The sequence below is a fragment of the Bacillus cereus group sp. BfR-BA-01383 genome, from assembly GCF_022663495.1.
GTDB classification, from domain to species: domain Bacteria; phylum Bacillota; class Bacilli; order Bacillales; family Bacillaceae_G; genus Bacillus_A; species Bacillus_A cereus_AU.
Genome location: NZ_JAKUFP010000002.1, coordinates 1 through 115,343, shown reverse-complemented (window position 1 = coordinate 115,343; position 115,343 = coordinate 1). Strand labels below are relative to the sequence as shown.

The following is a 115,343-nucleotide window of genomic DNA, read 5'->3' as shown; positions in this document are numbered from 1 at the left end:
ATCGTTGGGGATAACGGAAAAGTATTTGGATTTGATATTCAAAAAGAAGCAATCGAAAGTTCTACGATCCGTCTAAAAGAAAAAGAACTTTTCGAACGTACTGTTTTGGTTCATGATAGTCACGAGACGCTTCTTTCTGTATTACCGGAAGACGCAAAAGGAAAAGTAACAGGAGCAATCTTCAACTTAGGTTATCTCCCAGGCGGAGACAAACATATCGTCACAAAACCGAACTCAACACTCTCGGCGATTGAACAATTATTAGAAGTAATGGCACCTGAAGGTATCATCGTCCTTGTCATTTACCACGGACACCCAGAAGGACAAGTAGAACGAGACGCTGTACTTACATTCGCAGAAGAACTAGATCAAAAACAAGCTCACGTACTGCGATATGGCTTCATTAACCAGCAAAATAACCCGCCATTCATTGTGGCGATTGAGAAGCGATAATATATCAACGATTTTTCAATTATATCTATCATAACTCCGGATATATCAACGATTTTTTCGATATATCTATCATAACTTACAATATATCAACGATTTTGCCGATATATCGATTCTTCGACAAAACATAACAAAAAAAGACGTGCACTCATTGCACGTCTTTTTCTTATTCTCTTATATAATGGATGTATACAATATTTGAAGAAAGAAGGGTAGAACTTTGCTAGTAGAACTAAGGGGAATTCAAAAGAAGTATGGCAAATCACTTATACTAGACAACATCGATTTATCCATTCCAGAAGGAGAAGCACTCGCTATTATTGGCGGGAACGGAACTGGAAAAAGCACTTTGCTCAAAATAATTGCAGGTTTTATTTCACCTACGGCAGGGACACTTCAAAGAAAAGAACATATACAAATCGGTTATGTACCTGAGCATTTTCCTGAAGGGATTCGTTTTACATTAAAGGATTATTTATATCATCTCGGCCACATTCATGGTTTATCAACAAAATACTTAAGAAATAAAATTCCGTTGCTCCTTGAATCTTTTCACTTACATCACGCAAGGCATTCCGTTGTACGAAACTTTTCAAAAGGTATGAAACAAAAAACAGGTATTATGCAAGCATTACTTACGGACGTCCATTTATTAATTTTAGATGAACCACTTTCTGGGCTCGACCCTAACTCTCAGCAAGAACTAGAGCATATTTTACTTTCATTAAAACAACAAGGTATATCTGTACTCTTCACATGTCACGAAAAACAACTACTAGAACACTTCGCCGATAGAATTGTGACGTTGGCTAATCATACAATTGCGGAAGATACCTCTGTGCAAAAATCAATAGAACAGGTTTATATTGAGGCAATTGTTCACGAAACATTTTCAGCGATAGAACTACAACAACAATCCGGATTTATACATGTTACACATAATTCAAATCACAACCTCATTCAATTACAAATCGAAAAAGATTATACAAACGACATACTTCAGTTTTTATTACATAAAAAGGCATCCATCACACTGCTACAACCTAATTTTTAAATCGAAAGAAGGTTTATTATGTTTGCGCTTATTCGTTATCATTTTCTCGATTACACAAAATCGTATAAATACATTCCTCCTATTGTGATGTACTTTGTAAGCTTACTTTTTGTATATACATATAAACCGACTCCTATTGTACCGACATATTTAGAAACCGCACTCGCACTTTATTTATTATCTGCCTGGATTACAATCACAATTTTTCATACTGAAGACCCTGTACAAGAACAAATCATTATTTCACACACAAATAATATTTCGGCACTATACGTTGGTAAATATATTACAGCTCTTCTCATTTGTACTGTGTTATCTTTTATATCCGTAATTTATCCAATTATTTTGCAGATGTTTAATGAAAAAATGACAGCTTCTTTATTTCTAGTCGGATTTCTCGCTCACATGTCTTTCTCTATACTAGGAATTTCAATCGCAACATTATTTACTAGAAATATTATTCAAAAAGCAAGCACCGCTTGGCTTAGCCTTACATTTATATTACTTATGACGATCGCCTCAATCCGGTTAAAAAAAGAGGTACTATGGTTTTTACCACCTGTCGAAAGCTTTCTAATGCTTGGACAATACAAATATAATATACTTACTCACACTTTATGGCTCACAGCTTGGGCTATCGTATATTCATTTTTATTACTTACTTTATTTCTTTTTCTCATTCGCAAAAAACGTTTTTGATTACATATTAAAGGAGACGAAACAATGATCGGAATACTAGCAGGAATGGGACCAAAATCAACTGGGCCATTCGTCGATACAGTTGTAGCACAATGCCAAACAATATACGGAGCAAAGCATGATATGGATTTCCCTCATATGATGATTTATTCTTGCCCAACGCCATTTTATATGGATCGCCCTATTGATCATGTGGCGATGAAAAAAGCAATTATAGAAGGGGCACAAAAACTTGAGGGTACTGGCGTAGACTTTATCGCTATGCCGTGCAATACGGCGCACCTTTATTTCGAGGAATTGCAGCATTCTATTTCTATTCCGATTTTAAATATAGTCGATGAGACGTTACAAGCAATTCCTGAAAATACAAAAAGGGTCGCTCTTCTCGCAACAGAAGCGACTGTTCAAGCGGGTATTTACCAAGACGGGATTGCAAAGCGTAATATAGAGTACATTCATAATGAAAAATGGCAGGAAATGATTAATCAAATTATTACTTGTATTAAAGGCGGAGAAGTTGAAGAAGCTCGTAAATTATGGAGTGTGCTCGTTTTACAGTTAAAAGATGTAATAGATACTGCTATTATCGCATGTACCGATTTGAATGTGGTGGTGCGTGAGGATTTTGTTGATTCCTCTCAATGTCTTGCTGAGGCGGTTGTTAAGATGTATGTATCAAATACAAAGAGATCTTCATAAGCATAGAAAACATCCCTTTTGAAATGTGTTTTATGTTTGATGAAAATCCCCAAAACTTTTAACATTTTTCACAATTCTTTCAAAATATACACACTTAATCTCGCTATATTAAATGAGTAATCTATTCATATAGGGAAGGTTAGGGGAACTGAAAGTATGAAAGTAAATCGTTCGCTTCATTACATTTTTTGGCGTTGGCATTTTTATGCTGGGCTTTTTATTACACCGCTTCTTATTACTTTGTCACTGAGCGGAATTGGGTATTTATTTCGAGAAGAAGTTGAGGATTTCATCTATAAAGATTTATATTTTGGGAAGAGCGCCCAAACAGAATCTATCCCGATGTCTGAGTCTATTTCATTAACAGAGAAAAAATATCCGCATTATAGTGTGGGGAAAATTAGTGAGTTTAATGGGGATTATAATACGAGACTTACCATCGCAAATGAATATACTGGGCAACAAAAATATGTGTATTTAGATAGTAATAATCAAATTGTCGGAGATCAAAACGCAAGCGAAACGTTTGCTAATATAATGCGGGAATTACATAGTTCCCTTTTAGTTGGTGGTACTGTCGTCAACTATATTGTAGAACTTGCAGCATGCTGGACAATCTTTTTAATTGTGACCGGGTTGTATATGAGTATACGCCAATTCAAAAACACACCGTCATCCAATAAGCGTGAAAAAGCAAAACGACGTCATTCTATTATCGGTATTATATTTACAATTCCTCTCGTTCTGCTAGTCGCATCTGGATTGCCGTGGTCAGGATTCATGGGTAACCAAATTTATAAAATCGCATCGTCGAATGAATCAATCGGATATCCAAAGTTGTATATGGCACCGCCTGAATCAAAGGTAAAAGAATTGCCGTGGGCAACAAGAAAGGAAGCTCCTCCTGAATCGAATTCAAATGAACCAAAAGCAATTTCTGTCGATGAATTACAAAAAGGAATTGAAATAAAGAAGCCATATGTTATCTCACTACCGGCTGATCCGAAAGGTGTATTCACTGTTTCGAAATCAAGCGGTTCTGGTATTACAGGTATGCATGTCGCACCAAATGAAGAAATAACAGCTTATTTTGATCAATATAGCGGAGAACTACTTTCAAAAACGGACTATCGTGATTATGGATTATTTGCACAATGGTTCACTTACGGTATCCCGCTTCACGAAGGGCATTTATTCGGATGGCCAAATAAAATATTATGCTTACTAACAACATTATCTTTATTACTTCTCATTTATTACGGAGTAAAAATGTGGTTAGGCAGAAAGCCGAAAGGAAAATTAGCAGCACCGCCAAAGCAAAAAGACAAAAAGAGCTTATTCGCTTTCATCATCATTATGGTTATACTAGGCGCTATCATGCCTTTATTCGGACTATCCGTTTTAGTTATTTTCGCGGTTGAACTTCTCATATACCTATTTTTGAAAATACGATCATAATAAAAAGCATTTGTACTCCCATGTACAAATGCTTTTTATTTACTATTTTCTTTTTTTCTACCACTTATTAAAAAGACAATATCTACTATAATAATCAATGCGATGATAACTTGAGCTACATAATCCATCGTTGTAGGACCACCAGCTTTATTCATCATCATATACATTCCAGTTACAAATGAAACGGAAAGTAGCACAAGTACTGTTACTTCAATATGGTCATTTAGCTTTTGAAACACACACTTCATTTCCAACACTCATTTACCATATTATAACAAAAACCACTCAACATGAGTGGTTTTCTTCATCACTGCGCCATTTTCTTTCGGTACATCTTCCCGTTCCAATAGAAGAATCGTGAAGTGAGCCCTCCGTATTTTACAATGCGCCGCGCCATTTTGTGCATATTCTTTTGCGCCGATACTTTTTGGTCTGATAAGTAAATACCAAGTAACCCTCGGCTTATGAGACGATGAAACTTCGCATGAGGTAGATCACCAATGCTCTTCTCTGCTTCTTCTACAAAGTGTTTCATACGATCTAATATAGCTTGCTCGTTTTCATAATAACTACAGAAATTCAAATCCCCGCCTATACGGTCTTCTTCTTGATCGATGAAATAATCAAGTAAGATATGAAGTCCTTGTACGTAAGGGAAGTACCCTTGTCTAATTTTCGCAATATCTTCATCATGTAATTCATCATGAAATGCATATGCTACAAGACAGAAGATTCCAAGCGTAGAACCGGCACATGCTGAAAATTCAAACCAGCTCATCTCAGGTAAGTTTTCTTTATGTGCTTCAAACCATGTTTGTAAGCGTGGTTCTCTTTCTTCTAATTTCACGTGTTTATGAATTTGCAAATCACAATAATAACAAGCAAGTTCATGAAGAACAGGAGCAATTTTATCATAGTGCTTCGTTTTCTTTAAAACATCTTGGCATGTTTCAACAAGTTCATCTAAATAACCACCATCATCTTGATCATCACGGTAACGATAATAATTACCGCCACCTTCTACTTCAGGTGATAATGCCATTAACATAGATTCATGAAGCGCGGCAAAATCATTTGGATCAAGTGATGTACTGCGATCACATAAATTATCTAAATAATCGCTAATTGTTTGATACGCTACGATAAAACGAATACATTCCTCTCGGTGTTCATTTGCTAGCAGCGCTAAAATGCCACCACCCTCGCAATGAAACGTTTTATTCTCAATACTTGCGATTGCCTGACTATGAAGCTCATCATTCGGAATATGGTAGGCACGCTCTTTCCACACCGCTAGCTCATGGTGTACAACCGGAAACACATCACGGTATACTTTCGCCATGAGCGTTATGGGATTACTCGGTACGTTCACTTCTTCCTTCATCTCCTCTATTCAATGTACAAATAATTTACTTATTTGTTTCTATTATGTTATGGATGCGTATTTCAGTAAATGCCTGAATATAATTCAAAATTTCATCACGCTCATACTCATTTAATAACTCATGATAACAATTCGGCCATTCTTTATATGCCTTATCACTTATTTTAACATTATCAAACCACATGCGGACACGTGTTTTATCTACAAGTTTATCCTCACATGCTTGCATTAGCAAGAGTGGAACATCTGGAAAATCGTCTATTTTCTTATGAGCAATTTCAATAGACTTAATCAATTCACTATACCAACGTACTGATACTTTGCGCAAGAACAATGAATCATTCTCCATCGCATCTCTCACTTCATGATTACGAGTTGACATTTCTACCGTTAGATTCGTGGCGAATTGCAATTTTGGAGCAACAACATTTAATATTTTTGAAGCAGCTCGAAGCGGAGTTGCAGGTGCAGCTAATACACCTAAACATGGCGAGCTTAGTACAATCCCATCTATGTCCTCTCTCTTCGTTTCTTGCATCATACGAATGACGATAAGGCCGCCCATACTATGACCGAATAGAAAAATAGGTAATCGGTACTTCCTTGCTTCTTTCACCCATAACTTTATTTCCTCTATGTATTCATCAAATGAATCAATATGTCCTCTATTTCTCGAAGTAGTTCCATGTGACGGCAGATCTCCCATCACGACGTGGTAGCCGATATGATTCCACATTTCCGCGATTGCTTCGTAACGTCCATGATACTCCATAGCACCGTGCACAATAACGACTACAGCTTTCGCTTCCTCTGCTTCATAATTCCACATACGGACCTCCTCCATTTCACTCTTTTTCATAATTTGATAAACTAAAACTAGTCTCTAGGAAAGGAAGGCTTTACATGATATATCCTTATAAAGAAAAAAATCCGAAAATTTCGAGTAGTGCTTTTATCGCTGACTACGTTACCATTACAGGTGATGTGACAATTGGCGAGGAATCAAGTATTTGGTTTAATACAGTCATCCGTGGCGATGTATCACCAACGATAATTGGTGACCGCGTAAATGTACAAGATCAATGTACGCTTCACCAAAGCCCACAGTATCCTCTTATTTTAGAAGATGATGTTACAGTTGGGCATCAAGTTATTTTACATAGCTGTCACATTAAGAAAGATGCTTTAGTTGGAATGGGCTCTATTATATTAGACGGTGCTGAAATCGGTGAAGGAGCTTTCATTGGTGCAGGAAGCCTCGTTTCACAAGGAAAGAAAATCCCACCTAATACATTAGCTTTCGGTCGTCCAGCGAAGGTCATTCGTGAATTAACAGAAGAGGACCGTAAAGATATGGAACGTATCCGCACACAATACGTTGAAAAAGGTCAGTACTATAAATCATTACAAAAGTAATTTTAACGCTGCCATAAGACTGGCAGCTTTTCTTATGAAAAAACTAACTTTTTCTTTACAAAACATTATTACTCCCTCAACAAAATCTTATTAAAATAAAAGCTAATATCTCCATATATATGTAAACGAGGGAGGAGAATTTTCATGAAGGTCAGTGGATTATATAAAATAGAATGTTACATTTTCAAAGGAATTAACCGCTACTTTGATCAAAGAACATTAAACATCTTTTTCAGCAATATTACTCATATCGGTGGTGCCACCTTCTCCATTGCACTTACACTTTTCTTTTTAATTTTTGCAAAAGGGACTTTGCACCAAGCTGCAATTGCAACTGCTATTTCTTTAATGATTAGCCATATTCCTGTGCAAATATTAAAAAGATGGTATCCACGAAAACGTCCTTATTTAACAATTCAAGATGCGAAATATCCAGTCCATCCATTAAAAGACCACTCTTTCCCGTCTGGTCATACAACGGCTGTTTTTTCTGTTTTCATTCCATTTATTTGCTATAATCCAAGCTTACTTGTTTTTCTATTACCATTAGCATTATGCGTCGGTATTTCTCGTATTTATTTAGGACTTCATTATCCGTCAGATGTATTCGTCGGTATGTGCCTCGGCACTTGCTCTGGCATCATCTCTTTTTATCAATTCATCCCACTTTTCACATAAAGGAGCGATATGATGAGAGTCGCCATATTTACCGATACTTTTACACCACAAGTGAACGGGGTTGCGAAAACGTTAGAACGGTTAACACGATATTTCCAAAAAGAAAATATCGCCTATTCAGTTTTCGCCCCTCAGCATACGGCTGAAGACAATTTCGTAGCGAATGTGAACAAAATGAGAAGTATCCCGTTAACAATATTATATCCAGAATGTCGCTTTTCTTTTCCTACTCCGCGCATTAAACGGGAACTTCTTGCCTTTAAACCTGATATCATTCACATTGCCACGCCTTTCAACATGGGACTTTGTGGATTGTATTATGCAAAAAAGTTGAACATCCCTGTTGTCGGTTCTTATCATACTGATTTCGATGCCTATTTACGCTATTACAAAATCGAATTCCTCTCCAATATGCTTTGGAACTATTTAAAATGGTTTCATAGCCATATGCAAAAAAATTTCGTTCCATCCTCTGAAACATTACATCAATTAAAAAATAAAGGATTTCAGGCCCTCTCTATTTGGGGACGGGGTGTAGATTGCACACTCTTTCATCCATCTTATACAGACCTATTCCGAAAAAAATATAATATTACAGCGAAGTATGTCCTTTCCTATGTTGGACGGATTGCTCCTGAAAAAGATATCGACACTCTTCAAACACTTATTCAAACAACGAACAAAGATCGTGACGATATTCATTGGCTCATCGCTGGAGACGGTCCTCTAGCACCAAATTTACGTGAAGCTGTTCCGCAAACAAATGTAACCTTTACTGGATATTTACAAGGTGAAGATTTAGCTGAAGCCTACGCTTCCTCTGATCTAATGGTATTTCCATCTACTACTGAAACATTTGGGAACGTCGTACTGGAGTCACTTGCATGTGGTACACCTGTCATTGGTGCGAATAGTGGCGGGGTTAAAAATATTATTACAGATGGAAAAACGGGAGTTCTATGCGAACCCAAAAATGAAGACTCATTTTTATCATCTATTTATGAATTGTTAAATAATGAAGAAATGCGTAAACAAATAAGCCTAGATGCTCGATCCTATGCTGCCACACAAAGTTGGGATGAAATTTCTAGTAATTTACTCATGCATTATGATGATGTTATCCAAAGTCGAAAAGCGGAAATGCTAGCTTAAACTCAGCTTATGTATCATCAATTTACAAGTGAAACTTCTATATTATACAAAATATAAAAAGAGAGGTCATCCTTCGTAGCATGACCTCTCTTTATCTTACACTTTTATTTAACGTCTAAGTTGTTACATAGATATAATGAATAAAATTCGAACTTATTTTTCTTCCCCTTTTGTCTGAGCCGCATCGAATGTCCAGTTCAATTTCAATGTATCTCCTTGGAATACGTTTTGATCTTCTCCATTATCTTCAAATATGAATTTCACATAGAAATTGTCATCCGTGCCTGGAGCAAGTCCGTTTCCTTCCCAGTTTACAACACCTTTTTCTACAAGATCAGGCAAGTTTCCATCAGCAGTAGCCTGTTTCAATTCAGACAAAGTAGTTTCCCATACAGGAACTGTGTTTTTGTCTATGTTCCATAAAAACTCCACTTTGACATGATCACCGAAATCAGCATTTCCATTATCACCTTTTGCATCTGTTACAGTGTAATCAGTAAGAAGGTGAACGTCCTTAATTTTCAAAGTACCGCTGTTGATTAAGTGGAAATCGCGTTCTATTTGATCACCTGGTTTGATGTTGTCAACATCGATGATAACTTGTGGATCAATGCTCAAATCTAACGTACCAGCCGCAAATGTGTTTTCTGATACTTCTTTATCACTGAAGTACGCAAACGTTCCGCCTCCGATTAAAGATAAACCAAGAGCTGCAGATGCAACACCCATACCAAGTTTTTTCTTAAGACTCATTTTAATAATCCCCCTATTTTTATAATATTTAAACTACTCAAAAGCTGATAAGCCCATATGAGGCAAAAACGAATTGTTTCCTTATTTGATGCCTTTTAAATAGCCACTAAGTTCTTAATAAAGAACTTAGTGTTTTATTCAAGAGCGACTATCGATATTTGCAGAAGATGAAATTCCCCTCGTTTATCAACAACCACTCCTAGGTCACCCTATTTTATTTCTTCGGTTCTAAACCGATCTGACGTAAGAAATCTGCCAAGCCTTTTTTACCGATTTTTTCCTTCGGCTTAACCGCTTCTGGAACGCCGACTTCTTTTTGCAAGAAGTTTTTCTCAATGAAGCGGACATCTGTCTCGTCTACGACACCATCTTGGTTGATGTCTTGTGGCAAGATAGATGCATCCTTCTTGCCGTATGCTTCAACTACACTTTGCATATCGCGAATATCAATCAATCTGTCACCATTCACGTCCCCTGCAAGACCTTTCAGGGAAGGGAATCTAAAGCTTTGCCCACGCTGTTCACCGTTTACAGCATATCCAGGAATAAACTTCCTCGTTACTTTGAGGTGTCCTGGAACCTCAGCAACAATTGTGAATACTTCATCAGAAGCCGGAATACCATCGATACGGTATTCTCCTCGTTTATCAATAGTTCCCTTATATTTTTTACCGCTCGGAGACAGCGCATATACTTTGGCGCCAATTTTCGTATAATCTCCTGCTTTCAAATAACCGTCTACTGACAAAAATGCTTCCGGTCCAATATAACCTGTCACAGTCGAATGCTTCGAAATGATGTTTACATTTTCTGTGTTGTAAAAAGGAATAGCAGTAGCTGCTGTTTGTCCCGCTTTCATATAAGACGCTTTCTTTACATCCATAAAGGTATCACCGAAATACCATTCATCATGTGCGACTTTGAACGTGACATCAAGGAAAGGAAGATCTCCGTCCATACCACTGAATGCATTTCCTGTCATAGACGCGCCGACTTTCACCGTACTAAAGTAATCTCCTTCCGTCAACACAGGCTCTTGCAACGATACCTCCAAGCCCTTTTCCTTTGCATACTCGTTTGCGGCATTGTTCAGCTTCACATTTTCAAACTTGAACAAATCTTTCATGAACTCTACCTGGAATTCTCCAGATACAAGCTGCTTTACATTATTGAGGCTGAGTGTCATTGTTACAGGATCACCGACTTTTACGTCTTTCTTATCGTAACTAGAAGTCGTATACTCTGTACCTTCCTTCATAAAGATATAGTTTTGTCTACCAACTGCCGTTGCCATATCAAACGTAGCCAACTTCAAATTTAAAGGTTTTGTTGCAATGTCACTTTCCTCAATACCGAATTTTACATCTCCATTTGCTTGTATCGGGAAGAATCCACCTATAAATCCAGAATTTGCATAGTAAGCCATTCTATTGGACGATTGATCATAGTTTAAGCCTTTCGATTGTAATACATCTACCGTGGAATCTTTAACTGTTCCATGGAGCCATACCGCTTTTTGTCCATCCTCTACTGTAAACATGGAATCATTAATCTCGATTACACCTGGTTTTTTATCCATGTTTACTTCCGGTGCTGTATTATCTACAATCATCGGATTGCCTAGCACATATGATTTTCCTTCCTCATCATGCCCGATCATTTCAATTGTATAGTCTCCTTCTGGAAGTTTTACAGGGACATCTCCAATTGGCTTGGAGGAATCATTTGTAAATGGATAGACATAGCTATTGAAGAATACTCCACCATACTCTCTATCTGTCAGCATATTGCTGGCCTCTATCGTTCCAGTCAGTCCTACAGCTTTCCCCGATTTGCTGTCTTTGACAACGATATCGATTGTTTCCATTGGGCTATTCAACTTCACTATTCCAAAGATGATTGGTCTCATGTATTGCCAGAAAGGCGTATCATTTGTCACTGATGGTCGTTCCGTTTCCATAGAGGCAAATCCCTTTTCTGTCACCATGACAGCGAATGGAATTTGATACGTTTCGGCCGGATTGTTCGCATTCGTTACATGAATATATCCTTCGTATCTGCCTTTCGCTGCGCTAGCAGGAATCGTAATTTTCGGCTGCAGCTCCTGTGATTTTCCACTTGCTACTGTAAGAGATGCCGGCACCTCAACTTGTACACCATTCTTCACCGCATCTTGAATACCTGTACGTTCACCGTGATACTCTACTTCTACTTTAAATGATTTTTCTTCCTTGCCGTTGTTTTGGACATTTACTTTTTTGCTTGCTTCAATTGTTTTATCATCTTGCTTATAATATCTGCCGAACACGATGGATCCTGTTTGTTCATCAATTTCGACAACATTTCCATTCTCCACATTTTGTGTTTTATCTAATACTTTAATGGATATGTCTGTATGAACAGCTTGATATACATCAATACGCCCAGCACCCGCTTCGTATACGGAATAGCCCCCGTTCAAATCATCAGATGTGTTCATAAGAGCTGATTTTACATCAAATGGTGTATATTCCGGATGCTCCTGTAAAATCAATGCTGCTGCACCTGCCACGTGAGGAGTCGACATAGACGTACCAGACAATCGTACATAGGCATTGCTGTAATTTACACCATCTTGCGGATCATTGATATATTCCGGTGCAGTCGAGAAAACCGACACACCAGGAGCGACTACATCTGGCTTAATATCGTAGTTTCCGTCTACCGGCCCACGGGAGCTGAAATCAGCTAAGTGATCGCCTTCCGTTTTTGTATTGCTCAATGTTTCAAATTTGAAAGATACTTCACCTAACGCCTTTAACCGTTCGCCATCTGCTTTTGAAAGACGGAAAGAGGGAATAAGACCTACCCCCTCACCTAAGTAGGCAGATATTTGTCCATCAACATTGTTATACACAATAACCGCTTTCGCTCCGGCTTTTTTGGCGTTTTTGATTTTTTCATCAAACGTAATTTCACCGCGCTGAATTAATGCAATTTTCCCATTAAGGTCTTTTCCAGTAAAATCCGCTTCTTTCCCAAGTCCCGCAAATACAATCGATAAAGATTGTCCTTGTAGATCTTCTAATTTATCAGGAAAATCTTTACCTAATAACTGCATACCTTCAAACTTTTCGTTCGCAGCACTCCCGCTGAATGTAGGAATAGACATAGCAGCATTGCTTGCCCCTACTGAAATACCAAGAGCTGCCGCTCCCGGGGAACCGAGTGTTTTTTCGTTTGGCCCAGCGTTACCTGCAGCAACAACTGTTACCACACCTGAAAGCATGGCGTTATTTACTGCGACAGAAGTAGCGTATAACGGATCATTCGTCTGCGCACCTAACGACATATTGATAACGTCCATACCATCTGCAATCGCTTTATCCATTCCAGCAAGGATTCCTTCTGTAGATCCTGCTCCCCAAGGGCCTAACACTCTGTAAGCATATAAGTCAACTTCAGGTGCTACACCTTTCACAGCATAATCCGCGTTATTTTTCTTTTGAGCTGCAATTGTACCCGCTACATGTGTACCATGATTTGTGTAATACGTATAACCAGGATATTCCGGCTTACCAGCATTTATCCAATCCTCGTATGTTGTTTCCATCGGATTTTCGTCATTATCAACAAAATCATATCCGCCTTTATAAGCACCTTTTAAGTCAGGATGATTATAGTCAACACCTGTATCAAGAACGCCGACTTTAACTCCTTTACCTGTAATATTTTCTGCATGCAGCTTGTCCACACCAATTTGCGGAATGCTGTCCGCCATTTTCGGATCGATGGTTTCTTTCGTTTCTACCGGAGGTTCCACTTTTACTTCATAATCTTTATAGACACGTTTTACGACTCCAGATTGTAATAAATCCTGCACTGCAACGCCAGGTAACGTCATAGCTACACCGTTAATCGCATTTTTATATTCGCGTGTAATCTTCACTTTTTGCGTATCATACGTGCCGGCATCCTTTTTCGATTTCAAGGATTCGACATGTTGTTTGAACACTTTATGTTCTTCATCCACTTTTGCTTGCGCAGTAGTAGTAGCTATTTTCTTTCCTTTCGCCGCTTGTTTCATCACTTCAATTTTCGCCGGAGCCTGATTGAATTCCACGATAACTTTGACTAGTTCAGGACTATTAGCATCAATATCAGGAGAAATTGTAAAGTTAGGATTTACATCTAATTGCTCTAAAGCCTTTCTTTGATCTGCCGACAGGTTCGTCAAAACTTTCTCTACATTATCAACTGGATTCAGTTCAACCGGACTTTCTGCCAATACGTTATACGGAATACCTTGTGACAATAACATACCTACAGCTAACGTTCCTATAAGAAGCTTCTCTTTTTTTCTTCTCTTCATAGCACATCCTCTTTTCTTCATATAATTGTTTTACAAACAATCCGTGAAACTAGTAAACTAAGATGCCATTCTGAAAATCAAACAAAAGAAGTAACCTTTAAAGCTATTGATCTTACTTTGTATAAAAATATAGCGGATAAAATCTATCATTAGATTAAGTAAGAAATCATTAATGGGGGATGAAGAAAATCCCCCACTAATCAAAGTTTCACTGTATTACTTTGATTTCGGTTCTAGACCAATCTGACGTAAGAAATCTGCTAATCCTTTTTTACCGATTGTTTCTTTTGGCTTAACCACTTCTGGGACACCGACTTCTTTTTGCAAGAAGTTTTGCTCAATGAAGCGAACATCCGTCTCGTCTACAACACCGTCTTGGTTGATGTCTTGTGGCACGATAGATGCATCCTTCTCGCCGTATGCTTCAACTGCACTTTGCATATCGCGAATATCAATCAATCTATCACCATTCACGTCGCCTGCAAGATTTTTAACACGTACCCCTACCTGTTGCCCGCGCAGCTCATCTCCTACAAAATACCCCGGAATGAATTTTTTCATCGCTTTGAGATGTCCCGGAACATCAATAACAACTGTGTATGCTTCAGTAGAAGCTGGGATGCCTTTAATCTCGTAGGTTCCTTGTTTATCAATCGTTCCTTTATATTTTTTACCACTTGGAGACATCGCATATACTTGGGCACCGATTTTTGTATAATCTGCTTTTCTCAAAGAGCCTCCATTCAAAAATGCTTCCGGTCCGATATAACCATACGCTCTCGAATGTGTTGAAATCATGTTAAAACTTTCTGTGCTGAAATAAGGAATTGCAGTAGCTACTGTTTGTCCCAATTTCATATAAGACGCCTGTTTTACATTAAACAGGTTAGGACTCATAACGTTATCGTAATATGCATCACTTACTACTTTGAACGTGACATCAAGGAAAGGAAGATCTCCGTCCATACCGCTAAATGCATTCCCTTTCATAGATGAGCCGACTTTCACCGTATTATTGTAAGTTCCTTCTGTCACCATAGGTTCTTGCATTGATACTTCCAAACCTCTTTCCTTCGCGTACTCGTTTGCCGCATTGTTCAGTTTCACATTCTCAAACTTGAACAAATCTTTGCTGAAATCGACCTGAAATTCCCCGGATACGAGCTGTTTCACATTATTAAGGCTAAGTGTCATTGTAACGTTATCGCCGACTTTTACGTCTTTCTTATCATAACTAGAAGTTGTATATTCTGTACCTTCTTTCATGAAAACATAGTTTTGTTTATCAACTGCCGTTGCGATATCAGACGTAGTCAAAGTCAATTTTAGAGGTTTTGTTGCAATATCACTTGCCTCAATACCGAATTTCACATCTCCATTCGCTTGGATCGGGAAGTACCCATTTATGAATGGAGAGTTTGCAGAGTAACCCATGCTATTGGACGATTGGTCATAGTTTAAGCCTTTCGATTTCAATAGATCCACTGTCGCATCCTTAGCTGTCCCATGCAACCATACTGCTTTTTGTCCATCCTCTACTGTAAACATGGAGTCATTCACCTCGATTACACCCGGTTTTTTATCCATATTTACTTCCGGTGCTGTATTGTCCACAATAAGCGGATTATCTACAACATATGATTTCCCTTCCTCATCGTGTGCAATCAGTTCCAGTAGATAATCACCTGCCGGAAGCTTTACAGGAAGATCACCAATTGGCCTAGAAGGATCATTGGTAAATGGATAGACAGTACCGCTAAATACATTCAGAAGAAACGTGTCTACGTCTATCAGTAATCTGCTGACATCTGCTGTGCCTATAAAACCTACAGCTTTCCCTGTTGCACTATCCTTAACAAGCACATCAATGGTTTTCATAGGGCTATTCAACTTCATGTTGACATGAACAAACGGGTACAGACCTTGCCAGAAAGGTGTCGTATTCGTCACGGATGGATTGCTCGTTTTCGCATATTCAAATCCCTTTTCCGTCACCATGACAGCGAACGGGATTTGATATGTTTCAGCCGGATTGTTCGCATTCGTTACATGAATATATCCTTCGTATCTGCCTTTCGCTGCGCTAGCAGGAATCGTGATTTTTGGCTGCAGTTCCTGTGATTTTCCGCCTGCCACTGTAAGAGATGCCGGCACCTCAACTTGTATACCGTTCTTTACTGCATCTTGAATGCCTGTACGCTCACCGTGATACTCCACTTCTACTTTAAATGATTTTTCGTCTTTACTGTTGTTTTGGACATTTACTTTTTTGCTCGCTTCAATCGGTTTACCATCTTGCTTAACATGTCTGCCAAACACGATAGAACCTGTTTCTTCGTCAATTTCGACAACTTTTCCGTTCTCTACATTTTGTGTTTTGTCTAATACTTTAATGGACGTGTCCGTATGGACGGCTTGATACGCATCGATGCGCCCAGCACCCACTTCATATACGGAATTCTTGCCATTCAAATCATCAGATGTATTCATAAGAGCCGCTTTTACATCGAAAGGAGTGTATTCTGGATGCTCCTGCAAAATCAATGCTACTGTACCCGCTACGTGAGGGCTAGCCATAGAAGTACCAGACAAGCGTACATATGCATTACCGTAATTTATGCCGTCCTGCGGATCGTTAATATATTCCGGTGCAGTAGAGAAAATAGACACACCCGGAGCGACTACGTCTGGCTTAATATCATAATTCCCATTTACCGGCCCACGGGAGCTGAAATCAGCTAAGTGATCGCCTTCCGTTTTTGTATTGCTCAGCGTTTCGAATTTGAAAGATACTTCACCTAGCGCCTTTAACCGTTCGCCATCTGCTTTTGACAGACGGAAAGATGGAATAAGACCTACCCCTTCACCTAAGTAGGCAGATATTTGTCCTTCAGCATTGTTATACACAATAACTGCTTTCGCTCCGGCTTTTTTCGCATTTTTAATTTTTTCATCAAACGTTATTTCCCCGCGCTGAATCAGCGCAATTTTTCCGCTAAGATCTTTCCCTGTAAAATCAGCTTCTTTACCAAGTCCCGCAAATACAATTGGTAACGATTGTCCTTGCAATTCTTCTAATTTATCAGGAAAATCTTTGCCTAATAACTGCATATTTTCAAATTTTTCATTAGATGCACTCGCACTGAATGTAGGAATAGACATAGAAACATCACTCGCCCCAACTGAAATGCCAAGAGCTGCCGTTCCCGGGGAACCGAGAGTTTTTTCGTTCGGTCCGGCGTTACCTGCGGCAACAACTGTCACCACACCTGAAAGCATAGCGTTATTTACTGCAACAGAAGTGGCATATAACGGATCGTTAGTCTGCGCACCTAGCGACATGTTGATGACATCCATACCATCCGCAATCGCTTTATCCATCCCAGCAAGGATTCCCGCTGTATTTCCTCCGCCCCATGGTCCTAATACTCTGTAAGCATATAAATCTACATCAGGTGCCACACCTTTTACAGCGTAATCTGCATTATTTTTCTTTTGAGCTGCAATCGTTCCTGCTACATGTGTACCATGGTTTGTATAGTACACTAAGCCTGGATATTCTGGCTTACCAGCTTTTATCCAATCCTCGTACGTTGTTTCCATCGGATTTGCATCGTTATCTACAAAATCATATCCGCCTTTATAAGCATCTTTTAAATCTGGATGATTATAGTCAACACCTGTATCAAGAACGCCGACTTTAATCCCTTTACCTGTAATGTTTTCTGCATGAAGCTTGTCCACACCAATTTGCGGAATGCTGTCCGCCATTTTTGGCTGGATTTCTTTTTGTGTTTCTACTGGAGGTTCTACTTTTACCTCGTAATCTTTAAAGACACGGTTTACTACTCCAGATTGGATCAGCTCCTGCACAGCCACACCAGGTAAAGTCATCGCTACACCGTTGATTGCATTCTTATATTCGCGTGTGATTTCCACTTTTTTCGTATCGTAAGTGCCAACATCTTTCTTCGATTTTAAAGATTCGACATGTTGTTTGAACACTTTATGCTCTTCATCCACTTTTGCTTGCGCAGTAGTAGCAGCTATTTTCTTCCCTTTCGCCGCTTGTTTCATCACTTCAATTTTTGCTGGAGCTTGATTGAATTCCACGATAACGTTAACTAATTTAGGACTATTCGTATCAATATCAGGTGAAATCGTAAAATTAGGACTTACATCTAACTGTTCCAACGCTTTTCTTTGTTCTGCAGACAGATTCATTAGCACCTGTTCCGCATTATCAACTGGCTTCAGTTCAGCCGGACTTTCTGCTAATACGTTATACGGAACACCTTGTGACAATAGCATACCAGCAACTAACGTTCCTGTAAGAATCCTCCCAAATTTCCCTCTCTTCATACAAGTTCCCCCATTTATATTTATTTGTATCTGTAGTCATTGCATAACTTTAAATTTACGAATCTATTAGACTACGACTCTACTTTCTTATCTTAGTAAATTTAAACTTTTCTGAAAATTATCAAAAAGGAATATTTTTTATAGGTATTAGTTCTATACCGTATAGTACAAAAGAACTACCCCGCACTTTATTATTTTGCATAAAATAATAAAGTGCGGGGTAGTTCTTTTAAATGATTTTTATTTAAGAAAATGGAACGAGCTGATTTCGCACGGCATATATGACTGCTTGTGAACGGCTTTTCACATTTAGTTTTCTGAAAATCTTATTAATATGGATTTTAACTGTCTTGTCACTGATATATAGAGCTTCAGCAATTTCCTTATTGCTAAGACCTTTAACCAATTCAAACAGTATTTCTTTTTCACGCTCTGTTAGTTCATTTTCATTTGATTCTGATTTCGTTTGCTGATGATAGGTAATCAACTTTTTAGTCATACGCGGATGAATCACAGAATCTCCTTGTAATACCATTCGGATTGCCGCTACTACCTGCTCGGATGATGAATCCTTCAGTAAATAACCGTCTGCCCCCGCCCGAAGAGCAGACATCAAGTATTCATCATGTTCATACATAGTTAATACGAGAACACGGCAGTTCGGATACTGATTTTTTACGAGTGATGTAGCCTCGATACCATTTTTTCCTGGTAAATTAATATCCATTAAGATACAATCAGGCCTACACTCTTCCACCTTCCTTACTACCTCATCACCGGATACAGCTTCCCCAACCACTCGCATATCAGATTCGAGTTCCAATATACTTCGAATTCCATCACGCAAAACGGTATGATCATCCACTACTAATATTCGAATCATGATACTCCTCCCCCATTTCTGAATCTGGAATTAACAATGTGATTTCGGTACCTTTTCCTGCTGAACTATCAATTTGAAGGGCAGCCCCTAACTGTTCTGCCTGTTCATTCATATGTAATATACCATAATGCGGCTCATGCTTTGCTTTAATCATAGATTCAAACAGAGAAAAGCCAATTCCGTTATCCTTTACCTTTAAAAGTACATGTTCCCGTTGATAGCTTAATAAAATGTCAACTTTGTCTGCCTTTGCATGCTTTACAATGTTCTGCAAGCTCTCCTGCAAAGTATCGAAAATGACTCGTTCTTTCGTAAAACTAAGTTTTCGAGAACGGCCTCTTTCATGATATGTAATGGCTAGACCATATTCTTGTTTTAAAGATTGAACTTTATTTGTAATTGCTTGTTTTAGTCCTAATCTTTGTGTTGGATATGGCTTTAAAGCATAAATAGAATAACGAACTTCACTTAAACTCTTCCGTAATTTTTTTATGCTTGTATCTACGACTTGCTGCATGTCTTTTGGTCGATCTGCATATTTTTTCTGAGCTGACTCCATCTGAAATATCACTCCGGCCAATGCTTGTGCGATTCCATCATGGATTTCACGAGCAATTCGATTTCTTTCTTCTAAAATCGTTCTTTTTTCCTGTTCAGAAATGAGTGTCCGTGTTTTAAGCAAGCTGCCTAATTGATTGGCAAACGTAGCTAACGTTTGTACATCTTCAGTAATAAAACTCGCACTCCTGCTTTTCCCGGCCACAAACATTCCAACTAATTCATGATTTACTTTAAGAGGTAAATACACAAGAGAGCGCATCGTATTTTCAAACACTTCATCTCCCGGGGCCATACCTGTTTTCCAATCAGTAACAACAACAGTTTCTAATATCTCTTCAAACTCCTTATGTAGGTCAGAATAATTAGAAATATCACGATGTACTTTTCCATCCTTTAATAAAAGAGTCCAGTTCTCTTCATCTTTCGCCCATAAAACATATGCCTGTATTCCTAGAAATCCTTTCAGTGATTGTTTCATCTGCTGTAAGTTGCCGGCAGATAGTCCACGACTTAATTCCGTCGTAATGGAAAAAAGCTTATATAATCGTTCTTTTTCCACCCGTATTTGTCTAACGAAAGAGCTAATGATACAGATTGCCACAAGCGGGAAAAAGAAGAACAGAACCATGATTTCATCCATCACGCCGCGATATCGGTAATCTAACATATGTATAAGTGAGGAATACAGTAAACAAAAACTCAAACTCAAGAGTACTAACATATTCTTTTTACGCCACTCTTCTAGTGGATAGGGCTGAGGAAGAAGTATGATTAAAAGATCGTAAAATAAACTGTTAAACAGGCAAAGAAACGCACTGGATAAAAACAAAATTATGAATTTTTCATATAAAAATGAAAGATTCATTCCAGAAATAAACAATGAGAAGCATCCACTGGAAAACCATTCTGCTAATACGATACTAAGAGCAAGTTGCGCACAATTAAATACCGTCCTTTGCATCGGTAACCGGCGAAACAATTGGATACTTAACATCACACCCACACATGAAACAACTGTTATATGCATTCCAAACTGCCAATTCATTGTATAAATAAGCGTAAGGCTAAGTGTGATTCCACCTCTCCAAATACGGATAGGAAAATACTCAGTAATTCCCATAAACATAATTAGCAACAAAAGCAGTATAAGATGGGAAGGCATTTCAATTAAAAATAAGGAAATCATAACAGCCATTAAACCAAGAAAAGAGATAGCATAAATATAAAAACTAGCTACTTTCTCTCTCATAGAAGTAAAATCTATCTTTCTCAAAACGATCCCTCCCTCAAAAGTTTATTACCATCATTATCTAATAAAAAACCGGCACTGGCAAAATGAGAATGTTCCCATTAGCCAATCACCGGCTGTGCGCTGTCCCTTAGAAGGGATGACACAATATTAGTATAAAACAGGACTCTCCGTTCAGCTACCCATCAAATGTTATATTTGTAAATATATTCTATATCTATCGTATAGAACTAAAGATGTATATGAATCAATTTCATAACAAAAAACTCTCTTCAACTAGACAGAGGGAGTTTATTACCCAATTATAAAACTTCGTTCACTAAATGATACATAAGGTGAAATATCATTTTATTTCTATATTCATTATAACAAAAAGATACATAACTAAACAGACTTGTAATAAAAACCCATAAAAATTAATATATGGTTATACAGTACTTTTACTGTATGATGATTTTAAGAAATTCCCCTTAAAATCAACTTACTCACATACCTTTATACAGTAATTGTTCCCCAATTTCTGTATATCAAAAAACCTTTCATTCATTTGAAAGGTCTTTTTGAGCCTGTACATACTCTTCTTTCGTATTCACATTCATAAACCAATCTGCATTCGCTTGTACATCTTCTCCAGCAACATATTTCACATTACATTGTGATAAAAGCTGCCCCATACTTCTTTTCTCTTCTTGAAGTAAAGTGTAAATCTTCTCTTTCACACGGTTATGATACGCTGCAAGTAACGGCTGTTTTCTTCTATTAATAATAGGTACAACCGCATCGTACTCATCACTCATTTGTTCCAATAAAATAGTAAACCACTCTTGCGAAACGTTTGGTGCATCGCAAGGCATAATCACGTACCAATCTGCTTCGATATATTCCATTCCTGATACCATTCCAGCAAGTGGGCCGTTTCCTTTATAATGCGGAATATCTTCTATAACAGGAACTTGTACGAGTTGCTCCACTCGCTCTTTTATATCGGAGTGACTAATGACTACAACTTCTTGGAGCACAGTTGTCATCACTTTCAAAATATGCTCAATAAAAGTACTCCCTTGCCAGTTCGCCAACGCTTTCGGCTCACCGAATCTACTCGACATACCGCCTGCTAATACAATTCCAGCCCACTTACTCATTGACGATGCAGCTCAAATGTAATATGACCTAATTCCGGTAAAATTAATTTATTCATCGCAAGGCGAACTGCTCCGCTAGACCCTGGCATTGAGAAGACTACTTTGCGTCCAATTGTACCGCTGATCGCTCTACTTAACATCGCGCTACTCCCAATATCTTCTAAATAACTAATCATGCGGAACAACTCACCAAATCCAACAATTTCTTTATCTAATAGCGCGGAAACTGCTTCTATCGTTACATCACGTTTCGTAATACCAGTTCCGCCATTCGTTAATACAACATCGACATCTTCCCTATGATAACCAGCTAACACTGCTTGCTGAATACTCTCTTTATCATCATTTACAATTTCATAAGAAGTCACTGTATGTCCTGCTTCTTTTAATAATTCATGTAATAGCTGGCCGCTCTTATCCGTCTCTTCCGTACGTGTATCGGAAATCGTCACGATCTTGCAGCGTACTTCTTTTGGCGCTTGTTTTTTATGTTCATTGACACTCATTTTTCATCTTCCCTTTCATTTATCTTGTACAATTATGTATAAATCAAAGAATTCAATATGATACAATATAAGTATATTTATCCATATAAAGGAGATTTTTATGTTCTATAACATAAAACGATATGTACCTATTATACCTTTTTCAATGCATCGCTTACGGGTTTGATATTAATTTTTTAAAATTGTATGTACTGATGCTTGATGGTGATATTCGTTACTATTTGACTAACACATTAATTCCTCTCTTACTTGCCTATGTAGTAAATTTTATTTTTAAACGTTCTATTTCTAAATAAGGAGGTTTACATGTTATGGAACTGTACAAAAAATTAACAACAACATTCATCCTCTTATTTATCGCTTCCATCACTGTCGGCTTTTCTTTAAAAGGCGCAATTCCATACGCTACATTAGTGAGCATTATATTTGCAACGTTATTTTTACTGAGCAGTGCATTTTGCGCGGGCAAAGCACGCCAAATGAAAGGGTAATTACATATGTTCCAGGAGAAACCGATAGTTTGCAAATCATGCGAAAAGGAAATATCAACGTATGAGAAAGCGTGGATTCATATGCGATTTCCGGCAAGTGGCATGACAAATATGAAAAAGTATATTGTAGCTCATGCATTCAAATCATAAGTAAAACAAAATAAAAAAAGCTTTGCGCTCACCGCGCAAAGCTTTTCTTCATATATTATAGACCAGCTTGCTCTTTTAAAGCTGCAGCTTTGTCTGTACGTTCCCATGAAAGATCTACATCAGTACGTCCGAAGTGGCCGTAAGCTGCTGTTTGTTTGTAAATTGGGCGACGTAAGTCTAGCATTTTAATAATACCAGCTGGGCGAAGATCGAAGTTGTTACGAACTAGTTCTACTAGTACGTCTTCAGATACTTTACCAGTGCCAAATGTATCAACTGAAATTGATACTGGTTGTGCTACGCCGATTGCGTATGCAAGTTGTACTTCTGCTTTATCAGCAAGACCAGCTGCTACGATGTTTTTCGCAACATAACGAGCTGCATATGCTGCAGAACGGTCAACTTTTGTTGCATCTTTACCAGAGAATGCACCGCCACCGTGGCGAGCGTATCCACCGTAAGTATCAACGATGATTTTACGTCCTGTTAAACCAGCATCACCTTGAGGTCCACCAATTACGAAGCGACCAGTTGGGTTAATGAAGAATTTCGTTTCTCCATCCATTAATTCAGCTGGAACTACAGCTTTAATTACATGTTCTTTTAAATCGCGATCGATTTCTTCCCATGTAACATCTGGATGATGTTGTGTAGAAATTACAATTGTATCCACACGTACAGGTTTACCATTTTCATCATACTCAACTGTAACTTGCGTTTTTCCATCCGGACGTAAGTATGATAATGTGTCATCTTTACGTACTTCAGTTAAACGGCGAGCTAATTTGTGAGCAAGCGAGATTGGAAGTGGCATTAATTCTTGTGTTTCATTACATGCGAAGCCAAACATTAAACCTTGGTCTCCCGCACCAATTGCCTCAATCTCAGCGTCAGTCATTAGACCTTCGCGTGCTTCTAGCGCTTGGTCAACACCCATAGCGATGTCAGCAGATTGCTCATCGATAGATGTTAAAACTGCACAAGTTTCTGCATCGAATCCATATTTTGCGCGTGTGTAACCAATGCCTTGAATTGTTTCACGAACGATTTTCGGAATATCTACATAAGTAGAAGTCGTAATTTCCCCCGCTACCAATACTAAACCAGTTGTTACAGTTGTTTCACAAGCTACACGTGCATTTGCGTCCTTTGATAAGATCGCATCTAAAATTGAATCAGAAATTTGGTCACAAATTTTATCTGGATGTCCTTCAGTTACAGACTCAGATGTGAACAGATGACGTTTTTTTGTCATGTGGTAAACCTCCCTACAGTAATTGTATATATTGTACGGAACTCATCCTTAATTTGCCACAAACTGCGACATACATTTATTCTCCCACACAAGCATACAGAAAAACCTTTCCCACTTAACATAGAGGAAAGGTTTAATTTGCTACTTGCATACTGCTTTTTGCCCTTTGCTCTTATCGTTCGAGACCATTAGCCTCGCACAGGTTTTAGCACCTATTCACCTGTATTTACCACTACAAGTGAGGTTGCTGGGCTTCATCGGGCCTGTCCCTCCGCCAGCTCGGGATAAGAGAGTATCCGTCCCAACCTATACTAAAGAAATGATATTCATTTGTCAATTAATATTCACATTTTCCTAAAAGTTTTTCTCCATAAGTATAGAATGAAATATAAATAAGGAAATAATACATTCACACAAACAAAAATAAATAAATAGTATACATTATTTATATAATTGTGTTATACTCTTGCTAGGGATTACGAGAGAAATATTTCATTAAATGAAAAGGATGGTATATAAATATGAGTACTGTGAATGTCCAAATTGGTTTACATGAATTATTGAACGGAAGCAATGCACAGATTCAATTAAGTGTTCCGCAATTAGTGGAAAAAGTATTAATGCGAAATGAAGGGAAATTAACTTCTACTGGTGCAGTTTCTGCTTCAACAGGAAAATACACAGGACGTTCTCCTAAAGATAAATTTATTGTGAAAGAAGCATCGGTTGCTGACAAAATTGCTTGGGGTGCAGTGAACCAACCGATTTCTGAAGAACATTTTAATAAATTATATACGAAAGTTTTAGAATACTTAAAGGAAAAAGAAGAGTTATTCGTCTTCAAAGGATTTGCTGGCGCTGACCGTAACTATCGCCTACCAATTCAAGTTGTTAACGAATACGCATGGCATAATTTGTTCGTACACCAATTATTTATTCGTCCAACTGAAGAAGAATTAACAAATCATGAATCAGAATTTACAATTGTTTCTGCACCGAACTTTAAAGCAGATCCAGCAATTGACGGTACAAATTCTGAAGCATTCATTATGGTTTCATTCGAAAAACGTATCGTACTGATCGGTGGTACAGAATACGCTGGTGAAATGAAAAAATCAATCTTCTCTATCATGAACTTCTTACTACCTGAACAAGATATTCTTTCTATGCATTGCTCTGCAAACGTAGGTGAAGAAGGCGACGTAGCACTATTCTTCGGTTTATCTGGAACAGGTAAAACAACATTATCTGCTGATCCAAACCGTAAATTAATCGGTGATGATGAGCATGGCTGGTCTGATAACGGCGTATTCAATATTGAAGGCGGTTGCTATGCGAAATGTGTAAACCTTTCTCATGAGAAAGAACCACAAATCTTCGATGCAATCAAATTCGGTTCAGTTTTAGAAAACGTTGTCATTAATGACCAAACACGTATCGCTGACTATAACGATACTACTTTAACAGAAAATACACGTGCTGCATACCCTATGCATGCGATTGACAATATCGTACTACCAAGTGTTGCAGGACATCCAAATACAATTATTTTCTTAACTGCTGATGCATCTGGCGTATTGCCTCCAATCAGTAAGTTATCAAAAGAGCAAGCTATGTACCACTTCTTAAGTGGTTACACTAGTAAATTAGCAGGAACAGAGCGCGGTGTTACATCTCCGCAAGCTACATTCTCAACTTGCTTCGGTTCACCATTCTTACCACTTGATGCATCTCGCTATGCTGAAATGCTTGGTGAAAAAATCGAGAAACATGATGCGAAAGTATTCTTAGTAAACACTGGCTGGACTGGTGGCGAATACGGCATTGGTAAGCGTATGAACTTAGGTTACACTCGTGCAATGATTCAAGCAGCGCTAAGCGGCGAACTTGCAAAAGCTGAAACAGCTAAACATGACATCTTCGGTCTTGAAGTTCCACTTCACGTACCAGGCGTACCTGACGAAGTGTTAATGCCTGAACAAACTTGGGCTGATAAAGCTGCTTACAAAGCAAAAGCAATTGAACTTGCAAACGAATTCAAAGAAAACTTCAAAAAGTTTGATAGCGTTTCTGACGATATTATTAACTTAGGCGGCCCAATCGCTTAATAATAAAAGTTTCTGATGGAATAACCCTTTACTCATATGAATAAGTGTCGTGTAACCGTAAAGTTTCGCGTACTCACCGACAAAACCCAATGCGGCTTAACGGTTACACACACTTACATAAAAAAGAAGCTTACGTGAAAAACGTAAGCTTCTTTCTATATATTCTTTACTTTACCCACATGCAAATCACAGCTTCGAACACATAAATTATATTCCTACTCACTACATCCCTCTGGTTTTACACCACATGGGGCTAAAAAAGGATCTAACCGCTTCTACCCAACGCTGGATCCTCTATTCCATCTAAAAAGAAGCTTTTTATCTTTTTAGCTCTTCGTTAATTCCTTCTCATCCTTCATACTATAGTAGCCTAAATTAACAACAATTAAGAAATAACCGCCCATAATCCCTACTGCGAATGCCCACATAACCATATGGTGCTCAATTTCGTACATAATCACAGCACCCAAAATGGCAGCTGCAAAACGATTGAACATACCGAGCGTCGGTGCTTTCGTCTTCTTTACAAGACTATCTCCAAGCTTCTCAATCCGTCTTCCTAAAAGCCAAACACAATACATACTTACAATAAGTCCAATTCCAGCACCTAGAAAATGCGCTGAAAACGGTGTTAACATCCAGCCTAATAACAGAATACCTAGTAAATAATACGATTGAATTTTAAACGCTCTTAATGACATACTAATCATACTGTACTCCTCTTCAGTAGTTTTCATCTATCCAACAAAAGCTGTATAACTCATTTTTTTCGAGCTCATACTACTTAAAAATCCATTTCACCCAAATTAAAAACAACATAAACACGCTGTTTATGTTGTTTAAATGTTTTTATAAAATAATATTATACAAGATTTTAAACATCATACCCTCATAATTTGTGACGTTTTTCCAAACATTTTTCGTCCGTTTATGAAAAAAGTGATATCAATCTATGAACATACGGATATGATGTAATAAGTACACAAAAAAGGGGGCGTCTAATGACTTATTTTTTAATGGCTCTCATTCATCTCATTGTCCCTGCACTTATTGGACTTTCATTGTATTGGTACACAAAAAAACATAGTATTTTCTACGCTGTCCTCGGTGTCCTTCTTCCAGGCATTATTCTTATTACACTCTTCCGTCTTCCATTTTTAAACTTAATCCCACTTATTACTGCGATCTTATTTCTCATCTTCTTACCAAAAATAAAAAAATAGGAAAGCAGATCATAGGTGATCTGTTTTCCTATTTTGATATAGGTTCCCCCGCAGTAGAATGTACTTGTACCCTCTCTGATTTCACAAACCATAGACCAAAGAAAATGATAATTCCACCGATTATTTGTTGTAACGATACATATTCATTCGCCCATACTGCAGCAAATAAAACAGCTACGAGCGGTGTAATATACATATATACCATCGTATGTGATGCTCCAATTTTTTGGATACCAACATACCACATCACTAAACCGAATACTGTTACAAAGAAAATAGAATATAGTAAGGCAAATAGTGTCATTCCGTGTGTAATGTGAAATGGCATGACAAATACATGTGGCCCACTTAACAATACAAGCGGAATCGCTCCAACTAATGCCGACCATGCTGTAACACGAAGTGCCGAATATTTTTTAATTAATGGCCCTGCTAAAACAGGATAAAGCCCCCAACATATCGATGTAATTAGTCCAATTCCATTTCCGTAAAAAGAACTAGCGAGTGAATGCCCGGCTACTAAAACTAATGCAGCACCGGCAAAGGCAATCATAGAACCAATGAGCTTTCGAGAAGAAAACTTTTCTTGTTTCAAGAAAATCGCAAATACAGTTGTAAAAATTGGTGAAATAGAAATGAGTAAAGAGGCATTTGTAGCGGATGTATATTTAACAGTTTCCATAAATAGCGTTTGATACAATACAATCCCTACAACGCTAACAATGATTAATCTTGGTATATCTTTTCGCTCCATGTAAAGCGACTTTTCCATAAAGAATGTAAGTAATAACAGTAGTGGTGCCGCAGCCATCATTCGAAGCGCGGTAAACTCAATTGCGGTAAATTCTACAAGTCCGTATTTTGCAATCGTATAGTTAATACCCCAAATAATAACGACACTTAAAATTAATAATTCAATTCCCCATCTTCTCATGCGTATCCCCTCCGCAAAGAGTATTATACAGAAAATTCAATCACATGTACATTTCATTGTATTAAGTAGCTCATTTTGTAAACGAAATTATATCGGCGATTCAACAAGGGCTATCGATTTATCAGCAAAAAACGACAATAGTGACATCTTATATAATTAAAGAAGACCGCTTCAAAAATATTTTTGGGCGGTCTTTTCTTTGTTACACTCGAACATGTAACTTCATATTTGGATTATAAAACTGGCTCGGGCTTTTCAGCTGAAAAGTCCCTCCACCTTCATGCCAATCAACCGTTAACTTATCATCCATAAATACAAGCTTTGTACGATCTGCGATAAAGCTAAGTAGGCTTGATTCAACATCTACATCACGCTCGTCTTTTTCTGAAACAGCTACTAAATCGATAATTCCGCTCATAACGCAACCACAGCCTTCATTATCGTAAAATAATTTCATATATTTCGCTTCACTTGGAATCGTATCCGTAATCTTTTTATATGCTGCTTCTGTTACAGTAACGTACATACGTCAATCTTCATCCTCTCTTCTCGTATCATTCATATATTGTACCATCATTTTTCTCGAAAATTATATAAAGTGAAACTTCAATCAGTGACTCCCACATCACTCTCTCGTATCCACAAAGTTTGGAGATGGCCCGCAAATAGCGGAATAAAAAAAGACCTCGCTACCGAGGCCAAAAAAATTACAAGTGAATTAAAACAAATAACAGACAACTTTATTATACACTCTCACCGGAACGTTATCCATATTTTGGATATTTAATTATATACACCTTGCCAATAGTGTAAACATCATCTCATCATTATAATACCGCACTTCCATCTACAAAAAAGAAAACACTCTCAAATAAATGATTTCTTTTTGAATATTTCACCATCATATCGGCAACATGATCTCAACAGTCGTTCCAACTCCAACTTCACTTTCAAAACTCATCTTACCGTTGTGGTCTTTAATAATTTTCTCTGTAACTACCAATCCTAAGCCTGTTCCAGTTTCTTTCGTTGTATAAAAAGCTTCATAAAGCTTTGGAATTTTATCTTTAGGAATGCCGCATCCCTCATCTTTTATTTGAATGATAATAACATCTTCTACCAAAACTTTTACAGTAATATTCCCACCAACCGGCATTGCTTCAATAGCATTTTTTATTAAATTAAAAAATACTTGTTTCAATCGTTTTTCATCGCATGTAATTGAAGGGATATCTTTACTATAAATAGCCTGTATGTGTACGCCTTGTTCTACTGCTGGCTTTTCCATAACTCGGATAACATACGAGATAATTTCTTTTATATTATGAGTTTCTGCTTCAATTGATTTAGATTTCTCAAATCCACTTAGCTCTGTAGCAATGGTATAAATTCGCTCTATTTCTTGCTTCATAATATCACTATAAATCTTATCTTCTGGATGCTTTTTTGCTTGCTTATCTACTAGCTTTTTCATTTTCTCTAGAGGTCTTCTAATTTTATAGCCAATTACTGTCGCCATTTTTCCAACTGTCGCTAGTTTTTTTACATTTTGTATTTCTTTATCCATCATTTCAAGTGTGCGAACATAGGACTGGAATCTTAAAAATATAATCCAGCATATAATAACAAACCCACTGCATAATGCCATTGGAATAAGAACAATAAAGGATTGAACAACAAATCCCATCAGTGCATATTTTCCAACAATAATTCCGGCAACTAACCAAAAGTATCTTTTATTCACAAAGATTGGTGCAAATAAAATAAAGAAGCCTTCTACTAGATTACCGCCATCAAATTCCGCATCACTTCCGTAATAAATAATGAAGTTATTAATAAAATCCAATATATTATAGCCAATTAAAATAATATACTTCACAACATACGGATTTTTCCATTTCAAAAAATAAAGTCCGATAAAGAATAATCCAACCATCAAACTATATAGCCATACACCTAATCCTTCTCCAAAAACATCTGCTAGTTTTAGATTTTCATCTGATAAAAGGACAACAGCCTTTTCAGCAAAATCGTACCCCAAAAATATAACAAAGAATAAGCTTAAAAATATTTTTGACGCCTTTATTTCTTCTTTTTTAAATATATAGCCTTCATTCATATGATAGCTCCTTTAACAACACCTCTTAATCTTGTATCCTATTATCCTCAAGTTTTTTCGGAAACAATATTTCTACCCTCGTTCCTTTCTGTACTTCACTAGAAATATGTAATTCTCCAAGATGTTCTTTAATAATTCGCTCCGCTACTGTAAGACCTAATCCAATTTTATCTTGCTTTGTTGTATAAAAGGCTTCTGTAACTCTTCCTAAATTCTCTTTTTTTATCCCGAAACCACTATCTACTATACTAACTAGTACGTAATCCATTTTTTTATCTTCAACTTGTATTTGTAATACTCCGCCATGTTCCATTGCCTCTAAGGCATTTTTGATAATGTATAAAAAGACACCTTTTAACTTCCTTTTATCACATTCTATTTCACTTTTATTATGCTCTTCATCAAAAGTGAAATTTATATGTAACTCTTTCATTTTTTCATGCATATGTTCTACTGCCTGTACTAAAACATCACTTACAATATGTTTTTCATATACAGAAGGTTTACATGTAGCAACCTCCATTAATTCACTAACCATATTATTCATATTTTCTATTTCAGTAATCATTTGTCCATATGTTGCATCTTTTTCATGTTTCTCTTTTTGTAATTGTGTAAAGCCTTTTAATGAAGCAAGTGGATTTTTAATTTCATGTCCCACTGTCGCTGCCATTTTTCCGACAACCGCCAACTTTTGTGCCTGACTAGCCTCTGCAATACTTTTCTTTACCGCTGAAAAATATTGTAAAAAACGGTTTAACATAATATACGCTACAAAAAGCAACGCTATATTTATAATTAGCGCAATAAACAAATTAAGTTTATCAAATACAAATAGGTATATCATATATTTTCCTATAAGAAACGGAGCTAACATAAATACATATCGTTTACTTAAAAATATTGGCACGAAGAAAATGAAAACAAATTCGATTATATTCCCTTCATCAAAAGCTATTTTATTATGAAAAGCATACCATCCAATATTAAAACTCTCTGCAATCACGTACGCAAATAAATATATATATTTAACTAAATGTGCTTTTCCTTGCTCAAATACGTACACACCTATACCTAATATTGTCATAATATATGTAATCTTCCAGAGGCCTTTACGCCAATCTCCTAACGGTATTGTGTCTTCTAACATAAATGCATATGAAACCTCGTAAACAATTAAAATAACATGCAATGTCCACAAGAAAATTTTAGCATTTTTCTTTTCTTCTTTAGCTGTTAAAAAGCTTTCTTTCACCTCAACACCCCTTCAAAATGATATTTCGAAGAATACCATTATTATAATAAATGATTTTTCATATACAAACAAAGATAAATCTCACAATTAAGGGAAATCCCCCCAACACTGTAACATCACCAAGCTATATGTACGCATAAAACTAACAAAATATAATACGTATATTATGGGAGGTGTTTTATATGGACGGTAAAAAAAATAAAAAGACAGCACAACTCCAATCCTTTACACGTGAAAATGAAGGAAAAGAGATGACAACAAATACAGGTGTTAAAATTTCAAACGATGAAAACTCTTTAACCGTCGGCGATCGTGGACCTACCCTTCTAGAAGATTTCCTTATGAGAGAAAAGCTTGCTCATTTTGACCGTGAACGAATTCCTGAAAGAGTTGTTCATGCACGTGGATACGGAGCACATGGCATTTTCGAACTATATGAATCCTTAGAAGAGCTAACCATGGCCCACTTTTTACAAGATCCTTCAAAAGAAACACCGCTTTTTGTTCGTTTCTCTGAAGTAGCGGGATCGAAAGGAGCTAATGAAACGAATCGAGATGTAAGAGGATTCGCTGTTAAATTTTATACAGAAGAAGGAAATTTTGATTTAGTAGGCAACAACATTCCAATTTTCTTCATTCAAGATGGTATTAAATTTCCCGACCTTATTCACGCCCTGAAACCCGAGCCGCATAATGAGATTCCCCAAGGTCAAACAGCACACGATACTTTTTGGGACTTCATCGCCAATAACCAAGAATCCGCTGCAATGATGATGTGGATTATGTCTGACCGTACAATTCCACGAAGTTTTCGAATGATGCAAGGGTTTGGTGTTCATACATTCCGCTTAGTGAATAAAAATGGAAAGTCGCGATTTGTAAAATTCCACTGGAAACCAAAACTCGGCGTTCATTCATTAATTTGGGATGAAGCTCAAAAACTGGGCGGTGCTGATCCAGATTACCATCGCCGTGATTTATGGGAAAATATTAATGCTGGAAACTACCCTGAGTACGAACTTGGCATTCAAGTTTTAGAAGAAGAGGATGAATTCAAATACGATTTTGATATATTAGATGCAACGAAAATTTGGTCTGAAGAGGATTTCCCCGTTAAAATCATTGGAAAAATGACATTAAACCGTAACGTGGACAATGTATTCGCTGAGACAGAACAAGCGGCGCTACATCCTGGGAGTATCGTCCGTGGCATTGATTTTACCAATGATCCTCTCTTACAAGGTAGACTCTTTTCTTATACAGATACGCAATTGGCACGTGTCGGCACAAATTATCAAGAATTGCCGATTAATCGTCCGGTATGTCCGTTTCATAACAACCAAAGAGATGGTGCTTCTAAATATATTATTGATAAGGGAAAAATAGCTTACCATAATAACTCTTTGGCCAATAACTCTCCCTTTACTGTTCCTGGGACAAAAGGTGGTTTCGTTACATATCCTTCGACTATATCTGGTCATAAAACGAGAGAAACAGCTAGTAGTTTCAAAGATCATTTCTCCCAAGCTCGTTTATTTTGGAATAGTATGAGTCACGTGGAAAAAGTTCATATTACACAAGCTTTTTCCTTTGAATTAGGAAAAGTAAAAAGTAAATCCGTCCGTCAACAAGTCGTAGATATGATTGGTCATATTAGTACAGAATTAGCTACTTTAGTCGCAGAAGCTGTCGGAGTAAAAGTCCCAAATATTCAAGAATCCAATGTTACTAAATCATCGCCAGCACTCAGTATGGAAAATACAACCTTCAGTCCAAACACATTAAGAGTAGGTGTTATTGTCGCAAATGAATACGACGGACAACACGCGCAATATATTATAAATCAATTAAAGCAAGTCGGGCTTCAGCCAGTGATTATTTCTGAAAAATTAGGCACGGTGCAAGGAACGCAAAACAGTCGATGGGAAGTGAATGATACTTTCTTAACAGGCTCACCACTTCTTTATGACGGGTTACTTCTTATCGGCGGCAAGATGGATGATCATTTTCTTAATAAAACAAGTTCATTTGTCGTAGAATCATATAACCACTTTAAGCCAATTGGTGCTTTTCAAAATGGTTCTACTATTATTCAATTTTTACGTATTGAAGGAAAGCCTGGTGTCTTAACAGAACAAGATCCTACACAACTTGCGAATGAATTTATTAAAGCGATGACAAAACAACGCTTTTGGGATAGAGCATTTTAATACACACAAGGGGGATACTTCATGTTTGTTACCGTCGAAAAAGATGTGCATATTTTCGTGCAAGATGTTAACCCTGGTCCTGGTAGTAAGACTGTTTTCTTCGTCCACGGATGGCCTTTAAATCACCAAATGTACCAATACCAACTCAACGTTTTACCAGAGCGCGGTTTTCGCTGCATCGCCATGGATATACGCGGAAATGGGCAATCTGATAAACCTTGGACTGGTTACACATATGATCGATTAGCCGATGATATCGCAATTGTTCTAGAAGCACTTCAAGTAGATAACGCCACGTTAATCGGTTTCTCAGTCGGCGGTGCTCTTTCCATTCGATACATGTCTCGCTATAACGGTCGCCGCATTTCTAAGCTCGCTTTAATTGATGCTGTCTCCCCCTCTTTCGTTAAAAATCAAGAATCTCCTTACGGTGTATCAAAAGAACAAGCAGACACCCTTATTAATCAAATGTATGCAAATTTACCTAAATTTTTAAATGATGTATCTTTATCATTTTTTAATAGAAACTTAGGCTCTGCTACGTTAGAATGGTTTTCTTATCTCGGTATGCAGTCTGCTTCTTATGCTCTCATCAAAATCTTACAAGCAGCCGCAAACGAGGACGTAACGAAAGATTTAAGTAAAATTAACGTCCCAACAAAAATATTCCACGGTGTTCATGATCAACTGATTCCCTACAAAAGTGCCGAGCTCACGCAGCAACGGATTAGAAATTCTCAGTTACATCCTCTTACAAATAGTGGTCACGGTTCACCAATCGATCAAGCAGATGAATTAAATAAAGAACTTATAAAATTTTTAAATTCATAGTTCCTTTACATAAAAAAAGAATTTGCCCTTACGGCAAATTCTTTTTTTCTAGCTACCTTTTTCTATCGGTTTGGAAGTTACTGGGATGAATAATGATTTATCGATTTCCTTCTTCTCCTCTTTTAATTCATATCGCGTCTTCTTTTTCTTCCTATCCATAGAGTAGAGCTTTCCTTCCTGCTCTTTCTTTATCCCTTTAATCATCAAATGTAAAACGAATATAGAAACGGTAAAAAATAGTAGTGGGGCAATGACAATCCATGGTGCTGTTAGCAGTTCGTTTTTGTTTAGTCCAATTAAACCTGCCCATTCATTCGTAAGCGAGAATGGTTTCTGTGTTTCATAATCTACACCTCGTCCGCCAATTAAAATTCCAAAAAACGCCAAATGAATTAATAGCGTAAATAATTGAACAAACTGCTGTAAAAAAAGAACGAGAAGAATTTCTTTTAAATACAGCCATATATGTTTTCTAATAATACGAAACCTTGAAGCACCTAATATTCTCGACGTTGTAACAAACTCATTTTTCATAAATAAATTAATTTCTTGATTCACATAAAGAATAACAGCTGGTAACAGTGCAAAACAAAGAACAGTAAACTGCTTTATAATGATATCCATATTAAAACCAGTTAGTTGACTTTGAAACATGAGTGGGAACATCCACAAAATTGCCCATAACACTGTCGGAATAAAGAAATATACTTTACATACTTTTTGAAAGAAACTTTGAATTATAGATGGTGCATGCGCTAATGCTACACCTAATATCGTACCGAGAAACACTTGTACAACACATATGCCAAATACAAATAAAATGGTAAACTTTGCCCCTACTAATAATTGAAAAAATAAATTAAAACCGTTGCGATCTGTACCGAGTGGTGGTATTGTCAGTGGGCTAAACGGCGCTGCAGCAACAACATCACCATTCGTATCTTTTAGCCAGATTGTCTTACTCATATATAAATCCTTACCAAACCACGTAATAAGATAACTAATTACAACGATCCCTATAAAGTAAAGGACACCAAACCAAAAACGTTTGGAGCGATAGTTTCTATATTTCATGAGAAGCTCCTCCTGTAATACGATTCACCCTGTAATGCACAATAGTAAATAGAATATAAAATGGAACAAATAATAAAAGAATCCACCATGCCATCGTTAAAGGATTTAAGGAACCCGGCTTTAACAAGAAGGACATATATCCCGAAATATTAAATGCCCCCTCTACCATTAAGAGACTTGAAATCATGAACAAGAACAGCGGCTGCAAGTGATTTAATAGATGATACATGATATTACGTAATAAATGCACGTAGAGTATATACTTATCACTCAATCCTTTCGCACAGGCGAATTCCACATACGGCTTATTCTTTTCTTCCATTAAAAATAAAACGATAATACGGAAAAAATGAAGGGTTGGAACGATTGTCATACAAATAATAGGTAAGAAATAGGCACGTTCATCATTAAACGCATAAATGGTAATAATGCGATATCCTGTCTGTTTATAAATCCATACAACAAATAATTGTAAACTAAAAATTAATAATAAATCTGGAACTGATTCTATTAAAATTAAACAACGCTCAATCCAATTTTTAATTTTAGAAGAAACTAATAAGTACACGAATGAAAGTCCAACCGAGAAAACAATTGTTAAAGCTGTAGCGATAAAAAGAATGCTCATCGAATACTTGTAAGGTTCAATAATACCTTCAAAAAAAGGAGCTGGGCGCATCGTAGTCATATTAATATGTGCAATGTCCTTTGGGGAGGCTAATTTCTCTAAATATGTAATAAAATCAAGACTATTCCCTAAAAACAAAGAGAATGGTAAATAGCTTACTGTAAGGATAACTGCGATACTAATAAGAAATTCTATTATTTTCCCACCAAGAAACTTCTTCAACATCTCACCCCTTTTTACAATTTTTTTAAGTTCTTATTCATTTTAATTGATTTTTCAGATAATTTAAACTATATATTAAAAGTACTTTCCTAAAATCAAATTTTTAACTAGAAATTAAAGGGATTTATTATAGCTCTTTAATCAATAATTTTAAAAGAGGTGATAATTCACACATTTCTCACAAATCAACAAATAATACGATCACATTTTCATATATACTAAAGGCACAGGTAATACTCCCTAAACCCAGCTTGTCTGTTTACCCCGTTAAATGCTATAAAAAAAAGAACTTGTACCATGATACAAGTTCTTTTTGTTTCTTCTATTTAAAGAGTATATCTTTACTATACTGCTTTCCAGCGAGTAAATCATATTGGATCATTTTATACTGCTCTAGCATTTCTTTTTGTTTCTTAGTTAAATCTTTTATCTCTTCTCCATTTTTATTAACCTTTAATTCATCTCTAAGTACTGGTATTTCTTTATGCATTTCTGATAAAAATTGGTAGTACGGTGATTTATTTAATCCTGCATAATCAAAAACAAGATTAGAGAAATAAATTGGACTTACTAAACCTAAATTATCATTTGGCAAATCAAAATTTGCATACATTAACAATGGTGTTTCTGCCATAGCTAATCTTTCACTTACAGTTTCTTCATTCTCTATATATCCTGCTTCTTTATAAATAGACTTATTAGTACCTAACAAAGGCAAATGGTCTCCGAAGAAAACTACTAAAGTAGGTCTTTCTAAATCGTCAAGCTGCTCTATTAAATATTGCAACGCTTCATCCGACAGTCTTACACCTTCTGTATATGCTTCTAATTCGGCTTCCGATTCCTCTTCTGTTAATCCACTAATCTCTATTTTATTTTCACCAAACATATTTGGCCTATATGGAAAATGATTTTGCATCGTCACCGCATGAATAAACGTAGGCTGTTTTCTCTTATTTAATTCATCTATTATTTCTTTACTCATAGATAAATCACCAATATTGTCTCCAACTACTTCTTTATTTTCCATCGTGTCTTCTGCATTAAAATTATCAAATCCCAATGTTTTATATACATCTTCACGTTTATAAAACGATCGATTAAAAGAGTGAATTGCACTTGCATAGTACCCTTGTTTTTTCAATTCACTTGCAATAGATGGAACTTCTTTCTGACTTGGAATGGCCTGTTGATATGGTATAGAACCCGGCATCAAGAGACTCATCGAGTAACTCGTTAATGCTTCAAATTCTGTATTCGCTGTATTTCCTCCAAATGTAGGGGATATCGTTTGTCCCCCTGGAAAATTCTCCATATAATGATGTAAATTCGGCACTGGATCTTCGCTAAATGAAAGGTTCGTTAATTTTGTCGGATCCCAAAAAGCTTCACTCATAATAAATACAATATTCGGCTTCTCTACTTTTTTTGGTGCACTTATATTACCACTATATTGTTTCTCTATATTCTTTGCAATTTGCTGCATATTTTCCTTTGAATATTCCTCAGGCTCTTGGATGACTGTCGTATCTAAGTTACTTATAAATCCTAAAACAAAACCATTCACATTATAATTTGCAGCTTGATTCCACGCACGAATGTCTACCCCACCTTTTTGGAATAAATTATTCATAAAGGTATTAGGATAATTACTATATGCATACACCATAAACGCAGATCCACATACTAAAATAATCCTTATAATAATATGAGATTTTACAACTGGAATGTACTTTCGTATATACATAACTACACATATAAGCAACCCAATACCAACTATTACGAGAAACATATTCCAAAAACTAAAGGATTCCATAACCATCGGTATAACGGAATCCACATGAGCGATCTGTGTGAAATCAGACGGATAGAATGGATCTCCTCTAAACATGATCTTAAAATAGTTCACCATCCCAAAAACAAGTAAGACTACACTAGTTATCGTTGTACTTAAGAAAATTCTTCCAAGCAAACTATACACAAAAATATATACCATATAAATAAACAATAGACTTAACATATACTGTCCATGTTGTAAATAAACCCACGTATTTACTGATAGAAGATTCATATTTTCCTGTATCATGATATACATCCAGTTCATTGTATGTGCGATTAAAAATAATACGATATGAACTCGAATAACTGGCCTAAGCCTATGGCTAATGCCTTTATTTAAATGAATGACGTATAATAGTACGCCCCACAAAAGAATAATAAGTATACTGAGTTGCATTTTCCCGTCAAAAAATTCTTTAGTTTTCTCGAATCCGAAAGAACTGAGTACTACAAAAAACAACGTCTCTAAACAAATTGCCCACATTCCACTAAGAATGATTGAAATTAATAGGTTATTTTTCGGTTGCTGAGCCGAGAAACTCAAATGAAATTCATCTCTTCTTCGTTGCTGTGTTAAAACATTAAAACGCAATTTATTCCCTCTTTCCTTTACCCCTTGCCTCGCATCAGCAAACATACTGTCCTATACAAAATAACATATTTGTATGCATTTAGTCTCCCAATGTGTTTATATTGTACACATGTATCCTTAATTTCCCCTTAAAAATAACAATTCTTCATCTCCATATTCTAGCAATGTAACTATACTTCATCAAAATATTACTATAAGAAAAGAACCCGTCAACACTGACAGGTTCTTTTCATTCTAACAGACATTCGCACATTCATTATATAAGAGAATACATCCATACTTTCCATATGATACATACGAGTACCATAAATACAAAATCAAAAAAATCTAATCTCGGACCCTTTTTCATGTGCATATCTAACCAAATATGAATCCATTTCATTTCTTTGTATTTATGAATATTTTTCTTTGCAAATCGGTAAATGAGCACTTGCATGATGAAAAATCCGACTACAAAAATGAACAATAGAATGAGAAAATCAATCACGAAATTCCTTCCTATTTTTGCAGCGCTTTTTCTACGATATGGTTCTTCAAAACCCATTCTTCAAACTGTGCACTTCCAAATTCCCAGCTTAAATCACGAGCATGTACAGAAAAAACGTAATAACCGGCGTATTCGTCCATAAACCTACCTGTCTCTACCTCATTTTTCTGAATACCATATACTCCGAAATTAAAATACACATCCCATACGTCTTCATGCTTTCTCTTGTAAGCAATCGATTCCATATCACATTCAGTTCCGAAATAATCAAGATGTAAATGAACGCTATCATCATATTCGTATTCCATTTTATCACCCCTTATATGTGTACTTCTTTATCACCCAAAAAATTCCTGCTATCTATCCTCACATATGGGCACTTACCTACATATCATGCTTGTAGATTGATTTCTAGGAGGTGCCATATAGTGAAAAAATTAATGGCTGTGTTTTGCATCATGTTACTAACTTTTTTCACATTCGCTGCTTGTAGTAGCACAAAAGAAAATAAGAAAGAACAAACTCAAAACATTCGCATCGGCGAAGTTACCCATTCTCTCTTCTATGCCCCGTTATATGTCGGGATTGAAAAAGGATTTTTTAAAGATGAAGGATTAAATATTGATTTACAAACAACAGCTGGCGGAGATAAAACGATGACTACCCTATTATCTGGCGGTATTGATGTTGCTCTTGTCGGTTCTGAAACATCTATTTACGTTCATCAACAAGGAGCAAAAGATCCTGTTATTAACTTCGCACAACTTACACAAACAGATGGTACATTTTTAGTTTCCCGTAAAAAATTAGACTCTTTTAATTGGAATGACGTAAAAGGCGTTACGTTTTTAGGACAGCGTAAAGGCGGCATGCCGCAAATGGTTGGAGAATATGTTTTAAAGAAAAATGGCATTGATCCTCACAAAGATACGAACTTAATTCAAAATATCGAATTTGCTAATATTGCAAATGCCTTTGCATCTGGTACAGGAGAATTTGTACAGCTCTTTGAACCGACTGCAAGTATATTTGAAAAAGAAGGAAAAGGTTATATTGTCGCGTCTTTCGGAGCTGAATCTGGCACTGTTCCGTATACAACGTTCATGGCAAAAGAAAGTTTCTTAAAGAAAGATAAAGCTGCTGCTGAAAAATTCACACGCGCACTATATAAAGCGCAGCAATGGGTTGATACACATAGTCCAGAAGAAATCGCTGATGCCGTTTCTCCGCTATTTAAAGACACTTCCAAAGACATTTCAGTAAAAGTGATTGAACGTTATAAAAAACAACATTCTTATGCGACAAATCCGCTATTAGATGCTGAAGAATGGAAACAGCTTCAAACCATTATGAAAGAAGCTGGTGAATTACAAAAAGAAGTCCCACATGAAGCGCTCGTCAATACAAAAATTGCCGAAAGCGTTATTAAGAAATAGAGGCGAAGTGTATGAGCTTTTTACAAATACGTAACGTTTCTCACTGCTTTTTTGCAAAAAAAAATGCCAAACTAATTCTTGAAGATATGAGTTTGCAAGTGGAAGAAGGAGAATTTATTTCAATCCTTGGTCCGAGTGGTTGCGGAAAAACAACACTCCTTTCCATCATCGCAGGGCTACTTGATCCAATAGAAGGTATCGTATTTTTAGATGGTGAACCAATCACAACGAAAACTTCATCAATGGGCTATATGCTCCAGCAAGATTACTTGTTTCCTTGGAAAACAATTGAAGAAAATATTATGCTCGGGCTTCATGTTCGAAAGGTTTATGACGAATATACGAAAGAACACGCATTAAAACTTTTAAAACAAGTCGGCCTGCATGATATAGAGAGGCAATATCCTCGTGAACTATCCGGTGGTATGCGTCAACGTGCAGCACTCGTTCGAACGTTAGCGACCGATCCGAAAATATTATTGCTGGATGAACCATTTTCCGCCCTCGATTATCAAACAAAGTTGAAACTAGAGGATCTCGTCTTCACATTACTACGTAATTATAAGAAAACATCACTACTTGTGACACATGATATTGAAGAAGCAATCGCGATGAGTGATCGTATTTATTTACTTCAAGCGAACCCTGGAAAAATTGCAAAAACGTTCATCGTCCCAGAAAGTATTCGTTCCCTATCGCCGTTAGAAGCACGCCACCACCATGACTTCCCACTCCTCTTCCAAGAAATATGGAAGGAGTTGGAACGCCTTGGATAATATAAAACAACTACATGAACAGTTTCGAAAAAAAGAACGACAGCACGCATGGTTAGCACGTTCTTTACAACTTTTACTGCTCATCCTCTTTTTTGCACTATGGGAAATAGCTAGTAAAAAAGAGTGGATTGATCCTTTACTCTTTAGCTCTCCTTCGAGCATTTGGGATCTCTTCTTAACGAAATGGATTGACGGTTCACTTTGGATTCACATATGGACGACATTACTTGAAACCGGAGTAGGTTTTATTCTCGGAACTGTACTCGGAGCGATTATCGCTACTTTCCTTTGGTGGATACCACTTCTCGCTCGCGTGCTTGATCCTTATCTCGTCGTCCTAAATGCAATGCCAAAAGTTGCACTCGGTCCGATCATCATTGTTATTTTCGGTCCAAACATTTCATCTTCTATCGCAATGGGCGTGATCATTTCCATCATCATTACCATTCTCGTTATTTACAGCGCATTTCAAGAAGTAGATTCCAACTATATAAAGGTCATGGACACATTTGGCGCAAATAAATGGCAATGCTATAAGCACGTTATTCTCCCTTCATCCTTCCCAGCAATTATTTCAACACTAAAAGTGAACGTTGGATTATCATGGGTCGGTGTTATTTTCGGTGAGCTGCTCGTTTCTAAACAAGGGCTTGGCTATTTAATTAGCTATGGATTCCAAGTCTTTAACTTCACACTCGTCTTACTGAGTGTACTACTCACATGTGTTCTCGCAACACTTATGTATGTGTTTGTAGAGGCATGTGAAAAACTTCTAATTGGAAAACGAAAAAGAAGCTGACTTAGAACGATACGCTAGAGTCAGCTTCTTTCTTTTACCTTTTATCACACATCTTTGTTTCATTTGTAACGTTTCCATCCGCAACCGTAACTGTATGGAAACAATCTTTCACACGTACTGTAACGACATTATCTTTTCGATCTATCACATGATAATCATTAAACTTTTTATCCAATGCACTACGAATTTGCTCCCCTTCAAAAATCGGAAAACCGTGAGACATTACCCAAATGAGACCAGCAACAGCAAGAATCGTTTTCATACGTTTCATTACCTCCTCGAGAGTAAACTTATAGTCCCTACAACACGCGCATTATATTTGTGTCTAATTTGTGACGTTTTTATACTAATTCTATTTTAAAGCATCAGTTCCTTCTTCTTTTTGTAAAAAGACAGAATTTTCAATTTTATCAACATAAAAAAACGCAGAGAACTAAATGTCCTCGCGTTTTCGTTTAATCGTTCAAAAATATATGAACATATACCCCGTATTAATCCCCACTTTGTTGTTCTATCGTTTTCGAAACATCATATAACCCTGATAACACTTCTGCACGCATTTTTACAAGCTCTGGGAATTGATAGAAGAACGCAATTTTTTTATATTTTAATTCTGATCCTTCTTTCACCTTTTTTGAATCTTGTAATATGAACGCTGTAAATGTATCTGCAATATCCTCTGCTACATTTGTTGTTCCGTATTCAGATACAAACTCGTCCTGTTTCTCCTTGAAAAACTGCATTTGAGCTTCTTCACTTTCTTCCACTTGCTTTTCTGTCCACTCTTGCTCAATTGGTTTCCAGAAAGAATTATGGAATTGATTAATATAAGAACTCTCCTTCGCACACCCTTCTTGTAAGAAAAGAGACTTACATTTATTTTGATATGATGAAATATCTTTATCTTCTTCAAAATCCTTTAAGTATTGTTCATTCACTGGTATTTGTTTATGTCCGAGCGTCAATACGTGCGCGGTCTCATGAATTAATGTTTTCATCACTTCATCGATATTTACCGCAGAATCAAGCGTATCTAAACTAAGAGTCCACTCTTTCGGATACTCCATACTTGGCATAACATGAGCCACGATTCCATCGTATCCATCTGTTACCATGTCAAACTCTTTTATGTCAGTGCGATACTGAGCTGGAATAAGAGTACTGTACATCTCCCATAACGATTCATGGTACCCTCTATCTTGACGTTGTTGTAGTACCTCTTCTTTCGCTTCCTTATCTTCAGCGAATGCTTTATTTAAACGTTTCCGTTCTATTTTTTCAAAATAAGGATCTACAATTGCGTCTCCATCAATATAATAAGAAGCTAAAAAGAAATAACTTTCATCATCGTCTTTTTTCTGCTCTGCTTTTTTCATATCATTACTTGTAGTATGTTGTTCCGTTACATCCTCTTCTGGTACTTCAAGTTCTGAAAGTCCATCTATCTTTTTATATACTTTTTGGAGCGCTTTATCGCCTATTTCTGTACATTCTTCTGTCGTTTCACACACATCTTTCTTCTCTCTTTTCGAAGTTTGCTCCGACATATCACATCCAGCGACTAAACCAATTGAAATTATAAAACAAACTAATTTTCCATACAGTTCTTTCATTTGAACCTCCATCGTTACAGTCTACAAAAATATGATAATCATTTTTTAACAAGTATGCGATAATTATTTATAAAAACTTTGAGGAGGTTACATATGATTCGTGCGGTGCTATTTGATTTAGATGGGACACTATTAGATCGTCATCAATCTTTAGAGCAATTTATTTATGACCAATACAATCGCTTTTCCCTTCATTTTATGAACATTGAACAATCTGAATATTGTTCTCGTTTTCTTGAACTCGACAATAATGGCTACACGTGGAAGGATAAAGTATATGCTACTCTCCTTTCCGAATACGGCATTACCACTTTAACACAAGAGCAACTGCTACATGACTACACTACAAACTTTCAACATCACTGTATTCCTTTCTCAAACATGCATGAATTACTTCATCGACTAACTCAGCAAAATATAAAAATCGGTATTATTACAAACGGATTTACTGATTTTCAAATGAACAACCTTCGTGCCTTAAACATACATACGTATACAAATACACTTCTCATTTCAGAGGCTGAAGGAATTAAAAAACCACATCCTGAAATTTTCGAACGAGCTTTACAAAAGCTAAATGTGAAAGCAGAAGAATGTATTTACGTTGGAGATCATCCAGAGAACGATGTAATGGGCGCTGAACAAGTAGGAATTCTTGGCGTTTGGAAAAAAGATTCTTTTTGGGGTAATTTTGAACATTCACGTATGGTGGATGATTTACTGGAGGTTCTTTCGTTTTTAGAGGCAGAGATTAAAACAAGACAATAGTAAAAGGAGGCTTCATTTCCCGAACGCCTCCGATATAACGAAACCCTATTAAATGTAATGCTTCATGAATACAAAAAAAGAAACCGGCTACTTTACTTCGTAAAACAGCCGATTTCTTCTATATGTTTCATCGTGCGCGCCAGTACATCGTCGCGCATTATAAAGCTAAATTTTCTATCCGTTTTAATGTTATCAGGAATGTCTGTTAATAAAACAGATCCTTTCGTTTCTTCGTAATGCGTATGTGCTTCTACCGCACTAATTGTTGCAAAATAAATGTTTTTAATGATTATTTTGTCTTTTCCAGATACTTTGTATTGTCCTAAGTAAGTTAAATCAGAAACTATGCCGCCGGTTTCTTCATGAACTTCTCGAACCGCCGCTTCTTCCGGTGTTTCCCCTAGTTCTACCTTACCACCTGGAAATTCAAGACCGCGACGTAAATGATGCGTTAATAACCATTGATCCCCGTACCGGCATACAACCCAAACATGCTTTGGCTCAGGAGAAAATGGATAACGTTCAAACGATAATTGTACAGTATTGTGGTAATAATCTTTAAATTTGTACATGCCATTACTCCCCTATTGATGGTTACAAGTTTTTCCTACCACAAATTGTAGCATATTCTCGCTTTTCTGCATAATATTATCCAATTATAATCCATTGATTATTCCCATTTGCGCGACTAATTCTTTCGTCTCATGATTTCCTAAATCGTAAATCATTTTATATGCTTTTTGTAGTTGTTCATCGTATCGGTCATTATTTGAATTGTGATGATACTCAACAAACGGAACGTGGGAGCGTACAAATGAACCTAAATCCTCTACATATGCTTGATCGAAGTACTCCCTTAACTTTGTAATCTCCTCGTCATTTGCATAAATTTCAAAATTATACGTGTCTGCCGTCTTTACTTGTGAAATTTGACCATTTCCAACTGATATATAATATGTTTTTTTATTCTCCATGTAACACCCTTCTTTCATCCTTTTAATTTCTATTGTTTTCATCAATTACAAAATTATGTAAAATAAAGAAAAGGAGGGGTTTCATGTTCAAAATATTAATTATCGGTATTATAATCGTCCTAATCGTACTAGTACTCTCCGTCATGACGATTAATAAAGGGTATGCTTACAAACATTCCGTTGATAAACCAGAAGATAATCCTTATACAAAAAAGAATAAGGAGAATTCATAATACGCTTCGTGTACTTCGCATCATAATCGCACTCACTGTCATAATTATGTCGGCAATCGGGCTCTATACAGGTCAAAATAATTTTCTACCACTTTCACAATTTCTATTAGGAGCTTTAATGTTTCTCATTGCAATTGAACAAATAAAAAAGAAAGATTCAGGAACCGGATTTATTTGTATTATTGCTGGTGCTTTCATTTGGCTTGTTCTCATCATTACCTATATAAAATAAAAGGAGGGTCTTGATGTTAAAAGGAGTACGAATTACTTTTTCACTTATCGCTTTATCTATAGCAATTTATAGTTTTATCAGCGACAACAGAAATATTATGCCCTATATGTTCCTCCCTTTAGGATTGATGGCCTTCACTATAGGTATAGAAGAGATAAAGAAAAATAGAAATTCTAGTGGCACACTTGCTTTTCTCGCTGGTGCTGGTGCTTTATTTCTTAGTTTGTCAGAACTATTCCGGTAAATAATCTATTTAAAGGCGGTTATACAATGCTAACTGGATTACGGATTTTTTTAGCACTTCTCATGCTTCTCATACTCTTTCTGGGCACTTATTCTCTTATTACCGATAATTTGACACTTCTCCCATACGTACAATTTATTCTCAGTTGTTCCTTTATTCTTCTAGGAATGAATGAACTGAAATCCGGACGAAAATCAATGAGTATTCCGTTTTTTTTCGTTTCTATTCTTATGTTCTTCGTTCTCATATCAAACTACTTTCGCTACGTATAGAATGAAATTTTGGGCAATTTAGCATTTACAAGCACGTAATAAAATAAAGGATAATTTTGAAAAAAGGGGAGATTTGTATGCTAAAAACATTTCGCATTATATCTGCTCTTATCGTCATCTCTCTCGCTCTATATGGAACATTTACAAAACCTCTTGTTACAATGCCCTATATGCTTATCGCCTTATCAATTATGGCCTTTCTCATAAGCGCAGAAGAAAAACAGAAACAAAAGAAAGTAAATAGTACACTCTCCTTCTTTTCTGGCGTATTCACTTTGATCGTCGCTATTATAATTATTATCTCCAGGTAACTAACTCTTTCTATAAAAAAAGAAGAGCATGTTTGCTTTTAAACACAATAAAAAAACTGCCCTTTCACAGGCAGTTTTCCTTTTATCCAAACACTTTCTCAAGTTCATCTTTATCTTGGCTTAACCAGAAGTTCATTAAGCGTTTTGCTCCTTCTAAGTCATGAAGCTTCGCTTGGCCACATTGTGTTTCATTTGCAGCTGGAATTTCTGTAATTTGAACCGCATCTTTTAAAGTTAGTTCTAATAAATCAATGATTTCTCGAACTGTCGGTGTTCCGCTTACTACAAGATAGTATCCTGTTTGGCAGCCCATCGGTGAAATATCAATAATATCGAAATGCGGATAACGATCAATATATTTACGTAAATTAAATGCTAATAAATGTTCTAACGTATGAATAACATCTGGCTTCATTGCTTGTTTATTCGGTTGGCAAAAACGAATATCAAATTTATTTACAATACCGTCACTACCTACATTGTGAACTCCGCAATGTCTTACATAAGGCGCCTTTACAATCGTATGGTCTAATTCAAAGCTTTCTACTGATGGCATACAACATCTCTCCCGCTTTTAATTTAATTCCGTTATATCCAATATGATATAACGGAAATCGACATTAGTAAAGAATTATGTACGGTCGTGCTATAATACTTTAAGACTATGCTGAAAAGGAGACCATTATGAAACAGATTTTTATCGGTATTATACGCTTTTATCAAAAGTTCATTTCTCCGATGACACCACCAACTTGCCGCTTTTATCCAACTTGTTCTCATTACGGATTAGAAGCGTTTCAAAAACACGGTGCCCTCAAAGGATTTTGGCTTACTTGTAAGCGTATATTAAAATGTCACCCTTTCCACCCGGGAGGATTTGATCCTGTCCCAGATAAAAAGGATGACAAAGTAAATTCTTAATTGTCGTAACCATTCACAACTAAATCTAATTTTCCTGTGTCAGGGTTTATAACAAGACCGTGAACAGGTACCTCTTCCGGAAGTAACGGATGGTTGCGAAGTACTGATACGCTATGTTCTACACTTTCTTCTACACTAGAGAAGCCGCGCAGGAATTGTTCTAAATCGATTCCAGAGTAACGAAGTGTATCTAGTTTCTCCTCTGTTACACCGCGTTCTTTCATCTTCTCAATCGTACTGCTTGCTTGAATTTTTGCCATACCACAATCATGGTGACCAACTACACATACTTCTTCAGCACCAAGCTCATATACAGCAACTAAAATACTACGCATAATACTTCCGAATGGATGTGAAATAACAGCGCCTGCTACTTTAATAATTTTCACATCACCGTTACGCATGTTCATCGCTTTCGGTAATAGTTCAACAAGACGTGTATCCATACAAGAGATAATTACCATCTTCTTGTTTGGAAATTTCCCTGCTACAAACTCTTCGTATTTCTTCTCTTCAACAAACTTTTCATTGTATTGTAAAATCTCTTCTAATGACTTCATAGTAAAGAACCCTCTTTTCTCTCATTTACACTACATATATAGTGTACCAAAATATGAAAAACTCAAAAAGGATATTGTTTTATTATAAAATCAATATATTTTCAGATAACCGACATAATTCTTTCAAAATATACACACAGCTTTGTAACAAGTCTCACATACCTTACTCCTATTTTCACTATAAACTAATTGTAGATAATGTAAAAAGGAGTGAGTATTTATTATGTCCGACGTTCTGTTACTGAGTCGTTTTCAATTTGCAATTACTATTTTTTATCACTTTTTATTTGTACCTTTGACAATCGGACTTGTTATTTTAGTAGCATGTATGGAAACTCAATACGCCCGCACATTGAATCCAACATACCGCAAAATGGCAAATTTCTGGGGTAAATTATTTACAATTAACTTCGTTATGGGGATTATAACCGGGATTACGATGGAATTCCAATTTGGAACAAACTGGTCTGAGTACTCCAAATATATGGGAGATATTTTCGGATCACCTCTCGCAATCGAAGCACTTGTTGCCTTCTTCTTAGAATCTACCTTCATGGGGATATGGTTATTCGGTAAAGACAAAATTTCACCAAAGTTCCGTGCCTTCTGTATGTGGATGGTCGCACTTGGAACAAATATTTCTGCCCTTTGGATCATTACAGCGAACGGTTTCATGCAAAATCCTGTTGGCTACGTAGTACGTAACGGCCGCGCTGAATTAAATGATTTCTGGGCACTTGTTACAAATCCATATGCTTGGAATATGTTCTTCCATACTGTAATTGGTTGTTATATCGTTGGTGCTTTCTTCGTTATGGCAATTAGTGCCTATCACTTATTACGTAAAAATGAAGTGGAATTCTTCAAAAAATCATTTAAGTTTAGTTTAATGTTAGGCTTATTCGCAGCAACTGTTACACCATTTATGGGACATCAATCAGGGGTATCAGCAGCTAAATATCAACCAGCAAAAGGAGCTGCAATGGAAGCAGTTTGGGAAACTGGCAAAGGACAGGGCTTCTCAATCATTCAAATTCCTGATGTGAAAAATGAAAAGAACTTTGAATTCCTTACTATTCCAAAACTAGGAAGTTTCTTCTATACAAACTCATTTGATGGCGAAATTACTGGTTTAAAAGATATTCCAAAAGAAGATCGTCCAAACGTTAACCTCGTTTACTATAGCTTCCGCTTAATGGTTGCACTTGGTATGTTCTTTATGGCATTAACTTGGTTCGGTTTCTATTTAAACCGAAAAGGAAAACTAGAAAACTCAAAACGTTATTTAAAAATTACAATGTGGTCTGTCTTACTTCCATACATTGCGATTAATGCTGGCTGGATTGTCGCTGAAGTAGGTCGCCAACCATGGACAGTATATAAACTGATGCGTACAGCAGAGTCTGTATCACCTATATCCGTTCCACAAATTTGGTTCTCGTTAATTAGTTTAATCTTGTTCTACACTTTACTTTTAATCGCAGACGTATACTTAATGCTGAAGTTCGCGAAAAAAGGACCTGCTGCATTAGAAGAACCTGCTGAAGGAGGTGCGGCTCATGTCTCATGATACACTTGCAATCATCTGGTTCGGTTTATGGGGTGTGATTTGGACAGTTTACTTCATTCTTGACGGATATGCACTTGGTAACGGGATGATTTTCCCGTTCGTTGCGAAAGACCGACAAGAACGAAATCAATTACAAGAAGCAATTGGCCCGTTCTGGGGTGGTAATGAAGTATGGTTAATTACAGCGGGTGGCGCAACATTTGCTGCCTTCCCAATCACATATGCAAATATGTTTAGTTACCTATATACACCACTATTTTTAGTATTACTTGCACTATTCGCCCGTGCCGCTGGACTCGAATTTATGCATAAAGACGATTCACCAATTTGGCAAAAAACTTGTAAGTGGGCATTTACAATCGGTAGTTTCTTAATCGCCTTCTTATTCGGTGTTACATTCGCTAATCTATATTACGGACTAGAAATCGGAAAAAACGGTTATGAAGGAAACTTACTTAGCTTACTAAACCATTACGGTATTTTAGGCGGTCTTTTCTTCACTGCTATATTCGTCGTATCTGGTGCCCTTTGGGTTATGATTAAAACGACTGGTGAAGTATCTGATCGTGCTTATAAAATCGCACGACCATTTTCAATGGCAGCTGCTATCATTTTAGCTATCTTCTATGTAGCAACTGCAAACCGTACAAACTTATTCCAAAACTTCACGGAATATCCTGTACTATTCATTCTTCCAATACTCGCAATGTTAATGAGTGTACTCGCACTAATTATGGTGTACAAACATAAAATCGGCCTTGCATTCACATTCGTTTGCTTAACAATCGCAATGTTTATGACAACTGGCTTTGCAGGTATGTTCCCAAGAATGTTACCATCTCGTATTAACGATGCGTATAGTACAACGTTATACAACGCAGCAGGTAGTGAATTAAACCTAAAAATTATGTTCTTCGTTGCAATGGTCATGGTACCAATCGTTATCGGTTACCAACTTTGGAGCTACAGCATATTTAAAAATAAAATTCATAAAGACTCCGCTAAAGGATATCACTAAAATGAAAAAAGACACTTCGTTTTGAAGTGTCTTTTTTACGTATGATTTTCGATAAGATGTTATATTCCTAATCTAACAACTATAATACAGAAGACTCACTAACAGCTCTCATTTTGATTGTATCACGCAACATAACTATGAATGATATGCAATTTTGCATATCAAAATTATAACGTAGATTGAATTACTTGGTCATACACATCGCTATCACTTACATCTGCTGTACTAATACCACTAAATGTTCTTACATTAAATCCTGTATTCGATGATCCCGATCCATTATAAGCTTTCGTTTTTTCAATCGGCTGCACGTTATATTTATCACCTAAATTAATCGTCCCATTGCAGTTTTCAACAATAACACCTTCCACAACTGCCGGCATGTTGTCACCTACTTTCGTTTCGTTACTTTTATTTTATGAACATCGCCTACAAAAATAGCATGTGTAAATAAGAAAAAGCACTCAGGCTGAGTGCTTTTTTCAACCATTTTACTTTAAATATATCGCCTTGAATATATTTAAACATATGTATCCATATATTTAATTAAGAAAATTCAAAATCCTTTTTCTTTCATTTTCAATTATGAAATCATGTAATATAAAAGATATGTCAAATTCTTATACAAATTGAGGTGTACTATATTTATGTATTTCGGAATTATTCCTCTTATATTGTTTATTATTTTTCTTATCTCATATTTAAAAGATCCACGAAAAATAATAAACGGCTTTTTATTTAATGCCTTTTTCTGTTCATTTCTATTATTTTGCTTTATAGCCTCGTTTGCATCTGGTAATAACGCTTTACATTTTATCGTTATTATTCCCATGATAGCGCTAATTGTAATGATACCTTTTGCTATAGTCGCTTTAATGTTTGGACTATTTCTTAATGCGAGAATCTTGATGAGGCGTGAAGGAAGACGCTTCACAAATTCTTTAACTTTAATTGCTGCTTTAGGGATTTTATTCTTTATGTTACTCCCTATTATAAATCCAGCAAGTTTGTTCTCAGCGCATTTTCAATTTATTTTCGCTGCGATTTCTCTTATAACTATGTATTTCTTTGTACATTTATCTAACTTCTTAAGCGCATATTTTTTATACCAATTCAATAGACCGAGACGTAATCAAGATTTCATCATCGTTCTTGGCAGTGGCTTAATTAATGACAAAGTACCCCCTTTACTGGCAAGTCGCATTAATAAAGCTATCGACTTTTATTGGAAACAAGCTGCTGTAAATACACCACCAACGATCATTTTCTCTGGCGGGCAAGGGCCAGATGAAGGTCTTCCAGAAGCGGAAGCAATGCAAAATTACGCGATTGAAAAAGGAATTCCAATTGAACATACAGTGCAGGAAAATCGCTCTGTCAACACATATCAAAATATGTCGTTCTCCAAAGAAATTATGGATTCTTTAAAACCAGAAGGTAAGTATAGAAGTATTTTTACAACGAATAATTTCCATCTTTTCCGCGCTGGCATATATGCAAAACAAGCTGGTCTTAATAGCCAAGGAATCGGATCAAAAACAGCCTTTTATTATTGGCCTAATGCAATGATTCGCGAATATGTCGCAATCGTCGTTATGGGACGTAAGCGCCATATGAAAGTATGCGGAACGATTTTAGGCTTCGCTTTATTCCTAACAGTCATTAGTTTTTTATTTTCTTAACAACAGCCCATCCTCTTTAAGGATGGGTTTTCTTATACTCATTTCAAAAATATTTTAAAGACAATACGGTGATAATATTCCCTACATACATCCATTAAAGGAGAATTTTTTCAAATATAATGTTAAAATAAAATTTAAGTGTGAATGATGTAACACATAAGAAACTAGTTTGAAACGAGGAAAGTACATGGAAAAAACTATCAAAAACAAGCCCAATAAGCTAAAATTCGCTTCAAAATCTTTGATGATTATTATTGGGGCACTTATCACAGCGTACGGATTAGAAGCGGTATTAATTCCAAATAACGTATCCGACGGTGGTGTGACTGGTTTAAGTATCGTTAGTTCAAGATTATTTGGATTGCCATTAGGGGCTCTAATCGCAGTTATTAACATTCCTTTCGTTTGGTTAGGATATAAGCAAATCGGTAGAAGCTTTGCAATTTATTCCATTATCGGGATTGCTTCATTAGCAATAGGTACCGTTGTCATGCACGGAGTACCAACTATTATTGAAGGCGATACATTATTAGTTACAGTTGTTGGTGGTATTATTATCGGTTTTGGTATGGGACTAGCATTACGTAACGGCGGAGCATTAGATGGAATCGATATGCTAGCTGTATTGCTTTCTCGCAAATTACCTTTCGGAACGAGTGACCTTATTTTATTCTTAAACATGTTCGTATTTATTTTCGTATCAACAGTATTCGGTCTTCAAGGCGCTATCCTTTCGGCAATTGCTTACTTTATTGCTTCGAAAGTGATTCATATCGTTGAAGTTGGTTTAAGTGGTTCGAAAACATTTAAAATCATCACAAAAGAGCCTGAATTAATGGTAGAAACCATTCGCGATCGTTTAGGCCGAAGTGCAACATACAATGAAGTTTATGGCGGTTATTCAAGAGAGCAATTTAAAGAAATTTCTTGTGTAATTAACCGTCTAGAAGAAAGTAAAATGAAAGATCTTATTAATGAAATTGATCCCAATGCCTTTATTACAGTTTATGACGTAGCAGAAGTAAAAGGTGGTAATTTCAAGAAACGTGATATTCATTAATCATTATGAAAAACGAGGCTGTGCCAACATGTTGGCACAGCCTCTTCTTAGTTATTGTCAGTTTTTGTCCGTAAATCGATATTCCTTGTCGAATCGTTGATATATTTTGAGTTACGATAGATATAATTGAAAAATCGTTGATATATCGTAAGTTATGATAGATATACTCAAAAAATCGTTGATATCATCTTAATCACCCCATCTTCCCCCGCTTTTAATCCATGCGACATATTTTTGAAAGGCGGGCACTTCATGTTGAAAGCGAAGCGGAATATATAGAAAGAGAGTACATGTACATAATATCCATAGAATACCTACTACAAAGTGAAATTTCATCGTTGTACTAATAAACAAACTCAAGAATAATACGAGGAACATAATCAAACTAAATCTTTTATACATAGTCATCACAATCTCCTCCTTATGCCTTAATTGTACCAACTACAAGGAATTAATTTCCATAAAAAAAGACCGAAAAGTAAATTCCACTTCTCGGTCTCAATACTATCTTCTCTTCGTAACTTTCCCTGAACCACCAACCCTTGTTTTCGGGGGAGATGTATTCTTTGGCGGCGTTTTAATAGATGATTTCGGCTTCACATCTAATCCGCTTGAACCACCTGGTGTTTTTGTAATTTTCCCTTTGCTTCCAGTAGAAGGCGGAGGCGTGTTACTTCCTTTTTTCGTAATACTTCCTGTATCTCCTACAGAAGATTTCGAATCTACATTATCGCCTCGCTTAATGATAGACCCTTTCCCTTCCTTCGTAATTGGAGGTGGGTTTTTCTTTTCTTCTTTCGTAGGCGGTCTTTCTGGAGTAACGGGTTTATGGTTTTGTCTGTCATTATATCCGCGATAATCACCAGATGATGATTTTTTCGAACCGAATATATCGTTTAATATACTCCCCATAATATATCCTTGTAGGAATGACGGTTGGTAATTTTGACGGACAAATTCTTCATTACTTACTTCAATTAACGTATCAGATGGTTTCTCTTTATCCTTTTGAAGGTTATACATTTTATCCGAATAAACGAGAAACATTTGATTTTCGTCTTCTTTAGATGCTTGCTTCGGTTTCCTTTCGGCTATAAGTTCCTTCGCGACTTCAGGAACTGACCGATTGGCGGCCCTATACACGTAAGATTCTTGTTTACCTTCCTTTGAGACAGATTCAAGTGGATAACGATCTTGAATCGACTTTGTCTGCCCGCCTTGACAACCTGATAAGGCATAACCAGCAACAACAAGTAATGTAACGATAGCAAGTATAGGGATCACAAACGATTTAATCATGGTAAACAATCGGTTTGACATGATTACGCCCCCTTACGTTGCTCTTATAATTTGTACATCAGCAGGAATGATTGCTTCTCCCTCATACATCATTGTGCGGCCATTTTGCCATTCAATACGTAATAATTTGCGATTATCGGATTGGAATTCCCATACGTACTGTTCCTCTGAAGCAGAAAATGGTGTTTTCCCCATCACAACAACACGGCCATTATATTGCTCTTCCATATGGTACTCGATATCATCCATTTCAATTGTCGTTGGAATTTCCTCAATTGAATCTAAACGACCGTCAATTGGTGTATATAATTTATAATACGTATTTTCACGATCTTCAATTTTTAAATAACGAATATCTTTCCCGTCCTGCAACGTTAAAACAATTTCCTTGCGAGAATGCATACTCGTTTTCCCAGTTAACTCATACATGACTAACGAAACTTCAATCATATCGCCAGGAGCTAACGTTAAAAGACTCTTTTCTGGTTTCGGCGGCTCTGGACTTTTCATTATATTTTTAATACGTTTAAATAAACTCATGATCTACCCCTCCTTTTCTCTTTATAAACAAGCACCTAAAATAAGTGCCCCAACGATATGTAATGATCCGGCTAACATCGCGTGTGCAACGCTACCTTCTTTCGTACCTTCTTCTAAATCAAGACCAGACATTTTCTTTAATACGAATTCGATAAACATTTCCACAACTAATAAAATAACGAAAGAAACTGCTGAAGCAAGAAGTGCTTGCCATAAGTCATTTGCCTTCGTTATCGATTGAGATAAAATGTACCCTTGCGCGAATAATTTCATCACGAAACGAGTAGCTACAGCGGTATTCCCATTTTTTATTTCTTTTAAATCATTGTATTTTGTAAAAATCGAATCAACCCACATAATTGCAAATAAAAGTGCTGCACTCGCTCCAGTCCATACAAGCATGGCTACTACATTCATCCACGTCATTACAAAACCTCCTCTAAAAAAGTAATAGAAAACCGACATGAATTCTCTTCAGACATGTCGGTTTCTTTGTCTATTCTATATTATTTCTCGTACTGCTTCATAATACGAGCTAATTCATCGTCAACAGCAGAATTTTTGTTTAAGCTTGCGAATTCATCATCTAATGATTTTTCTTTCTTATAAACTTCACCGCTTGCTTCTGCTTCAGCCTCTAATTGAAGAGCTTTCTCTTCCATACGGCTTAAACCAGCTTTTGCTGAATTTGAATCAAATCCAGACATCGCCTGATTAATATTCTTTTGAGCTTTCGCTGCATTTACACGTGCTACAAGTGTTTCACGTTTATTTTTCAGCTCTGTTAATTGCTTGCGCATTTCCTCTAGCTTCGCACGAAGATTATCAGCAGCAGCTTTGTTTTGCTCATAGCTTGCTTTATACTCATTCATCTTTTGCTCTGCATTTTGTTTTTCTTCTAGTGCACGGCGCGCAAGATCAAGATTGCTTGCTTGAACAGCCATATGAGCTTGCTCTTCACGTTTTTTCACAAGTGCTTCTTGCTCTTCGAATAATAATTTGAATTTTTTCTCAAGTGCGATTTGAGCTGCTACACTTTTCTCAGCTTCTTGTACATCCGCTTGCATATCTCGTAAATATTGATCCGTCATCTTAACTGGATCCTCAGCTTTTTCAATTAATGAATACACATTCGACATTGTTAAATCTCTTAATCGCTTAAATACAGACATCCAAATTCCTCCTATGATATACCTCATATTTCAAATTCACTACTGGGAAAAATCAAAATTCTCCCTTTACAGTAAGAATATTCATTTTTATAACCTATGTGTTCATTATAACAAAACTAAGATGTCCTTACATGTTATTTCCAAAATACCTCCAATATAATATGACATTCTAGATACAATATTGTATTCCTAATATATCCTCATTATTTCTCTGTGAAATTAACTTACTTTAGTGAAAGCTAACTCGATAGTTACGTTTCCGTATTTCTTATACACTAATTCCAGAAGCAACAAACAAGCTTCTCAACTTGTAAAAATTAAAAAGTAAAACAAAAAAGCTTTGCGAAATTCGCAAAGCTTTTTTTTATTTATGAGCAATTTGCTCCATATCCGGACTACAAGTTTGTGACTGACATGATTTATTTAAAGAACATGCTGCGCATTTTCCTTTTTTACTTCTCTTTACAAAATTCACTAGCGTATATGTTGCATAACCAAAAATGATAGCTCCAATTATAATATTGACCATCACCTTAATACATCTCCTTCTAGAATCCGAGTAAGGACCCAACTTGGTATATAATAAACGTTAATACATAAGCAACAACTAATGGATAAACGACAGAGAAAATTGTCCATTTCACCGATCCTGTTTCGCGTCTAATAACAGCTACTGTCGCTAAGCACGGAACATATAATAAAACAAAGAACATAAATGCGTACGCTGATAAAGCAGTATAATGTGCCCCCATTACATTTCCTAGCACATCTTCTTTAACCGCATAAATAATCGCCATCGTTGAAACGACAACTTCTTTTGCCAAAAATCCTGTTAAAAGGGATGCCCCAGCTTGCCACGTTCCAAAGCCGAGCGGTGCGAATAGTGGCGCGATAAAACCACCAATCATCGCTAAGAAACTGTCTCCCATATCAACACCAAATCCTGATGGACCTGCATAGTTTAATAACCAAATGACAACAGAACCACCGAAGATGAATGTACCTGCTTTACGAACAAATCCTTTACCTTTCTCCCACGTGCTCAGCCATAACGTTTTCGCTTGCGGCACACGGTAAGGAGGTAATTCAATTACGAAAATAGATTTTTCCGCTTTTAAAATAGTAAGAGACATAATTTTTGTAACGAGTAATGCAAGAACAATACCTGCAACATATAAAGAAAACACAACAGTCGCCTGACTATGAGGGAAGAACACTCCCGCAAATAATGCATATACAGGTAAACGTGCTGAACAAGACATAAACGGTGTTACAAGGATTGTAAGTAAACGCTCTTTTTCCTGTTCAATCGTTCTCGCTGCCATAATACCTGGCACATTACATCCAAAACCAATAATCATTGGAATGAATGCTTTCCCGTTCAAGCCAAAGTACTCCATAATACGGTCCATAACAACTGCAATGCGCGCCATATATCCTGAGTCTTCTAATAATGAAATGAAAAAGAATAGTGCAAAGATTTGTGGCACGAATACTAATACTGCACCAACACCGGCAATAATACCTTCTGTAACGAGCGCTTGAATAAAATCAGAAGCTCCAACAGTTGTGAGTCCAGCTGTTACCCAATCTGTAAGCTGCCCACCAAAAAAACCATCTAACATATCAGATAACGGTGTCCCAATCCACGTAAACGTAACCTGAAAAATAAAAAACATAACTGCTAAAAAGATTGGAAGTCCTAAAATTTTATGTGTAATTAACCTATCAATTTTTTCCGAAAAAGGAATTTTCCCTTCTTTCTCATGCTTCATAACATTTGTTTTTAACTTTTCAATATACGCTTCACGAGTCTTGTAAATATGCTCCTCCAACGTACAATCAAGTTTTCCTTCTAAGCGAGATCGAACGGCTACAAGTTCCTTATAAATTGGCAGTGCTTTCATTTCTTTTTCTACTACTTCGTTATTGCTTAGAAATTGAAGGGCTAACCATCTTGGATGCTCATAATTTGCTGTCTCTAAAAGAGAAATTACCTCGCCGATCCCCTCATCCATTTGTACACCATATGAAATAATGAATGGCTTTTTCTCTTTTTGTTTCTCTTCATGAAGAGTAGTAAGTAATTCTTCACAGCCTTTTCCGGTTCTTGCGATGACAGGGACGACTGTTACACCTAATATTTCTGATAATCGTTTTACATCAATAACAATTCCTCTTTGCTTTGCCACATCAACCATATTTAAACCAATTGAAACTGGCTTACCAAATTCAAGTAATTGCAACGTTAAATGCATATTTCGCTCAAATTGCGAAGAATCCACTATATTTAACATATGATGAAATTCGTCTGTTAGTAGAAAGTTTGTAACGACACCTTCATCACGTGAAACTGGATTTAAATCATAAACGCCTGGTAAATCAATTAATGTTCCTTGCTTATCTTTTAATTTACCAACCTTTTTTTCTACTGTTACACCGCTCCAGTTTCCTACATACTCATAAGAACCAGTAAGTGCATTAAATAATGATGTTTTCCCTGTATTCGGATTTCCTAGCAAAGCAACCTTATTCACGCTAATTCCACCTTTATCATTTTCGCGTCACAATGACGAATACTAATTAACTGTCCGCGACACTCCAATGTACAAGGACCTTTAAACATCGCTTTCTGTTTTATGCGAAGCTCGCTTCCTTCCGCAAGGCCGAAAGCAGCTAGTCTTCTCTTTAATAAATGATCTAACGACTGAATACTTTTTACTAACACTTTCTCACCAATTTTAATATCTACTAAGCTCATAACCTTCCCCCTCAGAAGAGAATGATAATTATTTTCAAACAATTATATCATACTCTATTTCACTTGGACTATATCTTTTTGCTTCATATTTATTAACATTTCAATACAATTATATTTCACTTATTGTCATACAAGCTTCATTTGCCATTCTCATCCATTTCGCTTACAATAAACAATAGCAAATAAAGAATCTCGTTATCACAGGGGGAGCCTTACCGCTGAGAGGGAACATTTTCGTTCCGACCCTTTGAACCTGTTAGTTAATGCTAACGCAGGGATTGTGCAAACGTCCGAAATACATACCTCTTTTTTATTTACGTATTTCGTATCCTCCTATGATAATGTTCTTTTTTGTGCAACTTGGATTTAGGGGGAGACAACATGCGTAACACCAATTTACAAGCGATGATCGAATCTGCTATTCTTGCAGCCTTCGCCATGATTATCGACATTTTACCATTATCACTTAAACTTCCAACAGGTGGTTCCATTTCATTTGCAATGATTCCTATTTTTATTATCGCATACCGCTGGGGCTTCAAAATGGCTTTCTTAGGAGGCTTAATTTGGGGACTATTACAAATTGTTGTAGGTGATGCTTACATTTTAACACCTATTCAAGCATTCATTGAGTACTTCATTGCCTTTGCCTTTATCGGATTTGCTGGACTCTTTTATAAGCAAATTCAGCAGAGCTTAATTAACGGTGAAAGAAAGAAAACAATTTCCTATATTATCCTTGCTACATTTATCGGTAGTCTAGCTCGCTACTTCTGTCACTTTATCGCCGGTATTATTTTCTGGGGGCAATATGCACCGAAAGGTCAATCAGCTGTGCTATATTCATTAATTGTAAACGGCAGTACTATGATCGGTTCTTTCATACTATGTACTGTATTACTAATTCTTTTATTTACAACTTCACCACGCTTATTCAAAAGCATCGGTGCTTATCAACTAAATTCAAACAAAAAGAGCGCTTAATTAGCGCTCTTTTTTCATATCGTAATATCAATTAAAAATACAATAAATGCACAAAAGAAAATAAATACGATCACACCTAGTAAATTGCTATTCACGGCTAATCTACTCCTTACATAACCTCATTTTCTATTCAAAGTATACTGTTTAAAAATAAAGATTAGGTAAAGATAATATGAAATTAAATTAAAAAAGCGTAACATATATTGTCTACGCTTTTTTCGGTAAATAAAAATAAAATAATACACCATCTTCTGTATTCTTTACCCCATATTCAGCATCGTGCAATTCTAAAATATTCTTTGAAATTGCAAGCCCAAGCCCCGTTCCACCTTGCGAACGCTGACGAGCTGCATCCACACGGTAAAAACGATTCCAAATCTTATCTAATTGCTCTTCTTCGATGTGAGTACCTTTATTTTCAATACACACTTTTATACGATCCTCTTGCTCTATTGTAGAAATAATAATGTCCTCTTTATTTGGTGTATATCGTATTGCATTCGTAATAAAGTTCACGATGACTTGTTCAATCCGATTTTGATTTGCAATCACTTCAAATGAACGTATATTTTTATGAACACGCAGTTCTTTTTTCTCTATTTCCACAGAAAGATGTTCACATATATCTTCAATTACTGTATCAATATAAAATGAATCCTTTTTCATTTTATATGTACCTGACTCAAATTTAGCTAACTCAAGCATATCCAAAATTAACATATCCATTTTGTCTACTTCTCGTTCCATCGCTTGAAAATAGTACTCTTTTTTATGTTCAGCTACCCCATCTTTTAAAATAGAAATACAGCTTTTCATAATACTTAGCGGTGTTTTTAATTCATGTGAAACACCAGAAATAAATTCTTTCCGCGTCTTTTCTAGCTTTCTTTCCTTTTCAATATCTTGTTCCAGCTGTCCAATATGCGAATGGAGTTTATTCGATAGCACATTAATATTTTTCGATAAATCCCCAATTTCATCTTTTGAAGTAATCGGTATTTTTTCTGTGAAATCTAGATGAGCTATTTTTTTCGTTGTATCATTTATTTTTAATAACGGTTTGGCAATTTGTTTTGAGTAATAGAACGAAGCTAGGAAAATGAGAATGACTACAAATGCAATGATGTAGATGTAATAATCTTGCACCATTTGTACAGCTTCATCGACTGGTTGCAAAGATGCCATTGCATATATATGTCACTGATCCGTCTTTTTCTTTTATCGGTTTCATTAATAATTTATATTTTATATCATTTTTTTCATAATCCATTGTTTGTGTTGAATATTGTATTTTATTACTCTCTTTTAGTAATAAATCCGTTTGAAATTCCTTTATACTATCCAAAAATAAAGTGTTTTTATAAATTGGATTTACGAGGCCTTTTACATCAGGAAACTGTACTTTCGTAACACGCCCTCCTATATAAATACCTGATTCTTGGGCAGCTTGTTCCTGAACGACCGGCTTCTTTTCCTTAGTAACTTGCTCCTCAGCTGCTTTCTTTTTCTCCTCATTTAATTTACTCATTTTCTCATTAAATGCTTTTTCTAACGGTTTATTAGATCCGCTTAAATTCTGCTTAACTAACGAGAAAGAGAATGGAATAAAACTATCTTCTTTTTTCACTCCAGAAAAATAAATTTCTTGTCCTAAAAACTGATCTACTGCTTTATTATCAATCTCCTCTATATTGATGAGGTTGTATAAGGGCATCTTGAATATTTGTTGTCCAAAGCTCTTCTGTTGCCTACGGTCTATCGTTATCTCAAAATAAAAATCCTCTGCATATTTTAAATTCCCATTCTGATCTAATGTCGTAATCCACGTATTATTTTCCCTTAAAAAATCTTGCTCCAAGTTCTGAATTTCTTCTGCATTTCCTGTATAATTTAAATAATTCTTCTCAAAGGCATTTAAATTCACTTTAATATCTTCTACTTTTCGATTCGCATAATATTGCTTGAAAAATATCGTTTGTCCAATAAATATCGTCGCTAAAATGAGCATGCATAATGCTGTTGTAAGAGTAAATAATTTGAGTACAATTCCTTTCCTCATACATTCCCCTCAAATTTATAACCTGTCCGTACTACAGTTGTAATGTACTTTGCTTTCTCTCCTAATTTATTTCGTAAATTACGAATATGGCTATTAACCGTTCGATCATCACCAACAAATTCATATCCCCAAATTCTTGAAATGAGTTGCTCCCGTGTTAAAACAATCCCTTGATTTTTCATGAAATACGCTAATATTTCAAATTCTGTATGTGTTAAATTAATGTCTGCCTTATCTACTGTAACGGTGCGTGACGGAAAATGGACGTGAATACCGTGAATTGATAGCGTATCATCTTCATTCTCTAAAAGTTGCTTTGTTACTTTTCTACTTTCTAACAATCGTTTCGCTCTTGCTAATAAAATTGGCGGACTATACGGCTTCGTTACATAATCATCTGCTCCAAGTTCAAAACCAAGGAGCGTATCATCCTCATCAACACGTGCCGTCAGCATAATAATCGGAACCCCGGACGTCTTACGAATTCTTCGGCAAACAGACCATCCATCGAGTTCCGGTAACATAATATCTAGAATAACTAAATCAACCTCTTCTTCTTCAAATAAAACTAAAGCTTCTTTCCCATCTCTTGCTTCAAACACTACATATTGTTCATTCAAAAAATAATCTTTTAATATTTCACGCAAAATATCTTCATCTTCAACAATTAAAATGTTTTTTGACATAATTTATGTATCCCCTCCCGCTTTCAGGAACTATAATTTTATTTTGAATGACTAGCAGTTAATTTCGCCTCGATAATATATCTATCTGGTGCATCCCCTATATAATCAAATGGATAGCAAGTCGTCAGTGTTAATATTGGTTCTTCTTTTTTTATAATAACAGTACGATCATCCGCATAGGTAATCCATATTTTTTGAATTTCATATGTGTAAGTTTTATTATCATACTCTAAAATAAGGGTATCCTTTTCTTTTAACTCTCCTAAATCTGTAAATACAGTATCTCGATGCCCACTCAGTACAGTATGTCCCCCGCCAGATGGCGTTGTCGTTACATCACTAACGAACATACCCACTCCTTTTTTCAAAGTGGCGTCATTCGCTCCCCAATATATAGAAAACTTCTTCTTTATTTTCGGTATATTTAACATCGCTACCTTTTCTCCTTCTTTATGTTGTGTTTGAGAAGAAGGTACTTGGGAAGTTACAGGTTTTTCATGAGAAAGTTGATTATGTTGTATGTTTTTAAGGCTCTTTATTTCTTCTTTCGTTAATTCTTGAGCAGAGCTTTTTCCTTTATACCATTCCACAGCGTAATAGGATCCCATGAATAGCCCTATAGCCATCAATATGATACCGATATAATTGCGTAACTTCATGTTTCATCCCTCCATGCAAAAAATGGTAGGAATAACCTACCATTTTTAATATATGAAATTATCCCATTCTTTATAGGACAATATTTTATCCCGCATTAACTTTATTGCGACGATTCAAACCAAATAATGTACCTATTGCTACAAGACAGGCACTTAGTCCCATCATTGCTACATTATTTGATGCTGTGTTTGGTAATTTTTCACCTTGTACAACTGGCTTCGCTACTTCTTTTTTGACTGCATCATTTTTTTGTTGCACTTGTGCTGCTTCTTTTTTCGCTACTTCATTCTTTTGTTGCTCTTTTATCGCTGCTTCTTTTTTAGCCATATCACTTTTTTCTTGTACTTGCGCCGCTTGCTTTTTCTCTGCATCATTTTTTTGCTGTGCCTTAATTGCTTCTTCCTTTTTAGCTACATCTGACTGCACTTGCGCTGCTTCTTCCTTTGTTAGTGTTCCAGTAGAAGCACTCGCTACTGAAGAATAACCTACTGTTAAAAGTGCCATTGCACAAATTGGTAATAGTTTCTTTTTCATTTTATTTCTCTCCTCTTATACGTTTTACATCACGTCGCATCGGATGTATCACTAGAATAAACAACAGATGTAAATATAAGATGCAGATGAAATATATTTCATTTAAAGATTTCATTGTAGAAAAAGAAAAAAACATCGCAATCTATACGATGTTTTTTCGGGTGTGTGTCTCAATATTTACATGTTACTTTCGCGTGATTTAGAAGTAGAATTGGCCGGAGCGATAACTAATTGTCTCGGCTCAGTTTTCTTGAAGTGATTTTTGACGTTACACTTACTACGTTGAGCAACCCACGCTTTAATAGGATTTGTTAAAATAATTTTTTGCTCTTCGTTAGGGGTCTCTTCTTCCAATCTACAACTTTCGCTCCATTTACACCATTTCATTGTAAATTTTGAAGAAGAATGATCGTCTTCTCGATCAAACAAGTGCAAAAAATCCATTTCTCCAGCTAGCATTACGGTGTTACTAGTCGCTAAAAAAGAAAAGGTTGTCCAACGTTTCTCCATGCCCTCCTACTCCTTCTTCACATATAGAGTGCCTAAAACTTAATTTACCTAAAATATGCTTGCCTTTTACCTTACACTTATAGTTTATCCAAAACACTACTATGCAACTATCGATTTGTCTTACAACTACCTTACATTTTTGTAAGAAAAGAAAAAACCTTCATTGTATATACATGAAGGTTTCTCACTTTTTATCTATATGATCATTCATATTATCAAGTCCAGCTTCTTGTAGCTGCGACATCATACCATGGGAAATTGCGCCTAATACTAAAGTCATTCCAATTAGTGAAATGCGAATTGCAGGTACATCAATTATGTAAGCCAACAGGCCAAGAACAATTGTTAAAAGTAATGCTTTTATAAATGTTACACTTGTGTACTGTTTCTTTTTCATCATAATCACCCTTTTACGGAAGCGTTTTCTTAATGTGATTAGTATATCATCAGATGATTTTGTCGTTGTTTTTGTAGAAAAATACTATCCTCTTTGACTTTTTCTATTCTATCCTTTACAGTCGAAATGTTCACAAGTTTTACACACTGTAGGAGGATCCCAATGAATATTGAAATAAAAGACACTTTAATTTCTGAAGAACAATTACAAGCAAAAGTAAAAGAACTAGCACTTCAAATCGAACGTGACTTTGAAGGAGAAGAAATCATAGTCATCGCAGTATTAAAAGGTTCATTCGTATTTGCTGCTGATTTAATTCGTCACATTAAAAACGATGTAACAATTGATTTCATCTCTGCATCTAGCTACGGAAATCAAACCGAAACAACAGGAAAAGTGAAACTACTAAAAGATATCGATGTAAACATTACTGGAAAAAACGTAATTGTCGTAGAAGACATTATCGATTCTGGTTTAACACTTCATTTCTTAAAAGATCACTTCTTCATGCATAAACCGAAAGCATTGAAATTCTGTACGTTACTTGATAAACCCGAGCGCCGTAAAGTGGACTTAAAAGCTGAATATGTTGGCTTCCAAATTCCAGACGAATTTATCGTTGGATACGGTATCGACTGCGCAGAAAAATATCGTAACTTACCATTTATCGCTTCAGTTGTAACGGAATAATATAATAAACTTCCATCAATTATTGATGGAAGTTTATTTTCTATCACGATTCGTAAAAGACAAAGGGAGAGAATAAAAATGACAAAGACAAAATTTGAAAAAGTACTCCTCATCGTAAATCCAAAAGCAGGACAAGGCGATTTACGTGCAAACTTAACGAAAATCGTACCACCTCTTGCCGCAGCTTTTCCTGACCTACATATCCTTCATACGAAAAAACACGGTGATGCAACAAAATATTGCCAAGAGTTTGCTAGTGAAGTAGATTTAATCATCGTCTTCGGTGGTGATGGAACTGTATTTGAATGCACAAACGGCTTAGCCCCTCTTGAAACTAGACCTACACTTGCAATCATTCCAGGTGGAACTTGCAACGACTTCTCTCGCACACTCGGCGTTCCGCAAAACATTGCTGAAGCAGCAAAACTTATTACAAAAGGACATGTAAAACCAGTTGATGTCGCAAAAGCAAACGGACAACACTTCTTAAACTTCTGGGGCATTGGACTCGTCTCTGAAGTATCAAACAATATCGATGCTGAAGAAAAGGCAAAGCTTGGTAAAATCGGTTACTATTTAAGCACCATTCGAACTGTAAAAAACGCTGAAACATTCCCAGTCAAAATTACTTACGACGGACAAATATATAAAGACGAAGCCGTTCTTGTTATGGTTGGAAACGGTGAATATCTCGGGGGTATCCCATCCTTTATTCCAAATGTAAAATGCGATGACGGAACACTTGATATTTTTGTTGTTAAGTCAACAGGGATTCAAGTGTTTAAAGATTATATTGGAAAGAAACTATTTGAAGACACAAATGAAAATGATATCTTCCACGTAAAAGCGAAATCCATTCATATTGAAACAGAAGAAGAAAAAGAAGTAGATACAGATGGCGAAAGTTCACTTCATACACCTTGTCATATTGAATTGTTGCCAGGGCACTTTACGATAATTTATAATCCTGCGGTTGTGTAATCGCTATTTAGATATAACTTTAACAATTACTAAACTTCGCATTTTTCAAAAAAATATAGTATGATGAATAAATAAAAGGTTGTTAACAAAAAACGTTAACAACCTTTTTTGTTTTTTCTAAAAAACTTTTCAATTTAAAGGAGCGATCACATGTATTGGAGAAAAAATGATAAACCTGTAGAAGAACCCGAAGCAATTGCTGTGTGGGAATGCGAAGCAGACGACTGCCTTGGATGGATGCGTAAAAATTTTTCATTAGAAGAAGAGCCGAAATGTCCGTTATGTAAAGGCAATATGGAAAGCGGCGAACGCTTATTACAAAAACTATAATAAATTCTCCTCTTCATCTTTTATAAACTGAAAAATAGAGGATTCTCTTTCTCCTTATCTACAATGTGAATCGAAAGAAAATAAAATATACAAAAAAGCTTTGCGTATCCTCGCAAAGCTTTTTCAATAGCTCAAACTCATCCCTACTATCATTCTTTACTAAAAAAAACAAATTACATTTTGAACAAAAAGGAGCAGAATTCCCCCTTCGAATTTCCCCACTATATTTAGGACAATACACATACAAACCTTCTTTTCTATGTCTCTCTATCATCCCTAAAGCTACTACTCTCATCCCGACCATACTTCCTATTAAAATAATACTAAAAATTAATAACATGGATGTATCCCCCAATAAAAAAAGTAAAATATAGAAAATATCTATGTATTAATTTACTACTCCCATATCTACTATATCAATCCACGACTGCATTCTTCTTATGCATATACACATCAGAAATACTAAAAGCCACGATAATGATGCCACCAAAATATATACCATACTCAGTTGTAAGTGTTACTATCGTTTCTTAACAAAAATTGAGGAGATTTCTTAAGATTTTATGAAGAATAAAAAAAACAGCTATCGCTTATAGCGATAGCTGCTCCTCTATTACTTCGCACTCACAATCTTATAATAAGAACGAACTGTTAAGAAGTAATACCCGATATAAATGACACCGTATACTCCAATACTAATTAGGAGTGGAATCATAATTTCAAATGGTAATAAGTTTGCTAAACCTTTTAGTGCAAATAAGCTATGCAGAATTCCGATCACTAACGGGATTGCAAAGATAAAGCTTACTTGTTTTGCGATAGCTTTTTTCATTTCTTGTTTTGTTACTCCGACTTTACGAAGTACAACGTAGCGCTCACGATCTGCATTTGCTTCTGTTAATTGTTTGAAGTAAATGATAGAACCTGTTGCTAGTAAGAATACAAGTCCTAAGAACATTCCTATGAACATCATTAGTCCAGTTCCTTCAAGTCCTATATGGAAACCAGTGTAGAAGTCTCTAAATGACGGCACCATTTCTGACTCACTAGCTGGCATCACTTTCGTTAATTTTTCTGTTAATACTTTACTGTTTTTTTCATCTTTTACATCAATATTTTTTACAATACGTGTTCCAAATGCTTGCTTCGCCTGTTCATACATTTCATCTGATACGACAACAACTAATTCACCTAAATTTGTAATTGCAATATCATTTGCACCTTGAATCTTTAATTGCTTCGTTTCGTTTCCAATTTGGAATACTGCTTTGTTTCCTTTATATTGCGGGCTAAACTCATGCCCCTCGATATACGAACTGTCATATATAAATGCTTCATCAGTAGCTACATTCACTGTTTCTGCATCGATTTTTTTAGCGAGTTTGTTAAATTCAGACTGAGACATAAACTGATATTTCTCTGAAATCGTATAGTTCATATTCAGAATGAAATCAACTTTATCTCCTTCAAACTTCCCTTTTACAGGAACTGTCTCAATCTCAAATTGATCTTTTACAGGATGATCTTGCTTCTCTTCCGCAAGAATCTCGTTTACTTTCTTATCTAGTGCTGCATCTTTCTTCTCATAAGAATAACTGTACGGTGCAACTGCTTTTGATTGCGTAAATGTGTTGTAATACATCGTAACGGACGTACCAACCGCTGTTAATGTTACCGCACTTAAAATAGAAATTGTTGCAAGTGACTTTGCATTTCCTTTAATACGATATAATAACTGTGACGTCGTTACCATATTCATACCGTTATAAAACGAGGATTTATTATTTCGTGCACGTTTTAATACGAATACTGTAAAGAACATAAATAGTAAATACGTACCTAATACTGTCGCCAGCAAAATGTAAAGTGCGACTGCCATAAAGTCTGCATACTTAAGTGCCTTCACATACATTAACGCTAAGAAATAACCTGAACCGATTAAGAATACTGAAATTAGTGCCATAACTACTGATCCTTTTGGCATTGCTTCTCCTTCGCGTTCTGCGCGGAAAAGTTCAATTAACTTAAAGCGATAAATTAAACGATATCCTTGAAGTGATGTATATAAAATAATCACAAAGAAAATAATTGTTGTATCAATAATCGCACCCATCGGTACTTCAAAATGAACATTTAAGTTTAATCCCATCATACTTACTAATAACTCAAGGAATAATTTTGAAAGGACGCTACCGATCGCAATCCCGATAATTAAAGACATTAATCCCATTAACATATTTTCATAAAAAAGCATTTTACCAATTTGTCTTTTCCGAATACCTAGTAAAGAATATAATCCAACTTCTTTTTTACGTTTACGTGTAAAGAATCCGTTCGAATATATAATGAACACTGCTACGAAGATGATAAGCATCACACTGGAAACTTGAAACGCACCGCTAATCTTTTTAGAGGCTTCCGCTGCTTTTTCCATTTGTGAATTGTATTGCAGTGCTTTAAATGTAAAGTAAATTACGATACTAAAAATCATAGATGCAAAATATACAAAGTAGTCTTTAAAGTTCCGCTGTATGTTGCGGAGGGCAATGCTAGATAAGGTCATCAGCCATACCTCCAGAAATAGAAGACATTACGTCAACGACTTGTTGGAAGAACTGTTTACGTGTTAATTCACCGCGGTGCAATTCTTTATATAACTCACCATCTTTAATGAAAATAACTCGTTTACAATAACTTGCCGCAAATGCATCGTGCGTTACCATTAAAATTGTTGAGTTATCATATTCATTTAACGACTTCATACTTTCAAGTAAATCTGTTGCAGATTTAGAATCAAGTGCTCCAGTTGGCTCGTCCCCAAAAATCATACTTGGATTTGTAACGATTGCACGTGATGCCGCGCAGCGCTGCTTCTGTCCACCAGATACTTGGTATGGGAACTGACTTAAAATATGATCAATACCGAATTTCTTTGAGATTTCAAGAACGCGGCGATCAATCTCATTTGCCTTTACCTTTGATAACGCAAGAGGTAAAGCAATATTCTCTTTCACCGTTAACGTATCTAATAAGTTATAATCTTGGAAAATGAAACCTAAATGATCGCGGCGGAACAACGCTAACTTATCATCATTCATCTTCACGATATCTTTTCCATCAATTAAAATTTCACCGTCCGTCGCATTATCAATTGTAGAAAGAACATTTAAAAGAGTCGTCTTACCAGAACCAGAAGGTCCCATAATTCCAACGAACTCGCCTTCTTTTACTTGTAAGTTAATACCTTTTAACGCTTCAAATTTATTTCCACCTGTGTCATATACTTTTTTAATATTTTTTGCTTCTAACACTGTTTTCATCTCGACATCCCTCATTTCTTCTATTCTCTATTTTCAACTATATACACTCTCTACCCTTGCCACTATCGATGTTTCTTACACAAACATGACAGTTATGTAAGGCACATAAGTAAAGACATCAAAATTTAACCTCATGAATGAAAGTACTTTGTTACTATAACATTGGGATATCATGCCATCCATTCATTCTCCTTACAGGAACATTACATTTTTGTAAGGTAAAAAACTACCTACAAAGTTGTGCACGAAATGTCGGATGGAGCTATTTCGTTCCTGCTATTCTATGTACAGAGGAGGTCATAGTATGGATTCACTTAAAAATATGAATGCAGCAATGCAATATATTGAAGACAACCTGACAGATGAAATTGATTTTAAAGAAGTTGCGAGGCTAGCTCTCTGCTCTGAATATCACTTTAAAAGAATGTTTTCCTTTCTAGCTGGCATATCACTATCTGATTATATTCGCTGTAGACGTCTTACTCTCGCTGCCTTTGAACTAAAAAACAGCAATGTAAAAGTCATTGATATCGCTATAAAATATGGCTACAATTCACCAGATTCATTCTCTCGTGCATTTCAAAACTTGCACGGCATAACACCTTCAGAGGCTCGAAACAGTAATCATTCTTTGAAGGCTTATTCCCCAATGACCTTCCAACTATCCATTCAAGGAGGAAATGAAATGAACTATCGAATTGAAGAAAAAGACTCATTTCGAATTATAGGTATTACAAAACGAGTACCAATCGTTTTCAATGGTGTAAATGAAGAAATTGCTTCGATGTGGAAAAGTTTAAACCCAGAGTCCATTCAAACATTAAAGATGCTTTCAAATGTGGAACCGAATGGAATCATTAGTGCCTCTACTAACTTTTCTGAAGGAAGAATGGAGGAAAAAGGAGAACTCGATCACTATATTGGAGTAGCCACAACGAAAGATTGTCCAGAGCAATTCACACAACTTGAAGTCGTTGCTTCAACATGGGCTATATTTGAAGCTGTCGGTCCATTTCCTGATGCATTACAAAGTGTATGGGGACGTATTTATTCCGAATGGTTCCCTTCTTCAAACTATGAACTAGCGGAAGGGCCGGAGATATTATGGAATGAAAGTAAAGAGGTATCCTCGCCGAATTTCAGAAGCGAGATATGGGTACCTGTTTTGAAAAAGTAATATAAAGGTCTAAACTGTTTCAAAATAAAGAAGCTGCTCTTCCTCTTTAAAGGAAAAGCAGCTTTTTATTTTATACTTCTTCTCGACTCGTTCTTGTACAAGAAAATAGTAATAATCGTAAGCACTATAACAACTAAAAAAGTAAATGCTCTGTAGTTCGAGATAGCAGCCGTACCGATTAATAAGGCAGGTATAACAGCCACAATTAAGCCACCAAACATACCAACAAACGATCCTACACTTTGTTTTACTACTTGAGTTTCTGATACCCAATCATAATAACCAAATCGATTATTAATAAAAACCCCCCATACTGCCGAAAATACTGAATATGTCATCGGTGTTATTACGATTAAAAGAGAACTCCAAACATCTAGTTTTAACCCTATTATTAGTAATACAGCACTAATAAGTGATGCAGGTATAGTCAATGAAAGATTCATAAGAATTTTACTGTCATAAATCTTCTTTGGCGCTATAGGCAATGACTTAATAATCCATACATTTTTTCCTTCTAAAGACAATGACACACATGTTGTACACGTCATCGAAATCGCTGCTGCAATAGCAAATGGAGCAATCTTTTGCAAAATCGACTCAATTCCAGGATACGCTATTAATTGACTTGGTCCTACTACAACTATAGCTAGCGCGAAAGCTATAGCCATCACGACTCCCATTCCACTATTTATGACATACACTGTAGAAGAGAAGAAACGTTTCAGCTCTTTTTTATACAATGCGACCAATACACTTTCTTTTCTCATACTATGAATCTCATAATTTGAAAGCATATGATAAGTGGAAATCCCTGTGTTTATTTGCTTATATTTTAACGAAAGTATTTTTACAAAAAGATAATACCAAATAACTGATATCCCAACGAATAAGATGAAAGCTACAATATCAGCATGAACAATTGCTTTTTGAAACATGCTAGCTAATGGATACACTTTCGTTAATTGCTCTGAAACAATTGCACCAATTCCATTCATATCATTAAGGCTATATTGAGCATTTCCGTTTTTTAGCATAAATAAACCGAATGTAATAATTACTATAAAACTTAAAATCGTAGTTATTTTATTCGTATTTTTAAATTTAGAAGCAATTGCCGTAATCGCAGCTCCAAAGATCGCTGCAATTGTTGTTGGGATTAAAGATGCTATAAACATACTGATGAACCACATAAAGTAAAAAGAAACTGATGGATTCTCATGTATGCAATACACAACTCCCATTGGTAGCATGATTATGATTGAAAAGATCGTATTCAGCAAGTATAAATACAAAAATCTACTTGCAATAACAGTACTTACACGAATCGGTAATGACATTAAAAAGTCGTAGTCCTTAAAAGCAAAAATTTCTCCATTTGCCTTAAATATAGTGAAAAACAACGTTAATACACTGCTAATAACTAGTGCATAAACTGGAATAATTTCGCTCATTCCTAGTTTCACCAATCCATATGCCGAGGTTCCGCAATATAACATTAACATGACACCAACTAGGGCAATAGATGCTGTCAGCAAAATCTTATTCTGCTTCTTTTTCTTATCTTTTTCGTATTTAAAAGTATTTAAACCAAGCTGCGTTATCAACCGGATTTTTAAAAGACCTAAACTATTAGTATTCATTAGCAAGCTCCTTCATAAAGAGCTCTTCCAATGAGCCTTCCTTTATTAAAGAATTTACTTCCCCTGAGAGTGCTAATTTCCCTCTATTAATCATTGCTATTTTATTACATAATTTCTCCGCCACATCTAAAACGTGCGTAGAAAAGAAAATCGCACTTCCCTTTTCACAAAGCTCTTTCATAATACCTTTCAATACTACGGCTGCCTTTGGATCAAGACCAACGAAAGGTTCATCTAAAACTAATAATTTCGGTTTATGCAAAACCGCCGATATAATCGCTACTTTTTGTTTCATACCGTGTGAATAAGAAGAAATTAAGTCTCCCAAGTAAGGTGTAATCTCAAAAGCATCCCCATACTTCTGTATCTGTTCTTCGCGATCCTTCGCAGGCACTTTAAATACATCCGCAACAAAGTTCAAATATTGAATTCCTGTTAATTGCTCATATAAATCTGGATTATCAGGAATATACGCCATTACTCTCTTACATGCAATCGGATCCTTTTTTACTGAATGACCATCAACGAAAATTTCCCCTTCTTCAAAATCTATAACTCCTACTAACGACTTAATTGTTGTACTTTTCCCCGCACCGTTATGCCCGATAAATCCAAATATATCCCCTGCTTGAACAGTAATATTTAAATGATCTACTGCTTTCTTACCACCTTTGTATGTCTTGCTGAAATTTACAATTTCTAACATATAATTTCCCCCGAATCATCTTTTTTGACTGAATTTTCAGACTCAAAAATGAAAAATTTACTCAGGGAGCCTTTGTTATCTCCACTGAGTATTAAAATAATCTCTTAACATATAAAAACTAGAACTATAAAATTTGATTAGTGTAATTCAATCGCTTATTACTCACAATTGCATTTCTTTTTTATATAAAACGTAAGAATATAAATTCGTTATGATAACAGCAACTACTATAATCCCGAGCATCATATAAGATCTCAAATCAGCTGGAGCGAAAACACTTATAATCATAATAAGTCCTAACACCACAAATACTTTCCCGCTAAATCGATGTGTCTTTCTCCATACTTCTTCATTACTTAATGTCCAAGGATTACGCATCCCAACGAAAAAGTTAGGCTTGCATTGTGGTAAATAGTTTCCGATGACTATAAACAAAACACCCACTAATAATTCTGGCACCCGATTAATGAATAAGTTATATCCGAGTCCACTTGTAATAATATCTATATTCCCTACAAATAGTAGCAATAGTATTCCGTTATTCATCATCATAAAAGCTTTAGAAAATTTCTCGTAATTTGCTTTCCTTGGATCAATCTTCGGTATTACATTTAGAAATATATATAACGCAATCATAATTCCAACCATAGAAATCATTCCATATAATTTAGACGAATATCCATCTACCTTACCGCCGCTCCAATGCGTCGCAATTGTATCCGGCAAATGCGGCCAAGCAAACGCCCAAGCTAAACAAGTTATAACAATTAATATAATTGCAAAAAGATGTTTTCTCATTTCCCCTCTTCCCCCTTATTCGTAAACGTAAACACCCAAGTCAATAAATCTTGGAAGACAGTTGTGTTTAAAGAATACACAACGAATTGCCCTTTCTTTTCATCTTGAATAAGTTCAGCATTTTTTAATGCACTTAAATGATGTGAAATACTTGGCTTCGTCATATTGAACTGTTCAGCAATTTCACCAGCGGTTAGATCGCCTTCTTTTAATAAATCTAAAATTTTTCGCCTTGTTGGATCTGCTAATGCTTTGAATGCTTGATTCAATGTCTTTCTTCCTCTCACTAATTAGACATTTAGATATTTATCTAAATGTTAAACTGATTATCGGCATTTGTCAATTGTATCCAGCGCCCTTTTTACTTTTCACGCTTTTGACCTATACTGTTTACTAGCTTATCTTTCAACATAATGAAAAGACTTGAAACACATGATACACTATAGCTACAATTGTTTTTTTGAGGAGGAATATACATATGTATAAAATTTTAATCGTTGAAGACGATCCAAATATTTCATCATTACTACAATCTCACATTCAAAAGTACGGCTATGAAGCTGTTGTAGCGGAGAATTTCGATGATATTATGGAATCGTTTAACGCTGTGAAACCACATCTTGTTTTACTTGATGTAAACTTACCGAAATTCGATGGTTTCTACTGGTGCCGTCAAATTCGTCATGAATCTACTTGTCCAATTATTTTCATTTCAGCGCGTGCTGGTGAGATGGAACAAATTATGGCGATTGAAAGCGGTGCGGATGATTATATTACAAAACCGTTCCACTATGACGTTGTAATGGCGAAAATTAAAGGACAATTACGCCGTATTTACGGTGATTATGCACCTAATATTTCTGAACGTATCGTTGAAGTAGAAGGTTTAAAGTTATTCCCTGAGCGTCCAGAAATTCACTTTGGATCTGAGCAAGTTCTTTTAACGAAGAAAGAGGCAATTTTAGCAGAAATGTTATTATCTAAGTTCCCTCGTACAGCGAGCCGTGAAGATTTATTAGCTGCGCTTTGGGATGACGAAAGCTTCGTTGAAGAAAATACATTAAACGTAAATATTACGCGTCTTCGTAAAAAGTTCAATGAGCTTGGTATTGAGAACTCTATTGAAACAGTACGTGGACTTGGGTATCGTTTTAACGCAACTTGGAGTGAATAAGCATGAAGCTATTTTTACGTGATCATTTTGCATTTTTTCTACTATATGTATTAAACTTCGGAATTATTTTCGTTCTCTATGATGCAGTAGATGGATTCCAAAATAATAAGTTTTACTTCGTTGTTTTAAGCTTATACTTATTTATTTGCTTCCTCGCTTACCGTTACGTTCGCAATCGTAGAATGTACCATAGATTAAGTGAGCCGCCTGAAAAAATGGAAGACGCATTTATTGAAAGGGCGAGCGCTCCGATGCCTCACGGTGTAAATGAACTCGTGCGTACGCAGTACCGTCTCTTCCAAAAAGAACTACAATCGTACGAAGTAAAACAACAAGAACATCAATTATTTATTAATCACTGGGTGCATCAAATGAAGACACCTGTTTCCGTCATGCAACTTATGGTGCTCGAAATGGAAGATGAACATTTAATTCCAAAGTTTAAACAGGAATTAGATCGTCTGAACCAAGGGCTTGATATGGCTTTATACATGGCAAGATTAAATAACTTCCATGAAGACTTCCATGTCGAGACGATTTCATTAAAAGATACTGTAACAAAAAATATTAACGGCCTAAAAGAACTATTCATCCGTAATGGGGTCTTCCCTGTTTTAGAAGTACATTCTGATTTAAAGGTTGCTTCTGATGCAAAATGGCTAAAATTTATCATCTATCAGTTAATGACAAATGCTGTTCGTTATTCTGGTGAACGTGGAAAGAAAGTGTTCTTATCTGCTTACCGAAACGGAAAAGATATTATTTTAGAAGTTCGTGATGAAGGCGTAGGTATTCCCCAAGAAGATATTCGAAGAGTATTTGAACCGTTTTACACTGGGAAAAATGGTCGTACATTCGGAGAATCTACTGGTATGGGACTTTATATTGTAAGTAAAATTTGTGATTATTTAGGTCACTCTGTCAAACTAGATTCTGAAGTTGGTAAAGGAACGACGATTAAAATCATCTTCCACAACGCTGCAAATAATCAAGCAGAAAATACGGAGAAGGTGACCGAAGCATGATCGTAACATATGCTAGCAAAATGTATGAGAACTTACTCTCATACATTTTTTGCAATAAAACTACATATTGGCCTTCTGACGGGAGGCACATATTATGACATTTTGGCAATTTGCATTTAAAAATGTAACGCGCAACTCAAGAGCTTATTTTGCCTACTTTTTAAGCAGTGCCTTTTCAATTGCTGTTTTCTTTTCGTTTGCCGTTTATTTATTCCATCCGAAATTACAAAATTTCAGTATGATCTCTGAAATTTCAGGATTAATGATTTTTTCAGAAGTTGTCATTGTATTGTTCTCTTTCTTCTTTTTACTATATTCAATCGGATCATTTTTAAAAGTTCGAAAAAAACAATTTGGGATTTTAACCATTTTAGGTATATCGAAAAAGCAATTACATCGTCTCGTTTTTACGGAAAATATGTTAATTGGTATTTTGTCTATCTTTTTCGGCATGCAGTTTGGGCTTGTCTTTTCGCAATTTTTCTTATTAGTGACAGCAAAAATTACGCACGTACCAGGTATATATTTATACTGGCCTACTAACGCGATCATTTTAACGATCATCGTTTTTCTTAGTCTTTTTATCATTGTATCTGCATTCACACCGATGCTTATTCGTACAAAAAAAACGGTACACCTTTTAAAAGCAAATGGTGGAAAACAAAAAGAAAGAAAACCATCCATATTTATCTCTTTATTTGGTGCAATTTGTTTATTAGGCGGCTATGCTTTAGCCGGAAATCCTAAATATTTCGTATCAGTAAGCCCACAAATAGGTGTTATATATATGGTTTCAAGTATTTTCGTTATCCCAACGCTTGTTACAATCGGAACATACTTTTTCTTTTCGCAAATTAGTTTTTTACTGATTTATATTTTAAAAACGAGAAGAAAGTTTTATATGAAACGGATTAATATGCTTTGGATTTCTGATTTAGCAAGCCGTATTCGAACGAATATTAATATGCTTTTTATTGTAGCAATGCTATCTACAGTAGCTTTTACAATGATTACGTTCCTATATGGATTCGGGAAATTTATTAAACTAGAGGTTAGTAGAACTTCTCCTTTCCCAATTTCTTATTTTTCTTATGATGCGAATCCTTTTGTTACAGAGCATTTAAATTGGCTTGAGCAACAATTACAAAAAGAGCATTTTCCTTATGAGAAAATAAAAGCTGATATATATGAAACACCACTAAAAGAAGATAAAGATGTAGCTATTTATAATGACGTATACGCAATTAGGCAAAGTGACTATAACAAACTTGCGGATTCTTTACGAATGAAACAACTATTCATGGATGATAACGAAGCATATGTTTTAACGGGGACATCTTATATCACTATATTCAACGAATTTGAGCAAAGCTACAATAGAGATTACATTACACTCGCTAGTACAAATACGAAATTACGAGTAAAAGGCTATGAACATATGAGTGCAATTCCATCTACCTTTTCATATCAAACGCTAGTTTTACCTGATATTATTGTAAACAATTTACCCAATACGGCAAAGCATATATCAGCGTACAATTACAAAGTGCAAAACTGGGAACAGACATATAAAATTGCTGATAATTTTATAGAAAAAGTACAAAAAGATCGCGATAAATTCCAATATGAAGGGCCTCTCATTCACTCCTTTGAATCAGCAAGCTCATTATATAAAATCACATCGGGAAGTGCTGCATACTTCCTAATTGGGACATTCTTGGGGGTTATCTTCTTCATTGGAGCTGGTAGCGTTCTTTACTTTAGAATGTATACCGATTTAACGAACGAACAAGAGAAGTATATAACGATTTCTAAAATCGGTGTAACAGATTTAGAGATGAAACGATCTGCAACCATTCAACTTAGTATTTTATTTTTCGTTCCGTATATTGTGGCATCCATTCATACAATGTTTGCAACAAAAATGCTACAAGATGTAATTGGTTTATCGTTATTCAAAGAAGTTTCAGCCGTTCTTATTATTTTTGGAGTCGTTGAAATCCTCTTTTTCTTATTCATTCGTTCGCTTTATATGCAAAAGTTATCACAATATACGAATGGACAAAATATTTAAAACAAACTTGATGAAAGGAGTATCTCTCATACTCTTTTCATCTTCACTCTATTAGGAGGCTTAGGTGAATGACATTTTGGCAGTTTGCATTTAAAAACGTAACACGGAACGCCAGAGCTTATTTTGCCTATTTTGTAAGCAGTGCGTTTTCCATTGCAATTTTTTTCTCATTTGCAGTTTATTTATTTCATCCGAAATTGCATACGACAGACGTGAATTATGCTCTAAGCATATTAATGACCATTTCAGAAGTTGTCATTGTGTTCTTTTCATTTTTCTTTTTACTCTATTCGATTGGTACTTTCTTAAAAGTACGAAAAAAACAGTTCGGGATTTTAACCGTACTTGGCATATCTCAAAAGCAGTTAAAAAGGCTCGTATTTATAGAAATTATGTTAATCGGTGTTCTTTCCATATTTTTCGGCATTCAACTTGGACTTGTTTTTTCACAGTTCTTTTTATTAGTTACAGCCAAGATTACACATGTACCTGGTTTATATTTATATTGGCCAACTGGAGCCATTGTTTTAACTACGATAATTTTTCTTGGGCTCTTTATTCTCGTATCATCTTTCACACCGATGCTCATCCGTACGAGAAAAGCTGTACGACTTTTAAAAGAAGGAAAACAACATAAAGAAAAAAAAGCATCCGTACTTATTTCCCTATTTGGCGCGATATGCTTACTATCTGGATATGCGTTAGCAGCAAATCCACTATATTTCATGTCGCTAGGTGACATAATTGGAATTTTGTACGCCGTCTCTAGTATATTTGTCATTCCATCACTCATTACAGCTGGAACATACTTTTTCTTTTCACAAATTAGCTTCTTGCTCATTCGCATATTAAAGACAAGAAGAAAATTTTATATGAAACGCATCAATATGCTTTGGATTTCTGATTTAGCAACAAGAATTCGAACAAATATTAATATGCTCTTTATTGTAGCGATGCTATCAACGCTCGCTTTTACGATGATTACATTCTTATATGGATTCGGGAAATTTACAAAGTTTGAGGAAATTAGGCAAAACCCTTTCCCGTTTACGTATTTATCTCATACTGAAAATACGTTAGCTGATCAGCATTTAAACTGGTTAGAGCAAAAATTTAATGAAGAGCACTTTACTTATACAAAATTTAAAACGGATATATATGAAGTATCTTCAGCAGAAGAGAACCCACAGTCCTATTATGCCATTAAACAAAGCGACTATAATATACTTGCTAAGGCGTTAAACTGGGAACATCTCAACGTGAAGAATAACGAATCTTATATCCTTATTAAAGACATAGATGATCAATTCATTGGAACAATTTATGATAAAGAAAAGAAAAATACTCTTACGCTTTCTCAAAACTCTTTACAGCTACAAGTGAAAGAATATAAAAGCTTTAACCCTTTCCCAAATAATTTAATATCACACTTACTCGTACTATCTGATGAAAATGTAGAAGCATTATCAACTATTTCGAAACAAATGAGTGTATATAGCTTCAAAGTTCTAGATTGGGAAAAAGCATATAATATTGGCTCAGCGTTTATAACAAAAATCAATAACGACAATGCAGCGATTCAAGCAGAACACCCGCCGTTTCATGCAAGTGAAGCGAGCAACTCACTATACGAAACGAAACTAAATGTATCTTCCTTTTTCTTAATCGGAACTTTCCTTGGCGTCATTTTCTTTATCGGTGCTGGTAGTGTTCTTTACTTCCGCATGTATACAGATTTAACAAATGAGCAAGAAAAATATATAACGGTTACGAAAATTGGCTTAACAGAAGATGAGATGAAACAATCTGCTACCATTCAACTTGCTATCTTATTCTTTGTTCCTTACATTATGGCATCGATTCATACGATGTTTGCGACAAAGATGTTGCAAGAAATATTGAATCTTTCATTATTCGCTGAGATTACGGTTGTACTTGTAATCTTTGGAACAGTTGAAATTCTATTTTTCCTTTTAATTCGTTCCTTTTATATGCAAAAATTATCACAACACATTAAGTTTTAAGAAATAGAAAGGTGATTACTATGGAAGAAGTATTACATATCAAAAACGTCTCAAAAGTGTATGAGGGGAAAGTCCCTCATACCGCTTTAAAAAATATAAATTTACACGTAGATAAAGGTGAATTCGTTGCGATCATGGGGCCGTCTGGAAGTGGTAAATCTACATTTTTAAACGTTATTTCCACAATCGATTCACCTACTTCTGGAGAGGTCGTAATTAACGGAAAACAACCACATACATTCCGTAGAGAAAAATTAGCGATTTTTCGTCGCCAAGAATTAGGATTTGTTTTCCAAAACTTTAACTTACTCGATACGTTAACAATCGGTGAAAATATCGTATTGCCTTTAACGTTAGATAATGTTCCTTTAAAAGAAATGGATCAAAAACTCGATAATATCTCAAAAAAGCTAGGAATTGATCACATTTTAAATAAGCGTATTTTTGAAGTGTCAGGTGGACAAGCACAGCGTACTGCTGTAGCACGTGCCGTTATTCATCACCCTTCTCTCTTACTCGCTGATGAACCGACAGGAAACTTGGACTCCAAAGCAGCTATAGATGTAATGGAGCTCTTTACGAAGCTAAACAAAGAAGAAGATGCAACGATTTTAATGGTTACGCACGATCCATTTGCAGCAAGTTATTGTAACCGTGTTATTTTCATTAAAGATGGCGAGCTTTACAATGAGCTACACCGCGGATTGTACCGCGAGAAATTTTATCAAGAAATATTAGATGTTCTGGCATTACTAGGAGGAAGACGTGGATGACATTTTGGCAATTTGCATTTAAAAATGTCTCGCGTAATTCAAAAGCATATTTCGCCTACTTTGTAAGTAGTGCGTTTTCTATTATGGTTTTCTTTTCATTTACTGTATACGCGTATCATCCGCGGTTACAAATTATGAATCAATTGCATGAACAAGATCCGCTCATGGACTTAGCTGGCATGGCACAATTTGTTATCGTTTTGTTCTCGTTCTTCTTTCTCTTATATTCTATCGGGACATTTTTAAATGTACGAAAACAACAATTTGGCGTTTTAACTGTTCTCGGTATATCTCAAAAACAATTAAAACGGCTTTTGTTTACTGAAAATATGATCATTGGAATGCTCGCTATCTTTGCAGGTATTCAAGGTGGCCTTGTGTTTTCTAACTTTTTCTTACTCGTTACCTCCAAATTAACAAATGCAAAAGGCCTCTATTTATATTGGCCAACACAAGCAATTATCGTTACAACAGTAATTTTTATTATTTTATTTTTCATCGTTTCTACATTTACACCGATGTTCATTCGTACTCGTAAAACAACTCGATTAATTAAAAATAATAAAAATGAAAAAAACGAAAAAAGGCCGTCTATACTCATTTCATTGTTTGCCTTAATTTGTTTAGGGCTATGCTATTATATCGCCGGTTACCCACAAGGCTACGTAACAGAAAAAAATGCACAAAACGGCTCTGTATACCTTATTATTTTATCTATTTTACCGCTCGTAATAGTCGGAACATATTTATTCTTTTCACAAACATTTCTCCTCTTTATCTTTATCTTAAAAAAGCGAAGAAAGTTTTATATGAAACAAATAAACATGTTATGGATTTCAGATTTAGCTAGCCGTACGCGTAGTAATATTAATGTGCTCTTTATCGTTTCTATGTTGTCAGCACTTGCATTTACAATTATTATTGGATTGTTTGCTGCTAATAATAATACGAAAGCATCGATATTAGAACGATATCCTTTCCCCTTCACATATATATCTAAAGATGGAAATTCATTTGAACAAAAGCACATTGCTACAATTGAAACGGAGCTTACAAATGCTAATTTTCAATACAATAAGCATAAGGTTACAGTGTTAAAAGATACAGCTTTAAAAGAAGACATTACTCTTATGAAAATGAGTGACTATAACACACTTGCGAAACAATTAAAGAGACCGGAAATAACCCTTGATTCTACACAAGTTTATATTATTTCTCGGTACTCGCCAGAACTCTTAAATCTTGTATCAAATCCATTTGCAAAACAAAATACAATTACACTCGGATCAAATAAAAAAGAATTTCATATTAAAGGATTTATTAATGAAGGGATCGAACCATCCTTTCTTTTCCCACATATAATTGTTGTACAAGATTATGTATTTGATAATATGATTCCTCATATTGAAACGACCATAGTTTATAACTACTTCGTTGAGAATTGGGAAGATGCAATTGTTCCGACGAAAAATACGTTAAAACATATTTGGAATGATACGGATAGCTTCCGTGAGGCATATAAAAATACAGACCTCCCATTTGCTATTTATACAGCTGCTGATGATCTAAACTACAGTAAAGGAAATTCAATTGCTTCTTTCTTTATTTGGGCATTTCTCGGCTTTATTTTCTTTATCGGTGCAGCTAGTGTTTTATACTTCCGTATGTATAACGACTTAACGACTGAAAAACAAAAGTACATTACGATTACAAAACTCGGCTTAACAGAATCAGAAATGTTTCGTTCTGCAACGATTCAATTAGGAATTTTATTTTTCATTCCTTATATCGTTGCTGGTATTCATACAATATTTGCGATTCAGTTCTTACAAAGCATGTTTTCTTTCTCTTTATTAAAAGAATTAGTGATTATACTTACTTTGTTCGGGATTATCGAGATTATTTTCTTCTTCTTAATCCGTTCTCTGTACATCAATAAATTATCACAGCATATTAGAACATGAATAAAATGGCCTTGTGCAATACGCACAAGGCCATTTTCAATAGTTTTTAATAATTAGCAGCAGAATCCACCATAGCCGCCGCCATATCCACCGTAGCCACCATAACCGCCGTAACCACAACCACCGCCACCGCCGAAGCAGCTAGCACCGATAATGATTAATAAAATAAACAATACGATTAGAAGCGCAAAACCGCCTCCATGTCTGCGGTGACAATCATCATGTCTGTGTTCACACTTTTCGCTCATTACTCTATTCCTCCTTTAGTATCATTCACAACAAGTTCACCTTGCTCTAAATGAGGGGATTCCATTTATAGTATGTTTTCAGGGCGAATAGGAAGCTTGGCTTTCTAAAAAACGGGCTTGTTTTGGGAAATGGGCTTCATTAAAAAAATGCTTGTTAAAAATTAAAATGGGCATCTTGAAGAGTTTCCAGTAAATATCAGGACAACCTATACGCAGGAGGGATGTTCTTGAGATTTCGGATTTTATTATTTATAATCTTAATCAGTTTTCATTTACCAACGATGGGCACCGCAGAGACCCCACCACTCACGGCTGCATTTATCCGTGACCATCAGCTATGGATAAAAAAAGGGAATCAAGAAATACAGATCACAAAAAATCAATATGTGTATTCTCCGAAATGGTCGTATGATGGTAGGTTTATTGGTTATATTGATAGTGATGAAAAGGGGAACAAAACAGACTTATTCATTTATGATACCAAGGAGAAAATAAGCTATCAGCCTTATGTCAGAGTCGTAACATCTGACTTTAAGTGGTCACCGAACAAAAATCAATTGGCCTACACTGATCAAGGTTTATTAAAAGTTACCAAAACAAAGAATGGGCGCCCGCAAGGTTTTGAAAATGTATCACTTGGCGTTAGTGATTTCGAATGGTTCCCGAACGGGAAGGAATTTATCATTTCCTCACAATCCTGCTTGCGTCCTACTGGATGGGGCCCAATCCCACTTTATAGAATTCCAGTAGATGCAAATCTTACTACAGATAAAATAAAGCCTTTTTATACGATTCAAACAAATGAAACTGATTTATTTGCGATTAATGCTAACTATTTTAAGTGGAGTTCTGATGGAAAGTGGATTAGCTTTTTAGCCACCCCTACTGCTTCCTTGGCAATGGATAGCAATACGTTATGCTTTATCTCATCAAAAGGAGAACACTTTCAAGCACTTGGTAAAATGCTTGAGTTCAAAGACTGGATGAAGTGGGCTCCATCGGCCAATCAACTGGCCTATATTTCAGGAGAAGGAAGATTTTTTGTAGAAAACAAAAAAAACACGGTTGCGGACATGCTAACATCAAAGCACCAAAAGGAATACACACCTGTAGGTTATGTAGACCTTGATTTGGAATGGTTCTCACCAGACAAAGTGATTGTGGCTCGTGCAAAAGAGAACAAAGAGTGGAAGGAAGGGCCTGTTCCACCGATGTTCACAACGCTTTATACTATCAATATAAAAACTGAAGAGCAAAAACAAATCTCGTTCCCAAAAAAGAATGAACTTGATGAAGATCCTCAAATTATTGGATCTTATCTTACTTGGTTTCGCAAAAAGATAAATGCATATAAAGGTGATATCTGGATGAAAGATGGTTTAAATGGTCAAGAGTATATATGGCTTAAAAATGTTGATGAAGCTCCAATCTTTTTCACTCTGAATGAAAGCCGTTGAGAATGTGTTAATTAACATCTTCTTCATATGAAGATTGCTTTTTCTATTATTAAGAATTGTGCCTATTGCTCTATTTTGATTCTCCCTCTATAGGGCGCTATTATGGGAGAATCAGAATTCTCTATTCCTGAACCGTCACAATAACCCCGTCCATATTATTCCCCGAAATTTCATACTGCTTATTCGCTGGCACATTCACTTTCATATTCCCAGAAACTTTATAATAAGAAACCGTATATTTCTTTCCTTCCACATCAGTTGAAATTTCTTTTTTCTCTTTTAGGAAGTCTAAATATTCCTCTAGTGTAATTTTCTTTTTTTGCATAATCGCGCTATGTGGCAAGCCGACATAACGAATGTGCCATGGCTCATATTGAATGCCCGTAATATCACTTTTATTTTTCGGATAACGTAAAACAAATCCGTGCTTCCATACATTCTCTTCCACCCATTTTCCTTCAGGAGCTTTCTCCATTTTCTTTTGCGTTGATCCAACGTCCAGTGATAATCCTAAATTATGCTCACTGTATCCTGCTGGGAGTGCATAATCGGATCCCATTTTTTCATATAGCTGTCTTTGCTCTTGGAAATCTCGATAACCACTACTAATCAAAAAATGATTAACACTTTCTTTTCCTGCCGCATCTATAACGTTCAAAAACTTTTTCACAATATCCTTTGATAATCGAAGGTTTCTATCCAATACAACATATCCTCTTACTAATTCACTATTTTGAGCTACATTTATAATATCCGACCTTATACTATCTTTCTTAACCGGGTAATCTTTATTAACTAATAATAGATTTCCTTTATAAACTTGTTCTTCGGTAATCTCTATATTTTCAGTATTCGTCGATTTTACCTTATTATCTTTTTCTGCAATTTCAACATCGATCGCCTTTTGAAATAATGGTGATATATAAAAGCCTACACAGACTGTACATAATAAAAAAAGAGAAATAAATACCCACTTTTTCATTTCTAGTTCCTCCTTAACGTAACTTACGTATAGAATAGAAAAAACTATTAAAATAAAAAGTGGGGTAAAGTTTAAATTTTTATTAAATTGCTTCGCTCTCTTCTTTTGGCAATCTCACTTCAAATATCGTTCTAATCACATTACTTTCAGCAGAAATCTTCCCATCATGCTGCTCAACAATATTTTTCGCAATAAATAGCCCAAGGCCTGTACCACCTTGCTGCTCTGATCTTGCCTTATCACCTGTATAAAACATATCAAAAAGATACGGTAAATCTTCTTCTGGAATGCTATCTCCGTAATTAATAATTTGTACGACTACCTCTTCACCCTCAATATATCCGTTCACATCAACAAACTTTCCATCATACCCGTAGCGAATCGCATTCGTTAAAAGATTTTCAAATACCCTCGCTAATAATTTCCCGTCACCGTTAATAGGTAAATATGGTGCAATATTCAATCTCGCTTCTAAATCCTTTTTTTCTAATAACGGATATAATTCTTCATCTAACTGGATAAGCAATTCACCTATATCAATTGGTCTTTTTTCAAGCTGCAACATCCCATAATTCATTCTCGTAATTTCAAATAATTCATCAATCAAACTTTCCAGTCTTTCGGATTTCGTAAAAGCAATTGTGGAAAAATGTTTAATTTGCTCCTTCGTCAAATTCTCATCTTTAAGAATCAAATCTAAATAACCTAAAACGGATGTTAACGGCGTTCTTAAATCGTGAGCTAAGTTAACAATGAGCTGATCCTTACTATTTTCCGCAAAATCTCCTCGTTCAACTGCTTCTTTTAATTTCTCACTCGCTACATTAATTTCGCGAGCGATATATCCAAACTCATCATTGGATGAAACACGAACTTGATTTGTAAAATCACCGTTTGCAAGATGATGAATCCCACTAGAAATCTCATCAAAATATTTTAAATACGGTCTAGTAAGGAAGAAGAAAAACATAATGGATAGAGGGATAAATATAATTAAAAAGAAATTAATATCCCCAATTTGCCTTACCATTGAACGAAATTGAGCTAAAGGATCCTCATAACGAACTGCTAATTTATAATAGAGCCGTAATCCCTCATACATCAAATACGTTACACCACCAGCAAATATCATACTTAACGCAAATAGCATAACCATCTTCGAACGAAAGCTTCTCATCTTTTTAGCCATTGAAAGTATACCCTACTCCCCACACTGTTTTTATTAACTTATGCTTTCTTTTATCTTCCCCAAGCTTCTTCCGCAACGTACGAATGTGTACCATCACTGTATTCCCACCTTCGTAATAATCATCCGCCCATACGTGCTGAAAGATATTTTCCACACTGTACACCTTCTTCGGATGACTCGCTAATAAATATAAAATATCAAACTCTTTTGGGGTTAATTCAATTTGCTCACCATACACATCTACCGTTCGGCGCTCAGGATCAATAGCAACTCCGCCAATTTCCAAAGCAGATTTACTCTCTTCTACTTTCGGCTGATTTAACGTAAGAAATCTACGTAGTTGTGCATTTACACGTGCAACTAATTCAATCGGTGTGAAAGGCTTCGTCATATAATCATCCGCACCTAGTACAAGACCTGTCACCTTATCAAAGTCAGAAGTTTTCGCGCTTAAGAAAATGATCGGCATATGATATTTGGTGCGAATCTGTTTCGTCACTTCGTATCCATCCATTTTTGGCATCATAATATCTAACACGACTAAGTCGATTGGCTGTGACTGAATAACGCGAATCGCCTCTTCTCCATCAGCCGCTTTCACAACATAATACCCTTCTTTTTCTAAATGTATCTCAATTAAATCAGCAATTTCTGCCTCATCGTCAGCTATCAAAATTGAAATGCGCTTCATTTTACTCCCCCTTTTTCTCATTCCATTTTCATACGCTCGATTGTAAACTAGTCTATCCCATTTGTACAATACAAAAAGGTTACTCATGAGAGTAACCTTAGTAAATAAAATTATATCGACGCAAAATCGAATATATCGAACACAACTTGAATTATATCGACGTTCCGACAAGGAATATCGACTTATCGACACAAAGTGACAAACTTATCTCTCAAACACAATCCGCTGCTTTGTGATTTCCGCCAGTCTTCCGCGGTCGATTTCATACTCACTATCAATGCTTTGTGGCACAATCACTTTCCCGCCTTCAAGCGTCACTTCCGGCGAAATAATATCCTTCTTCCAATGCCTACTAGAAGCTGATATATCTCCTGGAATCGTAAAGTTTGGTAATGAAGCAAGAGCAACGTTTTGTGCTCGTGAAATCCCCATTTCCACCATACCGCCGCACCAAACTGGTATGTTATGCTCCATACAATAATTATGGATTTGAACCGACTCGGTTAATCCGCCTACTCGCCCTGGTTTAATATTCACAATCTGGCAACTACCAAGTGTAATCGCAACGCGCGCATCTTCTAAACTATGGATACTTTCGTCTAAACAAATCGGCGTTTCAATTTTCTTTTGCAACTGTGCATGATCAAGAAAATCGTAATCCGCTAGTGGTTGTTCAATCATCATTAATTGAAATTCATCTAACCGTTTTAATTTCTCTACATCAGCTAGCGTATACGCTGAATTCGCATCAGCCATTAGCGGGATATGTGGAAACTCTTTTCGAATCTCTTTCAATAACTCGTAGTCATGCTCTGGCTTTATTTTCACTTTAAAACGCTCGTATCCTTCTTCCGCGTACTTTTCGATTTGTTTTAACATAACCGGAATCGTATTGATTCCGATCACCACACCGACTTCAATTTCAGACTTCGTTCCGCCAAGTAATGTCGCAAGCGAACTCTTTTGACGCTTCGCATATAAATCCCAAACAGCTCCTTCAATTCCGGCCTTTGCCATTCGGTTTCTTTTTATATGCTGGAATAAAGACGGTACCTCAGTTGGATGAGAAATTTCAGCCTTTAATAAATCAGGTAATAAAAAATCTTGTAGTACATGCAGCGCTGTCTTCACCGTCTCTTCCGTATACCACGGTTCAGAAAACGCGACGACTTCACCAACTCCAATGTACCCATCCCTATCTTCTAATTCAATGACAATACTCTCACGCTTTTCGTAAGTCCCGTAGCTTGCAGCAAACGGGATTACAAGTGGCATTTCCGTTATATAAAGTGTCGCTTTTTTTATCTCCACTTACATCTCCTCCAGTAATTGTCTTAACTCTCGTCTTAACAATTTTTTCGAAGCATTTCGTGGTAATTCCTCTAAGAAACACACTTTCTTCGGCACTTTATATTTCGCTAATTTCTCCTCGCAAAAATAAATAATTTCTTCTTCTGTTACCTCTCCATTTTTTACAACAAAAGCAGCTGGTACTTGTCCCCAACTTTCGTCCTTCATACCGACAACACCAGCTTCCGCTACCGCCGGATGAGACAACAACACTTCTTCAATTTGAGCTGGGTATATATTTTCCCCACCAGAAATAATTAAATCACTGCGGCGATCTAACACGTATAAAAATCCTTCTTCGTCTAAATAACCGAGGTCACCAGTATGAAGCCAACCGTTTTGAATCGTCTCACGCGTCGCATCCTCACGGTTAAAATAGCCACCTGTTACGTTCGGCCCTTTTACTACAATTTCGCCTTCCATATGAGACGGCACTACTACGCCGTCTTTTTCAATACGAAGTTGGCACTGAAATAGTGGCTTTCCAGCTGATCCTACTTTCGTTAACATGTAATCTGCTGATAACGTACAAATTTGCGAAGATGTTTCTGTCATACCATACGTTTGATACACAGGAATTCCTTTTTCCACACACGTTTCTAATAACGGTTTCGGCGCTGGTCCTCCGCCAAGTAACATGCATCGTAAAGAAGATGGATATGTTTCATCTCCAAGCCTTTTTAATAAATCTGTTAGCATTTTAGAAACGACAGAAATGATCGTAACGCCCCTCGTTTGAAGTGCTTTATGAATAAAATCAGTATCATATTTCGGAACGAGTAAAATGCGCATTCCATACATAATATTTTTCAGTAGAAGAGATAGCCCGCCAACATGGAACATCGGCATACAAGCTAACCAACAATCATCTTCACGAAGTCCTAAATTAAGCGAAGAACCGACCGCGCTTGCCCAATGATTTCCATACGTTAAAATAACGCCTTTCGGTTTTCCTGTCGTCCCAGACGTATAAATAATTGTCATCGCTTCTTCTAAAGAAAATTCTTCTTGTATAGATGCTTCTATCTTTGGTCCATTCATTACTTCAGCAAATGAATATACGGGAACATCCTTAGCATCAAAATCTTGATCCGTCACTAAACAAACAACTTCAGCATCATTCATTTGCCAAAGTAGCTCTTCTCTTGAAAGACGCGTATTTAAAAGCACAGCTACTGCCCCTACGTAAGATAGGGCGTGAATCACTGTAATCATCTCCATACCATTTTTCATCAGAACAGCCACCTTTTGCCCACGCTTCACTCCTACATGTGAAAGGTGTTCACAAACAGATACTACTTTTTCATGTAGCTGCATAAAAGTAACTTTCTCTTCCTCTATTTCAATTGCAGTGCGATCTGGTGTTAAAAATGCACGCTGCATTAACCAATTCGGCATCGTCTCCATCATCCATTCTCCTTTCATGAAAGAAAGAGACTTGATATGACATCAAGTCTCTTAGTTGTTTTGTTTCCGGTTTTGATCTTTTGGATGCGTCTCACTTTGTGGGCGAGCCGCTTCCGCTTTTGATCACGGGAAACGAGGGAATTGACCGAAGTCCGGAGTGCGTTTTTCTTTGAACGCGTCGCGGCCTTCTTTTGCTTCGTCAGTTGTGTAGTACAATAACGTTGCGTCTCCAGCTAGTTGTTGAATACCAGCTAAACCGTCTGTGTCTGCGTTGAATGCAGCTTTTAAGAAACGAAGTGCCATTGGGCTGTTTGCTAAAATTTCTTGTGCCCATTGTACTGTTTCTGCTTCAAGTTCTTCTAATGGTACTACTGTGTTTACTAAGCCCATATCAAGTGCTTCTTGAGCATTGTATTGACGGCATAGGTACCAAATTTCGCGAGCTTTCTTGTGGCCTACCATACGAGCTAAGTAACCAGCTCCGTATCCACCGTCAAAGCTTCCTACTTTAGGACCTGTTTGTCCGAATACAGCGTTGTCTGCAGCGATTGTTAAGTCACATACGATATGAAGTACGTGTCCTCCACCGATTGCATAACCTGCTACCATTGCGATAACTGGTTTAGGAATTGCGCGAATTAGACGTTGTAAATCTAATACGTTTAGACGTGGGATTTGGTCCTCACCTACATATCCACCATGACCGCGAACTTTTTGGTCGCCGCCAGAACAGAATGCACGTCCACCTTCACCTGTTAAAATGATAACGCCAACATTTGCATCATCACGAGCGTGTGCAAATGCATTGATTAACTCCATTACCGTTTTTGGACGGAATGCGTTATGTACTTCAGGGCGGTTAATCGAAATCTTTGCGATACCATTGTATGTTGAATAAATAATATCTTCGTAATTGCCTTCTGTTACCCATTCAATAGCCATTACTATTACCTCCTTGTATATTTCTGATCTCCTCTATAAGTGTAACTTCCTTCTTAGATGAAAAAAGCATCACTGCATAGTTTTTAGAAATCCCTTTACTATTGTATCAAACTTTTCCGGTTGTTCCACATGAATTGCATGGCCAGCACCATCAATTTTGACAAATTTCGCGTGAGGGACGCATTTTTCAATGTTTTTTAATATGCGAAAGAACTTTTCATCGTATTCCCCGTTCATTAAAAGAACAGGCATATTAAACTGTTCTAGCTTATACCACCAGGAAGGCTGTGCCCCTGTTCCCATGCCGCGCAAGCTATTTGCAAGCCCTTTTGGATTGTTAGCAAGTCGTTCTTTTCGCACCGTCTCTTGCACGTTTTGTGCTAAACGTTTTTGCGTTTCGAACAGCGGAATGTTTTCCCACATAGAAACAAAACATTCAATGCCTTCTCGCTCAATTTTATCGGCAAGTCGCTCATCTTTTTCACGGCGTTCTTTTCTATCCTCTTCATTTTCGAGACCAGCTGTACAATTTTCTAATAAAAGAGAATGTACATACTTTGGATATAAGCATGCCATCGTAATCGCCAGTCTACCTCCCATGGAATAGCCAAGTATATGCGCTTTTTCAATATGAAGGTAATCTAATAGTTCTTTCATGTGCAGCGCCGCATTCTGGATATCATAATGCGTAACATCTTCAGGACTTTCCGTTTTCCCGTGTCCAACAAGATCCACTACAATAACTTGAAACTGCTCACTCCATGAAGAGATAAAAGAACGCCACGTTTCCATGCTTCCCGTAAAACCATGAAGAAGTAGAAGTGGTTCTCCGCTTCCAACTACTTCATATTCATACGATACACCTTGCAGCGTTACTTTCATTTTGACTCACCTTGCAAAGATGTAGTAATCACGTTCATCGTTTTTGCCCATAATGTACGGTGTAATGTTAAGTTTTCATCACGGTTCGTACAAATTTCCACAACGTGTAAACCGTCTGTCTTCGTTCCTTTTTGTACCTCTTCTCGGAACTGCTCCCAACCATTTACGCGGCTAAATGAACCGCCGTACATTTTGACAACATGCTCATAATCAAGTCCAATCGGTGTTCCAAATAATGATTCGAAATGTTCCTTTTTCTCATACTGTGGTAAGAATGAGAAAATACCGCCGCCGTCATTATTTACAACGACAATTGTTATGTTTAATTCATGCAATTTCGCTGCTAACAGTCCATTTAAATCATGATAAAATGATAAATCACCAATGACTAATACGAGCGGATTACAAATAACGCTCGCTCCTAAAGCAGTCGAAACGATTCCATCAATACCATTTACACCGCGATTTGCCATCACTTGAATATTTTTATCCGATGTGAAGAAGAATGAATCTGTATCGCGAATCGGCATACTATTACTCGCAAATAATGTTGCCCCTTCTGGTAGTACGCGTACAATATCCGTAATGACTTTTCCTTCAAATGCAGTATCATATGTTTCCATCTCACGAAGCGTTTCCTTCGTTTTTTCGTTTATATGTTGCCACATTCCGAACCAATCATTCTTTTTCATAGCTGGTATTTTCTCTATTAATGCCCTGCAAAATTCAATGTCACCAGCCTGCACTACTTCTGTCGCAACAAGAGCTGGATCTCTCCATTGCCCTGATTCATCGACAACGATATGAATAGCTTTCGTTTGTTTTTTTATGAACTGCGTTAATGCTTTAGAAACAGGCATTCCGCCAAAGCGAATTAAAACATTCGGCTTCCACGTTTTTTTTAACAGTTCATTTCGTAAAAATGTATCGTAACAATCGATCACCATCGTTTTATCGTGGTGTCCGCTACGAATATTAGAAAGTGGATCTGCTAATATTGGATATCCAGTTTTTTCAGCGAGTTCTATCGCCGATGCTGCGAGTTCCGGATGACTATCATCTCCACAAATAATAAGCCCCTTTTCCATATGTGAAAGGCGCCCTACAAGAGAATCTACATATTCACTCGGCATCGTCACGTTCCCTTGCTGAACTACTCCTGTATATTCACCACGCCCTTTATCCCATAAACTTTCTAGTGAGAAATCCGGGATAAGCGGCTCGCGAACTGGAAAATTGAGATGGACAGGTCCTTGCGGCGCTAAACACGCACTTGCTATCGTACGCTGCGTCGTCATACGAGCGTAATGATACATCGCTTCACTTGCTTCTGGAAGTGCCATCTCTGTAAATTGCTTCACAAAAGTGCCGTATAAATTAAATTGATTCATCGCTTGTGGTGCACCCACATCTCTTAATTCATGCGGTCTATCTGCTGTTAAAACGACAAGTGGCACCCGTGAATGAAAAGCTTCACATACAGCTGGATAATAGTTTGCTGCTGCCGTTCCTGACGTACACAATAATGCAACAGGACGATTTTTTGCTTTTGCAATGCCAAGCGCAAAAAATCCTGCTGATCTTTCATCTACATGTAAATATGTGTTCATTCCTTCATGTTGTTCCATTAGTAAAGCAAGCGGCGTTGACCGTGAGCCTGGACTAATGACAACATCACATACATTTAGACGCGTCAGTTCATCCACGAACGCGCCTAAATAATATGATAATGCTTCTATATGATTGTTCATTTCATTAATTCCTCCAAAGCACCAAGCATCGGTCTAAACTTCAAACTTGTTTCTTCATATTCAAGTTGTGGTACTGAATCAATTACAATTCCACAACCGGCAAATAAGGATGCTTTCTCGCCATTTAATAATCCGCAGCGAAGTGCAACCGCAAATTCACCATTTCCTTCATCATCTATAAAGCCAATCGGCGCACCGTACAATCCTCGGTCTAACAATTCCACATCACGAATCAATTTTATTGCTTCCAAACGAGGTGTCCCGCCAAGAGCTGGTGTTGGATGCAGTTCTTCTACCATCGTTAAAAGACTCGCATCACCTTTTGCTTCTACGGGCGTATATAAATGAATTAAGTTTTTCGTTGTTAATAGACCCGGACTTTCCGGAATATTAACGGATTCGCAGTGCTCATTTAATACCGATCGGATCATGTTAACAACATAACCGTGTTCAGCTAAATTCTTTTCATCATGAAGAAGCTTATTACCATTTTGTTTACTTTCTTCTATAGAGTGACCATGACCAATTGAACCAGCAAGGCACATCGACGTAAACTTCTCATTTTCCTTACGAATTAATCGTTCTGGCGTCGCTCCTAAGAAGCATGCTCCTTTATAATCAAAAGAAAATACGTAACAATCCGGTTGCCCAATGCGAAGCGCTTCTAAGACAAGAGCAGAATCAATACGGTGATCCATCTCTACTTTTAACTCCCTCGCTAATACAACCTTCTGCACGTTCCCCTGCTTCATCTCACCTTGCACTTTCTCAATGGCCTTCATCCAGCCTTTCGGATCAACTTCCACTTTAGAAGTAACTGTTAATTTCGATCCTTCTAGCGCACATTTACTCTCTGTTAAAATCTTTTCTTCTAAAGAAATCATTTCCTTATAAAGAGTGTCTGCACAATCTGTTGCTGAAACAAATGTATTCATCGTTAACCATGCTTTTTCATTTTTTACAGTTAATAAAAATGCTGGTAGTGAAAACGTCGTATTTTTAAATTCTTTCCATAAGTCCGTTTTCTCTTTTTCTGGATCAAATGAAAATCCACCAAATAAAAGAGGACCCGTTCCAAATTCATATTCATCCCTTTGCACAAATGCGTTCTTTTTTACTTTCTCCCACTCATCACGAGCAGTTTGAAAGCGCTTATGAGAAGAATTTGCTATAGTGAAAACAGAACCAATCCCTGCAAATATTACATGCTGAGCTGGGTCTGCAAAATAACATCTATTTTCGAATGAAGTCCTTTTTCCTGCTGCATAAAACAGAAGTGGATCCACCCAGTCTATTTGTTTTACAAAACTAACTAATGTTTTTTTATTAGTTGCACGCTTAATGGCTGCAATCAGAACTTCTTGCAAGCCTTTTTGTTTCGTTTGAATCACAATTGTCTCCCCCCTATGGGCGAAAAATAGTCATAATTACGCTTGATTTTAAGATACACCTCAAACGAAAGGCCTGTCAACGTTTAGCATTTATGAGAAATTCACCTTCTCTTCCTAGAAAATAAAAGTTGACACTAAATGATGCTTTTTCTACACTTAATTGTGTACAATATGTGACCTAAGGAGGATTCAACATGGAAATGAACGTCAAAACGAATTCCTCTCCTACGGCGCCAAAGCCAAGTAAACAAACAGGCTGGCGCATCTGGTGGAGTTTACTACGTCCCCATACATTAACAGCCGCTTTCGTTCCTGTTTTCATCGGAACAGCCTATGCGATGCAGGTCGGAGGTATAAATCAAATACATCTTCCTCTTTTCCTTATGATGCTTCTTGCTTGTCTTCTCATTCAAGCAGCAACAAACATGTTCAATGAATACTTTGATTATAAAAGAGGACTCGATCACGAAGGTTCAGTTGGTATCGGCGGCGCTATCGTTCGCGATGGTATTCAGCCAAAAACGGTACTGAACTTAGCATTCGGATTTTTAGGCATCGCAACGCTATTAGGTGTTTATATTTGTATGAACTCTAGCTGGTGGCTTGCCGCAATCGGTCTTATTTGTATGGCCGTTGCTTACCTTTACACAGGTGGCCCAATTCCAATTGCTTATACACCATTTGGAGAACTTACAGCAGGATTATTTATGGGTGTCATTATTATTGGTATTTCATTCTTTATTCAAACAGGATCAGTAACATCAGAAGTGATTTTATTATCTATCCCAAGCTCCATTTTAATTGGTGCAATTTTACTATCTAACAATATTCGTGATTTAGATGGTGATAAAGAAAATGGTCGTAAAACATTGGCGATTCTCGTTGGACGCGAAAGAGCAGTTGGTGTACTTGCTTCTATGTTCATCGTTTCCTACATTTGGACAGTTGCTTTAATTATCGTGAACATCGTATCTCCATGGATGCTTATCGTATTCTTAAGCGTACCGAAAGCATTTAAAGCGACGAAAGGCTTTATCGGCAAAAGCATTCCAATGGAAATGGTCCCTGCTATGATCGCAACAGCAAAAACAAATACAATTTTCGGTCTCCTAATGGGAATCGGATTATTGCTTGGATACTTCCTATAGAAAGGAGCTGCTTACGCAGCCCCTTTTTTCATATACAGACTTTCGAGCCAAAATTCACCTCATAATTCCCACCTCCAACGTTCATACTATGTAAAGAAACTGAATTGTAGGAAGGTGGACGACTATGTTAACTCCACAACAAATAAATCAATTTAAATCTATTTTAGAAAAACAACAGCAAGAAGTTGAACAAACACTACAAACTCATGAGAATACAGACCGTGCTTCTGAACGTGATTCAGTGGGAGAATTATCCGCTTATGACAACCATCCAGGTGATATGGCTACAGAATTGTACGAACGTGAGAAAGATTTCGGGCTCATTGAATTTTGGCATAAACAACTAGAAGATACGAAACATGCCCTGCAAAAAATAGAAGCAGGTACGTATGGCGTTTGCGAAGTATCTGGTGAAGAAATTCCGCTCGAAAGATTAGAAGCAATGCCCACTGCTACAACGTGTATTCAGCACACTACAAATAAATTAAATATGGCGACGCGCCCAGTTGAAGAAGAAGTATTGGCTCCTTCTTTCCACAAGCATGATGAAGATCATTCTGTGGAGTATGATGCAGAAGATGCTTGGCAAGATGTCGCAAATTACGGAACGTCCGAAACACCGTCTGATTTAGAAAGACAAGATTCAAAAAACTATAATGGCATGTACGTAAATAGTGAGGAAAACGTAGGCTACGTAGAGGATTTTGAAAACTTTATCGGTACGGATATGTATGGGAAAAATCCGCAAGTTTTCGCTACAGAAGAACATGAAGAATATGAACAAATGCTTGATGACTTTGAAGAACGCACCTTTAAAGGCGAATTATCTTCAAATGAGTCCAGTTCCAAAGAATAAAAAAAGCATTCCGAAATTCGGAATGCTTTTTTTTCGCTAGCTAATTAGTTTTTTGTAACGTTAGCTGCTTGTGGTCCGCGGTTGCCTTCAACGATTTCGAAAGAAACTTCTTGACCTTCTTCTAAAGTTTTGAAGCCTTCGCCTTGGATAGCTGAGAAATGTACGAATACGTCTTCTCCGCCTTCAACTTCGATGAAGCCAAAACCTTTTTCGCCGTTAAACCATTTAACTTTACCTGTTTGCATGTCATGTACCTCCTAAATAAAAATGAAACTATGAATCCACATGAAAAGGTGGATATAAAGGACATGAATGTATAACAAGCTTACAGCCTTTAATACAACGTGCTTTATTTCCGTACCACATTATGTAGCTCAATAGTGACTCCACTATATCACGCTATATCCAAAACGTCAAATGAGAACACTTTCATCCCATCGTTTTTTATAACCCTACTATAACCATAAATTCCTATTCTATTTTTATTCAAAAATTAACAAAACTACAGTATTCTAATTCCTTTAATTTCTGTACAATATAATTACTACATATGATGAGGTGAAAAAATGCAAGCACATGAAATCGAGTATAAATTATATGGCGATGATATGCAGTTTGTTGAAATTGAATTAGATCCAAAAGAAAGCGTTATTGCTGAAGCTGGCGCAATGATGATGATGGAAGATCATATCGAAATGGAAACGATTTTCGGTGATGGTTCTGGACCATCTGGTGGTCTATTCGGTAAATTAATGGGTGCAGGTAAACGTCTTGTTACGGGAGAAAGCATGTTTATGACTGTATTTACAAATACAGGTCATGGCAAACGTCACGTCTCATTCGCCGCTCCTTATCCAGGAAAGATTGTTCCTGTTGATTTAACAGAATACCAAGGAAAAGTTGTTTGTCAAAAAGATGCATTTCTTTGCGCTGCAAAAGGTGTTTCTATCGGTATTGAATTCACAAAAAAAATAGGTAGTGGTTTCTTCGGTGGTGAAGGTTTCATCATGCAGAAACTAGAAGGTGATGGCCTTGCTTTCATGCACGCTGGCGGAACTGTTTATAAACGTGAATTAAAACCTGGTGAAAAACTTCGTATTGATACAGGTTGTCTCGTTGCTATGACAAAAGACGTTAACTATGATATTGAATTCGTAGGAAAAGTAAAAACGGCTCTATTTGGCGGCGAAGGTCTATTCTTCGCAACGCTAGAAGGTCCTGGAACTGTTTGGATTCAGTCCTTAACACTTAGCCGCTTAGCAGCACGCCTGACAAGCCCAGGAGCTCAAAGCAACGGTGAAGGCAGCGTTTTAGGTGGACTTGGTCGTTTATTAGATGGAAAAGAGTAAAAAGTGCCCTTATTGGGCACTTTTTATTTAGGCGGACTATACAAACTATTTTGGAGCGTATACATTAAGCCAAGCCTCTTCTTCCTCAGCATAAGGAGAAGACACCAATTGAATTGCCTTTCTTTTTCTCACCCTACCCTCCTACTAACAATATATTTACAAAAATCATACTGCCTCATGTAACTGTAAGTTCAAGCATGTTTTCAAAAAGAATGAATCAAGTCCCTCACTGCATATATTGAACTATACCTTTTCTTAAGGAGGGCTTCTAATGCGTACTCCTTTATCCTTTGATAAAGATACTGCCCTACTGTTAGCATCTTGCTGCGATCTAACGTATGAACAATATAAACAAAATGGGATTTTCGAAATACCGGATGGTTTTCAATATGTACAAGGTTTTCAAGGAAAAACCATTCAAACGACAGATTGGTTTGGATTCATACTAGAGTCTGAGGATACGATTATTGTAGCTTTTAGAGGTACACAAACAGATACAGACTGGATTATCGATTCACTCGTCAACCAAAGACCATACCCATACGCTTTAAATAGCGGAAATGTCCATAACGGCTTCCTTTCTATTTATGAATCCTGCCGAGATTCTATTATGGATATGCTCGTATCATTACCAGCCCATAAGAAACTTCTTGCAACAGGCCATAGCTTGGGAGGGGCACTCGCCACACTACACATACTCGATGCACGGATCAACACCGCCTTCTCACAGTATGGACTTTATACATTCGCCTCTCCAAAAGTTGGAGATGTTGCCTTTCGAAATTATTATAAACTACAAGTAGCTAGTAGCTTTCGATTCGTTAATTTATTTGATGTCGTCCCTCTTCTCCCTCCGCGAAATGTCAATTTTAACGATCAAAACTGGGAATATGCACACGTTCATCACAATATGACATTTACGAAAAATACAAAATCCATTACAAATAATCATTCCATTACAACATACAAAACATGTCTGACTTCTCATTTTTAAGCAGTAAACAATTGGAAATTATATATTCGTATACTATAATAATCTATGAAATTATTTTTTGGATGAGGGGACCTTACATGCTAAAATTTATCTTTGCACTTTTGCTCATTGTAATTTTTTCGTTTACAGGTTTCTTTACATTTTCATACTTTGCGACAGGAGAATATGGTGGAAAAGGTATAATATATACCGCTATTCCATTTCTTTCTTAAGCAAAATAAATAAAACGAGCTTAATCCCATTAAGCTCGTTTTATTTTTCTAAGCGATTAAATTTTTGTATTTATTTTCAACCCAAAGTCCTCTCATATACAGTTCAGCACATTTCAACATAATAAAAAAAGTCCCTTCAACAGGGACTTTCACTTAATACAATTTAACCGCATTACCAATACCCCAAATTTCATTACTATACTGCAAAATCGTTCGATCGCTCGCGAAATGACCAGATTGTGCAATATTCAAAATCGACATTTCTAGCCATCTCGTTTGATTCTCATAAGCTCTCCCGACAGCTTCCTGTCTCTCTGCATATGGACTAAAATCTCGAAGAACGAAGTATTCATCGTTTTGAATAACGAGAGAATCGTAAATTGCTTCAAATTCAGCTCCCGACTGTGAAAAGAAACCATTCGTTAACTGATCTACTACTTTTTTAATATGCATATTGTGGTGATAGTAATCACTTGCACGGTATCCACCATTTTGATGGTAATGAAGAACCTCTTCCGCTGTTAAGCCGAAAATGAAACAAGCTTCATCACCGACCCGGTCTTTTATTTCAATATTAGCGCCGTCTAATGTTCCGAGTGTAATCGCACCATTCATCATAAATTTCATGTTACCTGTTCCTGATGCTTCTTTACTCGCAGTTGAAATTTGTTCACTTACATCCGCCGCTGGGAATATATCTTCCGCTAAAGAAACTCGGTAGTTTTCTAGAAATATAACTTTCATATATTGACTTACGTACGGATCATTATTTACTTTTCTTGCGAGTTCGTTTATTAATTTAATAATTTTTTTCGCATAATAATAGCCTGGTGACGCTTTCGCTCCAAAAATAAAGGTACGCGGATAAAATGTAAAACTAGCATCCTCTTTCAAACGGTTATACAAATATAAAATATGAAGAACATTTAATAATTGTCGCTTGTAAGCATGCAGTCTTTTCACTTGCACATCAAAAATAGAATTTGGATCAATCGTAATCCCCATTTTATTATGAATACGATCCGCTAAAATCACCTTACGCTCTTGTTTTACACCCGCAAGCTTCTCTTGAAAACTAGCATCGTGTTGAAATGTTTGCAGCGCTTGAAGCTTAATCGGTTCTTTCTTCCACTCTGTTCCAATCGCCTCTGAAATGAGATTTGTTAGCTGTGGATTTGCTTTCATTAGCCAGCGCCTATGAGCAATTCCATTCGTTTTATTATTAAACTTATCTGGATAAAATTCATAAAACAATCGCATTTCACGCTGCTTTAAAATTTCCGTATGAATTTTCGCGACACCGTTAACGCTATGGCTTCCGACAATTGCTAAATGAGCCATTTTCACAAGATCGTGCGCAATAATCGCCATCTCTTCAATGCGATGCCATTCATAAGGATAACGTTCCCAAAGTTCATGGCAGAAACGTTCATTAATCTCTTCAATAATCATATAAATTCTCGGTAATAACGGTTTGAAAATGTGAATTGGCCACTTCTCAAGCGCTTCTGATAACGTCGTATGATTCGTGTAAGAAATCGTCTGCGTCGTTATGTGCCAAGCCTCTTCCCATGCTAGTTTTTCTTCATCTAATAAAATACGCATCAGTTCTGGAATCGCTAAAACCGGATGGGTATCATTAATATGAATCGCAATTTTTTCATGTAGTTGACGAAGATCACCGTATCTTTCTCTATGCATACGAACGATATTTTGCAAACTTGCTGATACGAGGAAATACTGTTGTTTTAAACGAAGTATTTTCCCCTCATCATGTGTATCATCTGGATATAAAAACTCCGATACCGCCTCTGTTTCGCGCTTATATTTCAAAATATCTTTGCAGTTTTGCGGGAAAGGAACTGGTTCAGCATTCCAAAGCCTAAGCGTATTTACAGTACTCGTCTCATAGCCTACTACTGGAACATCATATGGCACCGCCATAATGACTTCAGCATTTGTATGCCTGAACTCTAAACGCCCGTCAATGTCTAGCGGTTCAACACTGCCGAAATAACTTACTTCTACCGCTTGATCATATCTTCTTACTTCCCATACGTTTTCATGAAGAAGCCACTGTTCTGGAAATTCAACTTGATAACCATCAACAATTTTTTGATCAAATAGGCCATGCTTGTAACGAATTCCACAGCCGTGTCCTGGTAAGTTTAAAGATGCGAGTGAATCAAGGAAACAGGCTGCTAAACGTCCAAGCCCACCATTTCCAAGACCAGCGTCTGCTTCCACCTCTTCTAACTCTTGCAAAGAAATCCCAAGCTCAGATAGTCCCTGCTCACATACATCCCTGATGCCTAAATTTAATATGTTGCTTCCAAGCAAACGCCCAAGTAAAAACTCAATGGATAAGTAATACATTTGCTTTTGCTCTCCAGACCGATAACTTTCATTCGTAGCAATCCATTGACTATTCATATACTCACGTACCATATGACCAAGCGTATTATATTGATCACGTGTTGTAGAGTCTTTAAAACTTTTCCCATACATCGTCTCTAACTTTTCTAGAAAAGCTGATTTGAAACTTTCAACATGAGTAAACATTTTTTCACCACCTACATGTTATTCCATGAGACTTTTATACAATTTCTTATAGGCAAGAGCTGATTTCCCCCAGCTATAATCTTCAGTCATCGCTTGCTTTACAAGCTGTTCCCACACTAGTTTATCGTGATAAAACTCAAGTGCACGGCGAACGGTATACAACATGTCATGTGCATTAAAGTTCGTGAAACTGAAACCATTTCCTGCTCCTGTTTTTTCATCATAAGATTGTACCGTATCGTTTAATCCACCTGTTTCTCTGACAATCGGAATCGTACCGTACGCTAATGCGATAAGTTGTCCAAGTCCACACGGTTCAAACAATGATGGCATTAAAAATAGATCGCTTCCTGCATATACTTGGTGAGCTAATTCTTCATTAAATCCGATATAAACTTTTACCTTCTCAGGGTACTCATATGCCATCCACTCAAAGAATTGTTCATATTCAGAATCGCCCGATCCTAAAATAATACATTGTACATCTTCCTCCATTATTTCACGGAATACGGTACGCACTAAATCAAGACCTTTTTGCTTCGTTAATCTCGTTACCATTGAAATAATTGGTGTATCTTCTTTTTCTGGCAAACCAAAATAACGCTGCAATGCGCGTTTATTTTCATTCTTTTCATCTAATGAATCTGCACTATACTGAGCTGTAATATACGAATCCGTTTCTGGATTATATACGCTCGTATCAATGCCATTTACAATGCCGCTAAGCTTATCATTATATTTTCGCAACAATCCATCTAACTTCTCACCGAAAAACTCATATTGAATTTCTTCTTTATATGTCGGGCTAACTGCTGTAATTTGATCAGAAGCGATGATGCCGCCTTTCATAAAGTTTATATTTCCATAAAACTCTAGCTGCTCACTATGAAAATATTCATCACCAAGCTCTAACAAGTCATACATCACTTCAGGAGGAAATACTCCTTGGAACTGCAAGTTATGAATTGTATATACCGTTTTAATACGCTCATATAACGGGTTATCTTGATATTTTTCACGAAGCAAGAAATTCACCATAGCCGTATGCCAATCATGACTATGAAGAACATCCACTTCAAAATCAAGATGCGGAATACACTCTAAAACTGCTTTCGAGAAATAAGAAAAACGCTCCCCGTCATCATAATGACCGTACAGAGAATCTCTCTTAAAATAATATTCATTATCTATTAAGTAATACGTAATCCCGTCTTGTTCACCTTTTAAAATCCCACAATATTGATTTCTCCAACCAAGAGGAACGTTAATTACTTTATGAAGCGTGCATCCATCTCTTAATTTTTGCGGAATAAGACTATAATTCGGAAGTATAATGCGAACATCCACACCTAATTTTTTCAGCTCTTTTGGGAGCGCACCCGCTACATCAGCTAATCCTCCAGATTTCACAAACGGTACACATTCTGATACTGCAAATAAAATATTCACTTGTTGTCCCACTGCGCGAAAAGCTTATACTACTTCTCTTGCAGCTTCCTCCCTTCGAGTTTTCATTTAAATTAAAACTTTAATCAGTGAGGGAAAAGCCCCCACTGATTCTTCAAGAATAACTATTAATCGTACTATTTTGAACGCTTCCTTTTTCTACAACATACGGCTTATCTGCATTTCCTTTTAACACGACACCGTCACCAATTTTCACGTCTTTATCAATAATAACACCGTCTATTATACAATTATCTCCAATTTGGCTCTTTTGCATAATAATGCTATTACGAACAATTGAACCTTTTCCAATTTTAACAGAACGGGAGACAACACTATTTTCTACTTCACCTTCGATAATACTGCCGTTTGCAATCATTGTATTTTTCACGACTGCTCCCTTTAGATAACGAGTTGGCGGTTCATCCTTTACTTTCGTAAAGATCGGTGCTTCCTTTTTAAATAATTGCTTCCAAATAGCAGGTTGCAAAATTTCTAAGCTATGTTTATAGTAACTTTCAATTGAGTCAATAATAGCTACATACCCTGTATGCTCATACGTAGCAATATGCAGTGATTTTCCGCGCTTTTCTCTCACTACATCAAATAAACTATATTGCTCCACATCTTTATATGTCTCAAATAAATCTAATAATAATTGTTTCTTCAATACATATGTTTGAAGCGAAACGCCATTATGACAAACTTCAGTAATATCAGCTGACGTATGTATATGTCGCTCTAGCACCGCTTGAAAATTTACTGCTGTTACGAGATGGCTATTCGTAATAACAACGTACTCTTCTCTGCTTCTTAGAAAATAATCAATATGTCTTCTAAAATGTGCAAAAGACCCAAATTCATCTTGATCACATTGGCAATTCGGCGGGAATAAAAACAGTCCGTCACGTTTTCTATCTAAATCCCATTGTTTTCCTGAACCAACATGGTCCATTAACGAACGGTTTTTATGGCTTGTAAAAACTGCCACACTATGAATATTAGAATTCACCATATTTGAAAGCATGAAATCAATGAGTCGATAACGGCCCCCAAACGGTAACGCCGCTAGTGAGCGATGCCCTGTTACTTTCTTTAAGGAAGGAAAACTTCCCGTTGCATTAATAATTCCTAACATTTTTTCTCCCATTCATTTCATCCCCCTTTTCTATTTCCCTTCAGCAATTAGTACTACATCGTCAACATTTTTTTCTGGACGAATTATTGTTCCATCTTCAATAACCATTTCCGATCCAACGATCGCTCTTTCAATCACAACATTTTTACCAATCTTCGCTCCTGGCATAACGACAGAATCGATTACCATACTACCTTCTTCCACCGTTACTCCTTGGAATAAAACAGAATGCTTCACGTCCCCTTCAATGACGCATCCTTCATTAATAAGTGATTCTTCTACTTTTGCCTGTTCTGCAATATATTGAGGTGGCTCATTTGGATTCACAGAACAAATACGCCAATTACGATCGTTTAAGTTCAACGATGTTTCATCGCGAAGTAAATCCATATTTGCTTCCCATAAACTTTTCACCGTTCCAACGTCTTTCCAATATCCTTCAAACGGATACGCCATCAGCTTCTTCCCTTCATCTAATAAAAGCGGAAGTACATCTTTTCCGAAATCATTACTAGATTCAGGATTTCTTGCATCCATCTCTAAATACTCTTTCAAAATTGCCCAGTTAAAAATATAAATTCCCATTGATGCAAGATTACTTCGTGGAAATTGCGGTTTTTCTTCAAATTCAACAATTTCCATCTCTTCATTCGTATTCATAATGCCAAAACGACTCGCTTCATCCCATGGCACTTCAATCACAGAAATTGAAACGTCCGCTTCTTTCTCAATATGGTAATCTAGCATTTTGCTGTAATCCATTTTATAAATATGATCGCCTGATAAAATAAGGACATATTCTGGTTCATACTGACTTAAATAGTTTAAGTTTTGATAAATAGCACTTGCCGTACCTGTATACCACTTCACACCTGAAGACTCCGCATAAGGAGGTAATACTGTGACTCCACCATTTACACGGTCAAGATCCCAAGCGCTTCCGATTCCGATATAATTGTGGAGTTCTAACGGTTGATATTGCGTCAAAATCCCCACCGTTTCAATACCAGAGTTCGCACAATTACTTAATGTAAAATCAATAATGCGATATTTACCACCAAATGGAACAGCTGGCTTGGCTAAATTTTTTGTTAATGCACTTAAACGACTACCTTTTCCCCCTGCTAGTAACATTGCTACGCACTTTTGTTTTTGAGCCATCTTGTTTTTTGCTCCCCTTTCTCGTCTTCACTGGTCGTAATATGGATACGCCAAATGGTGGAATTGTAATTTCTACATGTGCCGCTTGATTATGATACGGTTCTAGAATCGTCTTGAGACGTTTCTTATTCACTTGCCCCGATCCGCCATATTGCTGGGCATCACTGTTTAAAATCTCGTTATAATACTCGAAATCTGGTACACCTACTTTATAGTTTTCATATGTAGCTTTCGTAAAATTACATACGACAACTAACGCATCTTCTTGCTTATCCCCTTGGCGGATAAACGAGAAAATACTTTGCTCATTATTATTAGCATCAATCCACTGAAATCCTTCAGGTGAATGATCAAGCTGCCAAAGTGGTTTGGAGCGCTTATACAATGCTATGAGCTCTTTAAAGTAATCATGCATATAACGATGCATTTCAAAATCATGTAAATTCCAATCTAAATCTTCAAGGTCTTTCCACTCATCAAACTGACCGAATTCTCCACCCATAAAGAGTAACTTCTTACCTGGATGAGTAAAGAAATATCCATATAATAAACGAAGCTGAGCAAACTTATCCCAGTAATCTCCCGGCATTTTATTTAATAACGACTTTTTCCCATGAACGACTTCATCATGAGAAAGCGGTAATATGAAGTTTTCAGAGTAAGCATATATTAAAGAAAATGTCATTTTCTCATGAATATGTTTCCTATACTCAGGTGCACATTCCATATATTTCAGCACATCATTCATCCAGCCCATATTCCATTTGTAATTGAATCCAAGCCCACCTTCATAGGTTGGGGCTGTTACAAGTGGCCAAGCTGTTGAATCTTCTGCTGTCATAAGAAAGTCTTCATCTTCTGCAAACACGGCTTCATTTAACTCACGTAAAAATGAAACAGCATGCTCATTACTTTGCTCTTGCCCTTCTTTATTCCAGTACAGCATATTCGCAACTGCATCTACCCTGAAACCATCAATATGGAAATACCTCATCCAAAATAACGCATTTGAAATTAAGAAATTGCGCACTTCTCTCTTTCCTAAATCAAAATTGACAGTTCCCCATACTAGGTTTTCTTGCACATCTTTATCTTTATATTCATAAGTCGGTGTCCCATCAAACAAATATAAACCGTGAGCATCTTTACAAAAATGCCCCGGCACCCAATCTAAAATGACACCGATTCCATATTTATGACATTCGTCGACAAAATACATCAAATCATGTGGCGTGCCGAATCTACTCGTGGCTGCATAATATCCCGTTCCTTGATATCCCCAAGAACGATCATACGGATGCTCAACAAGTGGCATAATTTCAATATGTGTAAATTGATGTTCCACCACATACGGAATGAGTTCTTCTGCCATTTCCCTGTAAGAATACAGAGCTCCATCTTCTTTCTTTTTCCAAGAGCCAAAATGCAATTCATAAACTGTCATCGCTTCTTTATAAACCGATTTTTTCTTTTTCTTACGATTCCAGTTTTTATCATTCCATTCATATCCCTCTATATCAAAAACTACAGATGCCGTATTCGGTCTTACTTCTGCATATACTGCGTAAGGATCTGCTTTTAAAATAACAGCACCGTCCAGTGTTTCAATCGCATACTTGTATATCTCATTCTCTGCAATATGCGGTACAAACAAGGACCAAATCCCCTCTTCTGTCACTTGTAGCATCTTATGTTGCTCATAATCCCACTCATTAAAATTTCCAACAACACTCATTGCTTTCGCATGAGGAGCCCATACTGTAAATCGTACACCTCTCATCTCATCTTCCGTCACAACATGTGCGCCAAAGATGTTATAACTTTCATAGTACTTTTCTGTATGAAACTCATCTCGTTTCACTTCTTCACAATTTATTACACTCAATATGCTCACCTCACTAAGATGACAGAATTTTTTATACTTTAAATCATTTCTGCGAAAAACTGAAATATCCTTGTTAATTTATAAAAAATATACGTTTTTTTCTTAAAAACGTTGATTTTTTTTTCACATTTCTATATAAAATATCGAATTTTGACGAATATTCATTGCAAACGCTTTATTTCCCCTTACTATTTCTCACCTTCATTATTGCTCAATATTTATTTTATTGGTTTTCTCCTGTTTTTCACGCAATTTTCAACATGAATTACAAACAAAATAATCCTTCATAAAAAATGTTTCTCAACATTTTTTGTCACAAAGTTTATTGAAATGTAAAATTCATAAGCACACATTTATTCTAAGTAAAGAACAACGCACTTTTACAACTACAATTCATACTGAAATGCTGATATAAAACATTTATTAGGGGGCTTTCTTCTATCCTTAAAACAAAAAATAGGAATGGGAGCTGTCACTGTTTATCACTTACATTTGGTGGTGTATTCGCCTATTTCAAGCCGTCTCACAACGAAATTAGGATTAACACCTAAAAAATAATAATAAAGAGCACTCTATTTAAGGTAGAGTGCTCTTTTTCTATAAACGACCCTTATCCAGCAAAAGGGGTATATTGGGGATATACAAGGGAAACTGGAAAAGGAATTTATATTAAATTATATGAATTCAGAGATAGGAAGCAGTTTCCCACCTCTGAATGATTTAGCAATTATTATAGTACTGGTGCCATTGTTTCTTTTAATACTTTTACAGAATGAGCGAATTTCGCTTTTTCTTCTTCATTTAGCTCAAGTTCTACGATTTCACGTACACCTTCGCGGTTAATAACAGCTGGAACACCTACGTAAGCATCTTTCTCACCGTATTGGCCTTCAAGGTATGCAGATACAGTTAATACGCTGTTCTCGTTGCTTAAAATAGCTTTAGTTACACGAAGTAGTGACATACCGATTCCGTAGTAAGTTGCACCTTTACGTTCGATGATATGGTAAGCTGCATCGCGTACATTTTCAAAGATTTTATCTAAATCTTCTTGGTTATATTGTTCGTTGTTCGCTAAGATTGTTTCTAGTTTTTGTACACCTACAGTAGCGTGGCTCCATACTGGAAGTTCAGTGTCACCGTGCTCACCAACGATGTAAGCATGAACGTTACGTGGATCTACATCTAAGTAGTCGCCTAACATGTAACGGAAACGAGCAGAGTCTAAAGTAGTACCAGAACCAATTACGCGCTCTTTTGGTAAACCAGATTCTTTCCAAGTTACGTAAGTTAAAATATCCACTGGGTTAGTTGCGATTAAGAAGATTCCATCGAATCCGCTATCCATAATACCGCGAACGATTTGTTTAAAGATCTTTGTATTTTTCTCAACTAAGTCTAAACGAGTTTCACCTGGCTTTTGTGGTAATCCAGCAGTGATAACAACTAGATCTGCATCTTTACAATCTGCATAGCTACCGCTCCAAACTTTTGTTGCTGCTGGAGAGAATGGTACCGCATGGCTTAAGTCCATTGCTTCTCCTTCTGCTTTTGCTTCATTAACATCTACAAGTACGAATTCTTCAGCTACACCTTGGTTGATCATTGAGTAAGCGTAACTACAACCTACAGCTCCTGTTCCTACTAATACTACGCGATTGATACCTTTTTTCATGGCAATTTCCCCTCTCAATTGTTTTACATATATTTTTTATTATTGTTTAAGTAAGTAATTAAAATACTAATTTAATGTTGTTTAACTTCTTTACATTCATATTGTAGCATGGATTATTGTGAATTACTTCACAAATTATGACCTATTTGTGAACATTTTCACATAGAGTGTAAAGTTGTTGGAGTAGGTGTGGGATCAATCCCAATTTATGCGTTTTATTTTGATTGTGAAAGAAGGGATTAGATGTTCTCCGATAAATGAAATTATATTAACGATTTTCCCAATATATCTATCATAACTTTAAATATATCAACGATTTTTCAATTATATCTATCGTAACTCAAAATATCTCAACGATTCGACAAGGGATATCGATTTATCAACAAAACTCGATAATAATAACAACATCAAAGAGCTGGCTCCAATAGATCACCTATTGAAAGACAGCTTCTTCTATATTATTTATTTTTTGCAGCATTACTTTTATAGATTTCTATAAGGGGGCACCATACATTGCCATCAACTTAAGAAATTGGCATTTCCCCATATCGAAAAAAATGAGCTGAATTATTATAAATAACTCTGGAAAGATAAAATTTTTATTTTGGGGATACTTCAAAATATTAGCCTGATGGACATAGGTATCACCACATGTCCATTGATTAAAGAAAGAGCCTATTATTAACCCTACTCTTTGGGTCGGAAGAGGTGCTATAGATGAATGTAAAGACATATAGGGCTCAAGTATTTTCTTGGTCTAAGGAGGCCAAGGTAGAAATTGTAGAACTCATTTCCGCCGGCATAGGTATGGCCGGACCTGTTCTGTTCGCCACAGTTCAAGGCTATCCGGCTCTTGGTTTTGCTGCATCGTTCGGCAGTTTGGCAGTTAGTAGCGTGAAAGTCGGTTCGAGTTTTATAAATCACGGGAAAAAGTTGGCATCAGCGCTGATATCAGTAGTGCTCGCTGCGATTGCTGCTTTTCTCTCTTTCGGACATGGCTATCTGACATTTGGAGTCTTGATCCTGCTGGTAAGCCTTGCTGCGTTAATTGGCGGATATAGTCGTGCCTTGGCCGTGGCAACAACACGCTTTGTCATATTCCTGATTATCATCCTCAACATGGTCGACCAGACGGAGTACCCGATGGAACTAATTTTTTCAATCTTAGCAGGGGCGGTTTGGACCGTCAGTATCAGCTTGGTGCTAGGCATCTGGGTACACCGTTGTTTTAAATCATCGCTGGATGGAGCTGTGAAAGGGCCAACATCGAAAAAAATCATTCTATGGCGGAATTCTCTTGCACACCTATCCGGTTGGCAATTCCCAATCAGGCTCGCATTATGTCTAAGTATAGCTGAGGGTTTGCGAATACTTTGGCCCGAGCACCACTTCTATTGGATTGCAATTACCGTAGCGATCCTTACTGAGCGGAAAATAGAACTCTTTCCAATCAAAACAACACAACGAGTGCTTGGTACAGTAATCGGCGTGATTTTTGCGAGCTTGCTTCTCGCAACTAGTCTACCAATTTGGGGGTTAGTTATAAGTATCGGGCTATTCGCAGGTGTTCGACCTCTTCTAAAGGTTCGAAATTATCTTGTATACTCTGCAACCATGATCCCGCTCATTATTTTGATCATGGAAGCCGGCAAGCCGTTCCAGTTTATCATTCTGTTCGACCGTGTATTTGCAACCCTTGTCGGTGCAGTCATCGTGATTGCAGTGAACTTGATATTCAGTAGAGCGATGGCGAAATCAGTGTAAAGGTGGTTATCTAGCGGAAGATGCTTTAATATTCCGGGTATCTTTTCCAGTTAAACAAAATCCCCCCCTAAAATGAAAAAATACGCTATTCTTTCTGTAGAATCATAAGAAAGGATGGCGTTTTTGTATGTCTATTTCTGTATCTGATGAATTCCAACTATTTGCTAAAGAACTATATGAACATCTTACTCCTTCACTTTTAGAAAATCTTGCTAGAGAACTAGGTTTTGTACAACGGAAACGTAAGTTTTTAGGTCATGATTTAGCTACTATTTGTATCTGGATTAGTCAACGGGTATCCATTGATTCATTCTCAAAAATCTTGCCGCCTATCCAAGGCGGAATAGTTTATCTGTAACATTACGTGAGATAAGAAGGATTGAAATGACTTTATATACATTAGAATGGTTGCAGAGTCCTGAGCTTAGAAGACGTGTACAGGTTGGTTTAAATAAAGGTGAAGCAAAACATGCACTTGCTCGAGCTGTATTCAAAAAAAAGCAGACGATTCAACGTCCACTTTTACACAACAAAAAAGAGATAGCAGATTATGCTATCTCTTTTAGTATGACCCGTACGGGATTCGAACCCGTGTTACCGCCGTGAAAGGGCGGTGTCTTAACCACTTGACCAACGGGCCAGTTCTGGCAGAGAAGAAGGGATTCGAACCCTCGCACCGCGTTCGCGATCTACTCCCTTAGCAGGGGAGCCCCTTGAGCCACTTGGGTACTTCTCTATAATATGGCTCCGCAGGTAGGACTCGAACCTACGACCGATCGGTTAACAGCCGATAGCTCTACCACTGAGCTACTGCGGAATAATTATGGTGGGCCTAAATGGACTCGAACCATCGACCTCACGCTTATCAGGCGTGCGCTCTAACCAGCTGAGCTATAGGCCCATAATTGAAAAGCGGGTGAAGAGAATCGAACTCTCGACCAGAGCTTGGAAGGCTCTTGTTTTACCACTAAACTACACCCGCATTAAAATGAAAATGGTGAGCCATGAAGGATTCGAACCTTCGACCCTCTGATTAAAAGTCAGATGCTCTACCAACTGAGCTAATGGCTCATTTTGAAAGTGGTGCCGGCTAGAGGACTTGAACCCCCAACCTACTGATTACAAGTCAGTTGCTCTACCAATTGAGCTAAGCCGGCTTGCGACTTCAAAATGGTGGCTCGGGACGGAATCGAACCGCCGACACGAGGATTTTCAGTCCTCTGCTCTACCGACTGAGCTACCGAGCCTTATTAAAATGGCGGTCCCGACCGGGGTCGAACCGGCGATCTCCTGCGTGACAGGCAGGCATGTTAACCACTACACCACGGGACCATTTGGTTGCGGGGACAGGATTTGAACCTGCGACCTTCGGGTTATGAGCCCGACGAGCTACCGTACTGCTCCACCCCGCGATGATATAATATTAAATTTAGAAAAAATGGAGGAGGTAGAGGGATTCGAACCCCCGCGCGACTCTCGCCGCCTGTCGGTTTTCAAGACCGATCCCTTCAGCCGAACTTGGGTATACCTCCGAGATATAAACCTTTAGTGGTGGACCTTGTAGGACTCGAACCTACGACCGGACGGTTATGAGCCGTCTGCTCTAACCAGCTGAGCTAAAGGTCCTTTATGGTAGCGGCGGAGGGGATCGAACCCCCGACCTCACGGGTATGAACCGTACGCTCTAGCCAGCTGAGCTACACCGCCATAAATGATATTAAAATAAGTGGAGCCTAGCGGGATCGAACCGCTGACCTCCTGCGTGCAAGGCAGGCGCTCTCCCAGCTGAGCTAAGGCCCCATGTTTTTTGGGAATATCGGGAAGACAGGATTTGAACCTGCGACCCCCTGGTCCCAAACCAGGTGCTCTACCAAGCTGAGCCACTTCCCGTTAATAAAAGC

The 115,343-nt window shown here is 36.6% G+C and carries 109 protein-coding genes, 15 tRNA genes, 4 pseudogenes and 2 riboswitches (1 of these 130 running past the window's edge); of the genes and pseudogenes, 46 read left to right on the top strand and 82 right to left on the bottom strand.

Annotated features, from left to right (window positions below; translation table 11 throughout):
- The 5 genes from mnmM to MR065_RS02755 form a co-directional block, all read left to right on the top strand.
- Positions 1-453, top strand: the 3' portion of a protein-coding gene (mnmM, locus tag MR065_RS02775; protein WP_242212400.1) for a tRNA 5-(aminomethyl)-2-thiouridylate-methyltransferase MnmM. It extends 120 nt beyond the left edge of the window; only the last 453 of its 573 coding nucleotides appear in the window; its start codon lies off the left edge, out of view; it ends in the stop codon at positions 451-453.
- A gap of 217 nt (positions 454-670) precedes the next feature.
- On the top strand, positions 671-1,504 hold the full coding sequence (locus MR065_RS02770) for an ABC transporter ATP-binding protein (RefSeq protein WP_242212399.1): 834 nt from the start codon (positions 671-673) through the stop codon (positions 1,502-1,504).
- An 18-nt stretch (positions 1,505-1,522) separates the two neighbouring features.
- Positions 1,523-2,203, top strand: a complete 681-nt coding sequence (locus MR065_RS02765; RefSeq protein ID WP_242212398.1) for an ABC transporter permease — start codon at positions 1,523-1,525, stop codon at positions 2,201-2,203.
- 24 nt (positions 2,204-2,227) lie between these two features.
- Complete coding sequence (locus MR065_RS02760; RefSeq protein ID WP_242212396.1) at positions 2,228-2,902, top strand: aspartate/glutamate racemase family protein; 675 nt, start codon at positions 2,228-2,230, stop codon at positions 2,900-2,902.
- A 156-nt stretch (positions 2,903-3,058) separates the two neighbouring features.
- A complete protein-coding gene (locus tag MR065_RS02755) occupies positions 3,059-4,360 on the top strand; it encodes a PepSY-associated TM helix domain-containing protein (protein ID WP_242212395.1) in 1,302 nt (433 codons plus the stop codon).
- Positions 4,361-4,395: 35 nt separating this feature from the next.
- Here the strand turns inward: MR065_RS02755 and MR065_RS02750 are convergent, their stop codons facing one another.
- Genes MR065_RS02750 through MR065_RS02740 form a run of 3 tightly spaced genes read right to left on the bottom strand, consistent with a single transcriptional unit; the run spans position 4,396 to position 6,573 of the window.
- Positions 4,396-4,608 (bottom strand): hypothetical protein, encoded by a 213-nt coding sequence (locus MR065_RS02750; RefSeq protein ID WP_242212393.1) that lies wholly within the window; start codon positions 4,606-4,608, stop codon positions 4,396-4,398.
- 59 nt (positions 4,609-4,667) lie between these two features.
- On the bottom strand, positions 4,668-5,732 hold the full coding sequence (locus MR065_RS02745; RefSeq protein ID WP_001102483.1) for a tetraprenyl-beta-curcumene synthase family protein: 1,065 nt from the start codon (positions 5,730-5,732) through the stop codon (positions 4,668-4,670).
- A 37-nt stretch (positions 5,733-5,769) separates the two neighbouring features.
- Positions 5,770-6,573 carry an alpha/beta hydrolase gene (locus MR065_RS02740; protein WP_242212392.1) on the bottom strand — a complete coding sequence of 268 codons (804 nt, stop codon included), beginning with the start codon at positions 6,571-6,573 and terminating at the stop codon, positions 5,770-5,772.
- Between the two features lie 74 nt (positions 6,574-6,647).
- Between MR065_RS02740 and MR065_RS02735 the strand changes: the two genes are divergently transcribed.
- The 3 genes from MR065_RS02735 to MR065_RS02725 all read left to right on the top strand — a co-directional run bounded on the left by MR065_RS02735 (position 6,648) and on the right by MR065_RS02725 (position 8,990).
- Positions 6,648-7,160 (top strand): gamma carbonic anhydrase, encoded by a 513-nt coding sequence (locus MR065_RS02735; RefSeq protein WP_242212391.1) that lies wholly within the window; start codon positions 6,648-6,650, stop codon positions 7,158-7,160.
- A 144-nt stretch (positions 7,161-7,304) separates the two neighbouring features.
- The gene (locus MR065_RS02730) at positions 7,305-7,838 is read left to right on the top strand and encodes a phosphatase PAP2 family protein (protein WP_242212390.1); all 534 of its coding nucleotides are present in this window, start codon (positions 7,305-7,307) and stop codon (positions 7,836-7,838) included.
- A 12-nt stretch (positions 7,839-7,850) separates the two neighbouring features.
- Positions 7,851-8,990 (top strand): glycosyltransferase family 4 protein, encoded by a 1,140-nt coding sequence (locus MR065_RS02725; RefSeq protein WP_242212389.1) that lies wholly within the window; start codon positions 7,851-7,853, stop codon positions 8,988-8,990.
- Between the two features lie 153 nt (positions 8,991-9,143).
- Here the strand turns inward: MR065_RS02725 and MR065_RS02720 are convergent, their stop codons facing one another.
- The 7 genes from MR065_RS02720 to MR065_RS02690 all read right to left on the bottom strand — a co-directional run bounded on the left by MR065_RS02720 (position 9,144) and on the right by MR065_RS02690 (position 22,797).
- Complete coding sequence (locus tag MR065_RS02720; RefSeq protein ID WP_242212388.1) at positions 9,144-9,743, bottom strand: CalY family protein; 600 nt, start codon at positions 9,741-9,743, stop codon at positions 9,144-9,146.
- Between the two features lie 214 nt (positions 9,744-9,957).
- A complete protein-coding gene (locus MR065_RS02715) occupies positions 9,958-14,094 on the bottom strand; it encodes a S8 family serine peptidase (RefSeq protein WP_242212386.1) in 4,137 nt (1,378 codons plus the stop codon).
- Positions 14,095-14,310: 216 nt separating this feature from the next.
- Entirely contained in the window at positions 14,311-18,456 is a 4,146-nt protein-coding gene (locus MR065_RS02710; protein WP_242212384.1) for a S8 family serine peptidase, read from the bottom strand.
- Between the two features lie 244 nt (positions 18,457-18,700).
- The gene (locus tag MR065_RS02705; protein WP_242212383.1) at positions 18,701-19,339 is read right to left on the bottom strand and encodes a response regulator; all 639 of its coding nucleotides are present in this window, start codon (positions 19,337-19,339) and stop codon (positions 18,701-18,703) included.
- Positions 19,314-21,173: a GAF domain-containing sensor histidine kinase gene (locus MR065_RS02700; RefSeq protein WP_242212381.1), complete on the bottom strand. Its 1,860-nt coding sequence runs from the start codon at positions 21,171-21,173 to the stop codon at positions 19,314-19,316. Before MR065_RS02700 ends, MR065_RS02705 begins: the two co-directional genes overlap by 26 nt.
- A gap of 515 nt (positions 21,174-21,688) precedes the next feature.
- A complete protein-coding gene (locus tag MR065_RS02695) occupies positions 21,689-22,291 on the bottom strand; it encodes a molybdenum cofactor guanylyltransferase (RefSeq protein WP_242212380.1) in 603 nt (200 codons plus the stop codon).
- Complete coding sequence (locus MR065_RS02690; protein WP_242212379.1) at positions 22,288-22,797, bottom strand: MogA/MoaB family molybdenum cofactor biosynthesis protein; 510 nt, start codon at positions 22,795-22,797, stop codon at positions 22,288-22,290. The genes MR065_RS02695 and MR065_RS02690 overlap by 4 nt, the downstream gene beginning before the upstream one ends.
- 311 nt (positions 22,798-23,108) lie before the next feature.
- Between MR065_RS02690 and MR065_RS02685 the strand changes: the two genes are divergently transcribed.
- Positions 23,109-23,288 (top strand): hypothetical protein, encoded by a 180-nt coding sequence (locus tag MR065_RS02685; protein WP_000424797.1) that lies wholly within the window; start codon positions 23,109-23,111, stop codon positions 23,286-23,288.
- Positions 23,289-23,493: 205 nt separating this feature from the next.
- Here the strand turns inward: MR065_RS02685 and metK are convergent, their stop codons facing one another.
- Positions 23,494-24,693, bottom strand: a complete 1,200-nt coding sequence (metK, locus tag MR065_RS02680) for a methionine adenosyltransferase (RefSeq protein WP_000163111.1) — start codon at positions 24,691-24,693, stop codon at positions 23,494-23,496.
- A gap of 169 nt (positions 24,694-24,862) precedes the next feature.
- A riboswitch (SAM riboswitch) is annotated at positions 24,863-24,984 on the bottom strand.
- A gap of 230 nt (positions 24,985-25,214) precedes the next feature.
- On the opposite strand from metK, the gene pckA reads away from it, so the two are divergent.
- The gene (gene pckA / locus MR065_RS02675) at positions 25,215-26,801 is read left to right on the top strand and encodes a phosphoenolpyruvate carboxykinase (ATP) (RefSeq protein WP_097904693.1); all 1,587 of its coding nucleotides are present in this window, start codon (positions 25,215-25,217) and stop codon (positions 26,799-26,801) included.
- Between the two features lie 326 nt (positions 26,802-27,127).
- Here pckA and MR065_RS02670 read toward each other — a convergent pair whose 3' ends face one another.
- Entirely contained in the window at positions 27,128-27,511 is a 384-nt protein-coding gene (locus tag MR065_RS02670; protein WP_242212378.1) for an ATP synthase subunit I, read from the bottom strand.
- A 291-nt stretch (positions 27,512-27,802) separates the two neighbouring features.
- Here MR065_RS02670 and MR065_RS02665 point away from each other — a divergent pair, with 291 nt between their 5' ends.
- Positions 27,803-28,024 (top strand): hypothetical protein, encoded by a 222-nt coding sequence (locus tag MR065_RS02665; RefSeq protein WP_097904695.1) that lies wholly within the window; start codon positions 27,803-27,805, stop codon positions 28,022-28,024.
- 28 nt (positions 28,025-28,052) lie between these two features.
- On the opposite strand, the gene MR065_RS02660 is transcribed toward MR065_RS02665, so the two are convergent.
- The 4 genes from MR065_RS02660 to MR065_RS02645 all read right to left on the bottom strand — a co-directional run bounded on the left by MR065_RS02660 (position 28,053) and on the right by MR065_RS02645 (position 32,332).
- Positions 28,053-28,958: a DMT family transporter gene (locus tag MR065_RS02660; RefSeq protein ID WP_242212377.1), complete on the bottom strand. Its 906-nt coding sequence runs from the start codon at positions 28,956-28,958 to the stop codon at positions 28,053-28,055.
- Positions 28,959-29,160: 202 nt separating this feature from the next.
- Entirely contained in the window at positions 29,161-29,484 is a 324-nt protein-coding gene (locus MR065_RS02655; protein WP_242212376.1) for an iron-sulfur cluster biosynthesis family protein, read from the bottom strand.
- A gap of 375 nt (positions 29,485-29,859) precedes the next feature.
- Positions 29,860-31,077 carry an ATP-binding protein gene (locus MR065_RS02650; RefSeq protein WP_242212375.1) on the bottom strand — a complete coding sequence of 406 codons (1,218 nt, stop codon included), beginning with the start codon at positions 31,075-31,077 and terminating at the stop codon, positions 29,860-29,862.
- Positions 31,078-31,102: 25 nt separating this feature from the next.
- Positions 31,103-32,332 (bottom strand): ATP-binding protein, encoded by a 1,230-nt coding sequence (locus MR065_RS02645; RefSeq protein ID WP_242212374.1) that lies wholly within the window; start codon positions 32,330-32,332, stop codon positions 31,103-31,105.
- 182 nt (positions 32,333-32,514) lie between these two features.
- Here MR065_RS02645 and MR065_RS02640 point away from each other — a divergent pair, with 182 nt between their 5' ends.
- Positions 32,515-34,542, top strand: coding sequence for a catalase (locus MR065_RS02640; protein WP_242212373.1), 2,028 nt, complete (start codon positions 32,515-32,517; stop codon positions 34,540-34,542).
- A gap of 21 nt (positions 34,543-34,563) precedes the next feature.
- Positions 34,564-35,373, top strand: coding sequence for an alpha/beta fold hydrolase (locus MR065_RS02635; protein WP_242212372.1), 810 nt, complete (start codon positions 34,564-34,566; stop codon positions 35,371-35,373).
- Positions 35,374-35,421: 48 nt separating this feature from the next.
- On the opposite strand, the gene MR065_RS02630 is transcribed toward MR065_RS02635, so the two are convergent.
- The 5 genes from MR065_RS02630 to MR065_RS02610 form a co-directional block, all read right to left on the bottom strand.
- Positions 35,422-36,447 carry an ABC transporter permease subunit gene (locus MR065_RS02630; RefSeq protein ID WP_242212371.1) on the bottom strand — a complete coding sequence of 342 codons (1,026 nt, stop codon included), beginning with the start codon at positions 36,445-36,447 and terminating at the stop codon, positions 35,422-35,424.
- Positions 36,437-37,300: an ABC transporter permease subunit gene (locus MR065_RS02625; protein WP_242212369.1), complete on the bottom strand. Its 864-nt coding sequence runs from the start codon at positions 37,298-37,300 to the stop codon at positions 36,437-36,439. Before MR065_RS02625 ends, MR065_RS02630 begins: the two co-directional genes overlap by 11 nt.
- A gap of 319 nt (positions 37,301-37,619) precedes the next feature.
- Positions 37,620-39,728, bottom strand: coding sequence for an LTA synthase family protein (locus tag MR065_RS02620; RefSeq protein ID WP_242212367.1), 2,109 nt, complete (start codon positions 39,726-39,728; stop codon positions 37,620-37,622).
- Between the two features lie 256 nt (positions 39,729-39,984).
- Positions 39,985-40,215, bottom strand: coding sequence for a hypothetical protein (locus tag MR065_RS02615; RefSeq protein ID WP_242212365.1), 231 nt, complete (start codon positions 40,213-40,215; stop codon positions 39,985-39,987).
- Positions 40,216-40,226: 11 nt separating this feature from the next.
- Positions 40,227-40,523 (bottom strand): DUF3986 family protein, encoded by a 297-nt coding sequence (locus MR065_RS02610; protein ID WP_098269416.1) that lies wholly within the window; start codon positions 40,521-40,523, stop codon positions 40,227-40,229.
- 120 nt (positions 40,524-40,643) lie between these two features.
- Between MR065_RS02610 and MR065_RS02605 the strand changes: the two genes are divergently transcribed.
- From MR065_RS02605 to MR065_RS02595, 3 genes are read left to right on the top strand one after another with little or no spacing between them, the layout of a single operon-like run.
- Positions 40,644-41,651: an ABC transporter substrate-binding protein gene (locus MR065_RS02605; RefSeq protein WP_242212364.1), complete on the top strand. Its 1,008-nt coding sequence runs from the start codon at positions 40,644-40,646 to the stop codon at positions 41,649-41,651.
- Between the two features lie 11 nt (positions 41,652-41,662).
- Positions 41,663-42,427 (top strand): ABC transporter ATP-binding protein, encoded by a 765-nt coding sequence (locus tag MR065_RS02600; protein WP_097904706.1) that lies wholly within the window; start codon positions 41,663-41,665, stop codon positions 42,425-42,427.
- A complete protein-coding gene (locus MR065_RS02595) occupies positions 42,420-43,226 on the top strand; it encodes an ABC transporter permease (RefSeq protein ID WP_242212362.1) in 807 nt (268 codons plus the stop codon). The genes MR065_RS02600 and MR065_RS02595 overlap by 8 nt, the downstream gene beginning before the upstream one ends.
- Positions 43,227-43,260: 34 nt before the next feature.
- On the opposite strand, the gene MR065_RS02590 is transcribed toward MR065_RS02595, so the two are convergent.
- Both MR065_RS02590 and MR065_RS02585 read right to left on the bottom strand, forming a co-directional pair.
- Positions 43,261-43,488, bottom strand: coding sequence for a hypothetical protein (locus MR065_RS02590; RefSeq protein WP_242212361.1), 228 nt, complete (start codon positions 43,486-43,488; stop codon positions 43,261-43,263).
- Between the two features lie 229 nt (positions 43,489-43,717).
- Entirely contained in the window at positions 43,718-44,839 is a 1,122-nt protein-coding gene (locus tag MR065_RS02585; protein ID WP_242212358.1) for a recombinase family protein, read from the bottom strand.
- A 93-nt stretch (positions 44,840-44,932) separates the two neighbouring features.
- Here MR065_RS02585 and MR065_RS02580 point away from each other — a divergent pair, with 93 nt between their 5' ends.
- On the top strand, positions 44,933-45,607 hold the full coding sequence (locus MR065_RS02580) for an HAD family hydrolase (protein WP_242212357.1): 675 nt from the start codon (positions 44,933-44,935) through the stop codon (positions 45,605-45,607).
- Between the two features lie 92 nt (positions 45,608-45,699).
- On the opposite strand, the gene mutTA is transcribed toward MR065_RS02580, so the two are convergent.
- Entirely contained in the window at positions 45,700-46,179 is a 480-nt protein-coding gene (mutTA, locus tag MR065_RS02575) for an antimutator 8-oxo-(dGTP/GTP)ase (protein WP_000276383.1), read from the bottom strand.
- Positions 46,180-46,263: 84 nt separating this feature from the next.
- Entirely contained in the window at positions 46,264-46,581 is a 318-nt protein-coding gene (locus MR065_RS02570) for a hydrolase (RefSeq protein ID WP_097904712.1), read from the bottom strand.
- A gap of 83 nt (positions 46,582-46,664) precedes the next feature.
- On the opposite strand from MR065_RS02570, the gene ytzI reads away from it, so the two are divergent.
- From ytzI to MR065_RS02550, 4 genes are all read left to right on the top strand, one after another.
- Positions 46,665-46,814, top strand: coding sequence for a YtzI protein (gene ytzI, locus MR065_RS02565; protein ID WP_242212356.1), 150 nt, complete (start codon positions 46,665-46,667; stop codon positions 46,812-46,814).
- A 46-nt stretch (positions 46,815-46,860) separates the two neighbouring features.
- Positions 46,861-47,046, top strand: a complete 186-nt coding sequence (locus MR065_RS02560) for a YczI family protein (RefSeq protein ID WP_242212354.1) — start codon at positions 46,861-46,863, stop codon at positions 47,044-47,046.
- Between the two features lie 13 nt (positions 47,047-47,059).
- On the top strand, positions 47,060-47,290 hold the full coding sequence (locus MR065_RS02555; RefSeq protein WP_242212353.1) for a YczI family protein: 231 nt from the start codon (positions 47,060-47,062) through the stop codon (positions 47,288-47,290).
- Positions 47,291-47,639: 349 nt separating this feature from the next.
- Positions 47,640-47,873: a DUF3953 domain-containing protein gene (locus tag MR065_RS02550; RefSeq protein WP_242212351.1), complete on the top strand. Its 234-nt coding sequence runs from the start codon at positions 47,640-47,642 to the stop codon at positions 47,871-47,873.
- A gap of 82 nt (positions 47,874-47,955) precedes the next feature.
- Here MR065_RS02550 and luxS read toward each other — a convergent pair whose 3' ends face one another.
- The gene (gene luxS / locus MR065_RS02545) at positions 47,956-48,429 is read right to left on the bottom strand and encodes an S-ribosylhomocysteine lyase LuxS (RefSeq protein ID WP_001141369.1); all 474 of its coding nucleotides are present in this window, start codon (positions 48,427-48,429) and stop codon (positions 47,956-47,958) included.
- A 128-nt stretch (positions 48,430-48,557) separates the two neighbouring features.
- On the opposite strand from luxS, the gene yidD reads away from it, so the two are divergent.
- Positions 48,558-48,794, top strand: a complete 237-nt coding sequence (gene yidD / locus MR065_RS02540; protein WP_000809334.1) for a membrane protein insertion efficiency factor YidD — start codon at positions 48,558-48,560, stop codon at positions 48,792-48,794.
- On the opposite strand, the gene MR065_RS02535 is transcribed toward yidD, so the two are convergent.
- The gene (locus MR065_RS02535; RefSeq protein WP_000838165.1) at positions 48,791-49,354 is read right to left on the bottom strand and encodes a beta-class carbonic anhydrase; all 564 of its coding nucleotides are present in this window, start codon (positions 49,352-49,354) and stop codon (positions 48,791-48,793) included. The two genes, yidD and MR065_RS02535, sit on opposite strands and share 4 nt — an antisense overlap.
- A 223-nt stretch (positions 49,355-49,577) precedes the next feature.
- Between MR065_RS02535 and cydA the strand changes: the two genes are divergently transcribed.
- Positions 49,578-50,924, top strand: a complete 1,347-nt coding sequence (cydA, locus tag MR065_RS02530; RefSeq protein ID WP_242212350.1) for a cytochrome ubiquinol oxidase subunit I — start codon at positions 49,578-49,580, stop codon at positions 50,922-50,924.
- The gene (gene cydB / locus MR065_RS02525) at positions 50,914-51,942 is read left to right on the top strand and encodes a cytochrome d ubiquinol oxidase subunit II (protein ID WP_098269426.1); all 1,029 of its coding nucleotides are present in this window, start codon (positions 50,914-50,916) and stop codon (positions 51,940-51,942) included. Before cydA ends, cydB begins: the two co-directional genes overlap by 11 nt.
- A gap of 167 nt (positions 51,943-52,109) precedes the next feature.
- On the opposite strand, the gene MR065_RS02520 is transcribed toward cydB, so the two are convergent.
- Positions 52,110-52,325 carry a spore germination protein gene (locus MR065_RS02520; RefSeq protein WP_242212349.1) on the bottom strand — a complete coding sequence of 72 codons (216 nt, stop codon included), beginning with the start codon at positions 52,323-52,325 and terminating at the stop codon, positions 52,110-52,112.
- Positions 52,326-52,589: 264 nt separating this feature from the next.
- On the opposite strand from MR065_RS02520, the gene MR065_RS02515 reads away from it, so the two are divergent.
- Positions 52,590-53,624, top strand: coding sequence for a YdcF family protein (locus MR065_RS02515; protein WP_242212348.1), 1,035 nt, complete (start codon positions 52,590-52,592; stop codon positions 53,622-53,624).
- 187 nt (positions 53,625-53,811) lie between these two features.
- On the top strand, positions 53,812-54,684 hold the full coding sequence (locus MR065_RS02510) for a YitT family protein (protein ID WP_242212347.1): 873 nt from the start codon (positions 53,812-53,814) through the stop codon (positions 54,682-54,684).
- Positions 54,685-54,873: 189 nt separating this feature from the next.
- Here the strand turns inward: MR065_RS02510 and MR065_RS02505 are convergent, their stop codons facing one another.
- From MR065_RS02505 to MR065_RS02470, 8 genes are all read right to left on the bottom strand, one after another.
- Positions 54,874-55,092 (bottom strand): hypothetical protein, encoded by a 219-nt coding sequence (locus MR065_RS02505; RefSeq protein ID WP_098989568.1) that lies wholly within the window; start codon positions 55,090-55,092, stop codon positions 54,874-54,876.
- Between the two features lie 96 nt (positions 55,093-55,188).
- On the bottom strand, positions 55,189-56,004 hold the full coding sequence (locus tag MR065_RS02500; RefSeq protein ID WP_242212346.1) for a DUF4247 domain-containing protein: 816 nt from the start codon (positions 56,002-56,004) through the stop codon (positions 55,189-55,191).
- 12 nt (positions 56,005-56,016) lie between these two features.
- Positions 56,017-56,523, bottom strand: coding sequence for a DUF4178 domain-containing protein (locus tag MR065_RS02495; RefSeq protein ID WP_000051754.1), 507 nt, complete (start codon positions 56,521-56,523; stop codon positions 56,017-56,019).
- Between the two features lie 21 nt (positions 56,524-56,544).
- A complete protein-coding gene (locus MR065_RS02490) occupies positions 56,545-56,949 on the bottom strand; it encodes a DUF350 domain-containing protein (RefSeq protein WP_097904726.1) in 405 nt (134 codons plus the stop codon).
- An 80-nt stretch (positions 56,950-57,029) separates the two neighbouring features.
- The gene (locus MR065_RS02485) at positions 57,030-57,695 is read right to left on the bottom strand and encodes a PspA/IM30 family protein (protein WP_071710946.1); all 666 of its coding nucleotides are present in this window, start codon (positions 57,693-57,695) and stop codon (positions 57,030-57,032) included.
- A 364-nt stretch (positions 57,696-58,059) separates the two neighbouring features.
- Entirely contained in the window at positions 58,060-58,227 is a 168-nt protein-coding gene (locus tag MR065_RS02480; protein WP_046956111.1) for a FeoB-associated Cys-rich membrane protein, read from the bottom strand.
- A gap of 16 nt (positions 58,228-58,243) precedes the next feature.
- Positions 58,244-60,232 (bottom strand): ferrous iron transport protein B, encoded by a 1,989-nt coding sequence (gene feoB / locus MR065_RS02475; RefSeq protein WP_242212345.1) that lies wholly within the window; start codon positions 60,230-60,232, stop codon positions 58,244-58,246.
- A complete protein-coding gene (locus MR065_RS02470) occupies positions 60,229-60,456 on the bottom strand; it encodes a FeoA family protein (RefSeq protein ID WP_097904728.1) in 228 nt (75 codons plus the stop codon). The genes feoB and MR065_RS02470 overlap by 4 nt, the downstream gene beginning before the upstream one ends.
- A 193-nt stretch (positions 60,457-60,649) precedes the next feature.
- Positions 60,650-60,752, top strand: a riboswitch (TPP riboswitch).
- A 64-nt stretch (positions 60,753-60,816) separates the two neighbouring features.
- On the opposite strand from MR065_RS02470, the gene thiT reads away from it, so the two are divergent.
- Positions 60,817-61,440: an energy-coupled thiamine transporter ThiT gene (thiT, locus tag MR065_RS02465; RefSeq protein ID WP_242212567.1), complete on the top strand. Its 624-nt coding sequence runs from the start codon at positions 60,817-60,819 to the stop codon at positions 61,438-61,440.
- 207 nt (positions 61,441-61,647) lie between these two features.
- Here thiT and MR065_RS02460 read toward each other — a convergent pair.
- From MR065_RS02460 to MR065_RS02435, 6 genes and pseudogenes are all read right to left on the bottom strand, one after another.
- Positions 61,648-63,499 (bottom strand): annotated as a pseudogene (locus MR065_RS02460) (sensor histidine kinase).
- Positions 63,496-64,185, bottom strand: a complete 690-nt coding sequence (locus MR065_RS02455) for a response regulator transcription factor (RefSeq protein WP_242212344.1) — start codon at positions 64,183-64,185, stop codon at positions 63,496-63,498. The pseudogene MR065_RS02460 and the gene MR065_RS02455 overlap by 4 nt, the downstream one beginning before the upstream one ends.
- A gap of 38 nt (positions 64,186-64,223) precedes the next feature.
- Positions 64,224-64,844, bottom strand: coding sequence for a class D sortase (locus tag MR065_RS02450; protein ID WP_242212343.1), 621 nt, complete (start codon positions 64,842-64,844; stop codon positions 64,224-64,226).
- An 85-nt stretch (positions 64,845-64,929) separates the two neighbouring features.
- A complete protein-coding gene (locus MR065_RS02445) occupies positions 64,930-65,379 on the bottom strand; it encodes an LPXTG cell wall anchor domain-containing protein (protein ID WP_242212342.1) in 450 nt (149 codons plus the stop codon).
- Positions 65,380-65,556: 177 nt separating this feature from the next.
- Positions 65,557-65,889, bottom strand: coding sequence for a hypothetical protein (locus tag MR065_RS02440; protein WP_242212341.1), 333 nt, complete (start codon positions 65,887-65,889; stop codon positions 65,557-65,559).
- Between the two features lie 184 nt (positions 65,890-66,073).
- Positions 66,074-66,289: a hypothetical protein gene (locus MR065_RS02435; protein WP_242212340.1), complete on the bottom strand. Its 216-nt coding sequence runs from the start codon at positions 66,287-66,289 to the stop codon at positions 66,074-66,076.
- 159 nt (positions 66,290-66,448) lie between these two features.
- Between MR065_RS02435 and hpt the strand changes: the two genes are divergently transcribed.
- From hpt to MR065_RS02420, 3 genes are all read left to right on the top strand, one after another.
- Positions 66,449-66,976 carry a hypoxanthine phosphoribosyltransferase gene (gene hpt, locus MR065_RS02430; RefSeq protein WP_097904736.1) on the top strand — a complete coding sequence of 176 codons (528 nt, stop codon included), beginning with the start codon at positions 66,449-66,451 and terminating at the stop codon, positions 66,974-66,976.
- A 78-nt stretch (positions 66,977-67,054) separates the two neighbouring features.
- Positions 67,055-67,957 carry a diacylglycerol/lipid kinase family protein gene (locus MR065_RS02425; protein ID WP_242212339.1) on the top strand — a complete coding sequence of 301 codons (903 nt, stop codon included), beginning with the start codon at positions 67,055-67,057 and terminating at the stop codon, positions 67,955-67,957.
- A gap of 150 nt (positions 67,958-68,107) precedes the next feature.
- Complete coding sequence (locus MR065_RS02420) at positions 68,108-68,287, top strand: cold-inducible protein YdjO-related protein (protein WP_097904738.1); 180 nt, start codon at positions 68,108-68,110, stop codon at positions 68,285-68,287.
- Between the two features lie 58 nt (positions 68,288-68,345).
- On the opposite strand, the gene MR065_RS02415 is transcribed toward MR065_RS02420, so the two are convergent.
- From MR065_RS02415 to MR065_RS02405, 4 genes and pseudogenes are all read right to left on the bottom strand, one after another.
- A complete protein-coding gene (locus tag MR065_RS02415; RefSeq protein WP_242212571.1) occupies positions 68,346-68,627 on the bottom strand; it encodes a hypothetical protein in 282 nt (93 codons plus the stop codon).
- 76 nt (positions 68,628-68,703) lie between these two features.
- Positions 68,704-68,817: pseudogene (locus MR065_RS27665) on the bottom strand (DedA family protein); the annotation flags it as partial.
- 83 nt (positions 68,818-68,900) lie between these two features.
- Positions 68,901-70,850, bottom strand: coding sequence for an ABC transporter permease (locus MR065_RS02410; protein WP_242212338.1), 1,950 nt, complete (start codon positions 70,848-70,850; stop codon positions 68,901-68,903).
- Positions 70,837-71,607: an ABC transporter ATP-binding protein gene (locus MR065_RS02405; RefSeq protein ID WP_000859663.1), complete on the bottom strand. Its 771-nt coding sequence runs from the start codon at positions 71,605-71,607 to the stop codon at positions 70,837-70,839. The genes MR065_RS02410 and MR065_RS02405 overlap by 14 nt, the downstream gene beginning before the upstream one ends.
- Before the next feature lie 304 nt (positions 71,608-71,911).
- Between MR065_RS02405 and MR065_RS02400 the strand changes: the two genes are divergently transcribed.
- Complete coding sequence (locus MR065_RS02400; RefSeq protein ID WP_242212337.1) at positions 71,912-72,784, top strand: AraC family transcriptional regulator; 873 nt, start codon at positions 71,912-71,914, stop codon at positions 72,782-72,784.
- A gap of 65 nt (positions 72,785-72,849) precedes the next feature.
- Here the strand turns inward: MR065_RS02400 and MR065_RS02395 are convergent, their stop codons facing one another.
- The 4 genes from MR065_RS02395 to MR065_RS02380 form a co-directional block, all read right to left on the bottom strand.
- A complete protein-coding gene (locus MR065_RS02395; protein WP_242212336.1) occupies positions 72,850-74,424 on the bottom strand; it encodes a permease in 1,575 nt (524 codons plus the stop codon).
- Positions 74,414-75,130, bottom strand: coding sequence for an ABC transporter ATP-binding protein (locus MR065_RS02390; protein ID WP_242212335.1), 717 nt, complete (start codon positions 75,128-75,130; stop codon positions 74,414-74,416). Before MR065_RS02390 ends, MR065_RS02395 begins: the two co-directional genes overlap by 11 nt.
- Before the next feature lie 162 nt (positions 75,131-75,292).
- Positions 75,293-75,928, bottom strand: coding sequence for an SdpI family protein (locus tag MR065_RS02385; protein ID WP_098989556.1), 636 nt, complete (start codon positions 75,926-75,928; stop codon positions 75,293-75,295).
- Positions 75,925-76,197, bottom strand: a complete 273-nt coding sequence (locus tag MR065_RS02380; RefSeq protein WP_002067754.1) for an autorepressor SdpR family transcription factor — start codon at positions 76,195-76,197, stop codon at positions 75,925-75,927. The genes MR065_RS02385 and MR065_RS02380 overlap by 4 nt, the downstream gene beginning before the upstream one ends.
- A 209-nt stretch (positions 76,198-76,406) precedes the next feature.
- On the opposite strand from MR065_RS02380, the gene MR065_RS02375 reads away from it, so the two are divergent.
- From MR065_RS02375 to MR065_RS02350, 6 genes are all read left to right on the top strand, one after another.
- Positions 76,407-77,102 (top strand): response regulator transcription factor, encoded by a 696-nt coding sequence (locus MR065_RS02375; protein ID WP_000276738.1) that lies wholly within the window; start codon positions 76,407-76,409, stop codon positions 77,100-77,102.
- 2 nt (positions 77,103-77,104) lie between these two features.
- The gene (locus MR065_RS02370; protein ID WP_097904746.1) at positions 77,105-78,127 is read left to right on the top strand and encodes a sensor histidine kinase; all 1,023 of its coding nucleotides are present in this window, start codon (positions 77,105-77,107) and stop codon (positions 78,125-78,127) included.
- Positions 78,128-78,221: 94 nt separating this feature from the next.
- A complete protein-coding gene (locus MR065_RS02365; RefSeq protein ID WP_242212334.1) occupies positions 78,222-80,201 on the top strand; it encodes an FtsX-like permease family protein in 1,980 nt (659 codons plus the stop codon).
- Positions 80,202-80,269: 68 nt separating this feature from the next.
- A complete protein-coding gene (locus MR065_RS02360; RefSeq protein ID WP_242212333.1) occupies positions 80,270-82,225 on the top strand; it encodes an FtsX-like permease family protein in 1,956 nt (651 codons plus the stop codon).
- Positions 82,226-82,245: 20 nt separating this feature from the next.
- Positions 82,246-82,998 (top strand): ABC transporter ATP-binding protein, encoded by a 753-nt coding sequence (locus MR065_RS02355; RefSeq protein WP_000393258.1) that lies wholly within the window; start codon positions 82,246-82,248, stop codon positions 82,996-82,998.
- Positions 82,995-84,962 carry an FtsX-like permease family protein gene (locus MR065_RS02350; RefSeq protein WP_242212332.1) on the top strand — a complete coding sequence of 656 codons (1,968 nt, stop codon included), beginning with the start codon at positions 82,995-82,997 and terminating at the stop codon, positions 84,960-84,962. Before MR065_RS02355 ends, MR065_RS02350 begins: the two co-directional genes overlap by 4 nt.
- A gap of 53 nt (positions 84,963-85,015) precedes the next feature.
- On the opposite strand, the gene MR065_RS27660 is transcribed toward MR065_RS02350, so the two are convergent.
- Entirely contained in the window at positions 85,016-85,210 is a 195-nt protein-coding gene (locus tag MR065_RS27660; protein WP_396022356.1) for a YjcZ family sporulation protein, read from the bottom strand.
- A 227-nt stretch (positions 85,211-85,437) separates the two neighbouring features.
- On the opposite strand from MR065_RS27660, the gene MR065_RS02335 reads away from it, so the two are divergent.
- Entirely contained in the window at positions 85,438-86,667 is a 1,230-nt protein-coding gene (locus MR065_RS02335; protein ID WP_242212331.1) for a TolB family protein, read from the top strand.
- Positions 86,668-86,788: 121 nt separating this feature from the next.
- Here MR065_RS02335 and MR065_RS02330 read toward each other — a convergent pair whose 3' ends face one another.
- The 9 genes from MR065_RS02330 to MR065_RS02290 all read right to left on the bottom strand — a co-directional run bounded on the left by MR065_RS02330 (position 86,789) and on the right by MR065_RS02290 (position 97,252).
- Positions 86,789-87,649, bottom strand: a complete 861-nt coding sequence (locus MR065_RS02330) for a M15 family metallopeptidase (RefSeq protein ID WP_242212330.1) — start codon at positions 87,647-87,649, stop codon at positions 86,789-86,791.
- Between the two features lie 82 nt (positions 87,650-87,731).
- On the bottom strand, positions 87,732-88,838 hold the full coding sequence (locus tag MR065_RS02325; protein ID WP_242212329.1) for a HAMP domain-containing sensor histidine kinase: 1,107 nt from the start codon (positions 88,836-88,838) through the stop codon (positions 87,732-87,734).
- Positions 88,831-89,529 carry a response regulator transcription factor gene (locus MR065_RS02320; RefSeq protein WP_242212328.1) on the bottom strand — a complete coding sequence of 233 codons (699 nt, stop codon included), beginning with the start codon at positions 89,527-89,529 and terminating at the stop codon, positions 88,831-88,833. Before MR065_RS02320 ends, MR065_RS02325 begins: the two co-directional genes overlap by 8 nt.
- Positions 89,530-89,733: 204 nt before the next feature.
- Positions 89,734-90,840 (bottom strand): o-succinylbenzoate synthase, encoded by a 1,107-nt coding sequence (gene menC, locus MR065_RS02315; RefSeq protein ID WP_242212327.1) that lies wholly within the window; start codon positions 90,838-90,840, stop codon positions 89,734-89,736.
- Complete coding sequence (locus tag MR065_RS02310) at positions 90,841-92,286, bottom strand: o-succinylbenzoate--CoA ligase (protein ID WP_242212326.1); 1,446 nt, start codon at positions 92,284-92,286, stop codon at positions 90,841-90,843.
- Positions 92,287-92,409: 123 nt separating this feature from the next.
- Positions 92,410-93,228: a 1,4-dihydroxy-2-naphthoyl-CoA synthase gene (gene menB, locus MR065_RS02305; protein WP_098269457.1), complete on the bottom strand. Its 819-nt coding sequence runs from the start codon at positions 93,226-93,228 to the stop codon at positions 92,410-92,412.
- Positions 93,229-93,297: 69 nt separating this feature from the next.
- Positions 93,298-94,110 carry a 2-succinyl-6-hydroxy-2,4-cyclohexadiene-1-carboxylate synthase gene (gene menH, locus MR065_RS02300; RefSeq protein WP_242212325.1) on the bottom strand — a complete coding sequence of 271 codons (813 nt, stop codon included), beginning with the start codon at positions 94,108-94,110 and terminating at the stop codon, positions 93,298-93,300.
- Positions 94,107-95,861 carry a 2-succinyl-5-enolpyruvyl-6-hydroxy-3-cyclohexene-1-carboxylic-acid synthase gene (menD, locus tag MR065_RS02295; protein ID WP_242212324.1) on the bottom strand — a complete coding sequence of 585 codons (1,755 nt, stop codon included), beginning with the start codon at positions 95,859-95,861 and terminating at the stop codon, positions 94,107-94,109. Before menD ends, menH begins: the two co-directional genes overlap by 4 nt.
- The gene (locus tag MR065_RS02290; protein WP_242212323.1) at positions 95,858-97,252 is read right to left on the bottom strand and encodes an isochorismate synthase; all 1,395 of its coding nucleotides are present in this window, start codon (positions 97,250-97,252) and stop codon (positions 95,858-95,860) included. Before MR065_RS02290 ends, menD begins: the two co-directional genes overlap by 4 nt.
- 194 nt (positions 97,253-97,446) lie before the next feature.
- On the opposite strand from MR065_RS02290, the gene MR065_RS02285 reads away from it, so the two are divergent.
- Both MR065_RS02285 and MR065_RS02280 read left to right on the top strand, forming a co-directional pair.
- Complete coding sequence (locus tag MR065_RS02285) at positions 97,447-98,400, top strand: 1,4-dihydroxy-2-naphthoate polyprenyltransferase (protein WP_242212322.1); 954 nt, start codon at positions 97,447-97,449, stop codon at positions 98,398-98,400.
- Between the two features lie 124 nt (positions 98,401-98,524).
- Positions 98,525-99,256, top strand: a complete 732-nt coding sequence (locus MR065_RS02280) for a yteA family sporulation protein (protein ID WP_242212321.1) — start codon at positions 98,525-98,527, stop codon at positions 99,254-99,256.
- Between the two features lie 44 nt (positions 99,257-99,300).
- Here MR065_RS02280 and cspD read toward each other — a convergent pair whose 3' ends face one another.
- Positions 99,301-99,501, bottom strand: a complete 201-nt coding sequence (gene cspD, locus MR065_RS02275) for a cold-shock protein CspD (RefSeq protein WP_001193053.1) — start codon at positions 99,499-99,501, stop codon at positions 99,301-99,303.
- Positions 99,502-99,822: 321 nt separating this feature from the next.
- Here cspD and MR065_RS02270 point away from each other — a divergent pair, with 321 nt between their 5' ends.
- The 3 genes from MR065_RS02270 to MR065_RS27410 all read left to right on the top strand — a co-directional run bounded on the left by MR065_RS02270 (position 99,823) and on the right by MR065_RS27410 (position 101,811).
- Positions 99,823-100,605, top strand: coding sequence for a TIGR00266 family protein (locus tag MR065_RS02270; protein ID WP_242212320.1), 783 nt, complete (start codon positions 99,823-99,825; stop codon positions 100,603-100,605).
- A gap of 271 nt (positions 100,606-100,876) precedes the next feature.
- Positions 100,877-101,599, top strand: coding sequence for a lipase family protein (locus MR065_RS02265; protein WP_097904761.1), 723 nt, complete (start codon positions 100,877-100,879; stop codon positions 101,597-101,599).
- 77 nt (positions 101,600-101,676) lie between these two features.
- Positions 101,677-101,811, top strand: a complete 135-nt coding sequence (locus tag MR065_RS27410) for a hypothetical protein (protein ID WP_097904762.1) — start codon at positions 101,677-101,679, stop codon at positions 101,809-101,811.
- A 153-nt stretch (positions 101,812-101,964) separates the two neighbouring features.
- Here MR065_RS27410 and glgP read toward each other — a convergent pair whose 3' ends face one another.
- From glgP to MR065_RS02235, 6 genes are all read right to left on the bottom strand, one after another.
- Positions 101,965-104,373 (bottom strand): glycogen phosphorylase, encoded by a 2,409-nt coding sequence (gene glgP / locus MR065_RS02260; protein ID WP_242212319.1) that lies wholly within the window; start codon positions 104,371-104,373, stop codon positions 101,965-101,967.
- 18 nt (positions 104,374-104,391) lie between these two features.
- Positions 104,392-105,822, bottom strand: a complete 1,431-nt coding sequence (gene glgA / locus MR065_RS02255; protein WP_242212318.1) for a glycogen synthase GlgA — start codon at positions 105,820-105,822, stop codon at positions 104,392-104,394.
- A gap of 112 nt (positions 105,823-105,934) precedes the next feature.
- The gene (gene glgD, locus MR065_RS02250; RefSeq protein WP_097904764.1) at positions 105,935-106,969 is read right to left on the bottom strand and encodes a glucose-1-phosphate adenylyltransferase subunit GlgD; all 1,035 of its coding nucleotides are present in this window, start codon (positions 106,967-106,969) and stop codon (positions 105,935-105,937) included.
- A gap of 18 nt (positions 106,970-106,987) precedes the next feature.
- Complete coding sequence (gene glgC / locus MR065_RS02245; RefSeq protein WP_097904765.1) at positions 106,988-108,118, bottom strand: glucose-1-phosphate adenylyltransferase; 1,131 nt, start codon at positions 108,116-108,118, stop codon at positions 106,988-106,990.
- A complete protein-coding gene (glgB, locus tag MR065_RS02240; RefSeq protein WP_242212317.1) occupies positions 108,066-110,003 on the bottom strand; it encodes a 1,4-alpha-glucan branching protein GlgB in 1,938 nt (645 codons plus the stop codon). Before glgB ends, glgC begins: the two co-directional genes overlap by 53 nt.
- Before the next feature lie 730 nt (positions 110,004-110,733).
- Complete coding sequence (locus MR065_RS02235) at positions 110,734-111,678, bottom strand: L-lactate dehydrogenase (protein WP_000715332.1); 945 nt, start codon at positions 111,676-111,678, stop codon at positions 110,734-110,736.
- Positions 111,679-112,395: 717 nt separating this feature from the next.
- On the opposite strand from MR065_RS02235, the gene MR065_RS02230 reads away from it, so the two are divergent.
- The 3 genes and pseudogenes from MR065_RS02230 to MR065_RS02220 form a co-directional block, all read left to right on the top strand.
- Positions 112,396-113,442 carry an FUSC family protein gene (locus MR065_RS02230; RefSeq protein ID WP_242212316.1) on the top strand — a complete coding sequence of 349 codons (1,047 nt, stop codon included), beginning with the start codon at positions 112,396-112,398 and terminating at the stop codon, positions 113,440-113,442.
- A gap of 127 nt (positions 113,443-113,569) precedes the next feature.
- Positions 113,570-113,764, top strand: a pseudogene (locus tag MR065_RS02225) (IS4 family transposase); the annotation flags it as partial.
- Positions 113,764-113,934 (top strand): annotated as a pseudogene (locus MR065_RS02220) (Tn3 family transposase); the annotation flags it as partial. The pseudogenes MR065_RS02225 and MR065_RS02220, both read left to right, overlap by 1 nt.
- Positions 113,935-114,010: 76 nt before the next feature.
- Here the strand turns inward: MR065_RS02220 and MR065_RS02215 are convergent.
- From MR065_RS02215 to MR065_RS02145, 15 genes are all read right to left on the bottom strand, one after another.
- Positions 114,011-114,082 (bottom strand) — tRNA-Glu (locus tag MR065_RS02215).
- A gap of 5 nt (positions 114,083-114,087) precedes the next feature.
- Positions 114,088-114,178 (bottom strand) — tRNA-Ser (locus MR065_RS02210).
- A 6-nt stretch (positions 114,179-114,184) separates the two neighbouring features.
- Positions 114,185-114,259, bottom strand: a tRNA-Asn gene (locus MR065_RS02205).
- 7 nt (positions 114,260-114,266) lie between these two features.
- Positions 114,267-114,343: transfer RNA gene (locus MR065_RS02200), tRNA-Ile, on the bottom strand.
- Between the two features lie 10 nt (positions 114,344-114,353).
- A tRNA-Gly gene (locus tag MR065_RS02195) sits at positions 114,354-114,424 on the bottom strand.
- 13 nt (positions 114,425-114,437) lie between these two features.
- Positions 114,438-114,513: transfer RNA gene (locus MR065_RS02190), tRNA-Lys, on the bottom strand.
- A 10-nt stretch (positions 114,514-114,523) separates the two neighbouring features.
- A tRNA-Thr gene (locus MR065_RS02185) sits at positions 114,524-114,599 on the bottom strand.
- Between the two features lie 14 nt (positions 114,600-114,613).
- A tRNA-Phe gene (locus MR065_RS02180) sits at positions 114,614-114,689 on the bottom strand.
- 9 nt (positions 114,690-114,698) lie between these two features.
- Positions 114,699-114,774 (bottom strand) — tRNA-Asp (locus tag MR065_RS02175).
- Positions 114,775-114,777: 3 nt separating this feature from the next.
- Positions 114,778-114,854: transfer RNA gene (locus tag MR065_RS02170), tRNA-Met, on the bottom strand.
- Between the two features lie 27 nt (positions 114,855-114,881).
- Positions 114,882-114,974 (bottom strand) — tRNA-Ser (locus MR065_RS02165).
- A gap of 17 nt (positions 114,975-114,991) precedes the next feature.
- Positions 114,992-115,068: transfer RNA gene (locus MR065_RS02160), tRNA-Ile, on the bottom strand.
- Positions 115,069-115,072: 4 nt separating this feature from the next.
- Positions 115,073-115,149: transfer RNA gene (locus tag MR065_RS02155), tRNA-Met, on the bottom strand.
- Positions 115,150-115,169: 20 nt separating this feature from the next.
- Positions 115,170-115,242: transfer RNA gene (locus MR065_RS02150), tRNA-Ala, on the bottom strand.
- 16 nt (positions 115,243-115,258) lie between these two features.
- Positions 115,259-115,332 (bottom strand) — tRNA-Pro (locus MR065_RS02145).
- Between the last annotated feature and the right edge of the window lie 11 nt (positions 115,333-115,343).

What these genes read in the sequence shown, in the direction of transcription:
- MR065_RS02765 (WP_242212398.1), top strand. Translation starts at nt 1,523, where the DNA reads ATGTTTGCGCTTATTCGTTATCATTTTCTCGATTACACAAAATCGTAT.
- MR065_RS02760 (WP_242212396.1), top strand. Translation starts at nt 2,228, where the DNA reads ATGATCGGAATACTAGCAGGAATGGGACCAAAATCAACTGGGCCATTC.
- MR065_RS02755 (WP_242212395.1), top strand. Translation starts at nt 3,059, where the DNA reads ATGAAAGTAAATCGTTCGCTTCATTACATTTTTTGGCGTTGGCATTTT.
- MR065_RS02750 (WP_242212393.1), bottom strand. Translation starts at nt 4,608, where the DNA reads ATGAAGTGTGTGTTTCAAAAGCTAAATGACCATATTGAAGTAACAGTA.
- MR065_RS02740 (WP_242212392.1), bottom strand. Translation starts at nt 6,573, where the DNA reads ATGTGGAATTATGAAGCAGAGGAAGCGAAAGCTGTAGTCGTTATTGTG.
- MR065_RS02735 (WP_242212391.1), top strand. Translation starts at nt 6,648, where the DNA reads ATGATATATCCTTATAAAGAAAAAAATCCGAAAATTTCGAGTAGTGCT.
- MR065_RS02730 (WP_242212390.1), top strand. Translation starts at nt 7,305, where the DNA reads ATGAAGGTCAGTGGATTATATAAAATAGAATGTTACATTTTCAAAGGA.
- MR065_RS02725 (WP_242212389.1), top strand. Translation starts at nt 7,851, where the DNA reads ATGAGAGTCGCCATATTTACCGATACTTTTACACCACAAGTGAACGGG.
- MR065_RS02720 (WP_242212388.1), bottom strand. Translation starts at nt 9,743, where the DNA reads ATGAGTCTTAAGAAAAAACTTGGTATGGGTGTTGCATCTGCAGCTCTT.
- MR065_RS02715 (WP_242212386.1), bottom strand. Translation starts at nt 14,094, where the DNA reads ATGAAGAGAAGAAAAAAAGAGAAGCTTCTTATAGGAACGTTAGCTGTA.
- MR065_RS02710 (WP_242212384.1), bottom strand. Translation starts at nt 18,456, where the DNA reads ATGAAGAGAGGGAAATTTGGGAGGATTCTTACAGGAACGTTAGTTGCT.
- MR065_RS02705 (WP_242212383.1), bottom strand. Translation starts at nt 19,339, where the DNA reads ATGATTCGAATATTAGTAGTGGATGATCATACCGTTTTGCGTGATGGA.
- MR065_RS02695 (WP_242212380.1), bottom strand. Translation starts at nt 22,291, where the DNA reads ATGAGTAAGTGGGCTGGAATTGTATTAGCAGGCGGTATGTCGAGTAGA.
- MR065_RS02690 (WP_242212379.1), bottom strand. Translation starts at nt 22,797, where the DNA reads ATGAGTGTCAATGAACATAAAAAACAAGCGCCAAAAGAAGTACGCTGC.
- MR065_RS02685 (WP_000424797.1), top strand. Translation starts at nt 23,109, where the DNA reads ATGGAACTGTACAAAAAATTAACAACAACATTCATCCTCTTATTTATC.
- metK (WP_000163111.1), bottom strand. Translation starts at nt 24,693, where the DNA reads ATGACAAAAAAACGTCATCTGTTCACATCTGAGTCTGTAACTGAAGGA.
- pckA (WP_097904693.1), top strand. Translation starts at nt 25,215, where the DNA reads ATGAGTACTGTGAATGTCCAAATTGGTTTACATGAATTATTGAACGGA.
- MR065_RS02670 (WP_242212378.1), bottom strand. Translation starts at nt 27,511, where the DNA reads ATGATTAGTATGTCATTAAGAGCGTTTAAAATTCAATCGTATTATTTA.
- MR065_RS02665 (WP_097904695.1), top strand. Translation starts at nt 27,803, where the DNA reads ATGACTTATTTTTTAATGGCTCTCATTCATCTCATTGTCCCTGCACTT.
- MR065_RS02660 (WP_242212377.1), bottom strand. Translation starts at nt 28,958, where the DNA reads ATGAGAAGATGGGGAATTGAATTATTAATTTTAAGTGTCGTTATTATT.
- MR065_RS02655 (WP_242212376.1), bottom strand. Translation starts at nt 29,484, where the DNA reads ATGTACGTTACTGTAACAGAAGCAGCATATAAAAAGATTACGGATACG.
- MR065_RS02650 (WP_242212375.1), bottom strand. Translation starts at nt 31,077, where the DNA reads ATGAATGAAGGCTATATATTTAAAAAAGAAGAAATAAAGGCGTCAAAA.
- MR065_RS02640 (WP_242212373.1), top strand. Translation starts at nt 32,515, where the DNA reads ATGGACGGTAAAAAAAATAAAAAGACAGCACAACTCCAATCCTTTACA.
- MR065_RS02635 (WP_242212372.1), top strand. Translation starts at nt 34,564, where the DNA reads ATGTTTGTTACCGTCGAAAAAGATGTGCATATTTTCGTGCAAGATGTT.
- MR065_RS02630 (WP_242212371.1), bottom strand. Translation starts at nt 36,447, where the DNA reads ATGAAATATAGAAACTATCGCTCCAAACGTTTTTGGTTTGGTGTCCTT.
- MR065_RS02625 (WP_242212369.1), bottom strand. Translation starts at nt 37,300, where the DNA reads ATGTTGAAGAAGTTTCTTGGTGGGAAAATAATAGAATTTCTTATTAGT.
- MR065_RS02610 (WP_098269416.1), bottom strand. Translation starts at nt 40,523, where the DNA reads ATGGAATACGAATATGATGATAGCGTTCATTTACATCTTGATTATTTC.
- MR065_RS02600 (WP_097904706.1), top strand. Translation starts at nt 41,663, where the DNA reads ATGAGCTTTTTACAAATACGTAACGTTTCTCACTGCTTTTTTGCAAAA.
- MR065_RS02590 (WP_242212361.1), bottom strand. Translation starts at nt 43,488, where the DNA reads ATGAAAACGATTCTTGCTGTTGCTGGTCTCATTTGGGTAATGTCTCAC.
- MR065_RS02585 (WP_242212358.1), bottom strand. Translation starts at nt 44,839, where the DNA reads ATGAAAGAACTGTATGGAAAATTAGTTTGTTTTATAATTTCAATTGGT.
- MR065_RS02580 (WP_242212357.1), top strand. Translation starts at nt 44,933, where the DNA reads ATGATTCGTGCGGTGCTATTTGATTTAGATGGGACACTATTAGATCGT.
- mutTA (WP_000276383.1), bottom strand. Translation starts at nt 46,179, where the DNA reads ATGTACAAATTTAAAGATTATTACCACAATACTGTACAATTATCGTTT.
- MR065_RS02570 (WP_097904712.1), bottom strand. Translation starts at nt 46,581, where the DNA reads ATGGAGAATAAAAAAACATATTATATATCAGTTGGAAATGGTCAAATT.
- ytzI (WP_242212356.1), top strand. Translation starts at nt 46,665, where the DNA reads ATGTTCAAAATATTAATTATCGGTATTATAATCGTCCTAATCGTACTA.
- MR065_RS02560 (WP_242212354.1), top strand. Translation starts at nt 46,861, where the DNA reads ATGTCGGCAATCGGGCTCTATACAGGTCAAAATAATTTTCTACCACTT.
- MR065_RS02555 (WP_242212353.1), top strand. Translation starts at nt 47,060, where the DNA reads ATGTTAAAAGGAGTACGAATTACTTTTTCACTTATCGCTTTATCTATA.
- MR065_RS02550 (WP_242212351.1), top strand. Translation starts at nt 47,640, where the DNA reads ATGCTAAAAACATTTCGCATTATATCTGCTCTTATCGTCATCTCTCTC.
- luxS (WP_001141369.1), bottom strand. Translation starts at nt 48,429, where the DNA reads ATGCCATCAGTAGAAAGCTTTGAATTAGACCATACGATTGTAAAGGCG.
- yidD (WP_000809334.1), top strand. Translation starts at nt 48,558, where the DNA reads ATGAAACAGATTTTTATCGGTATTATACGCTTTTATCAAAAGTTCATT.
- MR065_RS02535 (WP_000838165.1), bottom strand. Translation starts at nt 49,354, where the DNA reads ATGAAGTCATTAGAAGAGATTTTACAATACAATGAAAAGTTTGTTGAA.
- cydA (WP_242212350.1), top strand. Translation starts at nt 49,578, where the DNA reads ATGTCCGACGTTCTGTTACTGAGTCGTTTTCAATTTGCAATTACTATT.
- cydB (WP_098269426.1), top strand. Translation starts at nt 50,914, where the DNA reads ATGTCTCATGATACACTTGCAATCATCTGGTTCGGTTTATGGGGTGTG.
- MR065_RS02520 (WP_242212349.1), bottom strand. Translation starts at nt 52,325, where the DNA reads ATGCCGGCAGTTGTGGAAGGTGTTATTGTTGAAAACTGCAATGGGACG.
- MR065_RS02515 (WP_242212348.1), top strand. Translation starts at nt 52,590, where the DNA reads ATGTATTTCGGAATTATTCCTCTTATATTGTTTATTATTTTTCTTATC.
- MR065_RS02510 (WP_242212347.1), top strand. Translation starts at nt 53,812, where the DNA reads ATGGAAAAAACTATCAAAAACAAGCCCAATAAGCTAAAATTCGCTTCA.
- MR065_RS02505 (WP_098989568.1), bottom strand. Translation starts at nt 55,092, where the DNA reads ATGACTATGTATAAAAGATTTAGTTTGATTATGTTCCTCGTATTATTC.
- MR065_RS02500 (WP_242212346.1), bottom strand. Translation starts at nt 56,004, where the DNA reads ATGTCAAACCGATTGTTTACCATGATTAAATCGTTTGTGATCCCTATA.
- MR065_RS02495 (WP_000051754.1), bottom strand. Translation starts at nt 56,523, where the DNA reads ATGAGTTTATTTAAACGTATTAAAAATATAATGAAAAGTCCAGAGCCG.
- MR065_RS02490 (WP_097904726.1), bottom strand. Translation starts at nt 56,949, where the DNA reads ATGACGTGGATGAATGTAGTAGCCATGCTTGTATGGACTGGAGCGAGT.
- MR065_RS02485 (WP_071710946.1), bottom strand. Translation starts at nt 57,695, where the DNA reads ATGTCTGTATTTAAGCGATTAAGAGATTTAACAATGTCGAATGTGTAT.
- MR065_RS02470 (WP_097904728.1), bottom strand. Translation starts at nt 60,456, where the DNA reads ATGAGCTTAGTAGATATTAAAATTGGTGAGAAAGTGTTAGTAAAAAGT.
- MR065_RS02455 (WP_242212344.1), bottom strand. Translation starts at nt 64,185, where the DNA reads ATGTCAAAAAACATTTTAATTGTTGAAGATGAAGATATTTTGCGTGAA.
- MR065_RS02450 (WP_242212343.1), bottom strand. Translation starts at nt 64,844, where the DNA reads ATGAAGTTACGCAATTATATCGGTATCATATTGATGGCTATAGGGCTA.
- MR065_RS02445 (WP_242212342.1), bottom strand. Translation starts at nt 65,379, where the DNA reads ATGAAAAAGAAACTATTACCAATTTGTGCAATGGCACTTTTAACAGTA.
- MR065_RS02440 (WP_242212341.1), bottom strand. Translation starts at nt 65,889, where the DNA reads ATGGAGAAACGTTGGACAACCTTTTCTTTTTTAGCGACTAGTAACACC.
- MR065_RS02435 (WP_242212340.1), bottom strand. Translation starts at nt 66,289, where the DNA reads ATGATGAAAAAGAAACAGTACACAAGTGTAACATTTATAAAAGCATTA.
- hpt (WP_097904736.1), top strand. Translation starts at nt 66,449, where the DNA reads ATGAATATTGAAATAAAAGACACTTTAATTTCTGAAGAACAATTACAA.
- MR065_RS02425 (WP_242212339.1), top strand. Translation starts at nt 67,055, where the DNA reads ATGACAAAGACAAAATTTGAAAAAGTACTCCTCATCGTAAATCCAAAA.
- MR065_RS02420 (WP_097904738.1), top strand. Translation starts at nt 68,108, where the DNA reads ATGTATTGGAGAAAAAATGATAAACCTGTAGAAGAACCCGAAGCAATT.
- MR065_RS02415 (WP_242212571.1), bottom strand. Translation starts at nt 68,627, where the DNA reads ATGTTATTAATTTTTAGTATTATTTTAATAGGAAGTATGGTCGGGATG.
- MR065_RS02410 (WP_242212338.1), bottom strand. Translation starts at nt 70,850, where the DNA reads ATGACCTTATCTAGCATTGCCCTCCGCAACATACAGCGGAACTTTAAA.
- MR065_RS02405 (WP_000859663.1), bottom strand. Translation starts at nt 71,607, where the DNA reads ATGAAAACAGTGTTAGAAGCAAAAAATATTAAAAAAGTATATGACACA.
- MR065_RS02400 (WP_242212337.1), top strand. Translation starts at nt 71,912, where the DNA reads ATGGATTCACTTAAAAATATGAATGCAGCAATGCAATATATTGAAGAC.
- MR065_RS02395 (WP_242212336.1), bottom strand. Translation starts at nt 74,424, where the DNA reads ATGAATACTAATAGTTTAGGTCTTTTAAAAATCCGGTTGATAACGCAG.
- MR065_RS02390 (WP_242212335.1), bottom strand. Translation starts at nt 75,130, where the DNA reads ATGTTAGAAATTGTAAATTTCAGCAAGACATACAAAGGTGGTAAGAAA.
- MR065_RS02385 (WP_098989556.1), bottom strand. Translation starts at nt 75,928, where the DNA reads ATGAGAAAACATCTTTTTGCAATTATATTAATTGTTATAACTTGTTTA.
- MR065_RS02375 (WP_000276738.1), top strand. Translation starts at nt 76,407, where the DNA reads ATGTATAAAATTTTAATCGTTGAAGACGATCCAAATATTTCATCATTA.
- MR065_RS02370 (WP_097904746.1), top strand. Translation starts at nt 77,105, where the DNA reads ATGAAGCTATTTTTACGTGATCATTTTGCATTTTTTCTACTATATGTA.
- MR065_RS02365 (WP_242212334.1), top strand. Translation starts at nt 78,222, where the DNA reads ATGACATTTTGGCAATTTGCATTTAAAAATGTAACGCGCAACTCAAGA.
- MR065_RS02360 (WP_242212333.1), top strand. Translation starts at nt 80,270, where the DNA reads ATGACATTTTGGCAGTTTGCATTTAAAAACGTAACACGGAACGCCAGA.
- MR065_RS02355 (WP_000393258.1), top strand. Translation starts at nt 82,246, where the DNA reads ATGGAAGAAGTATTACATATCAAAAACGTCTCAAAAGTGTATGAGGGG.
- MR065_RS02350 (WP_242212332.1), top strand. Translation starts at nt 82,995, where the DNA reads ATGACATTTTGGCAATTTGCATTTAAAAATGTCTCGCGTAATTCAAAA.
- MR065_RS27660 (WP_396022356.1), bottom strand. Translation starts at nt 85,210, where the DNA reads ATGAGCGAAAAGTGTGAACACAGACATGATGATTGTCACCGCAGACAT.
- MR065_RS02330 (WP_242212330.1), bottom strand. Translation starts at nt 87,649, where the DNA reads ATGAAAAAGTGGGTATTTATTTCTCTTTTTTTATTATGTACAGTCTGT.
- MR065_RS02325 (WP_242212329.1), bottom strand. Translation starts at nt 88,838, where the DNA reads ATGGCTAAAAAGATGAGAAGCTTTCGTTCGAAGATGGTTATGCTATTT.
- MR065_RS02320 (WP_242212328.1), bottom strand. Translation starts at nt 89,529, where the DNA reads ATGAAGCGCATTTCAATTTTGATAGCTGACGATGAGGCAGAAATTGCT.
- MR065_RS02310 (WP_242212326.1), bottom strand. Translation starts at nt 92,286, where the DNA reads ATGGAGACGATGCCGAATTGGTTAATGCAGCGTGCATTTTTAACACCA.
- menB (WP_098269457.1), bottom strand. Translation starts at nt 93,228, where the DNA reads ATGGCTATTGAATGGGTAACAGAAGGCAATTACGAAGATATTATTTAT.
- menH (WP_242212325.1), bottom strand. Translation starts at nt 94,110, where the DNA reads ATGAAAGTAACGCTGCAAGGTGTATCGTATGAATATGAAGTAGTTGGA.
- menD (WP_242212324.1), bottom strand. Translation starts at nt 95,861, where the DNA reads ATGAACAATCATATAGAAGCATTATCATATTATTTAGGCGCGTTCGTG.
- MR065_RS02285 (WP_242212322.1), top strand. Translation starts at nt 97,447, where the DNA reads ATGGAAATGAACGTCAAAACGAATTCCTCTCCTACGGCGCCAAAGCCA.
- MR065_RS02280 (WP_242212321.1), top strand. Translation starts at nt 98,525, where the DNA reads ATGTTAACTCCACAACAAATAAATCAATTTAAATCTATTTTAGAAAAA.
- cspD (WP_001193053.1), bottom strand. Translation starts at nt 99,501, where the DNA reads ATGCAAACAGGTAAAGTTAAATGGTTTAACGGCGAAAAAGGTTTTGGC.
- MR065_RS02270 (WP_242212320.1), top strand. Translation starts at nt 99,823, where the DNA reads ATGCAAGCACATGAAATCGAGTATAAATTATATGGCGATGATATGCAG.
- MR065_RS02265 (WP_097904761.1), top strand. Translation starts at nt 100,877, where the DNA reads ATGCGTACTCCTTTATCCTTTGATAAAGATACTGCCCTACTGTTAGCA.
- MR065_RS27410 (WP_097904762.1), top strand. Translation starts at nt 101,677, where the DNA reads ATGCTAAAATTTATCTTTGCACTTTTGCTCATTGTAATTTTTTCGTTT.
- glgP (WP_242212319.1), bottom strand. Translation starts at nt 104,373, where the DNA reads ATGTTTACTCATGTTGAAAGTTTCAAATCAGCTTTTCTAGAAAAGTTA.
- glgD (WP_097904764.1), bottom strand. Translation starts at nt 106,969, where the DNA reads ATGGGAGAAAAAATGTTAGGAATTATTAATGCAACGGGAAGTTTTCCT.
- glgC (WP_097904765.1), bottom strand. Translation starts at nt 108,118, where the DNA reads ATGGCTCAAAAACAAAAGTGCGTAGCAATGTTACTAGCAGGGGGAAAA.
- MR065_RS02235 (WP_000715332.1), bottom strand. Translation starts at nt 111,678, where the DNA reads ATGAAAAAAGGTATCAATCGCGTAGTATTAGTAGGAACAGGAGCTGTA.
- MR065_RS02230 (WP_242212316.1), top strand. Translation starts at nt 112,396, where the DNA reads ATGAATGTAAAGACATATAGGGCTCAAGTATTTTCTTGGTCTAAGGAG.